Source organism: Nocardia sp. CA-128927 (assembly GCF_050955855.1).
Lineage (GTDB): Bacteria > Actinomycetota > Actinomycetes > Mycobacteriales > Mycobacteriaceae > Nocardia.
Genome location: NZ_CP192087.1, coordinates 9,140,301 through 9,252,324, shown reverse-complemented (window position 1 = coordinate 9,252,324; position 112,024 = coordinate 9,140,301). Strand labels below are relative to the sequence as shown.

Here is a 112,024-nt window from a genome sequence, read left to right as displayed (position 1 = left end):
TGTAGTGCGCGAGTTGGTCGGACAGTGCTGCGCGGATCGCGGCGGCGGTGAGGCTCGTACCGGGGCGGGGCAGGATGTGGGCGGCTACGATCTCGCCGAGGTCGCCGGTGTCGGGTATGCCGAACACGGCCACGTCCTCGACGCCGTCCAGGGCGGCGATGGCATTCTCGATCTCGGCGGGGTAGATGTTCACGCCGCCGCGGATCACCACTTCGGCGTCCCGGCCGGTCAGATACAGGAAGCCGTCCTCGTCCAGGTAGCCGAGGTCGCCGACCCACAGCATGCCCTCGACCGGAGAGTGCGGTGCGCCGAGGTTGAGGTACTCGAAGCGCGGCCAGTAGTCGGCGCCGCGTACCCAGACGCGGCCGATCTCGCCGACCGGCAGCGCGTTGCCCTGCTCGTCGCCGATGTGCACGGCCGAGCCGTCCGTGGCGCGGCCGACGCTGCCGGGGTGGTCGAGCCACTCCGGGGCGCTGATCCAGGTGATCGTGCCCGCCTCGCTGCACCCGTAGAACTCCCAGAGCGCGTCGCCGAACAGGTCGATGGCGGCCCGCTTGAGTGCGGGCGGGCACGGCGCGGCGGAATGAATGACGTGGGTCAGGCTCGAAAGGTCATAGGTTGCGCGTACTTCGGCGGGCACGCTCAGAATGCGCGAAACCATGGTGGGCACGATCTTGACCTGCCGGATGCGATGCTGATCGACCAACTGCAGGAACTTACGGGCCTCCCACTTGGGCATGATCACGATATCGGCGCCCATCCGCAGCCCGAGCACCGCGACCGCATTGGGCGAGGTGTGGTACAGCGGCCCGGCAACCAACATCGGCACACCCGGCGCCAGCCCCATCCGCTGGGCAGTCGCCCCGGCGATGCTCAACAGCTGATGCGGTGTCATCTGCTCCCGCGCAACACCTTTGGGCTTGCCCGTCGTGCCAGAGGTATAGATGACGCCCATCGATTCGGAGATCGCACCTTCGATATGCCCGACAGGCTCCGGGTGCGCGGCGATCCAGTCCTCCAACAAGTCGTGGCGACCGGTGGGCTCGGCCAACCCGAGATCCCATCCGCCCTCGACAAGCAGCTCAGGAGACATCGAGATTTCCACGATACGAGCCGCACTACCAGCCAGTTCCCGAGCAGCCTCCAGGACAGACACGAATTCGGTGTGCGCAAAGATCAACCGCACCTGCGCATCACTGAGCACATGCGCAACCTCGCGCGCCGTCCATCGAGTGTTGATCGGCAACGGATTGCCCCCGGTAGACGCGATACCAACCGAAACCTCGAGAAACTCGATGTCATTGCGAGCCATCGCAACACACTTGTCCCCGCGCCCGACCCCAGCCCCCAAGATCGCCGCCCCAAGCCGACCTGCCCGAAGCAGAGCTTCGGGCTGAGTGCGTACGCGAGCACCGCAGACGAGAGTGGGAGCTTCCAACGAGGTATCGACCATGCCTGAAAAGTCTGCCACCCCAACGATTATCGGTGAGCATGGGTCCGGCCAGGCTGCGTCGGGCCCGTCCGAAATCTGTTCAGCAGGCCACCCCGGTGAGGCGGCGGGTGCGGGATGGGGTGGCGGCGTGGACGGCGGCGGCGAGGGCTACTACCGGGGGGATCCAGCGGGCCTGGGTGGGGGAGATGTCCCAGGTGGCTGCGCCGTTGGCGAGGCGGGTGGGTGGGAGGGGAATGCCGGCGCCGTCGGTGTGGACGGTGGCGCCTGCGTTGCGCAGGGCTTCGATCGCCATGGTTGCCTTGGCTACGCCGACTACCAGGTGGATTTCGCGGCGCTCGGGGCCGGGAATCTCGAGGACGGGGCCGGACAGGTTGTTGGCGCGCAGGTAGCGGCGGACTCCGGCGGCGAGGTCGCCGGTGAGTTCGACGGCGGCTATCTGCTCGTCGATGATCAGGCACACGCCATTGGCCGTTTCGGCGACTGTCCAGCCGCGGCGGCGGTAGTCCTGCACCGCGTCAGGTGTTGCCACGGTGACGGAACTCGGAAACGTCGCGGGCACTGTCTTCTCCATTTCACCAGGTCGATCGCGATCTCAGTTCGGTCTGCGCAGGCACCCCGTCACCTGCACCTGTGCATCAAATCGTCTGCGGCTAGCAATTTCCCTACAGAATGCTTGTGATCGCCAACCGCACCAGCGATTCTGCGCGGGTCGCCCCGTCGAGGGCATCGGCCAGCGGTCGCGTCCCGTGTCATCCTTTGGGCGGACCTACCCCGATACCCCGACCCTGAGGCGGGGCTGACAGGGGTTTCCGGGCTCACGACCGCCTCACAGCTAATTGCCAAGTGCCCCTCGAGGTTTCACCAGCCAGGCATGGTTCAAATAGGTATGGGATCGATATGGGGGTGGGGGGCGGCGTCCGCCGGTTGTGCAGCGGCAGTGGCGGTATCGGCGTTGGTGGCGGCGCCGCTGGCCGCTGCCGGTGCGCATGACGAGGGGTTTACGGCACCAGTTGGCGGCGCCCCGGCGATAACGCCGGTTCGCGGGACACCCGTGCCGCACACGCCGCAACTCGTCGCGCCGTCCGCGGTGCTCGCACAGCAGATGCAGGCGGCGATCCAGTCCGTCTCACCAGGCACGGAAGTCGGGATCGACGTGGTCGACCTCAGTTCCGGGACAGTGCTTGTCGGACTGAACCTCGACCAGCAGTTCTACACCGCATCAGTGGTCAAACTGCTGATCGCACTCGACGCGCTGAACCAACAGGGCTGGCAACCTGATTCGGATACCGCGGCACAGATACACACGATGCTGTCCGCCAGCGACGACAACATCGCCGACGTCCTGTGGGACGAGAACGGTGGCGACTCGATCGTCACCCGGATGATCGACGCGATCGGCCTCACCGGAACGCGGCCGCCCGACGACCCGACGCAATGGGGCGAGACACTGACGACCGCACGGGATGTGGCCACCATCTACCGCTTCCTGACCAGCACGGTCCCCGAGCCGGCCCGAGACCTCGTCGTCGGCGCGCTCCGCGATGCCAGCGAGATCTCGGCAGACGGCACCGACCAGTACTTCGGCATCCCGGACGGTTTGACCGGCCTCAGCTGGGCAGTAAAACAGGGCTGGATGTCACTGGACACCTCCACGACATTGGACACCACCGGCCTGGTCGGACCGAGCGCGACCCAACTTCCATACGCGGTGGTCGTGCTGACCTCCCAGCCTGCCGGAATCGATTGGACCACAGGAGGTTCCGCATTGACCGCCGGAATCGACGTCTTGCGCGGCACCGTCGACCAGCAACGGCAAGCCCGGAACCTCGGCACCGAGGACGACAAAGCCAGTGCCACAGTTCCACCCCCATAGTTAGCGCTCGGGATCGCCGCCGGCCGGGCTAGATTCGAGCATGCGGTTCGCTATCGATGTCGCTCAGTCCGTACTCGACGATCTCGACGACCGGCTGCGCCGCACTCGACTGCCCGCCGCCGCCCCGGGCCAACCATGGTCCGCAGGCACCGACCCCGCCTACCTCGGCGAGCTCATCGAATACTGGCGCAACGACTTCGACTGGCGGGCCGCCGAACGCCGACTCAACGCCCACCCCCAGTTCCTGATCGACATCGCAGGCACACCCATCCACTTCGTGCACGTCCGAGGCGACGGCGACGACCGAGTACCACTGATCCTCACCCACGGCTGGCCGAGCACCTTCGCCGAAATGCTCCCGCTCGTGCCACTGCTGGCCGACGGCTTCGACCTGGTCATCCCCGACCTCCCCGGCTTCGGCTACTCCGGTCCGCTCACCGGACCGACCACCGAGGCCGCGATCGCCGACCTCTGGGCCGCGCTCATGTCCCAACTCGGCTACCACCGGTTCGGCGCGGGCGGCGGTGACATCGGCTCGGGGGTGTCGACCTGGCTCGGCGCCCGGTATCCGGACCGGGTGATCGGCATCCACACCCACCACATCAAGTTCCCACCGGCCAGCCGCCGGGTCGGATTGTCCACGGCGGAGCAGGCATTCGTCGCGCAGCTGGCGACGAAAGGTGCGGACGACTACGGCTACGGCATCATCCAGGCGACCAGACCCGACACCCTCGCCGCCGGACTGACCGACTCACCGTCCGGACTGGCCGCGTGGATCATCGAGAAGTTCCAGCGCTGGAGCGACTGCGCGGGCGAGATCGAGCGCCGGTTCAGCAAGGACGACCTGCTGACCACCGTGATGCTGTACTGGGTGACCGGCTCGATCGGCACCTCGTTCCGCCCGTACCGCGACGACGACCTCGGACCGGAACTGCCGATGGTCGACGTGCCGGTGGGCGTGACGATGAGCGTGGAAGACGCGGGCCTGCCCCGAGAGTTCGCCGAGCGCGTCTACTCCGACATCCGGCATTGGCGCGAGCCGACGGTGGGCGGGCACTTCTTCGCCCAGGAGGAGCCGGAGCTGCTCGCCGCCGACCTGCGGCTGTTCTTCCAGCTCTGCCGGGAGTGATCAGCCGCGAGCTCTGGCAGCCGCAGACCGGGGGTCTGCGGCTGCCGTACTGAATGCCGATGAAACCCCTCGGTACTCGGCATCAGTCGTGTCGGCGCGAACTCGTCGTACCCCGATGATCCTGACAGCCGCCGCCGGTGCCAGGTATCGGCCGTATGACCGTCATTCAATCGATCGACAGCCCGTTGACTCGACGCCGATCGACGCAACTCCCCCTTTCCGCAGCGCCGATCTTGCACAATCTGTGCATGCCCAAGCCCTGCCTTCTGCTCCAACTGCGGCCCGAGCGCCCCGCCGCGGACGACGAGTACCTTGCCGTGCTGCGCGCGGGCAACCTCGAAGCCGGCGACGTGGTGCGGGTGCAGATGGACCAGCAGGGCCTGCCCGACCTGGTGCTCGATGACTTCTCGGCGGTGATCGTCGGTGGCGGGCCGAGCAATGTCGGCAATCCGGAGACCGAGAAGTACGGCTATCAGCAGCGGTTCGAGCCCGGCCTGAAGAAGCTGCTGGTCGAGATCGTCGGCCGGGACTTCCCGTATCTGGGTGCCTGCTACGGATTGAGCATCCTGGCGGACGTGCTCGGCGGCACGGTGAGCGACGCCCGGTTCGGCGAGTCGCCGGGCGCGCAGACCATCGAATTGACCGATCAGGCGGGCGAAGATCCACTGCTGCTCGGCATCCCGCAGGCGTTCCGGGCGTTCGTCGGGCACAAGGAAGCCTGCCAAGAGGTGCCGCCGAACGCGGTGCTGCTCGGCACCTCGGCCGACTGCCCGGTGCAGATGATTCGGGTCGGCCAGCACGTGTACGCGACCCAGTTCCACCCCGAACTCGACGGCGCCGGACTCGCGCTGCGCATCGAGACCTACCGGCATGCGGGCTATTTCGACCCGGACGAGGCAGATTACCTGACCGCACTGGGTCACCGGGAAGCCATCACTTCCCCCAAGGAGATACTGCGCCGATTCGTCACCAGGTACCGGAGCGACCTTCGCTGACCGGTTGTCCGGTCAGCTGGCGGTGGCCAAGCGTCGAACAGACATGCGGCCAGCGTAGAGCGAATCGGACTACTCGGACACATCCCTGGTCTAAGCGGTCGCTTGGTAGGCGGATGACGGGATGAATTCGATTGGGGCACAGTCATATTCGTGGTGTACGAACGGGGTGGTTCCTATCGTTTGATCGCCTTCGCCGCCGATCCGGTTTAGCCCCCGGCCGGGTGCCGGAAGCTGTAATCGTTCGATACCCGCAGCTGGAGGGCGCATGTGTTCTGCCATTCTCGATATCTCCACCGCCACAGTCGATCCGGACGAGTATCTCCGCGCATTGATGAAGTGGCACTTCAGCGCCGAGACCGGTAGCCCCTACTGGCTGCGCCGGGCCCGCACCCTCGATTTCGACCCACTTACCGAGGTCCGCACCTTCGCCGACCTGGCCCGCTTTCCGAATGTCATCAACGAGTTCCGCGATATCGCCATCCAGGATTTGGTGCCGCGCGGGCTCGAAGGCGCGGACCGCGAGATCGCCGGGATATTCGAAAGCGGCGGCACCACCGGCGCGCCGAAGCGGTTCGTGATGTTCGAACGCTGGATGGAATTCGCGCTCGACTGGGACGAATACCACTACGCAGACCTGGGCACGATGAACACGCTGGCGATCGCGCCGAGCGGACCACACATGTTCGGCGAGTTCGCGACTCGCCGCGCGCGGCGGCACAACGGGGTGAAGTTCACCATCGATCTCGATCCGCGCTGGATCAAGCGGATACTCGCCCGCGGTGATGCCGAGGAAGCGGATAGATACGCCGAGCACCTGATCGATCAGGCGGCCGATATTCTGACCACCCAGTCCGTCGGCATTCTGATCACGACACCGCCGTTGCTCGAACGCATTGCGCGTCGGGCCGACCTGGTCGAGGCCATTCGCAAGCAGGTCGAATTCATCTGCTGGAGCGGCGCGCACATGGACGCCGATTCGCGAGATATCTTCCGCCGAGAGGTCTTTCCCGGCATTCCACTCAAGGGCCTCTACGGCAGTACCACCATTCTCGGGATGTCGCGGGAACGTCGCGACGAGCGACCCGACGGCTTGCCGGTATTCGACGCCCCGAGCCCATACATCGTTTTCCGCGTAGTGGACCCCGACACCGGCGCCGACGTGGAATTCGGCGAACGCGGTCAGGTCGTGATGAACCACCTCACCAAATACGCACTGCTGCCGAACAATCTCGAACGCGACCTGGCAACCAAGGTCGAACCGCTACCCGGCGCGCTCGGCTGTGCGGTCGCCGACGTCGGACCGGTCCAGGTCTTCGACGACAACTCCGTGATCGAAGGCGTGTACTGATGTTCGTCTATCTCGACGCCCTTGGACCCTCCGGCGCGTATCGCTCCCGCGAGCGCAAACCGCTGGCCTCGCTGGCCGGTGCTCAGATCGGTGAGATAAGCCAGGTCCCACCGATATACGTGCGGCGAACCCTGGCCGCGATGCGCAAGGCGCCGGTACTACCCGGTGCCGAACGGCTCGCGGCGTTGGAGAAGGCCGCCGAGTTGTTCGCGAGCGCGAGTATCGGCGGTCTCGGCCCCGCGGACTACGCGCAACTCGTATCGACCGCATCGGGTGTGCCGCTCGGCGTGGTCCAGCAGTCGATCGAGTGGGTCACCGATGTGCTCCGGTCGCTGCGCTCGACGCTCGAGCTGGCGATGCCGCGCGGCGCGGTGGGGGACTGGCGCGATCCGCAAACCCTCGCGGGATCAGCCGTTTGGACGCGTAAGGGAGATCTGTTCGCCGTGCACGCCGCGGGCAATACGCCTGCCGTGCACGGGCTGTGGCCCGAGGCGCTCGCGATGGGATACAAAGTGGCGGTCCGCCCTTCGGCCCGCGAGCCGTTCACGGCCTTCCGGCTGGTCAGCGCGCTGCGCGAGGCGGGCTTCCCGCCGGACATCGTGACACTGCTGCCGACCGACTACGCCGCCGCCGACGTGATCATCGCCGAATCCGACTTCGCCATCGTGTACGGCGGCCAGGACGTGGTCGACAAGTACGCCGCCAATCCGCGGGTGCTGACCCAGGGCCCGGGCCGCTCGAAGATCCTGGTGACCGCGGACGTCGACTGGCGCGCGAAGCTCGACCTGCTCGCGGGATCGGTCAGCCACCTCGGCGGGACCGCGTGTACCTGCGCCACCGCGATCCTCGTCGAGGGCGATCCCGAGCCCCTCGCACGGGCACTCGCGGAGAAACTGAGCTCGATCCCGAGCCTCCCACCAGGTGATCCAGCGGCGATTCTCACCGTGCAACCCGTCGAGTCCGCGCAGGCGGTCGATCGCTATCTGCATACCGTCGCCGGCGACGCCCGCGCGTTCCTCGGCGGCGACACCATCGTCGACGAGCTGCCCTCCGGCGGCGCGGTGCTCCGGCCCGCGGTCCATCTCGTCGCGGACAGCGCCGCCCCGCAGCTCAATGTCGAGCTCCCGTTCCCGTGCGTCTGGGTCGGACCGTGGCGGCCGGAGGAAGGCGTTGCGCCGCTGCGGGATTCGCTGGTGCTCACCGCGATGACCACCCGGCGTGAACTGATCGACGAGCTGTTGAACGAGCCGTCGATCACCAACCTCTACCTCGGCGACAACGCCACCACCTGGCTGCGACCCGGCATACCCCACGACGGCTACCTCGGCGAACACCTCATGCGGACCAAGGGGATGATCCGTTCCGAGACGTAGCGCGGGCGGTTACCCGTGCAGGGCTATCGTGGAGTTCATGGGCGTCATGGGCGAACTATTTCCGGGTAAGAAGCTGAGCGACGACGGCAGCGAGGACAGCGACGGCCAGTCGCACAGTCCCCGTCTCGCCCTCGACCTGGATGCCGGGGTGATCCGGATAGCCGGTCCGGCCGCGTCCACACCCGCGGCCGAAGCGACTGAAAGCGACTGATTCGCGCAGCGATTGCCTGTGTCCGGAAGGGCTCAGCTAGTTCCGGAATCGGCAAGCTCCGGCGAAGGGCATCGACGACATCGGGGACTCCACGACACCCGTGCCGTAGGTCGAGGCGTGAATGACCTTGCCGTCGCCCGCGTAGAGCGCGGAGTGGCCGCCGCCGTAGAACGAGACCAGGTCGCCGGGGCGCAGATCCTCTTGGGACACCGGGGTTCCGGCGGCGAGCTGGTCGTAGCTGGTGCGTGGGACCGAGACGCCCGCCTGCTCGTAGGACCACTGGACCAGGCCCGAGCAGTCGAAGACGTCCGGCCCGGCCGAAGTGCCGTAGCCTGCACCGATTTTGGCGCGGGCGGCCTCGACAGCGACGTCGCCGGTGGTCTTCATCGGTGCGACCTGGGGGTGCAGGGGATTCGGCAGCTTGATGCCGGGAATGCCTGCCAGAGTCGAGTATTCGAGGCCCGGAATGTCGGGCAGCGCGAATGCGATTCCGGGAGCGGAGAATTCGGCTCGGGAGGGAGCAGCGGATGGCGCGCTCTCCTGCTGTGGAGCCGAGGCAATGATGCCGGGAAGCCCCGGGGGAAGCGAGATTTCGTTCGGTACCTCGATTGCGCCGAGGCCGGGGACGGTCACTGTCTGCGCCGATGCCTCCGCGGCGGAGAACAGGAGAGCGCCGGAGAATGCTGCGCCTGCGGCAAGTGTCCACCAGAACACTCGGCGCAGCGAGCGGGTACTTCGGACGTCGTCGTCGGTCTTCGATGCCATGATCAAGTCCTCCGATGGTCAATTCGAAGGCCTTGGCTCGGCCATGCGGCGCCATACCTGCTAGCGCACCGGACGTCACCAAGTCTCCGAATAAGATTCGAGAACATCACGGTGATCTGTCAGTCCAAGCGGATCCGATTTCCCATCCTTCGACACAAACGGGTTCGAACAAAATTCCGACACACTGTAAAGTAATAACGAAACGGTAACTAAATGTCTATTACCTATTGAAAACTGCCGTTGACCTGTGTAAACAGGCCCTTTCAATCCAGCGGAAATTCCACCTCCAGCGGCCCGTACGGCAGGCTAATTACTGCTCGTCGGCGAACTTTCGGCGGGTGATCTGCTTTCGTTCGAGTGTTTTCAGGAGTCGATCGGTGCGGTCGCGCCCGGTAGATCGCCGTGTCTGCGCAGGGCATCGAGCACCACATTGACGGCCGCGCGCGGCGGTGCACCGCGCCGGATAACAGCGGTGATCGTGCGGGTAACCGGACTCGTCAGCTCCCTGGTCGCGACGTTATAGCGCGGATCAATGGCGAGCCCGGGCAGCAGCGTGATCGATAACCCGGCTTCGACATGTTGCAGCGCCATCATGTAATTGCTGAAACGGCAGACGATTCGTGGCTCGAACCCCGATTCGCGACAGAGCCGGGTCGCCAGATTCGCCATGTAGGACTTCGGTCTATCGAAGGCCCACGGCTCGTCGGCGTACGCGGCCAGGTCGGCGGGTCCGCGGGCGGCCCGGTCCGGCGGCAGCACGAGCACGACCGGATCGGCGGCCAGCGGCACGATATCGATGTCCGGGCCGAGTGGCTGCTCGACGAAATCGGTTGTGGTGATGATGATGTCGACGTCGCCGACGCGCAGCGCGCGCATGCTCTCGTGCGGTTCCAGCTCGTGCAACGTGATATCGAGGTGTGGGTTGCTGTGCGCGAGTCGCGTCACGGCGGGCACACATAGCGAGTGGATGGCGCTTTGAAAGGCGCCGAGCCGGACCAGCCCGGCCGGTTCGCCGCCGAGGCTGCGCAGCTCCGCCTCGACGGTGCCCATGTGATCGAGGATCGCCCTGGCGCGCCGAGCCAGGATCAGCCCGGCCGGGGTGAGCCGGACTCGGCGGCCGGTGCGTTCCAGCAGCTGCGTGTGGGTTTCCGCCTCCAGCACCGCGAGCTGCTGGGACACGCTGGACGCGCTCATGTTCACCGCCTGCGCGACCGCCCGCACGGTCCCGAGGGAATCGAGCTGGCTGAGCAGACGCAGCCGCCAAGGGTTCAGCATCGTTCGATTATTGTTCGGCTGAGCCGAACAGCACAGCCGGAATTGTGAGATGGACGTGACGCTCGCACCACCCTTACCGTCGAAACATGGCTTCCCCAACCTTCACGCCGCAGTCCACCGACGACTTCTGGGCCGACGCCGACCGCCACCTCGTGCGCTACGCGGGCGCGGGCACCTTCACCCCCGAGATCATCACCCGCGCCGCCGGGAGCTTCCTGTACACCGAAAGTGGCAGGGAGATCTTGGATTTCACCTCTGGACAGATGAGCGCGATCCTCGGGCACTCGCACCCGGACATCGTCGCGACGGTCCGCCGCCAGGTCGGCGAGCTCGACCACCTGTTCAGCGGCATGCTCAGCCGCCCGGTCGTCGATCTCGCCCGCAGGCTGGCGGGCACGTTGCCCGAGCCGCTGGAAAAGGCGCTGCTGCTGACCACCGGCGCCGAGTCGAACGAGGCGGCGATCCGGATGGCCAAGCTGGTCACCGGCAAACACGAGATCGTCTCGTTCGCCAGCTCCTGGCACGGTATGACCCAGGCCGCCGCGAGCGCGACCTACAGCGCGGGCCGCAAGGGGTACGGGCCCGCCGCGCCGGGCAACTTCGCCATCCCGGCGCCGCACGCCTATCGGCCCGACTTCACCACGGACGCAGGCGAACTCGACTGGCGTCGGCAGCTGGACTTCTCGTTCGATCTGATCGACGCGCAGTCGGTCGGCAGCCTGGCCGCCTGCATCGTCGAGCCGATCCTCAGCTCCGGCGGGGTCGTCGAACCGCCGCTCGGCTACTTCGCCGCGCTGCAGGAGAAGTGCCGCGAACGCGGCATGCTGCTGATCCTCGATGAAGCCCAGACCGGCCTGTGCCGCACCGGATCCTGGTACGCGTTCGAGCGCGACGGCATCGTGCCGGACATCCTCACGCTATCGAAGACGCTCGGCGCCGGACTGCCGTTGGCGGCCGTGCTCACCAGCGCCGAGATCGAGCAGGAGGCGCACGACCGCGGGTACCTGTTCTTCACCACCCATGTGGCCGACCCGCTGGTCGCCGCCGTCGGCAACACCGTGCTCGATGTGCTCATCCGGGACAGCCTCGACGCGCGGGCCGCGGAGCTCGGTGCCTTCTTGCGCCGTGGCCTAAAGCGAATTGCCGAGCGGCACAACGTCGTCGGGGACATTCGTGGGCGCGGCCTGCTCGCCGGACTGGAGCTCGTCGTCGACCGCGCGACCAAGCAGGGCTCGGACGAGCTCGGCGCGCTGGTCACCCGCCGTTGCCTGGAGTTGGGCCTGCACATGAATATCGTGCAGCTGCCCGGCATGGGTGGTGTCTTCCGCATCGCCCCGCCGCTGACCGCCACCGAGGACGAACTGTCCCTCGGTCTGGCCATTCTCGACGAGGCGATCGGTGACGCGGCCGCGCGGCTGTGACGACGGCCTGAGTCAGGTCAGGTTGCCGTCGATGCAGAGGCTCGCGGTGCGCCCGGACGGGCCGGGGCGGGCGGCATCGGCGTCGAAGGTCCACTGCGCGATCGGTGCGGCGGCCTTCCAGAGCAGCTGCCCGTCGCGGGCCGCGACCACCTGGTAGACGTCCTCGGTGCCGTCGATGAGCTGGCTGCCGACGCAGTAGTCGTTGTAGCCGGTGCCTGGCTGCCGTGCGCCTGCGCTGAACAGGCCGGTGGGGTTGGTGTAGGCGCCGGGGTTGGGGACGGTGCTCGGCCTGCCGTCGGCGGGGCCGCGCGACCAGGACGCCACGCCGCGGTCGGTGTCGCAGCGGAAGGTCTGGCCACCCGCGGCGACGGACGCGCCCTGCGGGTAGCCGGTACCCGCCCAGAGGCAGTGGGCGCCGATGCCCGCCGCGCTGGTCCGCGCCTCGGCCGCGGCGGGGCCGGCGCCGAAGGTGAGGCCGCCCGCCACTGTGGCCACGGCGAGCAGTGCCAGGGAGGTGCGTCGTAGGGATGGGGTTTTCGGCAGCGTTGCCGTGTTCATCGAGTTCTCTCTTTCGGTCAGCACCAGCTGGCGGTGGGGCGGCAGACAACCCAGCCGTCGTCGCCGGCTCGCGGCACCGCGGTCCAGGTCGAGGTTCCGCTGCCGCGGCTCTCCTTCTGATCGGCCGGTTTCGGCCGATTCAGGTACTCGCGCAAGGCGATGCCGATCGAGAAACCGCAGGGCGTGGAGTGGAAATACAGTCAGCGGGCGGTCGATCTGCTCGTGTATGTCGTGCAGCAGGCCGTCGGCATGGACTTCCAGGCCTATGCCCAGCGAAAGCTGTTCGACCCGTTGGGTATTCGGCGTGCCGACTACCACTGGGGCCGGGATCGTAGCGGCAACACCTACGGATACGCGCACCTGGTCATGCCGCCCGACGATTTCGCCAAGCTCGGCCTGCTGATCACCAATCATGGGAACTGGCAGGGGAATCGGGTCATCTCCGCCGGGTACCTCGAGCAGGCCAGCCGATCGACGCCGACCAACCAGTGCTACGGCTTCCTCTTCGTGGTGAACGGACCCGGTTGCACCGTCGAGCTCCCCGGACTGCCGCCGGACGCGGTGAAGATGGGCGGCATGATGCGCCAGGACAACTTCATCGTGCCGAGCCTCGGTCTGCTGGTCAGCTGGACCGGCGTGACCGTGCCCGGTGGCGCGGTGAGCTTTCCGCACGACGTGCTCCGCGGCATCGTGGCCGCCTTCCGCACGCCATTGCTCCCGGACCCCGGACCCTATGTGCAGCAACCGGATATCAGCCTCGCCGACCCGATGATCTCGAATCCGGACGCCACCTTCGGCGCGGTCGGCATCGGCCCATACGCCTACCCCGGCTGTGGACCGTTCGAGTGTCTCGGCAAGCCGCTCGCGCCGCCCTTCGGCGATTGGCCGCCCGGCTGCTTCATCCTCGGCTGCCTCGGCCCCGACCCGGCAACGCCGGGCATCCGCTAGCGCCCAGGGTGAGCGCAATCACAGAATATTGCACTGTCTGAAATTTTGCAGTTTGTGTTAAATTCTTTGCCATGCCGCCACCCACCCGCGAGGAGCCGACGATCGGTCTGCGCGAACAGAAGAAGCGCAAGACCAGGCTCGACCTGTGTATGGCCGCACGCAGGCTGACGGTCGCGCACGGGCTCGACGCGACGACCGTCGACGACATCGCGAAGGTCGTCGGGGTCTCGCCGCGCACGTTCTTCAACTACTACGACACCAAGCTCGACGCGATCGTCGGACCGGTCGAGGAGATCGGCACGCCGGCGGCGCGGGCGGAGTTCATCGCCGGTGGTCCGACCGGGATGCTGATGTCCGACCTCACCTGGCTGTTCGCTTCGGCGCTCGAGCCGGAAGAGGAAGTGCGCGAAGCTATCTCGCTGGTGATGGAGATCATCAAGGAGGAGCCGCGCGTGTTCGCGTCCTTCATGGCCGCCGGAGTGCGGCAGGAGGCGATCGTCGCCGAGCTGTTGTCCGCGCGGGCCGGTGCACCGGTCGCGCCCGAATTCGCCGCGCTCGCCGCGGGAGTCATGACCACCATCACGACCCGGGCGGCGATGTCCGCGACCGCCGACACCACCAGGTCGCTCACCGCGGCAGTGCAAGACCACTGTGCGATGGCCGCCCGGCTGTTCGACCAGCCCGATGAGAGAGCAAGGAGACGTGCCCGATGACCACGACGGCTGACTCGCCACCCACCCCGATTGTGCTGACCCAGAAGCGAATCTGGCTCATCTTCGCCGCGCTGATCGCGGGCATGTTCCTGGCCAGCCTCGACCAGATGATCGTCGGCACCGCGATGCCGACCATCGTCGGCGAACTCGGCGGCGTCTCGCACATGGCCTGGACCGCGACGTCGTACCTGCTGGCCACCACCATCGTGATGCCGATCTACGGCAAATTCGGCGACATGTTCGGCAGGCGTTGGCTTTTCCTGTTCGCGGTGACCGCCTTCACCGCCGCGTCGGTCGGCGCCGCCGCCTCGACCAGCTTCTGGGAGTTCATCGTCTTCCGCGGCCTGCAGGGTGTCGGCGGCGGTGGCCTGATGATCCTGGCGCAGGCGATCATCGCCGATGTGGTGCCCGCGAAGGATCGCGGTAAGTACATGGCGCCGATGGGTGCCGTCTTCGGCATCACCTCGGTGGCCGGACCGCTGCTCGGCGGCTTCTTCGCCGACACGCTCGGCTGGCGCTGGTGCTTCTGGATCAACGTGCCGATCGGTATCGCCGCGCTGTTCATCGCCTTCCGCTACCTGAGCGTCCCCAGCCATCGGCCCAAGACCAAGCCGGACTACCTCGGTGTGCTGCTGATGTCTTCCGCGACAACGCTGTTGATCCTGATCACCGACTGGGGCGGCAAGCAGTACGCGTGGGGCTCGACGACGATCATCGCGATGATCGCCGCGCTGGTGGTCGTGGTGGCCGCCTTCGTCATGGTGGAGGCGCGGGCCGAGGAGCCGATGCTGCCGCTGTGGTTGTTCCGCAACCGCACCTTCGTGCTGACCTCGGCGATCGGCCTGCTCGTCGGCCTGGTGATGTTCGCCGCGATCGGGTTCATCCCGACCTACCTGCAGATGGCCACCGGCGCCTCTGCCTCGGTCTCCGGTCTGCTGCTGATCCCGATGATGGTCGGCATGATGATCACCCTGATCGGGTCGATGACCGCGATCACGAAGACCGGCCGCTACCGGGTGTATCCGCCGATCGGTGCGCTGGTCATGCTCGGCGCCATGCTGTGGCTGACCACGCTCGCCGCGAACACCCCGATGTGGGTCGTCTCAGCCATGCTGTTCGTGGTCGGCGCGGGCCTCGGCCTGATCATGCAGATCATCGTGCTCGTTGTGCAGAATGCCTTGGCGCCCAACCAGATCGGGACCGCGACCAGCGCCAACAACTACTTCCGCGAGATGGGTGGTGCGATCGGCGTCGCGATCTTCGGCTCGATCTTCACCAGCCGCTTGACCGAAGGCCTCACCGACGCGTTCATGTCGCACGGTCCGGAGGTGATGGCGTCGAAGCTCGACCCGAGCGCGCTGGTGCCATCGGTGGTGAAGCACCTGCCCGAGGGACTGCACGACGCGATCGTCGGTGCGTACGTGAACGCGCTGGTCCCTGGCTTCTGGTACCTGATCCCCGGTGCGATCGTCGTCTTCGTGCTCGCGCTGTTCATCCCGCAGCTGAAGCTGTCCGATGAGGCGGGCATGGTCGCTCGCGGCGAAGCGGTGATGGAGGAGACCGAGCTGGAGCAGGACGGGAAGAAGCCCGATCCGCAGCTCGTCACCGAACACAGTTGACGTTCACAGATCCGGGCGGTAGGGCAACAGCCTTGCGCCCGGAGCTGTGTCAGGGGCAGGCGGTGCCGGTGTAGGCCGGGTCGAGTGCCTTCTTGATGATGTAGGCGACGGTGGGGGATTGCGGGAGGACGCCGTGCTCGAAAGTGTCTGTGGGGCAGAAGTCTTGGACCCACACGTTGTCGACGGTCGCACCGGGGCCGGCCTGTAGGAAGGTGGCTTCCGGCGGGGTGGAGGCGTCGTCGTGGGTGCTGGCGATCACGGTGTAGGTGATGCCGGGGTCGGTATCGCCCGCGGCGTTGATGTCGCGGAGGAAGTCGCTGCCCACGAGCTGCTGGGCGGCCGCGATTCCGGCGATTTCCGTCAGCCCGGCGGAGAACGCCGAGGTGGCGCTGCCGGACGGGAGCCGACCGGCCACGCCGCGCATGCTGGAGCCGTGGTTGGTGCCCGCGAGCGAGATCAGGTGATCGACCTTGTCGGCGCCGCCTGCGAAGCGCAGGTATTGGCGAGACATCAGCGCGCCTTGCGAATGCCCGACGAGATCGACCTTCGTCGAATGCGTTGCGGCGCGGACCCGGTCGACGAACGCGGCGAGTTCCGCGGCGGAGGTGTGGATGTCACCGACCCCGTACATGCCGGATAGCGCGCCGAGCACGCTGGCGGTGTCGCGGCCGTAGTTCAGCGAGAAGACGCAGTAGCCTTCGGCTTTCAGCTGGGGGGCAAGCACGTTCCAGTCGTTCTGGTTGCCCCAGGTGCCGTGTACGAGGACGACGGGTCGCGGGTGCGCGGCGGTGGGCTGGCAGGTCCAGTCGTCGGAGCCCTCCGGTGGGACGCTGCCGTCCGGGTTCTTGCCGACGCTCGGTAGGTCCGCGATATCGCTTGCGGTCGTTGTCGATTGGCCGTCATCGGGTTGGGCGTGAGCCACCGGCGCGTAGATTCCGGTTAGGACAGTGGCTGCGGCCAGCGCGGCCAAGCCGAGGCCGCGAAGACGGATACGCATCGGATGGTGTGCTCCCGTTCGTTGTGACGACAAGCCGGGACCGCAGCGGACGGCCTTGAATGAAAACCGTACAGCGCGGCTACCTGGCCGCCTCGGTCGCCGAGCTGGTTGGTCACGAGCTCGTCGGTGGGCCCTCGTTCTTCAGCCGCTGCAGCAGGGCGGGCATATCCACGAACGCGAACCTGATGGCCGAGTCGCTACAGCCGTAGGGGATGACGAGGGTGCCTTGGTGGACCAGCGCGCCGCAGGAGTACACGACGTTGGGTACGTAGCCGTCGCGTTCGTCCTCGGCCGGCGCCAGCAAGGGCTGGCGAAGTGCGCCGATCACCCGGGTCGGGTCGGCGAGGTCGAGCAGGATCGCGCCGATCCCGTAGGTGCGCATCGGCCCGACGCCGTGCGTCAAAACCAGCCAGCCACGCGGTGTTTCGATCGGCGGCCCGCAATTGCCGAGCTGGATCAGCTCCCATGGCTGGGTCGGCCGGTAGATGGTGACCGGGTCGCTCCACGCGCGCGCGTCCGGTGAGCTGACCACGCTGATGTTCTCCCGATCCCAGCGCGACAGCATCAGATAGCGACCGTCGACCCGCCGCGGGAACAGCGCCATCCCCTTGTCGGTGGCGCCGCCACCGTCGAGCCGGGTGCTGTCGAAGGTGACGAAATCGTTGGTGTGCAACAGCCTCGGCGCGACCCGGCCACCGTCGAACGCGGTGTAGGTGGCGTAATACGTTGCCACCCCGTCACTTTCGGTGAATCGGGTGAACCGCGCGTCCTCGATGCCGTGCGTCTCGTCGGCGCTGGCCGGAAAGAGGATCCGCTCGGACATCGGGCGGTCGGCGGGAAAGGCCACCGTGTAGTTTCCGGCGGTCGACAGGGTGATCCGGCCGGCCTCGAGGAACGGTGTCGGCGTGTTCACCCGGATCGAATCGCCGGGTGCGACGACGCCGGTGCGGAACTCGATGCTCGAGATATGGCCCTCGCCGAGCGCGCGCACGCTCATGACGAAGCGCAATTCGCCTGGGGCGAGACCGGTTTGGTCCGGGTGCGCGACCATCGACGGATTGAACAGCGCCGCCGCCTCGATCGCGTACTCCTGGGTGAAGCACGCGCCGATGAGCTGCCGTCGATCCGCGGCGAGTACCGCGGGCAGCAGATGTTCGACTACCGCGGCGTGCGCCGCGAATATCGCGTGGATGTCGCGATGCCGGTTACTGAACCGGTGCAGCGCGGACGCCAGGGTGCTCGATACGTCCGCGTCGGTCAGCCGCAGCACGCGCGCGATGATCGCCTCGGCCCGCGAAATGCCGTGTCCGAGTAGCTCTTGGCCGGGTTGGAACAGCCTGGCCAGCACCCGGCTCCCGTCCGGGAACAAGGCCTGGCCGCCCCGGCGGGCCAGGTCAGCTGAAGTCACCGCCGAGGTGTTGGTCACTAGGCCGCCTGTTGCAGGCGACGGGCCTGTTGCATCGTGGAGATCAGCGCGAGGGTCGACTCGGCGCCCTGGTTCTCGTTTCTCCCGGTGGGTTCCAGGCCGTCACAGCAGCCGCCGCTGGCCGGGTCGATCAGCGGTGTCGAGACATCGTTCGAGCCGCGGAACCAGGCCTCGCACAACATGACTGCGTCCTTCCACTGATGGTCCTTGGTGTCGTCGTAGGCGCGGGCGCAGGCGTCGGCCAGCGTCGCGACCTCGATCGGCTGCTGGTCGAAACCGGGGCGCTTCTCGCCGGTCGTCCAGCCGTCGACCGGAGTGACCGACAGATGGTCGCCCGCGGTCTCGATCGCCAGCAACCAGCGCAGCATCGCCAATCCGTCGGCGTGCGTGCGGCCTTGGCCCGGTGCGGCACCGGCCACCAGGAGTGCTTCGGCCAGTACAGCGTTGGCGTAGTGCAGTCGCGGCTCGGGCCAGCGCCAGTCGAGGCGCCGGGTCGGCGGGCCGATCAGCTTGGCGGCATCGGCCAACAGCTTGGGGGCCGTGAGGTTTCCGGGGTCGGCGCGCATTACCTCGGCCGCGCCGAGCGCGGCGAAGGCCATCGCGCGCGGGAACTGGGAGCGCTGCTTGGCGGCGATGGTGAAGTGCGCCAACGCCTTTTCGGCCAGCTCCGGCCGATGCGCGACGACGGTGCCGAGTGCCCAGATCGCGCGGCCCCAGTGGTCCTCGACGCTCGGTTCGTCCTGCCAGTTCCGGTCCGTGCCGCGTCGGTTGTGACTGCGGCCGTCCTCGGTGAGGGCGTCGAAGATGAAGCGCGCGTAGACCTGTACGAGCGCGTCCAGCTCTTCGGTCGGCTCCGGCTCGCGCAGCACGACTACGAGGGCGCGCGCGACATCGTCTACGCAGTAACCGTTTTCCAGTCGCGGCGTGGTGAACTTCGCGTGCTCGAAGATCCCGACTTCATCACTGAGTCGCACCAGGTGGGCGTAAGAGATAGAAATGGTTTCGCTCATGCTGTCGCCAACTTCGCATCGGCTTGCAGCGTCTCTGCGGCAAGCGCATGGTATTTTCTGCTCACTGCGGGCCAGAGTAGGTCTGGCGCAATGCGTTTCGCTTCGGCGCTCATGCGGGCCGCCAAGCCGGGCTCGGTGAACACCTGGCGCAGCGCGGCCGCGATGGCGGTCGGTGATTCGCGATCGACAAGGAGACCGGCGCCGCTCGACAGCAGTTCCCGCGCGTGCGGAAAGTCCGTCGATACCACTGGTTTACCCGCTGCGACGGCTTCTATCAGGACTCCGGACGTCACTTGTTCGCGCGAGTCGTAAGGGAGCAGCACGACATCGGCCTGCTGGATCAGCCGGTGTAGCTCGTCGCTGGACAGGTAGCGCGCGTCGAAGTGCACGGCGTTGGCGACGCCGCGTTGTGCGGCTCTGCGGACCAGGCCGGTGCGGTAGGACTCGCCGTGCCGGGCCAGCACCCGCGGGTGGGTCTGCCCGACCACCCGGTAGTGCGCGGCCGGGCGCAGGTCGGCGAGCTGAGCCATCGCGTCGATGCCCCATTCGATGCCCTTGCCTTCGCCGAGCAGGCCCCAGGTCAGGATGACCGGCGTGCGGGAGATCGGCTGATGCCGGGTGCTGTGCGGTCCTGGCTGGTGCGCGGTCGCACCGTGCGGAATCACGCTGACCTTGGACGGGTCGACCGCGTAGTGCTCGATCAGGCGTTGACGGGCCGTCTGGGTCATGGTGACGAGCGCGGCGCAGTGGCGGGCCAGCTCTTCGAGGATCATCCGTTGCTGCGTGGTCGGGGTGACCAATACCGTGTGCAGTACCGCGATCGCCGGAACGCGAAGAGCACGAACGACTTCGAGTACGTCGACGCCGTCGCGTCCGCTGTAGATGCCGTATTCGTGCTGGATGATCGCGACATCGAAGCGATTGAGGGCGGCGGCCGCGATGGCGGCGCCGCGGCGGGCGCTGCGCTCCCACTGATGGGTCACCAGCGGCCGCGGTGCCGGCTCGGGGCTGTCGACGATGGCGACCACGCCGACGGTACGCGCGGTGGGCGGACCCTGACCGAAATCGACCGTCGCAAAACCGGTTTCGGTGGGTGCGGTCAGCGCGCCGACCAGCGAGTCGGTGAAGGTAGCCAACCCGCACTGGGTCGGTGGATAAGTGCTCAGAACGCCGTAAGACCGAACTGACACAACGTCAGCCTTCCTGATTCGAGCCAGCGCCGACGGTGCCGCTGTCTGCAGCCACTCAATTGGCTGAATCGTGTCGCGCTGAAGCGCTTGAGAATCCGGTCCGGAGCACGACACGGGCGGATCGACCACTAGGCCTCGATAGTAACACTCAGGTCACGCGGGGTCGATGTGATATGGTCGGAGCATCAAGTCCGCCCGTTCGGGACGGCTCTCGGCGGTTAATTCGCCAGTAATCGAGGATTTTATGAAGATCGGCGTAATCGCGTCGGTAGCCCATCGCACGCCACCGAAGAACTATGGACCGTGGGAGCACATTGCGTCGACCCTGGCCGAGGGATTCGTGGCACGGGGACACGACGTCACACTGTTCGCCACGGCGGATTCCGAGACGTCCGCGCGGCTGATCGCGCCGGTGGCCTCGGGGTACGAGGAGACGGCCGACGCCGACGCGAAAGTCGCTGAGGCGCTGCATAATTCGACGGCTTTCGCGCACGCGGGCGAGTTCGACGTGCTGGCCAATCATTTCGACTTCATGCCGCTGACCTACAGCCGCCTGGTATCGACCCCGATGGTCACCACAATCCACGGCTTTTCCTCGCCGAAAATCGTGCCGGTATATAAGGCATTCGATGACATCGCGCACTATGTGGCGATCAGCGATGCCGACCGGCACCCGGCACTGAAATACGCGGCGACAATTCATCACGGTATCGATACCGCGCAGTTCACATTTCGACCCGAGCCCGGCGAATATCTGCTCTTTCTCGGACGAATTCACCCCGATAAGGGGACGCACCTGGCAATCGAGGTGGCGCGACTCACCGGGCTGCCCTTGATCATCGCCGGCGTGATTCAGGACGAGGAGTACTTCCGCACGGCGGTCGAGCCGCACCTCAGCGACTCCGCGGTGACCTACGTCGGGCCGGTCGGCCCGGCGCGTCGCGATGAACTGCTCGGCGGCGCTCGCGCGCTGCTGCATCTGATCGGGTTCGCCGAGCCGTTCGGCCTGGCGGTTGTCGAAGCTCTCGCGACCGGAACACCGGTCATCGCAACCCCCTTGGGGGCGATGCCAGAGATCATTCGCGATGGTGCCACCGGATTCCTCGTCACCGACGTCGCCGGGGCGGCGGCTGCGGTGGCCAAGCTCGATCAGCTCGACCGGCGTGTCGCCCGCGACGATGTGTGCGAGCGCTTCAGCGCCGAGCGAATGATCGACGACTATCTGGCGCTGTTCGAGCGAATCGTGCCCGCCTCACCGCAGCAACAGGGCATCGGCTCACCAGGGCTGTTCTCGCACGCCGGGCTCTAGCGGCCGCCTGGCCACCCGCATCTAGTGGCTGGCCGGTTGCGGGCGCCAATTGTATTGTGCGGACATGGGTCTAGCGAAGCTTGCCGAAGAGTTCTGGAACTGGCGGCTGGCGACGCTGCCCGACTCCAGCGATGATCTGCCACGGGTGGAGCGGCCGGATGGTTGGCTGCCCGATTGGTCGCCGCAGGCGATCGCGGATCGCCGGGCGGTGCTCGCCGAGCTGACCCGCAGGCATCGCGAGCTCGACCTGTCCGACGAGCCGGTCGCGGTGCAGGTCGACGGCAGGTTGCTCGGCTCGGCGCTGGCCAAGGTGCACTGGGAACTGGAGCTGATCCGGGCCTGGGAGCGCAATCCCGGCTTCTACGTTCAGCAGAGCCTCGGGCCGATCTATGTGGAGTTGCTCGTATCGTCGCCGTTCGATTCCGCTCGGGCGGCGCAGGTCAGCGCGTTGCTGCGGCACGTTCCGCTGGTGTTGGAGCAGGCCAGGGCGAATCTGACGGGCCATGCGGGCGCGCAGTTCGCGCGTAGCACGCTGCGGTTGCTCGACGAGGGGGCGGGTTCGCTCGAGTCCGCGATGACGGCGCTCGTTCCGTTCCTGCCCGATGAGTACGCGGCCGAGTTGCCCGCGGCGACCCGGGTGGCCGCCGATGCTGTTGCGGCGTACCGGGATTGGCTCGACGAGCAGTTGCCGTCGCTGGGTGACGTCGAACCGGTCGGGCCGGAATCACTGGCCTACTTCCTGCATCGCGTTGCGCTGCTGCCTTATTCGGCGCAGCGGTTGCGGGAGGTGGGGATCCAGGAATGGCATCGGGCCGTCGCGCTCGAAGCTCAGCTGCGTGTCCGGCATCGAGACGCGCCCGCGCCGACGCTGCCCGCTGACGCGCAGGAACATGCGAAGCGGCAGGCGGTCGATGAGCGTGCGGTACGCGAGTTCGCCGATACGCGAGGTCTGCTCAGTCAGCCGGAAAGCCTGCGGCACTACAGATTCGCGCCGATTCCGCCCTACCTCGAGCCGTTGACCTGGCTCGGGGTCGCCGACGATCTGACCGGTCCGGCTCGAAAGGACGAGGAAGCTACTCGGTATGTCCCGGACCCGCGGCCGGATCTGCCGTACTTCGATCGTGCCTCCGCGTTCGATTCGCGTACGGCGATCGTGCACGAGGGCGTACATGCCCAGCAGGTCGCGATCGGTTGGCAGCACGAGAATCCCGCGCGGCGGTGGTTCTACGACTCGGTGCCCAACGAGGGCATCGCGTTCAACTACGAGGAGCTGATGCTGCACGCCGGTCTGTTCGACGACGCGCCGGCCAGTGCGATCTTCGTGGCAAACGCCATGCGGCTGCGTGCTTTACGCGTCGAGGTGGACATCGCGTTGGCGCTCGGCGAGATCTCCATCGATGAGGCCACCGATCGGCTGGCGATCGCCGTCCCGATGGATCACGAGACGGCATGGGACGAAGCCGTGTTCTTCGCGGGCAATCCCGGCCAGGCGTTGAGTTATCAGATCGGCAAGCTGCAGATCCAGGATCTGCTCAGCACGGCGGTACGCGAACTCGGTGCGGAATTCGAGCTGAAGGAGTTCCACGACCGGCTCTGGCGCGAAGGGAATGTGCCGCTGGCGTTGCAGCGTTGGGAGCTGCTCGGCCTGCGTGACCACCTCGATGCGGCGGACCGGCTGGCCGGGTAGACCGCTGGCACGGGCATAGTGGGTGGCTGGAGGTCCGAGCCAGCAGAGGAGCCGTACCGCATGTTCAGAACGCGACGTTTCGCCATGGTCGGTGCGCTCATTCTGCTCTGCGGAGCCGGCGCCTGTGCGGGCGAGACGAAGCCCGGTGCCGCGCCGACCACTCCCGGGCAGGGTGAACGGGGCACGGTGGTGTCGACGACCCCGGTCGCGCAGTGGACGGCCGAGGAGACTTCGGCCTACCTCACCAAGGGGAACTTCGATACGCCGGTGCGTAACGGGGTAGACGCGTACCGCGTGAACTATCGCACCATCACGGCGAAAGGTGAGCCGACTACCGCGAGTGGGCTCGTCGTGTTGCCGCGCACGGAGTCGCCTCGGTTGCGCACGGTCAGTTTCGAGCACGGCACGTTGGTGCTGAAAAGCGATGCGCCGTCGGTCAATAACCAGAGCCGTCCCGACCAGGCGCGCACCATCATGTTCGCGGCAGCCGGGTACGCGGCGATCGCCCCGGACTATCTCGGGCTCGGCGACGGGCCGGGTGATCATCCCTACACGCACGCGCCGACCGAAGTGAGCGCGTCGGCCGATCTGCTGTTCGCGGCCAAAGGCATTGCGTCGCAACAGCATCGTGAACTCGAGCGAGACGTGCTTGTCACCGGCTTCTCGCAAGGTGGCCACGCCGCAATGGCATTCGGTAAAGCGCTACAGGCAGACGAGGTGCCCGGATTCGGTCTCGCGGCCGTGGCGCCGGTCAGCGGGCCCTACGCGCTGCGTGATGTCGAGACGCCCGCCGGTCTCGACGGACGGGTCGCACCGGGCCCCGCGGTGTTCTACTTCGCGTACTGGCTGACCGCGATGAACCGGATCTACCACCTCTACGACAACCCTGCCGAGGCCTTTCGGGAGCCCTACGCCGGAAGGATCGAAGGACTCTTCGACGGCACCCGCAACGAGCTCACCATCGCCACCCAGCTACCCATCACCCCGGACCTGCTGTTGACGCCGCGATTCATCGAGTGGGCGAAGAACCCCACCGGCGCGGGGCTGAAGGCGATCACCGACAGTGACAGCACCTGCGACTGGACCCCGCGCGTGCCGGTCCAGCTCTACGCCGCCACCGCCGATCGCAACGTGCCCTTCGCCAATGCCGAGCACTGCCTGCGAGACCTCAACAACGACAAAGCCACTCTGCAAAACCTCGGCGACATCGACCACACGAACTCGGCTCGGGTGGCCATGCCGCAGGTCCTCGCCTGGTTCCAACAGCAGGTCCCGGCCAGCTGATCGCCTGGTGCCCCGGTGGGTCAGGTCCAGCCTGCGGGGTTGGAGAAGGACTCGCGGGAGATGCCGGAGCCGGTGGTCGGGAAGGCGCCGAAGCGGCCGTTGTGCAGGTGGGCGAAGAAGTAGCACATGCTTTCGCATTCGGCGTCCGACAGGGCTACTTCGGGATCGGTCGTTACGGCGTCGTAGAAGTCGCGTCCCATTGCGACGATGAAACCGCGGCAGTAGAGGAATCCGTCGTCGGAGCCGTCGGTGACCTGGTGGATGTCGGCCCGGTCGAGGTTGTAGAGCTTCCGTTCGAGTACCCGGTCGAGTGCGGTCAGCTCTTCGGTCGGCAGTTCTTCGCTCAATGCGGCGAGGTGCCCGAGGAACGCGGGCAAGTGCGCGTCGATGGCGTACGCGTTGTCGTCGTTTTCCCTATGGGTCAAGGCTTTTCGGAGAGTGGTCGACTCGTCGCCGACCAACTCCCAGGCCGACTCGATGATGGTCCAGAAGCGGGATTCGTCGGCTGTGGTGGGGATGTTGCTCACGTGCCGGACGGTACCAGTGTGGTGTGACACTGAGCCTGGATCGCATGGCGCTCGTCACTCGGGACGTTTAGGACGCAGGGTGCGGGTAGACGGTCGGTGACATGGATCCGACAAGAAAGGCGTGAACGATGAGCCAGCCCATCACCAGCACCCTCGATTCGGAGCAGCAGAAGATCGCCGGGGAGGCGTTGCGCGCTACCGTCATCGATCTGATCGACCTGTCATTGATCGCCAAGCAGGCGCACTGGAATGTGATCGGCCGCAACTTCCGGTCGGTGCATTTGGCGCTGGACGAATTGGTCACGGCGGCAAGAGACTTCACCGATGCGGCGGCCGAGCGCGCTACTGCCGTCGGCGTGAGTCCGGACGGTCGGGCGGCGACGGTCGCCAAGGAGACCGGCGCGGTCGGCTTCCCGGACGGCTGGCAGCAGGACACCGACGTGATCGACGGGATCGTCAGCAACCTCACGGCCGTGATCAAGGGACTGCGGGCGCGGATCGAGGCGACCGAAAAGGCCGACCCGGTGACTCAGGACCTGCTCATCGGCTTCGCGGCGCGGCTCGAGCAGCTGCATTGGATGTGGCAGGCGCAGGTCGCGACGGCCTGAGTGGCTATCGCGACAGTCCGTGGGCGCGCGCGATGAGGCGCTCCATCACCGTGCGCGGCAGCAGTCTGCGCACCGCGAACATGACGGGGGCATTGCTGCCGACGGCGTAGAGCGGGCGCGGTCGGTCGGCCTCGATGGCCTTGACGATCGTGTCGGCAACCCGTTCGGCGGTGATGCCTTTCCCTTGTGCCTCATCCAATTTCGCGACGAACGTGGTGAAGTCGGCGGTGTGCGGTGAACCCTCGGTCAGATACTTCGTCCGGCGTTCCCGCAGCCCCGTATTGATCTGCCCCGGCTCGACGGTGCTGATCCACACCCCGAACGGTGACTCCTCGAACCGCGCGGCCACCCCGAACCCCTTCAGCGCCGCCTTGGTCGCCCCATACGACGACCGATACGGCATCGGGAAGCTGGCGATCATCGACCCCACCATCACCACCCGGCCGTACCCGCGCTCCCGCATGCCCGGCAACACCGCCTGCGTGAGCGCGACCGGCCCCAGCACATTCAGCTGGAACAACCGCTCGATGGCCTCCGTCGGCAGCTCCGCCAACGGCCCCGCCTGACTCTCCCCGGCATTGTTGACCAGCACATCGACGTCCCCGAGCCCCGCAACAAACGCATCGATCGACGCCGCCTCGGTCAAATCAAGCGCCCGATACTCGACCCCCGCCACCCGAGCCTCGTCACTGACCCCTTCCGGCTTCCGGCTAGTCCCGATCACCCGATACCCCCGCGCCACCAACGCCGCGGCCGTCGCCTTCCCGATCCCCGACGAAGCACCGGTAACAACAGCAGTACGAGGCATAAGCATTCTCCTTAGGCAGCGACTCCAGCCGACGATAGCGCTTCCTCGCAGATTTCCGCGCCACCCCCGACCTCACTCCGATCAATCAAGCCGCACAGTGCGTGAACCGCACCGCGAGCTCCTCGCCCTGAAACGAGAGGTTCAACTCCGCTTCCAAGGCGATAGACAACCGGTGCAGCAGTGGCAGGGTCGGCGTGACATCTCCGCCCTCCATTCGACTCACCTGCGGCTGCGTCATCCCAGCGCGCCGAGCAAGCTCAGCCTGGGTGAGCCCGAGTGCCGTGCGCCGGTCGTGAACAGCCTGGCCGAGAGCAAAGGCATCGGCAGCGGCGACATAGTCGGCGTCCGCCCGATGCTCAGGCGGAATCTTCCAGCTGGTGTGCGATCCACGAGACATCTCATTCCTCCTCAAAGCTGCGGTCGTAGACATGGGTAGCGGGGCCATGCTCTGCCTCGCATACCTTCTGGGCGTGCAGGGCTCGGTCGACTTCCGGCCGTTCTCGCATGCGCGTCTTCGGGAAGACGGTCAGCAATACCAGTCGACGTTCGGGGGCGAGCCAGTAACTAATGCGGATTGCCTTGCCGCTCAAGTGAAACCGCAACTCGCGAACCGGTCCGCCGAGATGGCGAGTCCATGGCTCTCCCAACGTGGTCGGGCTGTCAGCGAGTCGGTCGACCTTGAACTCGACCGCTCGATACTCGGCCTTTGTGAGACCGTCCAACCATGCTCGTACCTCCGGCTCGAGCTCGATTCCGTACGGCTTGTCCCCGCCGCGCATCGAATATACCACGGAATACATAACCGCTGTTCCCCCTGTTAACCCGCCCCGGCGACTCGGCCGTGCGCTGCGTCAGAGCAGGAGTCGAGTCGATGTCGTTGGTTATTCGGAGACAGAGGGCGGTTGGGTGGATATTGATCCAAAGCGCTGAACGCCTTCTGCGTGGCAGAGGATTTCGGTGGGGGAAACGTGAGCGCAACGGGGGGTGGCGGATTGGGGATGTCATATTGAATTCTGCGGGTGGGCTGAGCGGATTGGTTGGGACCGGTGGGTGGATGGCGCTGTTGGCCCTAGTTGGCAGCGGACGGAGATCCGGTGCTCTGATCTGGGATGACTCCGTGTGGAGGCAGCTGTGGATGCTGGATTGGGTCGGCCGGGTGCGGGAGATTCGTGGTCAGGGGTGTTTTTTGAGCGGGTTTCGGGGTGGGTGGGATGGGGCTAGGGTTGGCCGGCGCGATGGGGGTGGGGTGCTGTCGCTGTATGTAGTGGCCGCTCGATGCCGAGGAGAATGTGGTGGTTGTCGACACTGTTCGTGAGGAACAGGCGATTCGTCAGGTGACGGAGCGGTTGGTCGAAAACTTCGGCGGCACTTACTCGGTGGAGTACATCGAGGGGGTGGTGGGGGCGGCGCGGCGGCGGTTCGCGGGGCATCCGGTGCGGACGTTTATCCCGATCCTGGTGGAGCGGTACGTTCGTCGGCAGTTGGCGGCCGCGGGGGAGGTGGCGGACGCTGTGGTCGGGCCCGATAACGCGCGGACGCGGAGGGCGAAACATAAAGCCGAGTCGGCGGAGAGTGGATTTCCTGCGGCGATTCGTGAAACATGGTCGGCAAACAAGCGTTTCGCGCCAGCGGCTGTTGCTGCGGTCGTCGCGGCGTTGGTTGTGGTGACCGTGGTGACGATCGCGCTCGCGGTGCGGCAACCCAGTTCCGCACCGCAGGCGGCGCCGGGGGTGTCGTCGCTGGCGCTGGTGCGCGGTGTGGTCGGGTCCGAGAAGATGTCGTTCTTCCAGGATCCGAAGGTGGCCGAGGTGCTGGCGCGGCACGGGGTGAAGGTCGAGGTGGACGCGGCGGGGTCGCGGGAGATCGCGACCTCGGTCGATCTCGGGAAGTACGAGTTCGCGTTTCCGTCGAGTGAGCAGGCGGCGGAGCGAATTCAGCGGCAGCGCAACGTGAGTGCGAAGTACATACCGTTCTCCTCGCCGATGGCGATCGCCACGTTCACGCCGATCGCCGACGTGCTGGCGAAAGCTGGTGTGGTGCATCAGGGTCCGGTCCCGACCTTCGATATGGCCCCGTATCTGCGCATGGTCGGCAACAACACGCGGTGGGATCAGCTGGGCGACAACACGGCGTACTCCGTTCGCAAGAACGTGCTGATTTCCACGACCGACCCGCGCAGCTCCAACTCCGCGGCGATGTATCTGGCCATCGCGGGCTACGTCGCGAACAACAACACGATCGTGCAGGGAGTGTCCGCCGAGCAGGATGTAATCCCAACGGTGTCAAGGCTTTTCGTCGGCCAGGGCTACACCCAGAGCAGCAGCGAAGGCCCCTTCGACGCCTACCTCGCCTCCGGCATGGGCCCGACCCCGCTGGTCTGGATCTACGAGTCGCAGTTCGTGGACGCCACGGTGCGCGGCCAGATCAAGCCCGACATGACGCTGCTGTACCCGTCGCCGACCATCCTGTCCCGGCACACACTGGTGCCGTTTGGCGAGGCGGGCGACCGGATCGGCCGCCTGCTGTCCACCGACCCCGACCTGCAACGCCTCGCCGCGGTGCACGGCTTCCGCACCGGCGACGCCGCCCAGTTCGCCGCGGTGACCACCGAACACAAGATCCCGGTCGCCCCCGACGTCATCGACGTGATCACCACCCCGACGTTCGACACGCTGGAGCGCCTGCTCGACGGGGTCGGCAAGTCCTACAACTGATCTGCCGCCGCGCGGCGAAACCCGCTGGTGGGCAACGATTACCCGGGCTGGTTTCGGATGAGGCAACGGGGGCATACTTGTCGCATCAGGTACCGGCCGACCAGCCGGTATCGCGGCGTGAGGTAAAGCAGCATGACAGTCGATGGGCCGTACGAGATTCCCCCGCTCGATGACGCTGCGGATATCACCCGCGCTACGGAGCCGCAGCCGGGCGAGACGCTGGCGAACACCCGGAACTGGGCGGGATTCGGCCTGCTGTTCATCGGCGTCATCTTCGCCGTCGCGGCCGCGGTGGTGGCCATGTGGGGTTTCGGCGCCGCGGCCACCGTCGTCACGATCTTCGCCGTGGTGACACTGCTCGCGGGCGCGGGACTCGTGGCCTTCGAGCAAGTGCGCGGGCGCAGGCGAAACGGCGCCGAATCGCAGGACGCACCGGCCTGGCAGGTCATCGCCCGGCGCGGAGCGTGACCGTCGATCAGTCGATTCCCGCTGCGCGCGCGGCAATTCCGTCGAGCACGCAGCCGAGGCCGAACTCGAAGCGCTGATCCGCATCGGGGTCGTCGGCATCGCGCACGCGGCGACCGAACTCGGGGTAGTCGCCGCTCGCCAGCACCTCGCAGATGTAGGGTGCGACGCTCCGCTGCCATTCGGCCTCGGTGAGACCGGTTCGGCGCTGGGCCTTTTGGTCGGCCAGCTGCTGAGCGACGGCACCGAAGACATAGGCGTGCACGGTGTCGACGATGGCGGCCGCGAGGTTGATGTCGCGGGTGCGTGCCCCCGCCGCGGTGAGCGCGAGGTCATGCAGGCGTAGCGAATTCGCGCCGAGCGCTGGACGACCGGTGAGTTCGGACCCGAGCCAGGGATGCCGGATCAGCGTCGTCCGGGTGTGCGCGGCGACGGCGACCAGGTCGGCGCGCCAATCGCCGGTGAGCGTGGGCGGCGCCGTTTCGCCGTGCACCGCGTCGATCATGAGGTCCAGCAGGTCATCCCGACTCTCCACATAGCGGTACAGCGACGCGGTGCCGGATTCGAGTTCGGTGGCGACGCGGCGCATGGTGACCGCGTCGAACCCCTCGCCGTCGGCCAGGTCGACGGCGGTGCGCACGATCCGCTCGATGCTGGGCGCCCGGCGACTCGGCGTGCGCTGCTCCTTGGTCCACACCAGCGTCTTGGCCGTATTCGTCATCGCATCCTTCCCTCTTGCACACACTCTAACACTATGGCTACGGTGTATCCGTTGTGAGTACGTTGTAGCCATAAGGAGGGCGCATGTCCGAGACGAGAGTTCCCGTGCTGATCGTCGGCGGCGGATCGGTCGGCCTGTTCACCGCTGTTTTCCTGGCGCATCACGGAATTTCGGCCCTGCTGGTCGAGGGTGCGCCGGGGCCGTCCATTCATCCGCGGGCGACCGGACTCGGCCCGCGGACCATGGAATTCCTGCGCCAGGTGGGACTGGCCGACGAGGTCGACGCGGTGGCCGTCGACATGTCGGCGGGCAGCCTCGGCAAGATCGCCGGCCCGACGCTCGCCGCGGTGGACCTGTCCGCAGTCCCCGACGCACCGCCCATCCGAACCGGCTGGGGCTCCGGCCGAATCAGTCCGGCCGCCATCCGCGGCATCTGCGCGCAGGATCGATTGGATCAGGTGCTCGTGCCCGCGGCTGCCGAACGCGGTGCCACCCTTCGATTTTCGACGCGGCTTACCTCCCTTGAGCAGAATGCCGAAGGAGTCACCGCGCATCTCGACGACGGAACCATGGTCCGCGCGGACTACCTGATCGCCGCGGACGGTGTTCGCAGCGGGGTGCGTGATGCACTTGGCATCGGTACGACCGGCCCAGGGGCACTTGGCAATCCGAAGGTGAGCATGTTGTTCCGTGCCGACCTGCGGCCTTACACTCGCGGTCGGCACTTCGCCAACTGCGACATCACCAACCCTGATGCGCCGGGCATGTTGGTCACCGTCGACGGCGCGAAAGACTGGATCTTCCATACCGATTACCACCCGGAGCGCGGAGAGTCGGTCGACGACTTCACCGATGAGCGATGTGTCGAGCTGATCCGTGCCGCAGTCGGCGACCCGACGCTGGAGGTGGAGGTGCTCAACCGGTTGCCCTGGCGCGCAAGGGGTTTGCTCGCCGATCGATTTCAGCAAGGGCAGGTATTCCTGGTCGGTGACGCGGCGCACGCGGTGCCGCCGCAGGGTGCGTTCGGCCTGAATACCGGTGCCGCCGACGCGCACAACCTGGCCTGGAAACTCGCCGCAGTTCTGCACGGGTTCGCCGGACGCGCGCTGCTGGAAACGTATGAGACAGAACGTCGTTCGGTCGCTGCGTTCACCCTGGCGCAGGCGCTGCTGCGAGTGGACAACCCGCGGCTGCATTGGGATACCAGCCCCTCGGCCGGTGCCGCGCGTGCGGCGGTGGGGATGGCCGCCGCGCCGGTCGTGCAGCTGGGCTATCGCTACGACTCCGCCGCGGTCATCGATCCCGATCCACGGTTGCCGGACACCGAGAACGTCGTGCTCGACGGCACTCCTGGCTCTCGCCTGCCCCATCTCTGGATCGACGAGGGACGCTCCACTCTCGATCTCATCCGAACGGAGTTCGCGGTGCTAGCCGGTGCGGACGGTCAGGCATGGCTGCGCGCAGCCGACGACGCAGCGGCTCGGCTGGGAATTCCGCTCGTGGCCACGGTGATCGAGGCGGCCGAGTGGCCGTGTCTGGTCGGCATCGAGGCAGATGGCGCGGTACTGGTCCGCCCCGACCAGGTCATCGTCTGGCGGGCACCCACGACCGGTGCCGATCCAGCCGATGAGCTCGCTCGAGTGCTGCGCCGCGTGCTCGATCGATGAGCCATCGGCCCAGGTAGCGCCCTGAGACGCGCGTGAAAGGCCGGTGAGACGTCCGCCCCGAAGTATCGACCGCAGCACAAGCCATCGAGACTCGGAGGAACGTCCATGAATCGCCGAACACTCTGCGCGATCGCGCTCACCGCCCTCGTCGCGGCCGGAGGAACGGCCTGCTCCGACGACAAGAGCACCAGCGCCGCCGCCCCCGGCACCAGCAGCTCAGCGGTAGCGCAGGGCCTCACCACGCCGGGCGACTACTGCCAGTCCATGCTCGAATTGTCCCGCCGCACCCGCGAACTGGCCTCGCAGTCGGAAATCGCGCAGCTCGACTACGGCAAGACCGCCGACCTGTTCGACCAGGTGAAGGGCAGCGCACCGGCCGAGGTGGCCGGCGATATCGAGAAGATCAGCGCGGGCTACCGAGCCATCTCGAAGGGACAGGCCACGATCGACACGGTCGGACCGGACATCGCCCAGGCGAGCCTGCACATGACCCAGGTGAACATGGAGAAGTGCGGACCGCCCACCGCTCCGCGGTAAAGACAAGGGCGCAAGAGTCGAAGGAGATCGATGATGGATCCGACGAATTCCGATGTCCGGCTGCACGTGCACCGGTGGGGCGAGGGGCCGCCGGTCGTGCTCGTGCACGGCGGAATTCTCGGCGGCCGCGAAGCCTGGCGCGCGCTACGCCCGCTGACCAGCCGGTGGACCGTGCTCGCGCCGGACCGTCCAGGTCACGGCGGCACTCCGGCCACGGGGCGTCAGGATTTCGAAACGGACGCGCGGCTCATCGCCGATCAGCTGCTCGACCGGCCGGTCCATCTCGTCGGACTGTCCTACGGCGCGATCGTGTCGATGTACGCCGCCGCCCAGCGACCGGAGCACATCCGATCGCTCACCATCGTCGAGCCGCCGCTGTTCGGCATCGCGCGGGGAAATCCTGTCGTCGACGCGCCGGCCGCCGCGACGCGCGAGCTGATCGAGGAGGTCGGCCTGCCGCAGGAAGTGGCGTTGCCACGATTCTTCGAACTCGTCGATGCGCCCGTCACCCTCGGCGACCCGATCCCGCCGGTGCTGCTCGACGGGATGCGGCGGCTACAAGGCGCGCGACCGCCGGACGAGGCCGCGCCGCCGATGGACCGGCTGCGGGCGGCAGGCTTTCCGATACTGGTGATATCCGGCGGGCACCTGGAATCGAACGAAATCATCTGTGACGCAATCGCCGAACAGACCGGAGCCGAACGCGCGGTGTGTGCGGGGATGGGCCACCTGGTGCCCGACACCGGTGCACCGTTCAACGCGCTGTTGGAGAAGTTCTTCGACGGGACGCCCTAGCGAGTGCCGTGCCCGGCGCAGGCGGCGAGGGCGGTGTCCTTGGTGGCGTTGAACTTGTCGATCGTGGTGTTGAGCGTGTCGGTGTCGGCGCGCCGGGCCACCGTATCGGCGAGGGCGTTGCTGTCGTCGCGGTAGGCGCGCAGCACGTCGGCGATGTTGGACGGCACGTCCGCGGTCACCTTCTGGTCGACCGCGCCCGCACCGGCGTGCAGCGTGCGGACGGCGATATCGGCCTTGCCGTTCGCCGCCGGATCGTTGACGCCCTTGTCGTTGCTGACCGCGATGTAGTCGTTGAAGTCCCGGATCGAGTTGCCGTTGGCGGCGAGGAAGGCGTCGCAGGCCGAGCCGGTGGCGCGTTCGATGGCGGCGGCGCGGGCCGACGACGCCGCGACCGAGGAGGCCGTGACCTCGGAGGTGTACGCGGCCAGGTCGGACTGGTTGACCTGGGCGGTGCCGGAAACCTGCTCGGAGCAGGCGCTGATGATCAGCACGCCGGTCGCGGTCGCCACCGCGGCGGCGGTCAGGCCCGTGCGTTCCAGTCGTCGCATGGTCGGTCCCTCGCTTTACAGATCCGGACCTTTCGACGGTACGTCCGCGCGGCGGGCCGTTCGGCCGGCTGGACCGATATCGATGAACAACCGATATCTGCGAGTTCGGGCCGGTCGCACCGGGGCCGGAGGGGTATCCCGGTGCGACCGCCCGTCAGATCAGCGCTGGCCGAGCATGCCGCGCATCGTGTCGATTTCCGCGCGCTGGTTGTCGATGATGGTGCGGGCCAATGTCTTCGACTCGGCGTTGGTGCCGTCGGCCAGCTCGGTCTCGGCCATGGCGACCGCGCCGGTGTGGTGCTCGATCATCATGGTCAGCCACTGGCGGTCGAAGTCCGGGCCGGACGCGGCCTGGAGGGCGGTCATCTGGTCGGCGCTCATCATGCCGGGCATGGTGTGGCCGCTGTGTCTGCTGCCCGCGGTTGGGGCGGGCTTGCCGAAGCTCTGCAGCAGGGTGGTGATCTGCTGCATCTCCGGTGCTTGGGCCTTTTCGACGTTCGCGGCGAGGGTCAGCAGCTGCTGGTTCTGGCTGTGGCTCGGCACCAGCTTCGCCATGTCGACCGCCTGTGCGTGATGCGGGTACATCATCTGCAGGAAGGTGACGTCGGCGTCGTTGAAGTCGGTGCGGGCCGCCGGTGCGCTCGCGGCTGCGGGCGTGCTCGACGTGCTGTGATCCATGCCGGACATGGAGTCGTTGTTGTCGCTACAGCCCGCGAGGACGAGCGCGGCGGCCGCGGTGCCGACGACGATCCCGGAGGCGATTCGGGTACGGGTGATGAACATGGTTGTGCTCCTTGTGAATTGCGCATGACGGGGTTTCGGGCAGGACGAACTCCGGCAGTCGTCGAGAACGGCCGCCGGGTACCTGTCAGATCCGCAGAATCGACAACTCGGCCAGTGAGAGCACGGTCCACGGTGGCGACCGTTCCCGCCGCGGCCGCCGATGGCGCAGTCGCGCAACGCCATTGCCCGGCCGATCGATGGCGATCCGGTAGAGCAGTACCAATGCCAACAACAGCGCGGCGGCGGCAAGGATGAACACGCAGCCGTGCATGCCACCGTGTGTGCCCGAGCAGCCGTCGCCCGCGCAATCCGCTCCTGGCGCACCATGATTGGTGTCGGACAAGGTGACGACCGTCGGCATCGCCATCAGATCTCGGCCGTCTGTTCCGGCGATCTCGTGTTCGACGGACATAGCGAGCGGGGTTGTGTCGGTCGACAGCGTGAGCGTCCGCAGGGTGCCGCCGATTTCCTCGGCCATAGCGTCGCCGCTCGTCCGCGCCATCGCATGATCGGAGCTCGCCGCATCCGCGTGGCCGTGCACCGCGAACACCGCCGCGTGCATGGCCACGATCCCGGCGAGGAGCACCAGCACGCCGAGCGCCCGGGCGAGCCCGGTTGCGCGGAGCGGGAGGTGCTGTTCGACCACGAGGCCAGTGTAGTGACGGCTACTCGGCCCGATTCAGATACCCCCTGGCGGTACGGGTACCTACGGGGTCGCGATGTCGATGACTAGTCGCGTCGGATTGGTCAACGTGCTGACCGTGAACCCCGGCCGGTCGGCATTGACGCCGATGAACGACTGTGTGGTCCCCTCGAACACGGTGGTCCGATAGACGCCCGCGATGCCGGGGACGCTCGGGTCGGTCGCGGGATCGGGCCCCGCGTACGGCGTCACGGCGCTGTCGAACGGGTATGCCGAGCCGAGGATCTGCACCTCGAGGATCGAGTTCCCGGCCACCTCGATCAGCTTGCCGCTGCCGTCCTGCACGGCTCGATCGGCGTACTGCACGATCCAGCCGGGGGTGCCCTTGCCGCCGAGGTCGTAGACCACGCGATCGAAGCCGGGCTGGTGGCCGATCCGAATGTCGGTGACGGTCAGGCCCGCATCGCCGGACGCGGTGCTCCGCTTGGCGGCGGCGTCGCGCGGGGCGGTCGTCGCTTCGGCCATGGTGCCGGTGGTCGAGGGGGTGGTCGAGGGGGTGGCGGCAGGGGTGTTCGCGGTGGATCCACCGTCGTCGCTGCAGCTCGCGAGGAGTGCCGCCACGGCGGCGATGGCCAACACCATCCTGTTACGCATGGGACTGATGGTAATCGGCTATCAGTGCGTCGCGCGGGATTTGCGGGTTTCTCGATGTTTGCCATCGGTTGCCTCTCCGGGTGAACCGGTCGCGGGTCTGCCTCGTTGTTGTCGATGACCGGACGCGAATCGCGCGTCATCGATCGATCCGGAGGATCTCAAAAATGCTGTCGACCAAGCACTTCCAGCGAGCCGCGCTGCCATTTGCCGCTGCCTCGGTGATTCTCGCCGGATTGCTGAGTGCGTGCGGAAGCGCCGACCCGGCGAAACCGGCACCCCTGCCCGCGCCCGCCCCGGCGGCATCGACCTCGGCCGCGGCCCCTGCGGGAGCGCCGCAGAGCCAGGCGCCCGCCAAGACGCAGGACTGGCTGAAGATCTACAGCGGCACGGCGCCGACCGGCACGAATGCTGTTCAGCTCGGCATCGCGGACAATAGCGCTGTCGGACAGTACGTTACGGCCACCGACCGTGCGCTGTACCGCTTCGACAACGACACCGCGAAGCCGCCGAAGTCGAATTGCGCGGGCGATTGTGCCCAGAAATGGCCGCCGCTGATCGCCCGGCGTGGGCAGGCCGTGTACGCCGCCGGGGTCGATCCGCAACTCATCGGCTTCGTCGAACGTGCTGACGGCGCATGCCAAATCACCATCGCGGGCTGGCCGGTCTACTTCTTCGCCAAGGATCAGAAGGCGGGCGATCTGCTCGGGCAAGGCGTGGGTGGTGTCTGGCACGCGGTGACTCCGACGGGTGGCAAAGCGGGCGTCAACTGAGCGGAATCCCTTGTGGCGCTGTGTGTTACGTTCAGCGCACAAGAGACTGCACGGTTTGCTGGAGCCGGTTTGCCGGGGCCGATGTGACCCTGGGGCAACGATCTAGCACACTTGAGGCGTGGCAGATATCGAGGACGTACTGAGCCGGCTGCGGCGGTATCCAGATGTGGAGGCCTTAAACCTCTACGCTGCGGATGCCGCCGATCGGCTGATCCTCGATGTCGCCGACGAGACGCTCGTCACCGACGATAGCGGAAAGATAGCTATCCTCGGTGACGCGTATGGGGCCCTGACCATCGGTGCGGTCGCCGCGCACGACCTGCGCGGGGTCCGCGTCTATCAGGATCTGCTGACCGGCGAACTGGCCCTGGCCAACAATGCCCGCGCGCTCGGGTTCGCCGATCGCTACACCGCGTATCCGCTCGGCCGCGAGCTGCTCGCCGACGTCCGCGTGGTGCTGCTGCGGCTGCCGAAGGCGCTGGCCGGGCTGGCCGAGGTAGCCGACGCCATCGCCCGCTACGCCGACCCCGAGGTGGTGGTGTTCGCGGGCGGCCGGGACAAGTATCTGACGAAGTCGATGAACGACGTGCTGGCCCAGTCGTTTTCCGAGGTCCGGGCCAGCCGCGGCCGGCAGAAGTCGCGCACCCTGCTGGTCAGCGGGCCGAAACCGGTCGGCGCGCCGCCGTTCCCGGTGCAGGACCGGCTCGACGATCTCGGCATCGATGTGGTCGCGCACGGCGCCGCCTTCTCCGGCGCCCGGCTGGACATCGGCACCCGGTTCCTGCTGGAACACCTGAAGTGGATGAAGCCCGATGCCCGCGAGGCCGTCGACCTCGGCTGCGGCACCGGGATACTGGCCGTTGCGCTGGCCAAGGCCAGGCCCGCACTCCGGGTGCTCGGCACCGATCAGTCGGCGGCCGCGGTGGCTTCGGCGCGAGCGACGGTGGCCGTCAACGGGGTCGCGGAGCGGGTGACCGTCGTCCGCGACGACGCGATGTCCTCGGCCGCCGACAACAGCGCCGATCTGGTGCTGTGCAATCCGCCCTTCCATGTCGGTGCCGCCGTGCACACCGGGTCGGCGATCAAGATGTTCGCCGAGACCGCGCGGGTGCTGCGGCCGGGGGGTGAGTTGTGGACGGTGTTCAACTCACATCTCAATTACCGGGGCGTCATCGAGCGTATGGTCGGCCGCACCGACGTGGTCGGCCGCAACCGCAAGTTCACGGTCACTCGGTCCGTGCGTGGCCTGCACGACGCGCAGCAGCGGTAGAGTCCGAATTGTCCGCGTCGGCAACTCCCTCGGGAACTCGTGCCGCGCAGCAAACGTTGGACCTAGCAGTTGGTTCTCGAGTGCGAACTCGATGAACAGCGTGCACCGACCAGAAAGGGACGCAAGTGCGTAGCACAAGCAATCCGGTTTTCCGAAACTTGCCTCGGCAAGAGGGTAGTGGCTACGCCAACTTCGGGTCAGGCGTGACCGGGGCAGGCCAGATGGGCCAGATGGGTCAGCAGTACGGGCAGCAGTACCAGCAGCCGCAGCCGTACCAGCAGCCCACCGCCACCCGCGCGATGACCATCGACGACGTGGTGACCAAGACGGCCATCACGCTGGGCGTGCTCGCGCTGTCGGCGATCATCTCCTACGGCCTGACCAACGCGAACACCGCGCTGGCTCCGCTGTTCGTCATCGGCGGCGGTCTGATCGGCCTGGTGCTGGTGCTCGTCGCGACGTTCGCCAGGAAGATGGACAACCCGGTCATCGTGCTGTCGTACGCGGTGTTCGAGGGCCTGTTCGTCGGCGCGCTGTCGTTCATGTTCACCAACATCGAATTCGGCGGAGTCGGCGGCAGCGCGATGATCGCGCAGGCTGTGCTCGGCACGTTCGGTGTCTTCGCGGGCATGTTGGTCGTCTACAAGACCGGCGCGATCCGGGTCACCCCGCGCTTCACCCGGATGGTTGTCGGCGCGATGATCGGCGTGCTGGTCCTGGTGATCGGCAACCTGGTCGCCAGCTTCTTCATCTCCAGCGGCCTCGGCCTGCGCGACGGCGGCCCCATCGCGATCATCTTCAGCCTGGTGGTCATCGCGATCGCCGCGTTCAGCTTCCTGCTCGACTTCGACGCCGCCGACCAGCTGATCCGCGCGCAGGCGCCGGAGAAGGCGGCCTGGGGCGTCGCGCTCGGCCTGACCGTCACCCTGGTCTGGCTGTACGTCGAGATCCTCCGACTGCTGAGTTACTTCAACAACGACTAAGCTTGTGATTTAACCTGCCCGCCTCGGCTTGGTGCCCTTCTTGTGGTGGGTGGGGCGGGTGTGCGCCTGGCCGGTAGCCAGGATGAGTCCGACGTCGTGACGGGTGGCGCGCTGGCGGTTTTTCGAGCCCGTGGGGCGTCCTGGACCCGGCTGGGTGAGTTTCGGTGCAGCCGTGGGAGATCCGGTCTTCGTGCGGATGTAGCGAAACCCGCGCCGCACTCTTGCTGGTGTAAGTCTTTGTGGCTCAGCGGGTTTCTCCCACGGGCGTCGTAGGTCTTCGGCGAGTGGCCGGGTCAGCCGTAGCTGGGTGTAGGCCACCAAGGTCAACCAGGTCCATCGGTCGGCTGCTTGCGGGTCGCGCAACTGCGGGCGGGTCCATCCGAGGGTTTGTTTCCACATGCGGAATGTGTGCTCGATATCGAAGCGGCGCAAGAACATTCGCCAGCATCGGTCCACATCGTCGGCGGTGGCCTCGACCCCGGACCACCACAGCCACACCGGTTTGTTCACCCCGCCGCTGGGCAGATGCTCGACCCGTAGCCGGATCACGGTGCCTTCGATGATCGGCAGTTCGCCCTCGTGAGTACTCCAGGCCGAGCGGCGGGTCAGCATCGGATGAACACGATCCCACGCCTGGACGGCCGCGGTTCCGTAGAGGCGGGTGTCGGTGCTGGTCACGACGTCCTCACCGCCCCAGGTGCTGGGATCTTTGAACACGAACTCAGCCCCGTGTTTGGGCGGGCGTCCGCCGGCCGGGTTGTGTCGGTGTTCTCCGGCCGCGCGGCGCAGCACCCGGTCTGAGCGCATGCGGGCCAGGATCTGCACCGGCAGATCACGCAGCAGGTAGGCGATGCGCGGGGCGTCGTAGCCGGCGTCGAGCACGAACAGCATGCGCGGGTCCTCCTCGCGCCACTGACCGGCGGCGATAAGCCGCTGCGCGAGGTCGCGGATCTGGGCGGTGGTCACCGCGGCGAGGTCGGCGCCGGGTGCCAATCGCTGCGCATCCAGCGGCGCGGTCCATGAGGTGCGGCCGGTTTCGAGGGCAGCGATGATCGAGTACGGCCAGCCGGGGATCATCTGATGCTCGTTGCGGCCACGTCCGTAGGTGTGGCAGAAAGACCGATCCGGGCACGTCGCGCCATCCGGACGCAACCATGGTGAGACGTCGACGGCCATCACCAGGCGCCCACCGGCCGCCCTCGGCAACCGCACACCGGCCAAAGCCGTTCGGAGACGTTCGATTTCGACCTTGCCGTGGTTCACCGCGTCGTAGAGGGCACCGTGTCCGCGGCGGTGTTCGGGCGCGAGGGACAACCCGACCAGCGACCGGACCGGCCCGTCGGTGCACAGCACCGCCTCGCACAGCTCGAACAACGCATCCGCCCGCGCGGTCAGGCAGTCATAAAAGCCCTGCCGGAACGCTACAAGTTCCCCGAGCGCGCTGCCGCGCCCGCCATCGGTCATACTGATCAATGCAGCCCTTGTCTGAAGTTCCTTGTGTCGCAACAGGAATCATCAGCCAAGGGCTGCTTGCATGATCAACCGGGGTCACACCACCGGCTCGCACTGGTTAAATCACAAGCTAAGAAGTACTCGCGAAATCAATAGAGCGGCTTCCTATCCCGACGGATAGGAAGCCGCTCTACTTTGTTCAGCGCACCGAGTCGGGCGTCAGCTCAAGCGCTCGATGACCATCGCCATGCCCTGGCCGCCGCCGACGCACATGGTCTCCAGACCGAACTGCTTGTCGTAGGTCTGCAGGTTGTTGATCAGCGTGGTGGTGATGCGGGCGCCGGTCATGCCGAACGGGTGGCCGAGCGCGATGGCGCCGCCGGAGACGTTCAGCTTGTCCTCGTCGATCTTCAGCTCGCGGGCCGAGCCGAGCACCTGCACCGCGAACGCCTCGTTGATCTCGACCAGGTCGATGTCGTCGATCGACTTGCCCGCCAGCGCGAGGGCGCGCTTGCACGCCTCGATCGGGCCGAGGCCCATGATCTCGGGGGACAGACCGGAAACACCGGTGGACACGATGCGGGCCAGCGGGGTCAGGCCGAGTTCCTTGGCCTTGGTGTCGCTCATGATGACGAGCGCGGCGGCGCCGTCGTTGAGCGGACAGCAGTTGCCCGCGGTGACCGTGCCGTCCGGACGGAACACCGGCTTCAGCTTGCTGACCGCCTCGTAGGTGACGCCCGCGCGCGGGCCGTCGTCCTTGGACACCACGGTGCCGTCGGGCAGCGTGACCGGGATGATCTCGCGCTCGAAGAAGCCGTTCTTGATCGCTTCCTCGGCCCGGTTCTGCGAGCGGACGCCCCAGCGGTCCTGCTCCTCGCGGGTAATGCCGGTGAAGCCCGCGACGTTCTCCGCGGTCTGGCCCATCGCGATGTACGCGTCCGGGAGCACGCCGTCTTCGCGCGGGTCGTGCCAGACGCCCGCGCCGCCCTCGGCGGTCTTCGCGGTGCGCGCCTGCGCCTCGGCGAAGAGCTCGTTCTGCGTATTCGGCCAGCTGTCGGCGGAACCGTTCTTGTACCGGGACACGGTCTCGACGCCCGCGGAGATGAACGCGTGACCCTCGCCCGCCTTGATCGCGTGGAAGGCCATCCGGGTGGACTGCAGCGACGACGCGCAGTACCGGTGCACGGTGGTGCCCGGCACGAAGTCGTAGCCGAGCTGGACCGCGACGATACGGGCGATGTTGAAGCCGGACTCGCCACCGGGGGAACCGCAGCCGAGGATCAGGTCATCGATCTGGGTGGGGTCAAGGGCGGGCACCTTGTCGAGCGCCGCGCGGACGATCTGGGTGGTCAGATCGTCGGGCCGCATGTCGACCAGCGATCCCTTGGCCGCCCGGCCGATGGGGGAGCGGGCGGTCGAGACGATGACAGCCTCAGGCATGAGGACTCCTTTGTCGGAAGGAACGTGCGAACCGCTGTTGTTACTCGCGGGTTCCTATCGAATCTACGTCGCGCCCCTGGCGGGTGGCCGCCGGGGTCTTCTCGTCCAGGGCCTCGAGCAGGGCCGGAAGTAGTTGCGCGGCTGCCAGTTCGTAGCCGGCGGCCGAGGGGTGGAAACCGTCTGCGCTGAAAAGGAGTTCGGGTTGCGCCCGGAATTCCGGCGCGAGCAGGTAGCCCATCGGAACCGGGCGGCCACCCGCGACGGTGGTCGCCACCGTTTGGGCTCGGGCCAGCCGGACGCTCCAGTTGTGCACCACCGTGCGCAGCGGCTGCGGAATGGCGGTCACCGTGCCGAGATTCGGGCAGGTGCCGACCACGACCACGCTGTCGGCCCGGCGCAGCCGCGCGACCGCGGCGGCCAGCCGGTGCGCCGAGGCGCGCACGGAGTGCTTCTTGGTGATGTCGTTGGCGCCGATCAGGATGACCGCGGCGTCCGGCGGCGGACCGGCCACGAACATGGCGTCCACCTGACCGGACAGTCCCTTGGAGGTGGCGCCGGAGATCGCCTTGGTGCTCAATCGGATTCGCTGCCCGGTAGCGAGGGCGAGTCCGCGGGCCAGCCGGACGCCGGGCACTTCGTCGGCGACCAGGCAGCCGACGCCCGCGGCGGTGGAATCACCGAAGACCATCAGGTGCAGATCGGCCTGCTTGCCGTTGCGCCAGCGCTCCGGCAGCAGGCAGCCCGCGGTGTAGATGCCGTCGGCTTCAGGGGGTTTCGAGGTATCGCGGCCGATCACGCCACGCGCCGCGCCGGCCTGCGCCATCAACAGTCGAGAGGTCGCCCACCATGCGGCGCCGGTTCCGGACCCGGCCAAGACTGTTGCGGCACCGGTCACCGCGGCCGTACGCCAGCCGATGCGTGGTGCGCTCACAAGAGAAAATGTACCGACTTTATGCAGGCGGGGCAGCAGGAGCGGGAACCTCGAACCAGCCGTGCGCCGGAATGCTCGCCGCGTCGGTGGTCACGGTGACCTCGACATGGCCGGGGCCGGTGTCCTGAAACAGTGCGTACTGGATGCTGCCGTAGAGGCCGGTGACGATGGTGTCCTCGTACCGGCCCATTGCGCCGGTGGTGGTGTTGCGCCAGTCCACCATGGTGTGCACCTCGCACAGCGGGGCCAGCGGATAGTCGCCCTCACCGATGCCGACGACCGGCAACGCGCGCATATTGAGGATGGCCCGGCCCGGCCACGCTGGGCTGACGTCGGCCCAGGTACGGATGGTCGTGCCGCACAGGCCGCCGTACGCCATGGTCGGCACCTGCGGGAACTCGATGGTCACTGCGTTCGCCTGCGCGCCCGGTCCGACCATCGCGGCCAGCGCCGCTCCGGCCAGAACAACGCCGGCACGGGCGATGTTCGGCTGCTTCATGGTTCGGATCCTAAATGGGTGTTTGCTGGATTCCCGGTTTGTCAGGCCGGACGGCCTTCCGCGTGGCGTGCGCCAACTCACACCGGGTCCATCTGGAACTATGGGGCGCATGCGCATCGCCGACCATGTCGTGGACCTCATCGGCAATACGCCGCTGGTCCGGTTGAACTCTGTTGTAGGCCCGAATACCGGACTGGTAGCGGCCAAGATCGAATATCTGAATCCGGGCGGCAGCTCCAAGGACCGGATCGCGGTGAAGATGATCGACGCCGCCGAGAAGTCCGGGCAGCTGAAGCCCGGCGGCACCATCGTCGAACCCACCTCGGGCAACACCGGTGTCGGGCTCGCGCTGGTTGCCCAGCAGCGCGGCTACCACTGCGTTTTCGTCTGCCCGGACAAGGTCAGCGAGGACAAGCGCAACGTGCTGCGCGCGTACGGCGCCGAAGTTGTCGTGTGCCCGACCGCGGTGGCGCCGGAGGATCCGGCCAGCTATTACAGCGTCTCCAACCGTCTGGTCGGCGAGATCGACGGCGCGTGGAAGCCGGACCAGTACTCCAACCCGGGCGGCCCGGACTCGCACTACGAGACGACCGGTCCGGAGATCTGGCGCGACACCGAAGGCAAGGTCACCCACTTCATCGCGGGTGTCGGCACCGGCGGCACCATCACCGGCGTCGGCCGTTACCTCAAGGAGGTGTCCGGCGGCAAGGTCAAGATCATCGGCGCCGACCCGGAGGGCTCGGTGTACTCCGGCGGCACCGGCCGCCCGTACCTGGTCGAGGGTGTCGGCGAAGACTTCTGGCCGTCCGCCTACGACCCGGCGATCCCGGACGAGATCATCGCGGTCTCCGACGCGGACTCCTTCGACATGACCCGGCGCCTGGCCCGCGAGGAAGGCCTGCTGGTCGGCGGCTCGTGCGGCATGGCGGTGGTCGCGGCCATCGAGATCGCCAAGCGGGAACCGGACGCGGTCGTCGTGGTGCTGCTGCCGGACGGTGGCCGCGGCTACCTGTCGAAGATCTTCAACGACCAGTGGATGAGCTCCTACGGCTTCCTGCGCCAGCGCCTCGACGGCAGCACCGTCGAACCGCTGGTCGGCGACGTGTTGCGCGGCAAGTCCGGCGAACTGCCCGACCTGGTGCACACCCATCCGTCGGAGACCCTGCGCGACGCCATCGAGATCCTGCGCGAGTACGGCGTTTCGCAGATGCCGGTGGTCGGCGCGGAGCCGCCGGTGATGGCGGGCGAGGTCGCGGGCAGCGTCTCGGAGCGCGATCTGCTCTCGGCGGTGTTCGAAGGCCGTGCGCACCTGACGGATTCGGTCGGCAAGCACATGAGTCCGTCGTTCCCGCTGATCGGTTCGGGCGAGCCGATCTCCGCCGCGACCAAGGCGCTGTCGGACACCGACGCGCTGATGGTTGTCGAGGAGGGCAAGCCGGTCGGCGTGATCACCCGGCACGACCTGCTGGGCTTCCTCAGCATCGGCACGCTGGGCCACTGACGGGAATCACCTACACCTCTTGGCTTTTCGGCGCACTGCCAGCTCGGACTCGGTCCGGATGGCGGTGCGCCGATTTCGTATGCCGGATCAGGAGTCGAGGCGGGCGCGGAGGGCGAGGGCGTCGCGGGGCGCCATGACCTTCGCGTCGTTGTCGAAGTAGCAGAAGACGTCATGATCGGCGGACCAGGTGCGGATCTTCTCGGCCCACATGTCGAGGCCCTCGTCGGTGTAGCCGCTGACGTAGAGCTCGTCGTGACCGTGCAGCCGGATGTAGACGAAGTCCGCGGTGACCTCCTCGAGCATCGGGAATTTGCCTGCGGCATCGGCGATTACGAGCGCGATCTCGTGTTTGTTCAGCAGGTCGGTGAACTCCGGTGTGACGAAGCTGGGGTGGCGGATCTCCAGTGCGTACCGCAGCGGGCGGTCGGCGTCGGTGCTCGTGTGCGCCGGATCCACCCGGTGGTCGTGCTGTTTCGCGATGTCGGCGGCGTGCGCGGTGGTGCGGGGGAGGTGGGTGAAGAAGGCGCCCAGTACCTCGGCGTCGAACTGGAAGTTCGGCGGCAGCTGCCAGAGGGTGGGGCCCAGTTTGGGGCCGAGGGCGAGCAGTCCGGAGGCGAGGAAGTTCGCCAGCAGTTCGTCGCCGTCGCGCAGCCGCTTCATGTGCGTGATGAATCGACTGCCCTTCACCGCGAACACGAAATCGTCCGGTGTCTGACTCGCCCAGTTCTGGTAGCTCGACGGGCGCTGTAGCGCATAGAACGAGCCGTTGATCTCGACGCTGTTCAGCTGTTCCGACAGGTACGCGAGTTCGCGTTTCTGTGTCACGCCCTTGGGATAGAAGACGCCACGCCATGGCGGATACACCCAGCCCGACGTGCCGATCCGGATCTCACCCATGACTCCATCGTGGCAGTCGCTAGGCGGATTTGCCGACCGCCACTCGCCCTTGCCGCAGTGTCGCGATTCGCCCGAACGCCCACGCGACCACCAGTGCGGCGAGGAAGGACAGCAGCGACGCGCTCATCCACGCCTGCTTGGTGAAGTGCAGCTGCTCCTGCACATTCACCCAGAAGTCGGTCCACACACCGGCATCGCCCGGGTTGATGAGCTGGTACACCGCGAACCCGGCCAGCCAGGCGACGATCATCCCCCAGCGCGGCGGGGCATCGTCGGCGGTGTTCCACTCACCCTTCGCGCGCAGGAAGAAATCGGCGACGAGCACGCCGAGCAGCGGCACGAACACCGAACCGATCAGCCCGAGGAAGCCGAAGTAGTTGGCCATGTTCAACTGCAGCGCGAGCAGTGTGATCAGCACGCCGAGGCCGATCGACAGGATCCGCCGGTCGATGCGCGGCGCGAGGTTCTGGATCGAGACGGCGGTGGAGTACACATTGGCGAATGACTGATCGGCCTCGCGCAGCACGAAGACGAAGAAGAACAGCCCGCCGAGGCTGACCTGAAGGAACGGCGAGTACTGGCCGTCGCCGGTGGCGCGGGCCAGCGCGAAGAGGCCGAGGGTGTAGGCCACGATCTGGGTGATCGCATAGGCCCCGCTGGCCGCGCCGAACGCGGTGCCGGTGCTGCGCGAGTGGCGGGTGTAGTCGGCGGCGACCGGCACCCAGGAGATCGACACCGCGAGCGCCGCGTCGGTGGCGATCCAGAAGAGGTTCCAGTCCGCGCCGAACGGGCCGCTGCCATGCGGGCCGGGGTTGGCCGACAGGTCGGGCAGGCCGGTGCGGAAGAACTGGATGTAGAACCAGATCAGCGCGATCACCACGCCGACCGTGACGAACCGGCGCAGCATCCGCACCGAGCCGAGCGGCCAGATCGTCAGGATGGTGGTGAGCACACCCGCGGCCACCACGTAGAGCCAGTGCGGACCGCCGCCGAACAGCTCGTCGGCCGCGTCGCCGATCACGATCAACTCGAAGGTGCCCCAGCCGATCAGCTGGGCGATGTTCAAAACGGTTGGCAGATAACTCAGTTTCGCGCCGAACAAGCCGCGCAGCAGCACCATCGCGGGCTTTCCGGTCTTCGCTCCCGGGATGGCCGCCAGGCCGAGCATCAGACCGCCGACGACCGTGCCGACGATCATCGCGAGGATGCCCGCGGAGATGGAGATCTGCGGTGCGCCGTCGGAATTAGGTGCCAGCACGGTGTACGCGCCGGAGAAGGCGATGAGGCTGACACCCAGGTTTGCCCAGAATGCGCTCTGGTCCCAGAAGGACAGCACCTTCGGGGCGGGCTCGTCGAGGGTGAAGGGGGCCTCGTGCCGTTCGGAGTTGTGCAGGGTCGATGAAGACATTCCCGAAACGCTCTTCCTACGCCGGCATTACCCGGACAGGTTCATGCGGTCGGCGAAGCGCTGGGGTCCGCCCTCTCAGCCCGGCCTTGCCCGAGCTCCCGCGGTGGGGGTGGTTCGGGCGAATAGTACACGCGGCATCCGCGAGGTCCGTGCGATTCGCACGCCGATGCTGGGAAACAGCTGTGAGCTGCAAGTTCGCTCGAGTTGCTACCGTGGATATCGAGTAGAGTGCGAAGACCTGCGCGACTTAGGAAATATCCGCTCTGAACAGGTAATTGGCTCCCTGCGGCCGGGATCACACCGTCCGTTAACCCTGATAACGGAGTCGTTACTGTTTGTTCATTAGCTGGGGCAAGGATTACTAGGTATGACTCGGAGGCAAGTGATCGGTTGGGTAGCTCTGCTGGCCTCGGTGCTTGCCGGGGCCGAGTTACTCGATCGGGTGCATTTTCCGGCGCCGCAGATGATCCTAGCGATCGTCGTCGGCGGTGCCCTGGCGTTGGCCGGGAAGTTGCCCGCGCCGATGCCTCGACAACTATCCTGCGGCGTGCAGTCCATGCTCGGCGTGCTGATGGGCAGTTATCTGGAGATCTCGCTGCTGTCCAGCATCGGCCTGGCGCTGGTGCCCGTGCTGGCCGTCACGGTGGCGACGCTGCTGATCAGCCTGCTCGTCGCGGTGGTGTTCGCCCGCTTCGCCCACGTGGAATTGCCGACCGCGACGCTCGGCCTGCTGGCCGGTGGCTCCGCGGCGGTGGTGGCGGTGGCCGACGATATGGACGCCGATCCGCGCCAGGTGGCGTTCATGCAGTATCTGCGGGTCGCACTGGTCGCGGTGAGTGCGCCCGCCCTCGGCGCGCTGCTGAACAACAGCGGCGACGGGATGAGCACCGAACACGCGACGCTCGGCGCCTCGGTCACCAATCCTGATCTGCCGTTCTGGATGATCGTCGGACGTGGCGACCAGGTCGCCGGGTTGTCCATCGCGGTGATGTTGTGCGTCGTCGGCACCAAGCTGGGAAAGTGGCTCAAGCTGCCGAGCCCGGCGCTGATCGGGCCGATGCTGATGACCGCGCTGCTCACCGCCCTCGGCGTCAGCCACGGATACGCGCCGACGAACCTGTTCAAGGACCTGCTGTTCGTGCTCATCGGCTTCGAGGTCGGCACCCGCTTCACCAGGACCGTCGTCCGCGAGATGGCCAGGATGATCCCCGGCATGACGGTCACCATCGTCGCCCTGTCCGCCATCGTCGCGGGCCTGGCCTTCGCGGTCGCCACCTTCGTCGACCTCGAACTGTCCGACATCTACCTGGCCACCACGCCCGGCGGGATCAACGCCGTGCTGGCCACCGCCGAGTCGATGGACGCCAACCTGCCGCTGATCACCTGCGTGCAGAGCATGCGACTGCTGCTGATGGTGTTGATGCTGCCGCTGTTGGCAAAGGGGATGCGGTGGTTCTCGGCGCGGCAGTTGGGGATGCGAGAACCCGAGTTAGCGGTCTGACCCGGCCTGCGCGGACTTGCCTGCGCCCCTACGCCTTTCGTACCGCGCCGACAATCAGATCGGTCCATTCGTCCGCCAGCGACGCCAGCCGATACCACGCCGCATGCACCCGAACATCGGAAACCTTTTCGGCAGTGTGCAGTAGATGGCTGGCATGCGCGTGTGCCGCGGCCATGCGATCGACGGTGGTACCGAGCGATCCGGCGCGCAGGTGCTCGGTGCAGCTGCGGCGGGGGAGTTGCGTGGCCACCCAGGTATCGATGGCCGCGACCAATTCGGCACGGCGGCAATCGATTCCGGCCGTCGCCAGCGGATTGCCACGGCGCTGCCGATGCAGGACGGCCAACCGGCGGGCCCAGCCGAGCATGGGATGGTCACAGCTCGGATCGCCCTCGTGGCTGCCGAAAGCGGCGACCAGTTCGCGTTGATCCGGCAACGACCCGGCGGTGCCGGTGGCGGGCAGCGCGCGATCACGCACGAACATCGCGGGCTCCCAGCGGCTGCTGACTCGAGTCAGGGCGAGGGACCAACCGTCGATCGATGAGGTCGGCTGACAATGTATTCATCGTGCACCTCCGGGTGACGTCAGGCGGGAGGCATTGCCCTGATGCCGAATCCGAGATAAGAGTGCGCTGTTTACCTCGGCGTGTCGGTGACATCGAGATGGCACCGCGATGACAGGTCGTAACAATCTTCTCCTCATCGCGTCGGACCGGTTGTGAGGAAGACCGACCAGTCCCGGAGGGTGGCCGGAGTCGACAGTACGGCCTCGCGTGCCGGACCGGTTAGTAGTCGCGCCGAAAGCCGCAATGTGGCAAATTATCTGCAAACGAAAGGTTCGAGTTATGCGGCCGGGGTATAACCGGCCTTGAAGCAGCCTCGGCAAACCGCCATGGCGTAATCGGATAGCGAAGGGACGGGCATGTACACCTCCAGTTTGGCTATCGATTTCCAGAAGGGGTTCTCGGACGCGTGGAGTTCGGTGGCCACGTTCGTCCCCAAGCTGGCCGGATTCATCGTCATCTTGCTCATCGGCTGGATCGTCGCGAAGGTCGTCTCGACGATCGTGGACAAGGTGCTCGACCGGCTCGGCTTCGACCGCCTGGTCGAGCGCGGCGGCCTCAAGCAGATGATGTCGCGCAGTCGCTACGACGCCTCGGATCTGCTGGCGAAGCTTGCCTACTACGCGATCCTGTTGATCGCGCTGCAGCTCGGCTTCGGCGTCTTCGGGCCGAACCCGGTGAGCGAGCTGCTCGACGGCATCGTCTCGTGGCTGCCCAAGGCGGCGGTCGCGATCATCATCGTGGTGATCGCCGGCGCGATCGCGTCCGCGGTGCGTGACCTGGTCGGCAACATGCTCGGCGGGCTGTCCTACGGCGCGATGATCGGCCGGATCGCCGCGGTGTTCATCTGGGGCGTCGGCATCGTGGCCGCGCTGAACCAGATCGGAGTGGCCATGTCGGTCACCATGCCGATCCTGATCACCGTGCTGGCCACGATCGGCGGCATCCTGGTGGTCGGCGTCGGCGGCGGCATGGTGCGTCCGATGCAGCAGCGCTGGGAGAACTGGCTGAGCGGGCTGGAAGAGGAGATGCCCGCGGTCAAGGGGCATGCCGAGGCGTACTCGCGCGGCCGGGAGGACGCGTCGCGGGAGCAGCTGTGGATGGATCAGCAGGCCTCGCGTGGCCAGCACTCGCAGCAGTGGGACCAGGGTGCGATGCAGGGTGGCGGCTCGTACGAGCAGTCCGGTGAGTACATGGGCTACCGCGATCCGGGCGAGCGGCGCTAGGCACGAACGACGAACGCGTCCGCCGTGGGCTCTGCCTACGGCGGACGCGCTGTGTCAGGGGGTGGATCAGGCGAGCTGCTGCGACGGGTGCAGGCACACGCTCGCGAGCCGCAGCTGGACCCAGTCGGCGTTCGCCCAGCTGCCGAGATCGCCGGGCGCCGCACTGGTCATCCCGTGCTCGGCCGCGGCTTCCCGCACATGATCGAGGAGTCCGCGCGCGTAACCCGCGAGCAGCACGCTCACCGGAACCCGCGCCGCGTCCTGGACGCCGAGCTCGAGGATGTCGCGCACGGCCGCCGCGTGCTGATCCAGCGCCGCCGACAGCGCGGGCAGTTCCGCCGCCGCGGCGAGCGCTGGTACCCCGTGCGTCTTGTGCAGGCGGGTCAATATCTTGCGCGCCGACACTTCGAGCAACGCGGGGCCGAGCAGAAACATGTTCCTATGCTAGCAACCGGCGAGTCTTTATAGAACTGTGACGCTTCACCCAGTCTGTTTTGCCGGATAAGTGAGTTCCAGCAAACTCGCCGCATTGAAAATGCTTGGGCGAGAACCGGTTAGCCTCGATCTTTCGCCGGGTTGATGTGCTGGCCTGATCGGGTTCGGATTGGGTGTTTCGGTCGTAGTTTTCCGGTTGCGGGCAGGGCAGCTGGCCCGCGCAGCGGGCTGGCTGCCGGGTTCCACTGGCCCGGGTGGTTGGTTTCCTTGGTTGCAGGGACGGTTTCTGGCTGGTCAGCCGGGTTGCAGGCGTGCTGCGGCGGTGGTGAGCAGTTCGGTGTAGGGGGCGTGCCGCGCCAGGTGCAGTGTGGTTTTGCGGGCATGGCGGGCGATGCGTCCGGCGGCTGAAAACAGCCGCAGCCGTAGCGTTTTCGGTTCCCAGCGACGTGCGGGGTGGTCGTGCAGGGCGAGTGTCTGCATCCAGGCGGTCAGGTCGAGTGCGAGCGCGACGACGGCGAGCCAGATGCGGTTGGCGTCGAAGCTGTGGAACGGAAGATTGCGCAGGCCAGTGTCTTTCGCGTTTCTGATCCGGTCTTCGCAGCGGGCCCGCTGGCGGTGACGCAACTCGAGGTCGGGCAGCTGGCCGCGGGTGGTGTTGGTGACGAACGCGGTCAACCGCATCCCGTCGCGGTCGGTGAACCGCAGCTGAGCACCGGGGTGTGGTCTCTCTTTCCTGACGATGAGCCGCATGCCGGGCGGCCATCCGGTCAACTCGGTGATGCCGGTGACTTCCACGACCCAGGCGCCGTCGCGGACCTCGCCGTCTGCGTCGTAGGCCGGTGTCCAATCCTGCGGATTCAGGTGGGTGCCCATGGCGGTGACGATCTCGTCGGTGAGAGTGAACCCGACCGAGTACTGCAGCCGGCGGCGGTGGCAGTAGTCGAGGAACTCGTGGGTGCCGCCACCGGAATCGGTGCGCACCAGCACTTTCCGGCCGACCCGCCATCCCGGCTGCCACGGCAGCTGAGCGAGGGCATCGCGGAGAACCTGCTTGTGGTCGGCAGCGGTATTACTACCGGCGTTGCCCGGCCGCAGCATGGGCGCGGCGGGCTCGCCGGTGCCGGTGCGACCGTGGTCGATGAACGACCACAGCGAGTGGAAGCCGAAGCCCCGCTTGAACGTCGGTGTGGCGTTCTGTTTTTCCGAGTGCGCGTCGGTCAGGGTGGCGTCGAGATCGATGATTAACGGATCATCGATGTTGATCCCGTGACCGGGGGCGTTCGGCCCAGCCACGGCCCACGCCTGCGCCCGCGCGTCCGCGCGTGCAGAAGCGATGGCGGCCAACGCTTTCGGTGCCTGGGCAGCCAGCGCGGTGATCGTCCGCGACACCGTCGGATCCGAGGCCACCAGACCGAACACGCCCGGCTCGGCCCGTAACAACGCCACATCCGCGGCGCAGTCACCACCGACCGCGAGTGTCACCGCCAAATCCAGCACGATCTTGCCCGGGTCGTGGACAGCCATCGGTTTGCGCCACGGCCCCAACTGTTCCGACAAACCCCAGGTCAAACCAGTTATCTCGGCAGTACGCAGCAGCAGTGCCGCACCTGCGTGTGACACCACGCCCGCACCGTCACCGTCGATGGTCAGCCGCGGATACGGCGATATAGACTTGCCCACCAGAAAGGTGCTCCAAAACCTCGATCAATTCAGCCTTCGCAAGTCGAATTATCGCAGGTCGGAGCACCTTTCGCCATTCCCGCCGCAGGTTAGGCGCCATTACCATGATTGGCCGAGGTTAGCCAGAAGCCGTTTTCGAATGCGACCGATCGGTATTGATTCGCGGTGGCTCGACTTCTGGCGGCCGGATGCCCGTTCACCTATTGGTCGGCTGTTACCGGAAGGCGTTGGCGTCGGTGAGCGCGCGGCCGAGCACCAGCTGATGCACTTCCGCCGTGCCCTCGTAGGTGAGCACCGACTCCAGGTTGTTGGCATGGCGCAGCACCGGGTAGTCCAGCGTGATGCCGTTGGCCCCGAGGATGGTGCGGCACTCGCGGGCGATCTTGATGGCCTCCCTGGTGGAGTTCAACTTGCCCGCGCTCACTTGCTCGGGGGACACCTCGCCACGATCCTTCAGCCGGCCGAGGTGCAGGGCGAGCAGCTGGCCCTTGCCGAACTCGAGTGCCATGTCCGCCAGCTTCGCCTGGGTGAGCTGGTATCCGGCCAGCGGCTTGTCGAAAACCTCGCGGGTGCGCGTGTATTCGATGGTCGAGGCGAGACAGTCGCGGGCCGCGCCGAGCGCGCCGAAGATGATCCCGAACCGCGCCTCGCTCAGGCAGGCCAGCGGCGACGCCAGCCCACGCGACTCGGGCAGCACGGCGTCGGCGGGCAGCCGGACATCGTCGAGGTCCAGTTCGGCGGTCACCGAGGCGCGCAGCGACAGCTTGCGATGCATCTCGCGCGCGCTGAACCCTGGTGTCCCGGCGGGCACCAGGAAGCCGCGGATCACCTGCTTGCCCTCGTCCTCGGTCTGCGCCCACACCACCGCGATATCGGCCACCGAGCCGTTGGTGATCCACATCTTCGAGCCGTTGAGCACCCAGTCGGTGCCGTCGCGCTTGGCCCTGGTCCGCATGCCTGCGGGGTTGGAGCCGAAATCGGGTTCGGTGAGCCCGAAGCAGCCGAGCGCGCGGCCCGCCGCCATCTCCGGCAGCCACTGCTGCTTCTGCTCCTCCGAGCCGTACTTGTGGATCGCGGTCATCGCCAGCGATCCCTGCACCGACACCATGCTGCGCACGCCGGAGTCGACGGCCTCCAGTTCCTGGCAGGCCAGGCCGTACATCGTCGCCGACATGCCCGCGCAGCCGTAACCCTCGAGATGCATGCCGAGCAGTCCGACCTCACCCAGCTGCGGCGCGAGTTCGCGAGCCGGGAAGGTGCCCTCCTCGAACCAGTCCGCGATGTGCGGTCGCAAGCGTTGATTCGCGAAGGTCGCGACGGCATCGCGGATCTCGCGCTCATCGTCGGACAGCAGGGAGTCGATCGCGAACAGTTCTTCCACAGTCACCATGGGCTAAGCGTAATTGGGAGGGCGCCGGTGAGATCAGCGTCTTGGGCGGTACTCATCATAATTTTTCCGGTCTAGTGACCCTAGCTGCGTAACTACGTCGGAGCGGGGGGTCGGATCGTCCGCAGAGTATCCATCTGGTACTACCGGGGGGTTGCCCGGAAATCGCCCCTGATTAGGCTGGGGCCATGAGCGAGCGTAGCGAGCGAATCATCGAAACAGCTGAGCGCAGCTCAGTCATGCCGGAGCTGAGCGCCAGCGAGGCGCAGGCATGAGTGAGCTGGGGTTCTCAACACGCGCCGTGCATGCCGGATTCGATCCCGACCCGCAGACCGGCGCGGTGAACGTGCCCATCTATGCGAGTTCGACGTTCGCCCAGGACGGAGTGGGCGGTCTCCGTGGCGGTTTCGAGTACGCCAGGACCGGCAACCCGACCAGGTCCGCGCTGGAAGCGAACCTCGCCGCGCTCGAATCCGGCACCTACGGCCGGGCGTTCGCGTCGGGCATGGCGGCCACCGACTGTGCCATTCGAGCTGTGCTGCGTCCCGGTGACCACATCGTCATCCCGGACGACGCGTACGGCGGCACCTTCCGGCTGATCGACAAGGTGTTCAGCCAGTGGGGCATCGAGCACTCGCCGGCGCACGTGTTCGACGTGGACGAGATGCGCGCGGCGATCCGGCCGAACACCAAGCTGGTGTGGGTCGAGACCCCGACCAATCCGCTGCTGAGCATCGGCGACATCCCCGCGCTGGCCGATATCGCGCACGGCGTGGGCGCGAAACTGGTGGTGGACAACACCTTCGCCACCCCGTACCTGCAGCAGCCGCTGCTGCTCGGCGCCGACATCGTCACGCACTCGACCACCAAGTACCTCGGCGGGCACTCCGACGTGGTCGGTGGCGCGCTGATCACCAACGACCCCGAACTCGACGCGGCCTTCGCCTTCCTGCAGAACGGCGCGGGCGCGGTGCCCGGCCCGTTCGACGCCTTCCTCACCTTGCGCGGCACCAAGACCCTGGCCGTGCGGATGGACCGGCACTGCGACAACGCGGAGACCCTGGCCGAGTTCCTGACCCGGCATCCGGCCATCGCCCAGGTGATCTACCCGGGCCTGCCGGAGCACCCGGGTCACGCGGTCGCCGCGAAGCAGATGCGTCGCTTCGGCGGCATGATCTCGGTCCGGCTGCACGGCGACCCGGCCGCGGCCCGCGACTTCTGCTCGCGCACCAATGTATTCACCCTCGCGGAGTCGCTCGGCGGGGTGGAATCGCTGATCGAGCACCCGGCCGCGATGACGCACGCGTCCACCGAGGGCTCCGAGTTGGAGGTGCCCGCCGATCTGGTGCGGCTGTCGGTCGGCATCGAGGACGCCGCCGACCTGCTCGCCGATATCGAGCAGGCGCTGGGCAGCTAGGAACCCGCAGACATGACGAAACGGCCGCACCTCGGAACCAGGTGCGGCCGTTCGTGTCTCAGGGGAACAAGTCGGCCGGGGCGCGCTGTCGGAAGCTGCGCGATACCGCGGCCGGAAGCGTCAGCTGTGGTAAGGCTCCGCGCTGACCAGGGTGACCTTCATCGTCTTGCCGTTGGGCAGCGTGTACTCGCGGGTGTCGCCGACCTTGGCGTCGATCAGCGCGCCGCCGAGCGGGGACGCGGGCGAGTAGGTCTCCAGCTTGGAGTCGTTCAGGCCCTCTTCGCGGGTCGCGATGAGGAAGGTCTCGGTGTCGGACTCGTCGCCGTCGTAGTAGACCTTGACGACCGAGCCGGGGAGTGCGACGCCGGACTTGGTCGGCGCGACACCGACCTTGGCGTTGTTCAGCAGCTCCTGCAGCTGGCGAATGCGCGCCTCCTGCTGGCCCTGCTCCTCGCGCGCGGCGTGGTATCCGCCGTTCTCCTTGAGGTCGCCCTCTTCACGGCGTTCGTTGATCTCGGCAGCGATAACGGGACGATTGGCAATGAGCGCATCGAGTTCGCCCTTGAGCCTGTCGTGCGACTCCGGGGTCAGCCAAGTCACTTGCGTCTCAGTCATCTCGATCACTCCCTAGTAGTTGTTCCCGGCAGGCCGGGATTCCCTGATAACTGCCGCAGTACCCACCCGTGGGGCGGGCACGCACCAGTCGACGGCTAGAGCGATCCTGGGAAGTTCATCGAACCCCGACAGACCCTGGTTCCGGGCAAAGCTCATAATCCGGAACAGATAGCGCTGGCCGCCAATGCAGCAAACACGGCTCCGAACCCCGGAACCGTGTATCAGGCCATTTTAGCATGAATCACAAACGTGCAGGTCGGAGTTAATTTCGAGGACAAATGGTACGGCAAAAAGGGCAATTCACCCTGCTCGGAGATAGCTGGGAACCGCCGTGCTGCAACCGTAGATACTGCTCGACGCCGGTCGCGAGGACGTCTTCACCGTGGTGGTCTGCTCGATCGTGCCGCTGGTAGACGGCTCGATCAGCACCTCACGGCGGCCGACCTCGACGCTGTCGCGGGCCATCGCCCGGACGAAACATACCGCAGCTTGTCCAGGGTCCTTGCGGGTGACCTTGATCCGGATCGTCATGGTGGCGTCGTCGACGACGATGTAGCCGAGCTGCTCGGACTCGAGGTCCTTCGGGCCGTACTTCTGGTAGCCGATGAAGGCGACGCCGCACCCGAGCAACACCACGACCACGCCGAGGGCCAGCGGCAGCCAGCGGCGGTCGACGGGCGGCTTGGTTCCGTACCGGTCGGTCGGCCTAGTGTTCGTCGCCGGAGCCGAGGCGTCGCTTCGATCGGTCACAAGGTCGCTCCCGGGGGGTACGTCGGAACAAAAGTCGGTCGAATGGAACTATAGGGAACGAAGACCCGACACCCGCGAGCGAGAGCGACGGTGAACGAGACGTGAGTGGCCTTCGCCTCATGGCGGTGCATGCCCACCCCGACGACGAATCGAGTAAGGGTGCCGCGACGACCGCCCGGTACGCCGACGAAGGACACGATGTCCTCGTCGTGACGCTGACCGGTGGCGAACGTGGCAGCATCCTGAACCCCGCGATGGACACCCCCGGTGTCCTCGACCGGATCAACGAGATCCGCCGCGAGGAGATGGCCGCCGCGGCGCGTGCGCTCGGCGTGCGCCAGCACTGGCTCGGTTTCGTCGATTCCGGTCTGCCGGAGGGTGATCCGCTGCCGCCGCTGCCCGAGGGCAGCTTCGCCGTGGTGCCGCTGGAGGAGTCCACCGAGGCGCTCGTCCGGGTGGTGCGCGAATTCCGGCCGCACGTGATGACGACCTACGACGAGCTGGGTGGCTACCCGCACCCGGACCACATCCGCTGCCACGAGGTATCGGTCGCCGCGTACGAGGCGGCGGGCGACCCCGAGCGGTTCCCCGACGCGGGCGAGCCGTGGACGCCGCTGAAGCTGTACTACGACCACGGTTTCACCGCCCGGCGGATGGAGGTCTTCGCCGAGGAGTACGAGCGGATGGGCGAGCCGTTCCCGCTGCAGGAGTGGCTGGACCGGATGCGTAAGTACGTCCCCGAGCGCGGCGACGTGTTCTCCAGGGTCACCACGCAGATCGACTGCGCCAAGTACTTCCCGCAGCGAGACGACGCCCTGCGCGCGCACGCCACCCAGATCGACCCGAACGGCGCGTTCTTCGCCATTCCGCTGGAGCTGCAGCAGCGGCTCTGGCCGACCGAGGAGTTCGAGCTGGCCAAGACCAGGGTCAAGACGGCGCTGCCGGAGACCGATCTGTTCGCGGGCATCGAAGACGAGCAGCGGTGATGCTGGTTCTGCTCGCCCAAGCCCCCGGCGGCACCCCCACCGGGCCGGAGTTCGGCAAGGCCTCCCCGCTCGGCCTGGTCATCATCCTGATCCTGCTCGCGGGCACCGTGCTGCTGGTTCGTTCGATGAACAAGCACCTCAAGAAGCTGCCCGCGACCTTCGAGCCGGAACATCCGGAACCGGACCAGGAGGCCGACGAGGGGACCGAGCGCGGCATCACCACCCGGCCCGACGAGGCCGAGTCGGACGGCCGGGCCGAGAAGACCTGACTTTCGGTCGCGCTCAGATCAGGCGGGGCCCAACAGATCCCAGCGGTTGCCCGCGATATCGAGGAATACTGCTACGCGTCCATAGGGCTCTTGCCTTGGCACAGTGACGAATTCGACACCGCGCGCCACCATTCGGTCGAACGCTGCGTCGAAATCGGCTACCTGGAGAAAGAATCCGACCCGGCCCGCCGTTTGGTTGCCGACTGCTTCGGTCTGCTCGGCGCCGTCCGCTCGGGCCAGCAGCAGGCCTGTCTGAGCACCGGGTGGGCGAACGACGACCCAGCGCTTCGGGCGTCCGTCGTTCGTATGGGCGGGGCTGTCCTCGATGAGGTTGAATCCGAGCGCTTCGGTGAAGAAGGCGATGGCCGGGTCGTAGTCCTCGACGACGAGGGTGCAGAGGTCGATTCGCATGACCACATCATGGTGGACGACCATTGTCTGCGGCAGCGGCGGGAATCGGCTGGTGGGTCAGTTGAACCGGCAACCTGCGGCGCGCGGTGGCTGTGTGAATTTCAATCGGCGGTAACAGGTTTAAACAACGGCTGAACTGGATACCGAAATCTCTGTGGCCGTAGCTTAATCGGAAGTGGTTGTCAGCTTCACACCACTGCATGGCGTGCTCTATGGTCACAACGCCGCCAGCACAACAGTTTTCAAACGTTGTGGGGCGGCCGTTGCGTGCGCACCGTGGGCATTGCACACTGTAGCGAGACGTATTCGGCTCGCGCAGCCGCTTTAATCCACCGGCCACTGAGAAGCACACTGCTGGCAACCTAATTCGCCGTGAGCAGCTTTCGCAACGGCCTCCGTATGTCGCCCGCCTGTGTTACCAATTCAGCCAGACCGCTCGACCGTAAGGAAGCTCATGGAGAATGTGATCGGACAGATCGACCGTGCACTCGATGCGACGAGCGTGATCGTCGCCGCCTTGGACGAGAGTTCGATGGCGGCGCCGACGCCCTGCCGGGAGTGGGATGTGCGCACCGTGCTCAACCACATGGTGGGCAACATGCACTTCTTCGCGGCCGCGCTGAGCGGCACGGATTCCGGCGCCGATCACGAATCCGATTGGCTCGGCGGCGATCCGCAGGGCGCGTACGCGGCGGCGGCGGAGGTGGATCGAGCGGCCTGGCATCGGCCCGACGCGCTGGACAACACCGTGCACATCTCGCTGGGCGCACTGCCCGCGCCGACGGCGGCCCTTGTGCATTTCACCGAGCTGGTTGTGCACGGCGTCGACCTCGCGGTCGCCATCGGCAGGCCGGAGCTGGCCGACGATGAGCTGTGTGGCGAACTTCTCGCCACCATGCAGGCCAGGGGTGGCATCGACCAGTTCCGCGCGCCGGGCATCTTCGACGCCGAGGTGTTCGTCGAGGAAGGGGAGCCCGCGCATCGCCGGCTGCTCGGTTACGTCGGCCGGGAAGTGCTGGCGCGGACGCCGTAGCGCGGGTTAACGGATCCGCACCACGGTCGAGGCCGCGAGGAGCAGCAGCTCGCGCGCCGCGGCCTGCTGGTAGCCGAGTCGGCCACCATGGTTGCGGTGTAATGCGTGCTGCTCGGCATGCACCGAAGACGTCGTCGCAGTGATATCTCGGGCTGCGTCGTCTTTCGGACGTGCGATGGTGAATTTGCGCATGGCAATTACGCCCTTTCCTTCAGCTGCAGGTTTATCGACCCGATTTCATAGGCGCCCACGGTATTTCGGGCATACGAAGGAAAACGTATGCAGGGCAAGTACCTCCACCGGTCGAGCTACCGAATCCGTCGATTCGGTCGAATCGACCGTTGTCCGCGCACCGGGCGCGTTGCGAACTGTATCCGGTCGAATTCGACCGGCGCATCCTATTTTTCGGCGATGCGGCGGACCGGGTGGCGCAGGATGGTCTTCGGCACTGCGGCTTTGCGTGGATCGGTGAGGTAGATCTCGTGATGGCGGCCGTTCATCGTGAGCCCTTCGGCGGTCATGAACGCGTCCATCTTGGCGAGAGTTTCCGGTTCGTTCGCGTACGGGCCGACGTGTAGCACCTGGATGGCGTCGCCCTCGGTGAACCGCTCGAAGGTTGCCCCGTGCACCATGTCCGCGGTGACGACCTCCGGCATGCGGATCAGCAACTTCCAGTGCCATTCCTCGCGGGGCACCGTCAGCGGGGGTTCGTCGGACTCCACCCACCACAGCCCCTCCAGCTTCGGTACCACGAAGTCCTGTCCGGCCGCCTTGGCGATCTTCTTGGCGCCGTACGCGGTTCGATACAGCGTCTCGACGGCCACGGTGTACTCCGGGCCCGCCGGAGCGCCGGAACCGGTGACCGTCAGATAGTCGTCGGTGTCGAAGGTGCGCAGCGTCGGTTCGGTCGGCGCGTGGTAGTAGTGCCGGTCGGTCTTGGCAAGGTCCAGCTTCATCCCACCAACCTGAACGCTCCAGCACCTGGAGAGTCAAGCGATATGGCAGGTTGGGGAGTCGTGGATGAGTTCTTCCGGGATGTCGGGGTGCAGGGGTGGGTGCATGCCCGGTGTTTCGACTGCGGCGCGGAGGCCGGGTCGGTGCCGACCAGCCGGTGGTGCTGGCCTCGGTGGTGAAGGTGCCGCTGGTGCTGGAGTTCGCCCGGCAGGTGGCGGCGGGTCAGTTGGACCCGACCGATCGGGTGCGCGCGAGTGGGGTGGATCGCCTCGGCGGGGTCGGCACGGCGGGTTGTCACGACGATGTCGACCTGAGCCTGCGCGACGCCGCGTTCTTCGCGCTCACGCTGAGCGACAATACTGCCGCTGACCTGCTGTTCGACCGGGTCGGCATCGACAATGTGCGTTCGCTGGTGCGCGAGCTCGGCCTCGAGTCCACCCGGATTGTCGGAGCGCCGCGACACATCGTGCAGAGCATGGCCGACGACATCGGCGCGCGTGACGCCGCCGAGTTCGCCGAGCGGTTTCCGGCACTCACCGCGGCGGAGATCCTCGGCACCCGTGCGCTGGATCCGGGCCGGACCACCGCGAGCACACCGCGTGAGATGACGAGCCTGCTCACGCTCATCGGTCAGGATCTGGCGGGTCCGCCCGAGGCGTGCCGCTGGGTGCGCGATCTCATGCGCCAGCAAGTGAATTGGCATCGGCTCGCCGGTGCGTTCCCGCCGGAGGTGCAGGTGTGGGCCAAGACCGGCACGCTGCCCGGGGTGCGCAACGAGATCGGCGTGCTCGAGTACCCGGACGGAAGCCGTTATGCCGTAGCGGTATTCACCAGGGTGGACAGTCTTGCCCAACGGCTGCCCGAGGTGGATCGCGCCATCGGCGCCGTCGCCGCGCACGCGATCGGCAGCATCGTGCGCGGCTGTGCCTCGCCGGTGCCCGGCTCCGCCTCGAGCAATGGTGCGTTACCTGTTCGGCTCGCTCGCTGACGCTGGCTCACGGCCTGCCGTACACCACATTCCACGGTCGTTGCGGGGTGGCCTGAACCGCTGTGGGCCGAGATGTGCCGTCGCCCTGTACAACTCGCACGATCAGCTCGGCCAGTTCAGGCACCAGCGGGTGCGGCGCGGTCGCGGGCCAGGCGAGCGAGAGCCGCCAGCTCAACGTGCCCTCCGGTAGTGGTCGCCAGACCACCCGCGGTTCCTTCTGCGCCACCATGCCCTGATCGAAGGCGACGCCGCGGCCGGAAAGCACCATGCCGAGCACGAATTCGGGGTTGCGGGCGTGCTGCACCCGCGTTGGTTTGAAGCCGTGTTCCCAGCAGCTGCGTAGCGTCGCGTCATAGAGTCCGGGCGCGGCCGCCCGCGGAAAGATCACCAACCCGAGTCCGGCCAGATCGGCGAGGGTGAGCGAAGACCGCACGGCCAGTGGCGAATCGCGGGGCAGCACCACGCCGACGGGTGTGTCGACGGCGGGACCGAGTTCGAGGCCGACGACGTCGACCGGATGCTGTAGCAGTCCCGCGTCGAGCTGCCGGTCGGCTAGGAGGCGGACCTGCTCGGCGGTGGTCAGCTCCTGCAGATCCACGCGCACCTCGCGGCTTTCGAACGTGGTGAGGATGGCGGCGAGCACCCGGCCCGCCAGTTCCGGCGGCACACCGACCCGCAGCGCGTCCATCTCGCCACGGTGGGCTTTGCCGACCAGCGAGGTCGTTCGTTCCCAGCGAGCGAGCAGATCGCGGGACTCGGCGAGCAGGATCTGACCGGCCTCGGTGAGTTCGACTCGGCGGCTGTCCCGGTCGAACAGCCGGGCGCCGAGGTCGTTTTCGAGCTTACGGATGCGTTGGCTCAACGGCGGCTGGGCGATGCCGAGGCGCTCGGCGGCCCGGCCGAAGTGAAGTTCTTCGGCGACGGCAACGAAGTACCGCAGCTGACGCAGCATGTCCACGCTGCGACGATATCGTTTTCGATATCGCCGAGCGGGTTCGCTGGTCTTGGACAGCGGTATCGATCCTGTGTTGTGGTGCCTGCATGACAGGTTTCGGACGGCGGCGATTCTTCGGTGTGACGGCGAGTGCGGCGATGCTCACGGGCGTAGTGGCATGTGGCGGAAGGGAATCCGCGAAACCGGCCGCCGATACTCCGGCTCCGGCACCTGGCGGGATGACCCTGCGTTGGTGGGGTAACAACGGCTGGGAAATCCGGCTGCCCGGCGGCAAGACGGTGCTGATCGATCCTTGGCTGACCAGGTTCCATACCGGTACCTATACCGATGCGGGAGCTGACCCGAACACCCCGATCGCCGTCGATACGGCCCTGATCGATCACTATGTGGACAGCGGTGAACTGCGCGCCGACCACATCCTGGTCACGCACGGTCACTACGACCACCTCACCGATGTGCCGTACCTGGCGAAGAAGACCGGTGCCACGGTGCTCGGCACCGAGACCCATCTCAATCTGATGGCAGCGCTCGGCGCACCCGAGGATCAGCTCGCGATCGCCACCGGCGGTGAGCAGCTTCGCTTCGACGGCTACACCATTCGCGCGCTGCGCTCGTTGCACTCGGCCTCCGGTGCCAGGGCAGAGGTGGCGTTCGCCGGTACCCGGCCTGGCCTCGGCGCGGGAAAGTTGCCGGAACCCAAGGTGATTCGCGATCTGGTCGAGGGCGGCACGCTGGCCTACGAAGTGAGCGGCGGCGGGATGAGCGTGCTGAACTTCGGCGGCTCGAACTACATCGAGTCCGAGCTGGCCGGTCTGCACCCCGACGTGTTGCTGTTGCCCGCGGGCGGCGGCAAGATCTCCGACTATGTCGCCCGGTTGCTGCGCGTCACCGGCAATCCGCGCTACGTAATTCCCACGCACTGGGACGATTTCGACTATCCGCTGGCCGAGCCCGCGCGGGATTGGGGCGGTCTCGAATCGCTGCGCAAGGCGGTGGCCCAGGCCAGTCCCACCAGCAAGTTCGTCACCGTCGACCACCTGCAAACCTTCACCCCCTGAGGGTCGACGGTGATCGGATGATGATCCGTTGCTGATGGGGGTTGCGGTTTTCTGGTTGCGGGACGGTTTGGCTGTCCTACCCGTACGAGAGGACATGACAATGGTTTACGCAGGCCCCGTGGGAGTTCGGGCACCCTGGACTCAGCCGGAAGTTCGTTACTACGACGGCGGTTTCGAGCAGGTGCTGTCGGAACAGGACACCGCGAGTGCGTTGACCGTTATGCGGGCCAAGGTGTTCCCAGCCGGGGCGCCGCCGCTGCACTTCCACACCAGGGAAGACGAATTCTGGGTCATCCTGTCCGGGCAGGTCCGGTTCTGGATCGGTGGATACTCCTTGGCGGAATGCGCCGTCACCGAGGCCGGTCCCGGCGCTTTCGTCTACGGCCCGCGCAACGTTCCGCATACCTTTCAGACCATCACCGAGGAGAGTGAGGTTCTGGTCGGTAGCACGCCGGGCGCGATCGAAGGCTACTTCAAGGGCGTCGGCGCGGCCGAGGCCCGAGATCACGACAAGAATGTCGAACTCCTCGAAAGCTTCGGGGTCACCATCGTCGGCCCGCCGCCGGTCTGGTCCGACTGGAACTGACCGGTCGGCCTCCGGAATTCGGCTGGTGCAGAGCAGGGTTCGAATCAGCCTGGGCGGCAACAGAGTTCGAGTTCGCCTGCGGGCCGTGCCGCTCTTCGCGCACAATGACTGTGCGACCTCGGTTGCGTCGAATGTTGTTCGCCGCGAACGACGTTCATCACAGCGGCGAGCTTCAACCCCGGCATCGCGGGTCGATCGCGGTGCGCGTGGTGACGGTGTCGTCGAGATACCAGAGCAGGGGACAGTGATGGACACTTCAGGGATTCCCGAAGGCGAACAGCGGTACTTGTTCACGGGCGGCACGATATTGACTGTTGACCAGGCCTTCTCGAGGGCCGAGGCAATCGCGGTTCAGGGCAATCGGATCGTCGCGGTCGGCGCGGAGGCGATGGTACGCGACATCGTGGGGGTGGGCGCCACGGAGATCGATCTGGCGGGCCGAACGATGTTGCCGGGCTTCATCGATGCGCATACCCACGTATTGACCGGCAGCATGGTGGCGGCTCTGATGGAGTACGTCGGCATGGCGCGCTTCGCCACCGCGCGAGAAGTACTCGATCATCTGACAGACATGGCAAGTGAAGCGCCCGAAGGCAAGTGGATCCTGGCCCGCAATTTCGATCCGGCAGTGCAGCCGGACCTGGCAGCGCTGACGTTCGCCGAACTCGACGCGGTATCGACCACGAACCCGGTGTTCGTCCTCAACGCCTCCGGACACATTGCTTACGCGAATTCCGCGGCGTTCGCCGCCGCGGGCATCGGGGAGGATGTGGAAGATCCGGAGGGCGCCGAGTTCGTTCGCGATGCCGACGGAAAACTCACCGGGACAATGAAAAACGGTGTCGCATACAACCAGGTCCTGGGGAAATGCGACGCCGCCGCCGGATTGAACCCGGTCGACGCGCTGATCGACCTACTCGAAGGTTGGCGGCAGGTCGGGTTGACAACGGTCAGTGAACTGGGCTTGGGCACCCTGAGCCAGACACCGGATGACCTCGCCGTCCTGACGCAGGCGGCCGGCACCGGCAAGCTCGCGACCCGAATCCGCGCCTATCCCTTCTACACCCTCGGGACCGACACCTGGGACGCGGCGGGGGTGCGGCCGGGCGACGGCGACGCGTTGGTGCGTATCGCGGGCTACAAACTCGTCGCCGACGGCTCCAACCAGGGATTCACCGGCCTGCAACGCGAGCCGTATCTCGATACCGACAACTACGGAATCGCGTATATGGAGCCCAAGGTGCTCGCCGCGGAGGCGGTCGACCGCGCGAGCAAGGGCTGGGCGCTCGCGATCCACGGCAATGGCGACGCCGGTATCGACAACATCCTGGATGCCTGCGACGCGATACGCGAGGCCGGGGTGGAGCCGGGCGCGGTGCGAGTGCGGATCGAGCACTGCTCGATCCTGCACGACGAACAGATCACCCGCATGAAAGACCTGGGCGTATCCGCCAGCTTCCTGATCGGGCATGTCCACTACTGGGGTATTGCTATGCGCGACACCGTCTTCGGCGCACAGAAGGCCTTGCTGCTCGACCGCTGCCGCAGCGTGCAGGCCGCGGGAATCGGGTTCACGCTGCACTCCGACTTCATGGTCACCGACCCCCACCCACTGCACATGATCGAGATGGCCGTCACCCGTCGCACCTGGAAAGAACCCGACTATGTGCTGGCACCCGACGAGCGCATATCAGTGGAATCAGCAATCCGCGCCGTGACATCCGAAGCGGCGTGGCAGCTCTCCTCCGAACATGAAGTCGGCAGCCTCGAAGTCGGCAAGTACGCCGACTTCGTCATCCTCGACCAAGACCCCCGCGCCGTCCCGCCGGACCAGATCAAAGACATCACAGTCCTGGAAACCTGGATGAACGGCAACCAGGTCTACTCGAGAAGGTGACGTCGGCGCGAGCGGTGACCAGCTCGAACGACGACTGTGAGACGGTGGAGGGATGAATCGGCTCGGGAACGCGACCTCGCCCTACCTGCGGCAGCATGCGGACAATCCGGTGCACTGGCAGGAGTGGGATGCTCGGGCGTTGGGGGAGGCGCGGGAGCGGGGCGTGCCGATCTTGTTGTCCATCGGGTACGCGAGCTGTCACTGGTGTCATGTGATGGCGCATGAGTCGTTCGAGGATGTCGCTACTGCGGAGTTGATGAACGAGAACTTCGTTTGTATCAAGGTGGATCGGGAGGAGCGGCCTGATCTGGATGCGGTGTATATGAATGCCACTGTTGCGATGACCGGGCAGGGTGGGTGGCCGATGACGTGCTTTCTCACGCCGGATGGGGAGCCGTTCTACTGCGGGACCTACTACCCGAAGGTGGCGCGTGGGGGGATGCCGTCGTTCACGCAGTTGCTCACCGCGATCACGGAGACCTGGCAGCAGCGGCGGGACGAGGTGCACAAGGCGTCGGCGCAGGTGACGGAGGCGTTGCAGGCGCAGGCGGCGGGGTTGCCGGATTCGGATCTTGCGATCAGTGCGGAGCTGCTCGATCATGCGGTGGCCGCGGTGTTACGGGATGAGGATCCTGAGCATGCGGGATTCGGCGGGGCGCCGAAGTTTCCGCCGTCGGCGTTGTTGGAGGGGTTGCTGCGGAGTTGGGAACGCAGCGGCGATCCGGCGGTGCTCGCGGCGATTACCCGGACGGCCGACGCGATGGCGCGTGGCGGGATCTACGACCAGCTGCGCGGTGGTTTCGCGCGCTACTCCGTCGATCCTGCCTGGGTGATACCGCATTTCGAGAAGATGCTCTACGACAACGCCCAATTGCTGCGTGCCTACGGGCATTTGGCGCGGCGTGCGCGTGCGGATGAGCCGGAGTCGTTGGCGCGCCGGGTCACTCGCGAGACCGTGCAGTTCCTGCTCGACGATCTGGGCACCGAGCAAGGCGGCTTCGCCTCTGCCCTCGACGCCGACACGCACATCGAACCCGGCCAGCCCGGGGTCGAGGGCGCGACCTACGTTTGGACGCCCGCCGAGCTGGTCGGCGAACTCGGGCCGATCGACGGTGCCTGGGCCGCAGAGTTTTTCGGTGTGACGACCGGGGGGAACTTCGAGCAGGGCACCTCGGTGCTCACCCGATACGCCGATCCGGCACCCGCCGATGCCGATCGGCTCGAACGAATCCGCGCCGACCTCCGCAAGACTCGCGACGGCCGACCGCAACCGGACCGCGACGACAAGGTGGTCACCGCGTGGAACGGGATGGCGATCACCGCATTGGCCGAGGCGGGAGCCGCACTGGGTGAGGACGACTGGGTGGCCGCGGCGGTTCGCTGCGCGCGATTCCTGTTGTCCGAGCACGTGATCGACGGCCGTGTGCGCCGCGCCTCGCTGAACGGCATCGCGGGAGCATCGCCCGGCGTGCTGGAGGACTACGCCTGGCTCGTCACCGGCCTGCTCGCCCTGCATCAGGCCACTGGCGAACTCGACTGGCTCGACGAAGCACAACGATTGCTGGACAAGGCAATCCAGCACTTCGCCGACCCCGGCATCCCTGGCAGCTGGTACGACACCGCCGACGACGCCGAAACCTTGGTCACCCGCCCCCGCGATCCCATCGACGGCGCCACCCCCGCAGGCGCGTCGTCCCTCGCCGAAGCACTGCTCACCGCGGCGGCCGCCAGTGACCCTGACCACGCCGTCCCCTACTTCGCACTGGCCGAACAGACCCTCCAGCGCGGCGCCGTCGTCCTGGCCCGCGCCCCGCGCTCGGCAGGCCAGTGGCTCACCGTCGCCGAGGCCGCGCTCCGCGGCCCCCTCCAGGTCGCCATCGCCACCGAATCGTCCAGCAAGCCAAGCGAACTGCTCGCCACCGCCCGCGCCACCGCCCCCGGTGGCACGGTAATCCTGGCCGCCCCGCCGAACTCGGTCCCCCTGCTGACCGACCGTCCGTTGCTGCGCGGCGAGCCCGCCGCCTACGTCTGCCGAGGCTCAGTCTGCGACCTGCCGGTAGCGACGGCGGCCGAACTGCGCGCGGCCCTGGAGCGGACGTAGGCGTTGCTGCGCGGTGAGCCGCCCGCTCAGGTTCGCGGCGCGTTGGTGCGCGAGGTCGGTGGGACGGCGGGCCCTGGTCTGCGGCGGGCGTCCAGCCGTGTGGCGAGGCAGCAGCCCGGTGACTACGGCAACCTCAGTCGGTTTCCGTTGCGGCGGTGCGGACTTCGACAACTCCGCTGCGATCGGTCGTCGGGTCGGCGGTGCCGCTCGGCTCGGCAGCCTGCGCACCGTTGGTGCTGAGGTCGGCGATGGCGTCGTGCTGATCGATATCGGTCCAACAAGCCGTCGGCTTCTTCATCCCGCGCAGCAGGATCGTTTCGTAGAGCGTCCATTTCGCGCGCTCGTGCGGTGCGGCATCCTCGATGGCGGAGCCGCTCACCAGGATTCGGCGCGGCACCTCTTTGGCCTCGGTGGTGAGGCGTGCGGCCTCGTTGACGGCGTCACCGATGACGGTGTACTCCAGCCGGGTGTCGGAGCCGATATCGCCCGCGAAGACCAGGCCGTGCGCGACACCGATGCCGATATCGAGTTCGCCCGCCGCAACCACTTCGTCCCGGATCCGGCGCGCCGCCCGCAGCGCGGGAGTCGCGTTGTCGCGCAAGGCGATCGGTGCACCGAAGATGCACAGCGCCGCATCGCCCTCGAACTTGTTGACCAGCCCGTTGTTCTCCTCGGTCGCCGAGACGACGGTCGCGAGCAGCCGGTTCAACTTGGCCACGAACTCCTCCGGCGGCAGCCCGGTGGACAGCTCGACCGACCCGGTCACGTCGACGAACAGCGCGGTCACCACCCGTACATCACCGGTCAGATCCAGCCCACCGGCCAGCGCGCGCTCGGCCACCTCGGTCCCGACGTGCCTACCGAATACGTCCCGCATCCGTTGCCGCTCACGCAGATTCGCGACCAGCTCGTTGACCGAGTTCTCCAACCGCCCGATCTCACTGGTGCTGCCCACCGGCACGCGCACGTCGAGATCACCCCGGGTAATGCGATCCAACGCCAGCCGCAACGTGCGCATCGGTGTGGCCACCGCGCGGGCCAGGAACGCGGTGGCCAACGCGCCGACGCCGAGACCGACCACCGAGAGGTAGATGGCGGTGCGCACCCGGTCGGCCGGGTCCGCCACCGGATTGCCGAGCACCACGATCAGCATCAACATCGGCAACGCCGCAGCCACCGCCCAGCTCACCACCACCCGGACCAGCACCGAGGAACTCCAGTGCATGGTCGGCCCGAGCACCGCGGCCACGATCGGAATGGTCGGCCGGATCAGCCGATCCACGATGAGGAAGGTCAGCCCCACCGATTCGATCCCGCCGAAGGTGAACAGGGCCGCGATCACCGCGGGATCGTTGTCCGGTGTCAACCGGATGAGCGACACGGTGGCCACGATGACGCCGGTGATCCACACCGCGAGCGCGCGCGTGGTGATGGCGATCGGCAGGCGAAGCAGCTGCCGCGCTTCGTCCTCGGTCGGTTTGCGTCCCTGATCGAGCCAGCCGAAATGGTGCGACCGGTCCCGGACCGCGAGCGCGACTCCGGCCAGGAAGCCGAGCGTGGGATAGATGCCGGCCAGCGCCACGTGCCGGATCCAGTCGGGGCCGAGCCTGCTGAGCGACCCGCTGAGCCACAGCTCGGTGATGATGACGGCCAGACCGCTGAGATTGGCGGTGATCACCACCGCCGCGAGACCGGCGCGAGCCTTGAGCGCCCAGATGACCAGCCGGGCGATCATGCCGTTCGCACGTCCACGATGGCCCGCCCGGGCAGTGCGACGCCACGAGCGGCAGTGACTAGGAACACGAACGAGCAGCTTAGCCGTTCGTGCTGGTCATCGGAGGACGACGAGCCACACCGCGACGTAGTGGGTGAGCGCGGCGAGCACCGTCGCGGCGTGGAAGAACTCGTGATGGCCGAAGACGGTCGGCCACGGGTTGGGCCACTTGGTGGCGTAGAGGATCGCGCCGCCGCTGTAGAACAGCCCGCCGACCAGCAGCAGGATCAGCGGTGCGATGCCGATCTGGCTGTTCAGCTGCCCGGCGACCGGCACGATCGCCCAGCCGAGCAACAGGTAGAGCGGCACGCCGACCCAGCGAGGAGCGGTGGGCCACAACAGTTTCAGCGCGACACCGGCCAGCGCGCCCGCCCACACCACGATCAGCAGTGTCTGCCCGGTGCGCCCGGGGAGACCCAGTAGCGCGAACGGCGTGTAGCTGCCCGCGATGAACAGGAAGATCATCGAGTGGTCCGCCCGCTTCATCCGGATGCGGGCCTGCGGGGTCGGCCAGGTCACCCGGTGATAGATCGCGCTGATGCCGAACAGCCCGCACACCGTCAGCCCGTAGACGGCGGTGGACCAGCCCGCGGTCGCCGAGATGGTGGCCGCCTTGGCGATCAGCACGATGACGGCGACGGCCGCGATGCCGACCGCCCAGGTGTGGATCCAGCCGCGCATCCGGGGCTTGCCGAGTGCCTCGACCGGCGACTCGGACCCCGAGCCGTCGACCACTCCGGTGTCGGTGGCGCCGACCGATTCGGACACGAGCTACCTCCTGGTTGAACTCACCGGTAACCTACGGAACCGTAGGTTACGGTCTCCCGTCACTGTACCGGGAGACCCGGTCGCTGCCGGGATCTCGCCCGTGGGGCGTAGGGTGGCCGCGTGGAGCTTCCGGTTCAGGTGCGGGGTTTGCCGTATCGCATCTACGAGGCCCGGCTCATGAAGCAGCTGGCCGGCAAACAACATCCCCGCCACGTCGCGGTGATGTGTGATGGTAATCGGCGGTGGGCGCGCGAGAACGGTTTCACCGACGTGAGCCACGGTCATCGGGTCGGCGCGGTGAAGATCGCCGAGCTGGTCGGCTGGTGTCAGGCCGAGGGCATCGAGATGGTCACCGTGTATCTGCTCTCCACGGAGAACCTGCAGCGCGATCCCGACGAGCTGGAGACGCTGTTCGAGGTGATCACCGACGTCGTCGAGGAACTGTCGGCACCGGAGCAGAACTGGAGCGTGCGGATCGTCGGCACGCTCGACGGATTCCCCGAGCTGATCGCCAAGCGCCTGCGCACCGCCGCCGAGCGGACCGAGGGAAACAGCGGCGTGCACGTGAACGTGGCCGTCGGCTACGGCGGCAGGCAGGAGATCACCGACGCGGTGCGCTCGCTGGTCCGCCAGGAGGTCGCCGCGGGCGAGACCGGCGAGGACCTCGTGCAATCGATCACCGTGAACGCCATCGGCCAGCACCTCTACACCTCCGGCCAGCCGGATCCGGATCTGGTCATCCGCACCTCCGGGGAACAGCGACTCTCCGGTTTCCTGCTGTGGCAGAGCGCATACTCGGAGATATGGTTCACCGAGGCATACTGGCCGGAATTCCGGCGCGTGGACTTCCTGCGGGCGTTGCGCGACTTCGCGGCACGGCATCGGCGCTTCGGCATCTGACACCCGCTCGGGGGCATCGGCACTGGGCGGTGGGTCGTGAGTGACCTCGACAGTCGTGCCGATGGACACCGGACCGCGCCGCCGACCGGCCCGGACTCCTACATCAGTTACGAGGACTTCGGGCGGCATTTCTTCGAGTACGCCGCCTCCGAACAGCGCATCCTCGGCGCCTTCGACCAGTTGACCGGCGCCGCCTTCGATTTCGGCCCCATCGGGGTCGGGCCAGGCAGGTTGGCGAAGGCGAGCGCACAGGTGCTGCTCGGCCAGGCCGAGGTGCGCCGCGATATCGACGAGGTGATCTCGTTCGCGCTGAAGATCCCGCTGAGCGTCGACATGCTCATCGATCTCGCGTTGGACAAGCATCGGTTCGAGGTCGACGGACACATCCATCTACACCTGACCGTGCGCGCTGCCGCGCCACTGCGCGTCGTCATCGACATCGCGACGCCGCGCTCCAGCGACGTCCGGATCAATGTGGCCACCGACACCATGCGCGGGCAACTGTTACGCATCTTCGCCAGCGTCGATCACGAAATTCGGCGATTCGTCGCCCGCTATATCGCCAAGGAGATCGAGAAACCGCACATTGCCGCGGCCCGCGATATCAATGTGGCCAAACGCCTCGACGAAGCATGGAAATTGTAAGCGGGATCACAATTTACGCAGTCGCAGCCTATTGATGCTGTGGTCGGCGTCCTTGCGTAACACGAGGGTGGCGCGGGGCCGGGTCGGCAGAATGTTCTCCACCAGATTCGGCCGGTTGGTGTTGTTCCAGATCTCCTGCGCGGCATGGGTCGCCTGCTCGTCGGTGAATCCGGAGTAGTGGTGGAAATGCGCGTTCGGGTTCGCGAAGGCGGTCTCGCGCAGCGCGAGAAACCTTTGCACGTACCAGTTCTCGATGTCCTCGATGCGGGCGTCGACGTAGATCGAGAAGTCGAACAGGTCCGAGACCATCAGGCGCGGCCCGGTCTGCAGCACGTTCAGGCCCTCGACGATGAGAATGTCGGGCTGGTGCACGCAGTGGAACTTGCCGGGCACGATGTCGTAGGAGATGTGCGAGTACACCGGCGCGCACACCTCGGCCGCGCCCGACTTCACCTCGGTGACGAATCGCAGCAGCTTGCGGCGGTCGTAGCTCTCCGGAAAGCCCTTGCGGTGCATGATGCCGCGGCGGGTGAGTTCGGCGGTGGGATAGAGGAATCCGTCGGTGGTGACCAGGTCGACCCGCGGATGGTGGTCCCAGCGGGCGAGCAGCGCCTGCAGCACGCGGGCGGTGGTGGACTTACCGACCGCGACGCTGCCCGCGACACCGATCACGAACGGCACCTGCTGATCGGGGTGCGTCTCGCCGAGGAAGGTCGCGGTCGCGGCGAACAACCGCTGGCGCGCGGCCACCTGGAGGTGGATGAGTCGAGCGAGCGGCAGATAGACCTCCGCGACTTCTTCGAGGTCGATCTGTTCGCCGAGACCGCGCAGGCCCCGCAGTTCTTCCTCGGTGAGCACCAGGGGAGTCGACTTTCGCAGTGTGCGCCACTGTTTCCGGTCGAATTCCACATACGGACTGGGCTCGCTCATTCGTCCCACTTACCCGACGCTCCAGTTCGGCAAACGCGTACACATACCGTGCCGGCTCCGTGTGATTCGGTCTAACTCTCGCCGCATAACCGAATTCTGCTCTGCGTCAACAGCGTGCGAAAAGCGGGGTACCGATAGCGGGGTAACCGAGTCGATGCTGAGCGCTTTTCGCCGGGTGAACGCGGGTCGGTATCGCGCGATTGTGCCGCGCACGGGCTCGCGGCGAGCGGCTAATGTCGGTCGGATGGCAGCGCATCCACTGGTGACCGAGTACCTGCGGCTCGGCTTGGCATTCGACCGGCTCGAAGACGGATTCGTCGACGCGTATACCGGCGATCCGGCCTTGCGCCGCGAAGTGGAGAACGCCCCCGCGCCGGAGCCGCGCCAGCTGGCCCGCCGGGCGGCCGAACTGCGGGCCGGATTGCCCGACGCGGGGCTGACCGCGGAGCGCAGCGAATTCCTGGACGTGCACCTGCGTGCACTGGAATGCTCCGGCCGCAAGTTCGCCGGGGACGACATCGGTTTCGTCGACGAGGTGCGCGCCTACTTCGACGTGGACATCGCACCCGGTGACGTCGAGGACTACCGGGACGCACACCGCCAGATGGACGAGGTCCTCGCCGGGGACGGCCCGCTGGCCGAACGGGTGGCCGCGCACCGCAAGGCCGACGAGATCCCGCCGGAGCGGTTGTCCGCCTGCGTCGAAGCCTTCTCCAGCGCCTTGCGCGAGCTGGTCCGTGACCGTTATCCGCTGCCCGACCACGAGCACATCACCTATGAGGTCGTCGGCGACAAGCCCTGGTCCGGCTTCAACTACTACCTCGGCAACTATCACTCCCGCGTCGCGATCAACTCCGACCTCAAACAACACATGGCGCACCTGCCGTCGCTGATCGCGCACGAGTCCTACCCGGGCCATCACGCCGAGCACTGCCGTAAAGAGGCCGGACTGGTCGCGGCGGGCCAGGCCGAACAGACGCTGTTCGTGGTGAACACGCCGCAGTGTCTGATGGCCGAGGGCCTCGCCGACCTGGCCTTGCGTTCCATCGTCGGCCCCGGCTGGGGCAAATGGGCCCAGGAGATCTACGCCGATCTCGGCCTGCGCTTCGACGGCGAACGCGCGGAACGACTTTCGACCGCATCGGCGAAACTGCTCAGCGTCCGCCAGGACGCGGCACTGCTGCTGCACGACCGGCACAGCAGCGAGGACGAGGTCGCCGGTTTCCTGCAAACTTGGAGCCTGACCACCCCGGAACGCGCCCGCCAATCCCTGCGCTTCCTGTCCTCCCCGCTCTGGCGTGCCTACATCTCCACCTACGTGGAGGGTTATCGCCTGCTCGGCGACTGGCTGGATCGCGCGGTCGACGCGGACGAGCGGGCCGACCGCTTCCGCCGGTTGCTGGACGAACCACTGACCCCGGGTGCGCTGCGGCGCTGACCCGGATTCGCACCCGCTGCCGGGCAGTGGCAGCGGGTGCGAATGCCCGAGGGCGATGGCGCGGCGGCGTGCCGTACGACGCGATCCCCTCCGGTTCGTGCCGGCCGAATGTCCGCGATGCCGCCTTCGCTGCGGAATTCGCCGCGCTACTGGATGACTGCGCAGTTCTGGCCGGAGGAGATGGTGCAGACGATCAGGGACAGCTGACGGAGCAGCCCTTCGAGCGGGTTGGTCGGTACCGAGATCAGGGTGAACATGTGACTCCTCGAGACGGGCCGTGGGTGGCCGATTTCACCTGTTAAACCGGTGCAATCGCGTCGTCTCGTTACGCCTCGCCGCGCCCCCAATGCAGGTGCCCCGAGTGGCGAGGGCAGGTCGGGAGCCCTGGTCGGTCAGGCGTCGGTGAAGGTGATGCGCACCGAGATCGCGTCGCTCTCCAGCGCTTTCATGACCCATTCCGCGGCCGATTCGGGCACCCGGCCCATGGCCATGCCGCGGGCACGGACGGTCACATCGTCATCGGGGACGAACGCGGCGGTGCCGGTGTGCCAGCGCTTGCCTTGGCGCAGGCGAACTTTCGGGTCGGCGGCGATATTGCGCGCCCAACCCGACCGGTACCCGTGCTGGGAGATCAGCCAGGCACCCTCGTCGTCGTACGCGACGGTGACCGGAATACGGCGTGGCTGGCCGGTTTTGGCGCCGGTGGTCTCCAATTCGGAGACGAACGCCGAGCGGATGCCGATGCGGTCGAGCAGGCTGACCGCGGGGTTGGCCAGGTAGCGGCCGATCAGGCGCTCGCGCCGGAATTTGCGGACAGCGGCGCTGGTGCTGCGTTCGGTCATGGCGAGGCTCCTTGTGGCTCAGCGGTTTCCGCGGAAGATGACGCAGGTGGTGGTGCCGTGCGCGACCAGCCGACCCTGCTCGTCGACGACGCGACCCTCGGCGGTCGCGGTGGTGCGGCCGACGTGGATGGTGGTGCCGGTGGCGGTGAGTCGCTGGCCGTTGGTCGGCGCGGACCGGATGTAGTTGACCTTCAGCTCGAGCGTGGTGTAGCCGACGCCCGCCTCGAGGGTGGAGTGCACCGCGCAGCCCATGACCGAATCGAGCAGGGTGGCGCAGATACCGCCGTGCGTGCTGCCGAGCGGGTTGGCGAAGTCGGGGCGGGTGCGCAGCCCGAACACCACCTTGCCCTGCTCGAGCAGGTCCACCTCCATGCCGAGCAGATCGCCGATGAACGGTGGGCGGTCGTCCATCGTCATCGCCGTCCGGAGCAGTTCCAGGCCCGACATCTGCGCGAGATCGATCGTGGTTTCCGACATGAATCCATCCTTTCGGTGAACCGATCGGTCCACATCTGTCATGATTGCAGCATGGACCGATCGGTTCACGCAACCGTGCTGGAGGAGAACCACGTGGCAAACCCGCGCGCCGCGTTCGTGCCGCCGCCAGCGGGCAGAATCGCCGGTCGGCCGCCGCGAGGTGGCGCGAATCAAAATGAGGCAGCGCTCGCCTGTCCGACGGGCACTGGGAACTTCGACCGGACCGGGGGTGCCGGATGACCACAGGACCACGCGCTCGACTGATCGAGAGCGCGATCGAACTGGTTCGCGAGCAAGGCGTGGCCGGCGCGGGTCTCACCGCGTTACTCGACCGCAGCAAAGCGTCGCGCAATTCGCTGTACCAGCACTTCCCGTCCGGCAAGAGCGAGCTGGTCGCGACGGCCACCACCATCGCCGGTGCCCGCCTCGCGGCCGTGATCGAGAAGATCACCCAATCGCGGCCGCCGCAGCGCTGGCTCGACGCCCTGATCGGCTGGTGGATCAGCGCGCTCGCGGCGAGCTCGTTCCAGGCGGGCTGCCCGATCGTCGGCGCCGCGCTCGCCGAATCCGAGCCCGACGTACAAGCCTCGGCCGGTGCGGTATTCGCCGACTGGCACGCACGACTCGGGACCGGCTTGGCCGAAGCGGGTCTGCCCGCCGAGGAGGCGAGCTCCTTCGCCAGCTTCGTGATCAGCGCGATGGAGGGCGCCATCGTGCAGTCGCGCGCGATGAAATCCACCCAGCCACTGACCGACGCGCAAAAGCAGCTCACCGTCCTGCTCGACCGCTACCTCCCACCTGCTGCCGACCGCTGACGGCCGCGCCAGGTTTGCCCGGAACCCCATGCCGAACAGCACAGTGCGGGCCCATAGACTGTGGCGGTGACGCAGACGACGGCCTCGGTCAATACTCAGTCTCTCGGTGAGCTCGATCCGGAGCTCGCCGCCGCGATGGCGGGTGAACTCGCCCGCGAACGCGACACCCTCGAGATGATCGCCTCGGAGAACTTCGTGCCGCGCGCGGTGCTGCAGGCCCAGGGCAGCGTGCTCACCAACAAGTACGCCGAGGGCTACCCGGGCCGCCGCTACTACGGCGGCTGCGAGCACGTCGACGTCGTCGAGACCCTCGCCCGCGACCGCGCAAAGGAACTCTTCGGCGCCGAATTCGCCAATGTGCAGCCGCATTCCGGCGCGCAGGCGAACGCCGCGGTGCTGATGGCGCTGATGAACCCGGGCGACAAGCTGCTCGGCCTCGATCTCGCGCACGGCGGTCACCTGACCCACGGCATGCGGCTGAACTTCTCCGGCAAGCTGTACGAGACGCACTTCTACGGTGTCAGCAAGGAAGACCACCGGATCGACATGGACGAGGTGCGCAACATCGCGCTCGAGGCTCGTCCGAAGGTGATCGTCGCAGGCTGGTCGGCCTACCCGCGGCAGCAGGACTTCGCCGCGTTCCGCGCGATCGCCGACGAGGTCGACGCCTACCTCTGGGTGGACATGGCGCACTTCGCCGGTCTGGTCGCGGCGGGCCTGCACCCCTCGCCGGTGCCGCACGCGCACGTCGTGTCCTCCACCGTGCACAAGACCCTCGGCGGCCCGCGCTCCGGCCTGATCCTGGCCAAGCAGGAATTCGCCAAGAAGCTCAACAGCGCGGTGTTCCCCGGCCAGCAGGGCGGCCCGCTCATGCACGCCATCGCCGCCAAGGCCGTCGCGTTCAAGATCGCCGCGGGTAGTGAGTTCAAGGACCGGCAGGAGCGCACCCTGTCCGGTGCCAAGATCCTGGCCGACCGGCTGACCGCGGCCGACGTCAAGGGCAAGGGCGTCAGCGTGCTCACCGGCGGCACCGACGTGCACCTGGTGCTCGTCGACCTGCGCAACTCCGAGCTCGACGGCCAGCAGGGCGAGGATCTGCTGCACGAGGTCGGAATCACGGTGAACCGCAACGCCGTTCCGTTCGACCCGCGTCCGCCGATGGTCACCTCCGGCCTGCGCATCGGCACCGCCGCCCTGGCCACCCGTGGCTTCGGCGATACCGAGTTCACCGAGGTCGCCGACATCATCGCCACCGCGCTCGCGGGTACGTCCGATGTCGACACGCTGCGTGGTCGGGTCACCAAGCTGGCGCAGAGTGTTCCGCTGTACGACGGTCTCGAGGACTGGCGTCTGCTGGGCTGAGTCTCCGCGAATCCTCGACGACGGGCTCGCACGATCCGGTGATCTGCCGGATGTGCGGGCCTGAGTCGTCTGCGTGTCGTCGGGTATCGGCGGGTTGCGATCCCGCTAGTGTTTGCGCGGATCACCCCTCGTCCGGTGGCGGGGGAGCGCAGTCTGAAGTTGTGCAGTTGCTCAGGTAGGTGACTCGACTCGACGCGGAGGCAACCTGGTGGTCGGCAGGCGTGTGGTCCGGGTGGTCTGCACGCTTTTGGTGCTCGCCGCAGGTGTGGTCGGTGCGTCGTCCGCGGCGGCGGAACCATCGGGGATCTATGTGTCGGTCGGGGAGTCGAGCGCGGCGGGACCCTTCATCGCGGACCAGATCTACCCGCTCGGATGCTTCCGGTCCGACCACAACTACGCGCACCTGACCGCCGAAGCACTCGGGCTGACCTTGCGTGACCCGGCATGTTCCGGCGCGAAGATCGCGAATATGTATGTGGCACAGCCACTGCCGTTCGGCGGCTCGAACATCCCGCAGATGGACGCGGTGACTCCGGATGCGACGATCGTGTCGGTGGATTTCGGCATCAACGACTACGCCGACGACGGCTGGACGGCCACCGCGCTGGTGCCGAAATTGGTTGCGCTGCTGGACGATATCAGTGCTCGCGCACCGCAGGCCGAGATCTTTGTAATGGGCAAGATCGAGCGGCTGCGCGCGGGTGGCTGCTTCCCGATAGTGCCCCTGCTGCCGTCGCAGGCCGACCAGATCTTCGCCGGTGTCGAAGCCGTCAACGAGGTGCTCGCTACTCAGGCGGCGGCGCACGGCGCGACATTCGTCGACGTCTACCCGGCAAGCGTCGGTCACGACGCCTGCGCGCCGGAGGACGTGCGCTGGGCCGAAGGCATCATCCCGAACTCGCCCGCACAACCGTTGCACGCCAACGCCGTTGGGCATCAGCATGAGGCGGCAATGCTCATCGAAGCGATCCGTCAGAACACCTGATTACGCCGACAGCACGGCATCTCCATACAGTTCATACCGAATCCATCCTGGCCTTGGCGCGGGCGATCGCCTCATCGAGGTAGCGGGTGATATCCGCGCTGGTGCCGGGGCGGATCATTAGGGCGCGGTTGGCGGGGACCTCGTAGTAGCGGCCGTCGGTGGTGTCGATCCAGCGGAGGCGGCCGGTGCGCAGCGGTTCGGCGTTGCGCGGGCCGAGCAGCACGGCGGCGATGCCGCGGGTGCCGCACGGTTGGCGCCAGAAGCGGCGGTAGCGATCCTTGACCTCGCTGGCGGGGGCGCTACCGAACAGATCGGGGCGTTCGTCGTTGAGATCGTCCAGCAGGAAGGACTTTTCGCCCGTGGTGCCCGCGGCGGTCTCCGGCAGCAGTCGCACCAGCTCGGTGGCTAGCTGGTCGACCCGGCAGCGGCGCAGCTGGACCCGGCCGCCGCTGGGGGCGGGGGTCTGCTGCGCGATCACGCCCGCTCCGCTCCGCGTTGCGCAGCCGAACGCCCGCATCTCGACGCCGTCGCGGGTGTTGTCGTGGCCGAAGAGCTCGATGCGCCAATCGGGTTGGGCGAGCACGGTGATCGCGCGGGACAGCGGGACCCGCTCGGGGCGGGCCAGCTCGTCGCGGAATTCCTGCTGGTAGGTCTGGTATTCCCGGAGGCCGGGGAAGCGGCTGGTGAAGCGGAACGGAAAGGGCAGGCGATCGAGGCCGGTGCCGAACCAGGCCGCCGCGAACTGCTCCGCCGACAGCGACCACTGCGCCGTCATTTCTCCCCGATCACCGGCGGCACAGTCTTTTCCACCTCGCCCAGCAGTTCCTTGGCGTGCTCCGCGGTGCGCAGGTAGCCGGGGGTCTTGTGTTCGCCGTTGTCCTCGCGCCCGCCGCGGGCACCGGGCGGAATCATGCCGGAATAGCCCGGCGAGCCGGGTGCGCCCGTTCGGCCGGCAGTGGTGACGGGCTGGGGCCCGGCCGCGCCGGGAGTGGTGGCGGGCAGCGGGGGGCGGGAGGTGCCGGGGCGTGGTTCGCTGTTCGGGCTCGACGAGGTGTTGGGCGCGGACGAACTGCTCGGGTGATCGACCATGCTCGGAGTGCCTGACCTGCTGGGTGTCCCGTTGAGCGCGGCAGACGGGACGGTCGTCGGTGTCGACGGCAGCGTCGTGGTGGGGAGTGCCGTCGTGATCGGGCTGGCCGAGATGGTCGGGGTGGTGGTCGGGGATTTCGGGGTGGTCGCCGCCGCGGTCGTCGAGGCGGGGGTGGTCGATGAGTTGTTGTTCTGATCTTGCGAAACAGATTGCGGAGCAGTCTCTTCCGTCGTCTTCTCGGTTTCGGGTGTGCCGGTGTCCGCCGATTCGTCGGCCTTGCCGGTCGGCGACTGCTTGCTGGAATCCTCAGTGCCGGAACCGTTGTCGGTGGGAGTCTTTCCGGGGTCAGGGCTCGTGCCCGGGCTCGGTTTCGGGTTCGTGCCTGGATCGATACTGCTGTCACCGCCGGGCGGTGGGGTGGAGGTCGGGCTGATCGGTGGCGGCAACGTCGGAATGGCGGGTGCAGTGGTTCCGTACGGCTGGATGTACTGCATGGTCATCTCGTCGCGGGCCTGCTCCTCGTTGGAGTTCCGCAGCTCCGGCCCGCGTGGATTGGTCGAGGTTTCCACCACCTCGGGCACCGACATCTTGAACTTCGCGGCCGCGCTCGCCGCCTGCGACAACGGCGTGCTCTGCGCGTTCAGCGTCTCACCGAAATCGCCGACCTGGGTCGCGTAGTCGCGGATGCCGCGCACCGCGTTGTCGGCCGCCTTGCCCTCCCAATGCTGTTCGACCGCCTGCTTGATGGCCGTCTCGAATTGGTGACCGGCATTCGTCACCGCCGTCGCGATCTTCGACCACGCGTCGAACGCGCTGTCGAGCCCGTCCGGGTTCATCTCGTCGGCCGCCTGCTTGATCTCCGCGTGCGTAAAGCTTTGCGCGTTCTCGGGATTGGTGATCGCGCGGCCGTCGGTCTGTTTCATGATCGCTCCCCCGTGGGGTTGTTCAGCTGCCCGCGGGCAGCAGTGGTGCGACTGCTTGGGCGATTTCGGTGGCGTTGTCGCAGGGCGACAGTTGGCGTGGGTGCTTGCCGGTCGGGTCGTCGACGAGGATGTAGAGCGAACCGGTCTTCATCTCGACATTGATCGTGCAGCCACCAGGCACGTCCGGCCTGGCCTCGTACCGCAGCGCCTTGCGATCACCGATCGAGATGTCCACGGCCGCAGCGAACTTCTCGCGTACCTGATCGAGGGTTCCGTTGGTGGTTTCGATGGTGAAGCCGTAACCGGCTTTGGTGACATAGCGGCAGCCCTTCCAGCTGATGCCGCCTGCACTGTTCTGTTTCGGCGAGGGTGGCAACGCATCCCATTGGTGCGCGCTGATGAACTGCGGTGTCAGCGCGGTACAGGGGTCGAAGGCCGCTTGCGGATTTGATCCCGTTGTCTTGGTGACGGACGGCGCGGTGGATGACGCGATGGTCGGTGTGCCACCTGGGTTTGCCTCGCCATCACATCCTGTCAGCAGAGCAGCCAGGGCGGCCGCGGCCACGAAAACGATTCGTGGCGAACGGCTCCCACGCTGGGCCAGGCTCATACGCTGATCTCCCGCAACTTCGCCGCGAATTCGGTATCGGTGCGCTGATAGGTCTCACAGATGGCCTTGAACATCGCCCTGATGTCCTCGACCACGGTGATGTAGTCGCTCAGGGTGTCGTAGGCATTGTTGGGTCCGCCGAATGCCTTCTCCCGGAACAGTTGTACGAGCTCGACGGCCGAGGACAGGCGTGGGTTGTCTTCGCCGAGTCCCCAGGACGTCTTCTCCCCGAGTTCACGCGCGTCGGTTCGGACACCGGTCAGCTGATTGATCAGCTCCTCGCACGCCTTGTCGATATCGACGAACCCCTGCGGATCCATCCGCACCTTCAATGCCCCGGACTTCGCATCCTCGATGTACCCGGGAAACGGGCTGTCCACCGCCATCACCGTCCCCTTTCATGAGTGCCTCTGACCCTATAGACGCGCCCCGCCCCGATTCGGTTCCATCGAAACACAGCGGATTGGCCGGTGCTGGCACATCGGCGGATCGACCCTGCGTACTGGTCGGCCTCGAATCGGTACGCGGGGTCGAAACTTCCGCGCGGCCAACGGTTTCAGTTGATCTCGGTGGCACCGACCATGCTGGGGTAATCGTGCAGGTCGATGTTGTTGGCGGCGCTGTCGGTGAACTTCATCATCAGCGTGAGCAGCCACGAGTTGAAGAACCAGTTGCGCATCTTGATGCCGCGCGCGGTCCGCGGCGCGAGGAACTTGCCCGCGTTGCTGTTGCCCGCGATCTTGGCGTAGCGCTTCATGATCTCGTTGTATCGAGCGAAGGCCACCTCGTAATCACCGTCGGCCACGGCGAGTTCGCCCGCGATGACGTACGCGCCGACCACTGCGAGCCCGGTTCCGAAGCCGCCCAGGGTATTTCCGTAGGCGGAATCGCCGATCAGGGCTACCCGTCCCTTGGTGTAGGTGCCGTTCAGGCGCACCTGGCTGAGCGAGTCGAGGTAGAAGTCGTTGAAGTCGTTCATTTCGGCGAGCGCCCGCGGCACGTCCCAGTTCACGTCGGCGAAGACCTCTTGGAGGATGCGCCGCTGTGCGGCGGTGTCGTCGCGTGAGTAGTCGAGCTCGGGCGAGGCGAACACGTAGAACTGCTGTGCCTTCGGGCCGCCGCTGACCGCGAGCTTGCCGGGGACGTTGTGGCCGTAGGCGATTACCCGCTCACGCGGTCCTGTTGACTCGGCGCTCCACGGGCTGGCCCCCGCGACGCAGTAGTAGTGCCCGAGGTACTTGACGAGGTCCTTTTCCGGCCCGAACGCGAGTTTCCGTACCCGGGAGTGGATTCCGTCGGCCCCGAAGACGAGGTCGAAGGTGCGGGCCGGGCCGTGCTCGAATTCGACGTACACGCCGTCGGACAGTTCGGTGAGCGCGCTGATCGAATCGCCGAACAGGTATTCGCAGTGCTCGGCGGTGCGCTTGTACATGATCTCGGACAGGTCACCGCGCAGGATTTCCACGTCACCGCCGGTGAAGTCGCCGGACATCACGGCGAGCTGCTTGCCGTCTTCGTCCACGAACACGGTGTCGGTGGTGCCGGTCCGGCGCTCCTTGATGTCGTCGAGGATGCCCATCCGCTCCAGCACGGTGAAGTGGGTCTGGCCCTTGAAGTCGACGGCCTGGCCGCCGGGCCGCAGCGCGGGCGCCCGCTCCACCACGGTGACGTCGAAGCCGTAGCGGTGCAGCCAGTAGGCGAGGGCCGGGCCCGCGATGCTGGCGCCGGAGATGAGGACGGTCTTGTTACGCATGGTGACTCCCTGAAGTCCGTATCTGCGTCCGATGGATTCTGTTTCCGTTGGACGCAGATCAGAGTATGGTAGACACAGTTTCGAGTCAAGCCGTTCTCCGGAAGGATTTGGTCATGCCGACGCCGACCACCATTCAGCTGCTCTGGGGCATTCAGCCGCGGCCCAAGCGCGGGCCGAAGCCCGCGCTCTCGCTGGCGGCGATCGTGGCCGAAGCGATCGCGATCGCCGACGCCGAAGGGCTCGCGAACCTGTCCATGCAGCGGCTTGCCGAGGCCCTCGGCTTCACCAAGATGTCGCTGTATCGGTACGTATCCGGCAAAGAGCAGCTGATCGCGTTGATGCTCGAGGCCGCGCTGGGCGTACCCCCGGACAACGCGGCGGCGAACCCTGATTCGCCCGAGGAACCATGGCGTGGCGCGTTGCGGCTATGGACCGAGACGATCTTCGCGCGGTTCAACGCGCATCCGTGGGCCACCGAGCTCACTACCGGTGTGCGCGCGCTCGGTCCCAACGAGATGGGCTGGATGGAGAGCGTGCTGGTCGCGCTGGCCGACACCGGTCTCAACGGCTCCGAACGACTCGACACCATCGTGTTGCTTACCGGCCACGCACGCAGTCTCGCTCAGCAATTGAAATCCGTCCCCGGCGACGACCCGACGGTGCAGTTCAACGAGCAGTTCACCGAGATGATGACCGCCGCGGGTGATCGTTATCCGGCCGTGCGCGCCGCTTTCGCCGAGGAAGCGGCGGCCGCGGGCGGCCCGCCATCCTCGGGCGGTCCCAACGACGCGCTGAACTTCGGCATTGATCGTGTGCTGGATGGGCTGGCTGTGCTGATCGCTCGACGCGCGGCGGGTTGATCGCGCGCGGACCTGACTCGCGGGACTGCCGCGCGACCCGGGTACGGCCTATCGTCGGAACATGACCCAGGATCTCGAACTACAGCAGGACGCGATCACCACGGTGCGGGAGTTCTTCGCCGCGCTCGAACTCGGCCCCGTCGACGCGGCGCTGGACTTGCTGCATCAGGACGTCGTGTGGAAGAACACCTCGTTGCCCGATTTGGGCGGCGGTTTGGCGCGCAAGGTACTGAAAGGCCTGGATCGGGACGCGCTCGGTTTCGCGGCCGAGATGCACCACATCGCCGCCGACGGCAACATCGTGCTCACCGACCGCACCGACATCCTGCGCTTCGGCCCGGTGCGGATCGCGTTCTGGGTGACCGGCACCTTCGAACTGCGCGACGGCCGAATCATCCTGTGGCACGACCACTTCAGCTGGGAGAACTTCCTGCGCGGCACCGCCGTCGGGCTCTTCCGCGCCGCCCTGTCGCGCAGCTGAACCACACCGGGCGGCCTCGCGCATCCGCGACCCGCAAGCGCTCCGAGCGGCAGCCTCAGTCCTGAATCTGCTGCTGTTCGAGGATCTTTCGCCACCGCTCGGCGGACTCGACCATGCGCTCAGTTGTGCTCGTTCAGGTAATCCAGATAGAACGGCCGCAACACCTCGGCGATCGCACCGTCGCCCGCGTGGATGTAGTCGTCGAGCATCGGCAGCACGTATTTGATGTCCGCCTCGCTCTCGCCCAGGTTCCCCGCGGCGGCCTCGGCGGCCGGGATCGAGGTGAGCAACCGCCACAGGAACTTCACGTCCCCGTGCCGCACGGCCAGCTTCACCGCGCGATCGTGCAGTTCCTTCGACGACAGCTTCTCTAGGTCCTCGTTACCGGCCATATCAGCGACTCTAACGGGCGCCACCGACCGGCGGCGCGGGCCCGGCCGTTCGGTCGGCGAGTGAGGTTAACGACAAATTCACGGACACGCCTACCTGTGCGGGAGCGGGGAAGCGTAGTTCGACGGTAGCGTCGATGGTGCGGGCCGCGGCGGTGTGGCTCGTACGGGAGGTCCTGACCGTGACTGAGTTGATCAGTACGAGGGGGCCGGCACCCGGCCCTCGTGGCATCTGACGGCAACGTCAGGTCCCATCAGGACGGACCGGTCCAGCGAGATCGTTCGTGCGGGTGCCGCGCGGACAAAGAGGAGCCCACCGTGACTGCTTCACGCTCCGTTCCCGCTCCCTCGGCGCAATCCCGTTCCGCGAAAGGCGGAACCGCCGCGAAGGGGGCACACCCCTCGCATTCCCCGGCCGATACCTTCGTCATCGACACTTCGGTCCTGTTGTCCGATCCTTGGGCGTTCACCCGGTTCGGCGAACACGACGTCGTGCTACCGCTGGTGGTCATCAGCGAACTCGAAGGCAAACGGCATCACCATGAACTGGGCTGGTTCGCGCGGGAAGCCCTGCGCAACCTGGACGATCTTCGCCTGCAGCACGGCAGGCTGGATCAGCAGGTGCCGATCGGCACCGAGGGTGGAACGCTGCAGGTGGAACTGAACCACACCGATCCCGCGGTCCTTCCGGTCGGATTCCGCACCGACACCAATGATTCCCGAATCCTGGCCTGTGCACTCAACCTGGCGGCCGAGGGCCGCCAGGTGGTGCTCGTGTCCAAGGACATTCCGCTACGGGTCAAAGCGAGTGCGGTGGGCTTGCAAGCCGACGAATACCACGCACAGGACGTCGTTACTTCCGGCTGGTCCGGAATGGTGGAACTCGACGTCAGCACGGCGCAGATCGACCAGCTCTACTCCGACTCCGTCCTCGATATCGATGACGCCCGGGAACTGCCCTGCCACACCGGAATCCGGTTGTTGGGTAGTAGCTCCAGCGCGCTCGGCCGGGTCACCCCGGACAAGCGGGTCCAGCTGGTGCGGGAACGCGAGGCGTTCGGCCTGCACGGCCGGTCCGCCGAGCAGCGCATCGCGTTGGATCTGCTGCTGGACGAGAGCATCGGCATCGTCTCGCTCGGCGGTCGGGCGGGCACCGGTAAATCCGCGCTCGCGCTGACCGCGGGCCTGGAGGCGGTGCTGGAGCGGCGAACTCAGCGAAAGGTGGTGGTCTTCCGTCCGCTCTACGCGGTCGGCGGCCAGGAGCTCGGCTACCTGCCGGGTAGTGAGAGCGAGAAGATGGGTCCGTGGGCCCAGGCGGTCTTCGACACGCTCGACGGACTGGCCAGTCGCGAGGTGATGGAGGAGGTGCTCGCCCGCGACATGCTGGAGGTGTTGCCGCTCACCCACATTCGTGGCCGGTCGCTGCACGATTCGTTTGTGATCGTCGACGAGGCACAGTCGCTGGAACGCAATGTGCTGTTGACGGTGCTCAGCCGGCTCGGCACGGGTTCGCGGGTGGTGCTCACTCACGATGTGGCGCAACGGGACAACCTGCGCGTCGGCCGGCACGACGGTGTCGCCGCGGTGATCGAGAAGCTCAAGGGTCACCCGTTGTTTGCTCACATCACGCTGACCCGCAGTGAGCGTTCGCCGATCGCGGCGCTCGTGACCGAGATGCTGGAGGAGTACGGCCCCAACGCCTGAGTTGGACGGTGTGTTTCCGCTCACAGTCGCGGGGTAACATCCCTGCGATAGCTGTTCGGTATGACCCGGCGTGTCCCTGGTGGATTCGCCGGGTCATTGCTGAACATCGGCCTAGGCTGCCAGCGGCGTCACCGAGTCGGCGACGTCCTCGGTAGCCACTTTCGAGAGGATGGAAATGCACCACTTCGCTCGACGAACGGCTGGATACACTGCCCTGCTCGCTGCAGCAGGCCTGATCGTCGCCGGCTGCAGCAAGGACGACGACAAGAACGACAACAACGCGGCGGCGTCCGTCACGGCCACTTCGGCCGCGATGCAGCACGGCGAGGAGCACGCCTCGGGTGCCGCAGAGGAGACCAAGATCGCCACGCAGCGTGGTGACATGACCGTCTCCGGCGCGATTTTCGACAAGTACGTGCAGTCCGGCGGCCCGGCCGGCGCGCTCGGCGCTCCGTTGGAGGCGCAGGAGTCCGGCCCCGAGGAGGGCAAGTACCAGGACTTCGTCGGCGGCACGGTGTACAAGGCCAAGGACGGCGAGGCGCACATCGTCTGGGGCGAGATCCGCAAGGCGTGGGAAGACAACGGCGGCGCCATGGGCAAGCTCGGCTACCCGACCAGCGACGAGAAGGACATCGCCGGCGGCAAGGAGAGCGACTTCTCCGGTGGCACCATCACCTGGGTCGACGGCAAGACGACTGTCACGCCGAAGCAGTAGTCGGTGCGGCGTCCGGGACGGCCTCGCCAGTCCCGGACGCCCGTCCAGTCTCATTCCGAAAATCCCCGGATTCCGGGGCCAACCGCTAGGTTGTCTAGGTGCAAACTCTCTTGACCGATCGCGAGTTGCTCGAATCCCTCGCGCTGGACGTGGAATCCATTCTGCGCCGTCACATCGACGCCGCCGACGGATGGCAGCCGCACGACTTCGTACCCTGGGACGACGGTCGCAACTTCGCGTTCCTCAGCGGAACCGACTGGGCGCCGGAGCAGTCCGAGCTCAGTGACGTCGCCAAGCTGGCGCTGACCGTCAGCGTGCTGATCGCGGACAACCTGCCCTCGTATCACCGCGAGCTCGGCAAGTACCTGCGCACCGGCGCGTGGTGGCGCTGGGTCGGCCGGTGGACCGCCGAGGAGAACCGCCACGAGATCCTGATCCGCAACTTCCTCATGACGACCAGGGCAGTCGACCCGGTCGAGCTGGAACGGATGCGGATGGCCAACATGACCACCGGTTTCCGTCGCCCCGGCATGCACCTGCTCGACGTGCTGGCCGCCTGCGCGTTCGAAGAGCTCGCCGCCGCGATCCGGCATCGCAACACCGCCGCGCTCGACGAGAGTCCGATGGTCACCGCGATCGCCGAGCGCATCGCGATCGATGACGAGCTGCAGGCGGTCGTCTTCGCCGAGCTGGTCGAGGCCGGTCTGAACGTGGCGCCGGATCAGGCGATGCGCGCCATCGCCGATCAGGTCGCCGGTTTCGTGGTGCCGTCGGTGACGCTGGCCGACGGGCGCAACAGTGACGACGTGCTCGCCGAGGCCGGGATCTACGATCCGGCCAAGCAGGACGAGCTGGTTTTCAAGCCGCTGCTGCAGCGGTGGAACGTCTTCACCCGGACGGATCTGGGCGAAGAGGGCGAGAAGGCCCGCGAAGAACTCGCGCATCTGCGCTGAATTACTCCCGGTCGGCGCGTGGATGCACCGCGCCGACCGGATTCTTTTTCTTGCGCCGCGAAAGTGTGATGAAACACACGTGGCATTGCTCGCGATTAGCTGAGTACATCCGCAATGCGCGGAAGCAAGAAAGGAAAGAATCATGATTGCTGCAATTGTTGGCGGGCTCGTCGCCCTGGTCGGTCTAGGCGCGACTGCATTCCTCGCGGCACTCGGCATCTTTTTGTGATGCCCGGCGCGGGTATGCCGACTTCGGCTGACATACCCGCGCACACGCTCGTTCGGGCGTCACGTTGGAACCGAGGGTGTCCAACGTGACGCCCGACATAGCGTCGAAAGTAACTGCTATTTCTTGTCTTTCACCTTCGCCATCGACAGCACATCCAACCGCCGGTCGAGTTCTTCCTCGGTGAGCTTCTCATCGAGCAGGCCGCGATCGATAACCGTCTGGCGAATTGTCTTCTTCTGCTTCAACGCTTCCTTGGCGACGGCAGCCGCTTCCTCGTAGCCGATTGCCGAATTCAATGGCGTCACAATGGACGGCGACGATTCCGCCAACGTGCGCAGATGATCGACATTGGCGACCAGCCCGCGCACACACCTGTCCGCGAAGAGCCGGGAAACATTGGCCAGCAAGCGAATCGACTCGAGCAGATTCCGCGCCATTACCGGGATATAGACATTCAACTCGAAGGCGCCGTTCGCGCCGCCGAACGTGACCGCGGCGTCGTTACCGATCACCTGCGCCGCGACCTGCGTGACCGCCTCGGGCAGCACCGGATTCACCTTGCCGGGCATGATCGAACTGCCGGGCTGCAGATCCGGCAGCTGGAGCTCGCCGAGACCGGTCAGCGGGCCCGAGCCCATCCAGCGGATGTCATTGGCGATCTTGGTGAGGCTCACCGCGACCGTGCGCACCGCGCCCGACGCCTCGACCAGTCCATCGCGCGCCGCCTGCGCCTCGAAGTGATCCTCCGCCTCGCGCAGCGCGTCGAGACCGGTCGAGCGGACCAGCTCCGCGACGACCTTGCCACCGAAACCATCGGGCGCGTTGAGCCCGGTGCCGACGGCGGTGCCGCCGATGGGCAGCTCACCGAGGCGAGGCAGCGTCGCCATCAAGCGATCGATGCTCGCGGCGATCTGCCGGGTGTAGCCGCCGAACTCCTGACCGAGGGTCACCGGCACGGCGTCCATCAGATGGGTGCGGCCCGACTTGACCACCGTCCGCCACTCGGTCGACTTGTCCAGCAGCGCGAGCCGCAGGTGCTCCAGCGCGGGAACCAGGTCGGTGATGACCGCCTCGGTGGCGGCCAGGTGCACGGCGGTGGGGAAGGTGTCATTGGACGACTGCGACATGTTCACGTCGTCGTTCGGGTGCACGGTGACGCCGTTCGCCTTGGCGATCGAGGCGATGACCTCGTTGGCGTTCATGTTCGAGCTGGTGCCCGAGCCGGTCTGGAACACATCGATCGGGAACTGCTCGTCGTGCTTGCCCTCGGCGATCTCGTTCGCCGCGGCGACGATGGCATCGGCCTTGGCCGGGTCGAGCAGGCCGAGATCCCGATTCACCTTGGCGCAGGCGGCTTTCAGCAGGCCGAGCGCGCGGATCTGCGCGCGCTCCAGGCCGCGTCCGCTGATCGGGAAGTTCTCCACGGCCCGCTGGGTCTGCGCTCGCCACAGCGCGTCCACCGGAACGCGGACCTCGCCCATGGTGTCGTGCTCGATGCGGTACTGCGTCTCCTCGGTCATGATTTCGACCCTATGCCGCACCACGCGGCCGTGGGGCTGCCACGCCTGTAGTGATTCGCACACGCGGTCGGCGGAATAGAAAAGACGCGCAGGCGGAATGCCTGCGCGTCTCTACGGGGTCGTTGCCGGATCAGGGCAGCGGCGGCACCGCGTGCTCGTCGCCGATGAAATCGACCGAGGAGTACTCGCGCAGCTTGGTGAGGCGGTGGTAGGCGTCGATCATCCGGACGGTGCCGGACTTGGAGCGCATCACGATCGACTGGGTGGACGCGCCGCCGCCGTAGTAGCGGACGCCGCGCAGCAGATCGCCGTCGGTGACGCCGGTCGCGCAGAAGAAGACGTTGTCGCCGGCCACCAGGTCCTCGGTGGTGAGCACGCGATCGAGATCGTGGCCCGCGTCGATCGCCTTCTGCCGCTCGTCGTCGTCGGTGGGGGCCAGCATGCCCTGCAGTTCGCCACCCATACAGCGCATCGCGGCGGCGGCGATGATGCCCTCGGGGGTGCCGCCGACGCCGACCAGGATGTCGGTGCCGGAATCGGGGCGGGCTGCGGCGATGGCGCCCGCGACGTCGCCGTCGGAGATGAGGCGGATGCGCGCGCCCGCGTCACGAACCTCCTGGATCAGCCCGGCGTGCCGGGGCCGGTCCAGGATGCAGACGGTCAGATCCGACTTCGACAGGCTCTTGGCCTTCGCGACCCGGCGGATGTTCTCGCCGATCGGGACGGAGATATCGATCACGTCGGCGGCGTCCGGGCCGACCGCGATCTTGCTCATGTAGAACACCGCGGACGGGTCGAACATCGCGCCGCGCTGGGCGACCGCGAGCACCGCGATGGCGCCGGGCGAGCCCTTCGACATCAGCGTGGTGCCGTCCACCGGGTCGACCGCGAAGTCGACCTCGGGACCGGTACCGTCACCCACCAGCTCGCCGTTGAACAGCATGGGCGCTTCGTCCTTCTCGCCCTCGCCGATGACAACGATGCCGCGCATGGACACCGAGTTCACCAGCTGCCGCATCGCGTCGACGGCGGCGCCGTCGCCCCCCTCCTTGTCGCCGCGGCCGACCCACCGGCCAGCGGCCATCGCACCGGCCTCGGTGACGCGGACCAGCTCTAGCGCGAGGTTGCGGTCCGGCGCCTCGCGGCGGCTCGGTGTCGGGGAAGATGCCGTCATTGCGGGGTGCCTCCTGTGCGTCGGTACAGAATTCGATGCGCCGCACGCGGGGTCCTCCGTGGTTACACAAGCTGCCGCCTCCGGCCCTGACCGCGCGCGACGGTCCGGACGATTGTCTCACTCGAACTGAGACGGCCGTACACCCTGCTCGCCGGATCGGGGTGCGAGCTGGAGCACCCGACGCGCGAGTGGATACTGAGTGCGTGTCCCCACAAAAGCCACGCATCATGAACGACTACCGAGATCTGTTCTGGTCACTGATCCCGCTCGTGTTGATCGCCGTGGTTTTCGCGGGCCTCGCGAGCCAATGCAGTTTCGCCGCAAAGGGTCCGACGCAGGGACAGATTCCCCACTTCGACGTCAAAGCGGCGCTGACCTCCGACGCGCGCAGCCTGCCGTTCCCCATCCGGAACCCGGCCGTGCCCGCCGACTGGACCCCCAACTCCGGCAGCCGCGAGAACATCAGCGGCACCGGCGGCGGACCGATCAGCACTGTCGGCTATATCACTGGCCACGGCTCCTACATGCGCTTCAGCCAGAGCAACGCGACCGAGGAGATGATGTCGCGGTTCGTCCTCGGCTCCCGCTACGCCACCGGCACCGAGCAGATCGGCGATCAGAAGTGGATCGTCTACTCCGAGCCCAGCTCGGAATCGGCCTGGGTCGCCGACCTCGGCCAGTCGCGCGTGCTGATTACCGGTGCGGGGCAGCGCGACTCGTTCGTCACGCTGGCCCAGGCCATCGCCGCGGTGCAGCCGATCAAACCCTGATCCGCTAGCGGTGGCTGACCACGTTGACGATGGTGCCGCTCGGATCGCGGACGAAGAAGCGGCGGACGCCCCACTGCTCGTCGGTCAGCGGATAGATGATGTCGGCGCCAGCCGCGGTCATCGCCTCGTGCACCGCATCCACGTCATCGACCTCGACGCTCATGTTCGGCTGTAGCTTCTCCGCGCCGGGGCCGACCAGCAGCACCTGGGCGGTGGGGTTGGACGGCGAGGCCATGGTGACGACCCAGCCGAGGTCCATCGCCTCTTCGAAGCCGAGCAGCTTGTAGAAGTCGCGGCTGCGCTCGATGTCGGTGGTGCGGATGTCCGGCGTGGCCCGGCGGATCGTCATTTCTCGTCCTCGAGGTCGGTGCGCGAGAGTGCGTCCTCGACGCGCTTTCTGGCACCGGCCAGGTGTTCCTCGCAGCGGTTGGCCAGCGCCTCCCCACGCTCCCACAGGGCGAGCGACTCGTCCAGGTCGAGGCCGCCCTGCTCGAGCATCTTCACCACGTTGACCAGTTCATCGCGGGCGCGCTCGTAGCCGAAGGTGGCGATCTCAGCCATATCGGTCTCGGCATCCCGGGGGTTGGCAGTCGGCGGAGCCGACGGGGCGGGTGAATAACTGCCGGGCTCGGCCAAGGTCAGCTCCTCCTTGTTTCGGTGTCTTCGGTGGGTCGGGTGCCAAGTGCCTGAGTACCGAGCGCGGCTGCGGAGATGGCGCCGTCGGCGACCCTGATGCGCAGCTGGCTGCCCGCGGGCGCGTCCGCGATCGTGCGGACCACGTGCCGTTCGGTACCAGCGACGCGCTGCACGACAGCGTAGCCACGAGCCAGGGTGGCGGCCGGGCCCACCGCGGTCAGCTTCTCGCGCAGGTGCCGGGTCGCGGTGTCCTCGGTGCGGATGGCCTGCGCGGCGGTGCGCCGGGCGGACGCCCGCAGGCGCTCGATTTCCTCACGGCGCCGGTCGATTTCGCGCAGCGGGTCGGCGAGCACGGGACGCGAACGCAACTGGGTGAGCGCGCGGGTTTCCCGATCGACCCAGCCGCGCAACGCGGCGGCGGAGCGGGCGCGCATATCGCGCACCCCGGCCAATTCCGCTGCGGCGTCGGGCACAACGCGTTTCGCGGCATCGGTGGGGGTGGCCGCGCGCAGGTCGGCGACCAGATCGCTGAGCGGGTTGTCCGGCTCGTGCCCGATCGCGCTCACGATCGGGGTGGTCGCGGCGACGATGGCGCGGCACAGCGCCTCGTCGGAGAACGGCAGCAGGTCCTCGACGCTGCCGCCGCCGCGGGCGAGCACGATCACGTCGACGGCCGGGTCGCGGTCGAGCTGTGTCAGCGCCTCCAGCATCTGCGGCACCGCGCTCGGTCCCTGCACCGCGGTGTTGCGGATCTCGAAACGCACTGCGGGCCAGCGATTTCTGGCCACGGTCAGGACGTCGCGTTCGGCGGCGCTCGCGCGGCCGGTGATCAGGCCGATGGTCTCGGGCAGGAAAGGGATCGGCCGCTTGAGCCGAGGATCGAAGAGCCCCTCGGCGGCGAGCAGGGCCTTGAGCCGCTCGATCCGGGCGAGCAGCTCACCGATGCCGACCGGGCGAATCTCGATGACGCGCAAGGACAGTGTGCCGCGGCCGGTGAAGAACGACAGCTTGCCGTAGACCACGACCCGGCTGCCCTCCTGCAGCGGGATCGGGGACTTGCGGATCAGATCCGGGTCGCAGGTCACCGAGAGCGACATGTCCGCGGACGGGTCGCGCAGCACCAGGAACGCGGTGCGGGTGCCCGGTCGCAGGTTGATCTGGGTGATCTGGCCCTCGACCCAGATGCTGCCGAGCCGGTCGATCCACTGCGCGACCTTGATCGCGACGGACCGGACCGGATACGGCTGCTCGGCGGAGTTCGCCGTGGCAGCGGAATTTGCGGGTGCACCGGCGGCCTGCGTTTGCGGTTCGCCGGTGCGCTCGGGTTGACCGGTCACCCGGCCAACCGTCGACGGAGGTATGCCTGGGGGCGGCACCCTGGGCGGGCCGTCCTGGACACCTGGGACAGGCTTATGCGCATCACTGGGCCCGCACGGTGGCGATCCGATTCGTCAGCATGGTCACGAACGGCGCCCTGGCGCGGGTCTGCTGCTCGTAATCCAGCAGTGCGGCGAGGTCTTCGACGGTCAGCATGCGCAGGCGGGCGCGCAGCTGAGCCAGGGTCATGTTGGCGTAGTCGTAGCGGGTGGCTACTTCCGGCTCACTGATCTCCGGCGCGGGGTCCTCCGCGCGGACGATCTCCAGCTCTGTTTCCGGTTCCGGCTCAGCGGATTCCGGCTCGGCGACGAACTGCACCGGGTGGCCGTTGCGCTCGGTCACCCGGGTGGCGGCTTCGGCGGGCAGGGTATCGCGGGTGGTGAAGGGCGCTTCGGGTTCGTCGGTGGCGTACAGGTCGAAACGGCTGGTGCGCGCCGTCGCGCTGTTCGGGGTGTGCTCGCTGTCGAGGTCCTCGTCGAAGGTGGCCCACTCCGGCTGTTCCTCCGGAGCGTTGCCCAATCGATCGAAAACCGCGTCGCCCTTGAGTGCGAGGCTGGTCACGAACTGCTGGACGTGCATCGTCGTCTGCAGCATCTGACTGATGGCGGTGATCGGTAAATTCATTGCGGCCGTGGGTAGCCGACGAGTTTCCTCAATGGCGTATACGGCGGCCCCGGCGGCTACCCGGGCCAGGAACGGTGGTCGAAACATGGTCCTAGCCTGCCCGAAATGGTGTGCTATGCAAAGGTCGGGGCTCACGCGAGTGATTCTGGCGCATGGAACGCCCTGCGCCGAGCACGCCTCGCCGCCGCGCGCACAGTTCGCGGGCGCAACGCCCGGACGGCGCATAGTCGGTGCACGCACGTAAGCTGTCGGCATGTCCACGGCCATACCCTTGAACGTCGGAATCGCCCGCTCAGCGGGCGCCGGAACCGCCGATACCGTCGGCGGCAAGCGGGTGCTGCTCGCGGAGCCGCGTGGGTACTGCGCCGGCGTGGACCGGGCGGTGGAAACCGTGGAGAAGACGCTCGAAAAGCACGGTGCGCCGATCTATGTCCGCAAGGAGATCGTGCACAACCGCCACGTCGTGGAAACACTGCGTGAGCAGGGCGTCATCTTCGTCGACGAGACCGACGAGGTGCCCGAGGGTTCGGTGGTCGTGTTCTCCGCACACGGTGTTTCACCTGCGGTGCACACCTCCGCCGCCGCGCGCAATCTGCACACCATCGACGCGACCTGCCCACTGGTGACGAAGGTGCACCAGGAGGCCAAGCGCTTCGCCCGCGACGACTACGACATCCTGCTGATCGGCCACGAGGGCCATGAGGAGGTCGAGGGCACGGCGGGCGAGGCACCCGACCACGTGCAGCTGGTGGACGGCCCCGCCTCGGTGGACAAGGTCACCGTTCGCGATGAGTCGAAAGTGATTTGGCTCTCACAAACCACACTGAGCGTCGACGAGACGATGGAGACGGTGCGGCGGCTGCGCGAGCGCTTCCCCACGCTGCAGGATCCGCCGAGCGACGACATCTGCTACGCCACCCAGAACCGTCAGGTCGCGGTCAAAGCGATGGCGCCGGAATGCGATCTGGTGATCGTCGTCGGCTCGCGCAACTCCTCGAACTCGGTGCGCCTGGTCGAGGTCGCGCTCAACGCCGGTGCCAAGGCGTCCTACCTGGTCGACTACGCCCGCGAGGTGGACCCCGAGTGGCTCACCGGCGTTCGTACCGTCGGCATCACCTCCGGTGCCTCGGTCCCGGAGATCCTGGTCCGCGGTGTCCTGGACATGCTCGAGGAGCACGGCTACGCCGACGTCCAACCGGTCACCACCGCCAACGAAACCCTGGTCTTCGCACTGCCCCGCGAGCTGCGCACCAGCCGCGCGCACTAAACACACCCCGCCCGGCCGAGCCAGTCCCAACCTTCGCCCCGCCGCGCACCTTCTGGCATCCCGCGCACAAACCAGTCCGCAATTTCGCGCGCGGCACGAGACGATGCGCGCGTCGCGAAATCCAGCGCGCGCCGAGTTCCTGTGCGTGGCACGCTTACCAGCGCATTCAGCAGCGCGTACCCCCGCCAACCCGTTCTGCGGGCTGCACACCCCTTGTGTCAGCTGCACACCCTCTATACGGGGTGTGCACCTCACACAAAGGGTGTGCACACCCCTTGCTGCCGGACACAGCCCACCCAGCACAGCGCTCCGCGAGCACCGAGCCGAGTCATATGGTCGCTAGACGATCTCGGCCAGCAACCATTTGACTCACTTGATCTTGAAACGCCCGAAAACAGCACCACAGCCAGATGACCACGCTGGGACCTGACACCGCGCACCTGACCGCTAACTACAGCCGGGAACCTCTCCCAACGCGCTCAGCACTACTCACGGGCAAACGTGGACAGGTCTTCAGCTCTATGGACTGCTCACGTGCGGAGTCCTAAGAAGCACTTGCCCGATCGGTGCACTCTTCCGGAGATCTCTAGGCGTACTGGCCCCGGATCGCGCGCTAAGAGACATCCTGGGTCTGCGGCCCGAAGGTTTTCGACGATTCCGTGGGATGCCTGGGTAGTGCTGAGCACGTCGGGTGGGGTGCCCGGCTTTCTCTGCCGCTGCTGGGTATTGGGAGGTGGCGGTTTTGGAGGGGAGGACTGGCTGTGGTGCTGTTCGCGAGATCTGCCGTAATCGAGGCGAGTCGAATGGTTGTACTTGGAGATCAACTAGCGACAGTGATGACTCGCCTCGAGATCCTGTGCGTGGCCTGCGCCTAGCGAACCATCAGACGGCGACGCGCTGTGGTTCGCTGCGCGTGGCCGATCGCTGCGCACTGTTTGTTCTCCTGCGTCCGAATCAGCTGGCGATTTCGTGCGCGGCGGAACGGCTTGTGCGCGGCTCTGTGGCACCCGTGTTCGGTCAGGTGGTGCGCGCACATCAGAGCGCGCGGTATCGACGCGACGCTACAGGTTTTCGGGCCTGCGGCGTTCGGTGCGGCTCGAATCGCGTTCGCGGTAGCGGACATTGGGCTGGGGGTGCGGCGGTGGCATTTCGCCGCGGCGGCGCGGGGGATTGCCGCGCGGTGGTTCGCTCTCCGCACGCGGCGCCGCAGTGGCGGGCCGGGTGCCGGTGCGTGGGGCCGGACGGGCCTCGCGCGGGCGGGCGGGGGCGCCGACCCGCGGCGGTGCGTCGGCCACCGGCGTCGCGGAGCGGCGGGACGGGCGCGGGGTGTCTTCGATCGGATCGAGATCGTCCGCTTCGTCCTTGGGGCGGCGGGTGCGCCGCCGGGCCGAGTCGGCGAGACCGGCGGCACCGGCCTTGCTCGGGCGTGGGCGCTTGGCGGCGGTCCGGCCCCAGCTTTCGCCGCGCTTGGACTCGGTCGCGCGGTCCGCGGGCTCACCGCGGCGCTGCAACATGATGCGGGCTCCGCCGATCAGCAGGACCAGCGCGGTGGCCAGGAACATGATCGGGAACCGCTCGACCAGCGGGACCGCCAGCTTCAGCAGGATCTCGGTGATCGAGCTCATGGCGACGCCGGTCAGCTGCTTGTAGGCCAGCGGAACCGCGATGAACAGCAGCAGCGGCGGCAGCACCATGGTGGTGAACAGGCCGCGATAGCGGACGGTCAGTACGGCTGCGACACAACCGACGATATATAGCGCGGCGAAGGTACCGGTCAGATCGGTACTGTCGCCGTTCGCATCGATCAAGAAACCCAGAAACGTGCAGGCAACCGCGATCAGGACTGCCGCGCCCACCGGGAGACCCGGGACCGTCGGCAGTATCGAGCGTTGCGGCGCGGGCACCCGGGTTCGCACACGTTGGGAAGCAGCCACATTATGAACACTAACCGCCGCCGCCTCCGTCGGCGTTATGGCACGGCGGTTGTCCCGGCTAATCGTCGGCGTCGGCGAAGCCCACCGCGCGTGGCCACGAATCAACCCGCTGGATTGCCGGCACCTCCTGTTCCGCTATTTCCAGGTCGTGCAGTTTGCGCGCGGTGACCATGACCCGCGATTCCACCGACGCCACGGTGTAGTTGAAAGCGTCGACGGCCTTGCCGAGTTGTGCGCCGAGCCGGTCCAGATGCCTGCCCGTCATGCCGAGCCGGGCGTACAACTCCTTGCCCAATTGCTGAACGGTTGCCATATCTCGGGACAGCGCCTCCTGCCGCCAGCCGAACGCGACCGTGCGCAGCAACGCGATCAGCGTGGTCGGCGTCGCGAGGATCACGTTGCGGCCGAACGCGTACTCCAGCAACCCCGAGTCCGTGGTCAACGCGGCGTCCAGGAACGGATCGCCGGGCACGAACAGCACCACGAATTCCGGCGCCGGATCGAACGCGGCCCAGTACGCCTTGTCGGCCAGCTGGTCGATGTGCCCGCGCAGATGTTTCGCGTGCCTGGTGAGGTGCTCGGCCCGCATGTCCGGATCGTCGACCATGCTGGCGTCGAGATAGGCACTGAACGGCACCTTGGCGTCGACCACGATGTGCCTGCCGCCGGACAGATTCACCACCAGGTCGGGCCGGACGTTGCCGGTCCGGTCGCCGTCGCCGTCACCGCGGGCGGCGCGGGTCACCTGGGTGTCGAAGTCGACGTGCCGAGTCATCCCGGCCAGCTCCACCACCCGCTCCAGCTGGATCTCGCCCCATCGCCCGCGCACCTGCGGCGCGCGCAATGCGGCGACCAGCTGACTGGTCTGGCTGGTGAGCTGTAGTGAAGTGCGTTGCATGCCCGCGACCTGTTCCCGCAGGCTCGAATACGCGTTGATCCGATGGTGCTCGACCTGCTGGATGTGCTGGTTCAGCGCGCCGACCGCGTCGCGCAGCGGATCGACCATCGCGCCGATCGCATGCGAATGCCTGCGCGCCGCATCCTCGTTCGCCGCGGTGAGCGACTGCCGCAACAGGTGCTCGTTGTCGGTGGCCGCCGCGAGTCTCGCCTCCGCCTCCGCGGCCCGCTGCCCGGCGCGCGCGGCATGGCCGAGCCAGCCGAGCCCTACCCCGGCGGCGAACACCAGCATCAGTGCGACGAGCATCGGTGCGGTCATAGCGCCGATAGTGCCGTACCCCACCGACAAGAACCGTTGTCCGGCAATTACACAGCGCCGTGTCGGCAACCGAGCGTCAAGCCGCACATACGCGAAGCGTGGCAGGAATCACCGCTGACACGCCGAGCGATGACACCGCTATCCGACACGAGGGGTTCGGCAATTGAATTGTGTCGGTGCGGTGGCCTACGGTTTCGCGGATGCGGATGCTGCACACCTCGGACTGGCACATCGGGCGCACGTTCCACGGGGTCGATCTGCTTGCCGACCAGGCGCGTTCACTCGCCGCGATCGCGGAACTGGTGGCCGCGGAGTCGGTCGACGTGGTGGTGCTGCCCGGCGACGTGTACGACCGGTCCATTCCGAGTGCCGACGCGATCGCGGTGTGCAACCGCGGCTTCGAGGCCATCCGCGCGGCCGGCGCCCGCATCGTCGCCACCTCGGGTAATCATGATTCGCCCGCGCGACTCGGGGCGGGCGCGAGCTTCGCGGCCGCCGGGGGGCTGTATCTGCGCACCACCGTCGCGGAGGCCGACCGACCGGTACTGCTCGAGGACGAGCACGGCCCGGTGGCGTTCTACGGCATCCCATATCTGGAGCCGGACATCACCCGCGCGGAACTCGGTGTGCCGCAGGCGCGTTCGCACGCCGACATCCTCGACGCCGCCATGCGCCGGATCCGCGCGGACATCGCGCAGCGGGACGGCGTGCGCACGGTCGTCCTCGCACACGCCTTCGTCGTCGGTGGCGAGGCGACCGGTTCGGAGCGCTCGATCTCGGTCGGCGGCGTGGAGACGGTACCGATGTCGGCCTTCGACGGCATCGACTACGTCGCCCTCGGCCACCTGCATTCCCCGCAGACACTGTCCGAGTCCGTGCGCTATTGCGGCTCCCCACTGCCGTATTCGTTCGCGGAGAGCTCGCACCGCAAGGCGGTCTGGCTCATCGAGCTCGACGCCACCGGATTGCACTCCGTCGAACGGCGCGACCTGCCGGTGGTCCGCGGACTGACCAAGCTCACCGGAACCCTCGACGAACTACTCACCGAGGTGAGCCACGCGCCCGCCGAGGAGCACTACGTTTCCGCGGTGCTCACCGACTCGACCCGCCCGGTCGACGCGATGCGCAAGCTGCGCGAACGGTTCCCGCACGCGGTGCACGTCGAGTGGGTGCGGCCCGAGGGCAACCCGGAGTTGCGCTACCGTGAGCGCGTGCACGGTCGCCGCGATACCGAAGTAGCGCAAAGCTTCCTCACCGACGTCCGCGGGGTGCCCAGCGAAGGCGAAATGGCCTGGCTCGAGCGGGCTCTCGCCGCCGCCGTCGCCGAACCGGACCAGGTGCTGACGGCCGCCGACTCCGCCGCGGAACTCTCGGCGTGAGCGCGCGGCCTGCCGCTCGCCGAGCGGAGCGCCCCGCGCTGCCGAGCAACAGCGGGGGACCAGGAACGACCGTCGGCCGTGGTGGTGCGGCTGCATGAGGCTGCACAAGCTGGAGATGACCGCCTTCGGCCCGTTCGCCGAAACCACGGTCGTCGACTTCGACGCGCTCGGCGCCGACGGGCTCTTCCTGCTGCACGGACAGACCGGCGCGGGCAAGACGACCGTCCTCGACGCGATCGCCTTCGCGCTCTACGGCCGGGTCCCCGGCGCACGCGGGGAAAGCAAGCGCCTGCACTCCGATCACGCGGCGGAACAGACTCCGCCGCAGGTGATTCTGGAGGCGACGCTCGGCGGACGGCGGGTGCGCCTGACCCGCATCCCCGAATTCGAACGCCCGAAGCTACGCGGCACCGGCATGCGCACCGACCCCGCCAAGGCGACGCTGGCCTGGCTGGACGGGCGCGGCGAAAACCTCTCCCGGATACCCGATATCGGCGACGAGATCATCCGGCTGCTCGGCATGAGCGCCGACCAGTTCTTCCAAGTGGTGCTGCTGCCACAGGGCGACTTCGCACGCTTCCTGCGGGCGGACAACGAAGATCGCGAGAAGCTGCTCGAAAAGCTCTTCGACACCGAACGATTCGGCAGCGCCGAACAATGGCTCGCCGACAAGCGCCGCGCCTCTACCGCCGACCTCGACTCCCGCAAGCAAGGCATCGACCGGCTGATCGCACAGGTCGGCGTCGCGGCAGGCGCGGGCGCGACCGAGACGGTCGGCCCGCTGGAGGCCGTCGGCTGGTCGCAGGAAATGCTCACCACCGCTAGGACCGATCTGACCACTGCGACAACGGAATCCGAACGCTGCCAACAGGAGTCGGCGCGCGTGCGGGCCCTCGCCGAGGAACAACGCCGCCTGCACGAGCTACGCCGCCGAATGTCCGCCGCCCGCAAGCAACTCGACGACTACGCCGCTGCGGTGGACCAGCGCACCGCCCTACAGGCCGAACTCGAACTTGCCCGTCGTGCCGAGCCGGTCGCCGCGGCCATCGACGAGGCGCGCGACGCGGTCATGCAGATGCGCCGCCGAGACAGCGAAACACCACGCGCCAGTCAGCAATTGGCCGGACGCCTGCTCGAGCCTGCCGGAGCCGACCTAGGTGGCATCGAACTGGTCCACGTCGCGCACTTGGACACGGATGACGTTGATGGCGAGCAAAGCGCTGAGGGACACGTAGACGCCGAGGAGCGAGGTGTCCGACCATTACGTGCGAATCACCTTGGTACCGATTCGAATGGCGCGAGGACGCTCGACGATGCGGCGACCCACTCTGCCGACCAGGCGGATGCGGAGCGGCGGACTGTCCGACCGCTCCGTTCGGGTCGTCGTGCCGCCGAACCGAATCACCCGGCGGTTATCCGGGACGACGCCGACATCGATGCCGCGATTCGCCGCTGGAGCGCGCAGATCGGCGGGCTGGACGAGGTGCGGGCCGACGCTACGGCGGCCACTCGACTCACCCGCGAGTTGGCTGGGCTGCGCGACGAGGACGCCGCCCTCAACACCCAGGTGACCAAGCTGACCCGGCTGCGCGAACAACTCCCCGGCTCCCTCGCCACCCTCGAGACGCGTCTGCGCGAGGCGACGAACGCGGCCGCCACCCTGCCCACCCTGACCGCCGAATGCGAGCGGCTACAGACCGCCGCTGCGGCCGCGGTCGAACTCGCCTCCCGCAAAACAGGTTTGGACCACGCCCGAGTCGAGTTCGAGTCGGCCCGCGCCACGCACAACGATGCCAAGGAACGGGTCCTCGACCTGCGTGAGCGCAGGCTCGCAGGCATGGCTGCCGAACTGGCCGGTGGGCTGACCGACGGCCAGCCCTGCGCGGTTTGCGGATCCGCCGACCACCCCGCGCCCGCCCGCCCCACCGCCTCCGCCGTCTCCAAGGACGTCGAAGAGTCCGCGATGACGGCCGAACGCGCCGCCGAAGACGCGCGTGACCGCGTGCAGGCTCGAATCACCACCCTGGAGCGCGAGATCGAAGCGCTCAACGCCCGCGGCGGCGACGCCGACCGAGTCGAATTGGCCGCCGCCCTCCGCACCGCCACCGACCGCTACGAGGACACCGCCGAACTGGCGGCCCTCGCCGACGGCCTGACCGCCGAACTCACTCGCCTGCGCACCGACGAGGCCCGCCTGCACGACGAACTCCGCGAATCCGATTCGCGCCGAAGCACAGTCGCCGCGAACGTCGCCACCGCCACCACCCGCCTCGCCGAGCTCAACGACCGCCTCCGCGCCGCCGCGGGCGCCGACGAAACCATCGACCGCCGCTACGCCCGCCTCACCGCGCTCGTCACCGACGCCACCACCCTCCGCGACGCCCGCGCCGACGCCGCGGCCGCCCGCGAACAGGTCGCCGTCATCGCCGACCGCGTCGAAAACCTCGCTCGCGCCGCAGGTTTCGTACCCGAGCAGGAACCTGGGCGGCAACCGGAGGCAGACTCCGGTGACGGCGCATCGAGTTCTACTGTCGCGCCGATGGATTCGGGCGCCGTGCCACGCGACGAGGTTGCACGGTTGACCTCATACGCACGAGTAGTCACCGCCGCCAGCCGCACCCCGCAACGCCAGTCCGACATCGAAGCGGAACTGACCGCCGCCGACCGGGCCCGCTCGAACGCCGAAGCCGTTCTCGCGGAACCCGAAATCCGAGCAGCGGAATCGATCGAACCCGGCGACCTGACCGAGCTCGATTCCGCCGTCGCCGCCGCGCAAGCCCAGCTGAACACCGCCATCGCCGTGCACGCCGAGGCGACCAGGCGGGTCGGCCTGCTGGAAGACCTCGGCGGCCAACTCTGGGCAGCCGTGGATCGCATCGCTCCACTGCAACGCACCCACGACGAACTGGCCGGACTCGCCGAGGTGGTCGCGGGCCGCGGCGAGAACAACCGCCGGATGTCGCTGCGCTCATACGTTCTCGCCGCCCGCCTCGAAGAAGTGGCCCAGGCCGGGTCACTGCGCCTACGCCGAATGTCCGGCGGCCGTTACGAATTCGTCCACTCCGACAAGGCAGGCCCGCGCGGTCGCCGCGGCGGACTCGGCCTGGACATCCGCGACGACTACACCGGCGCCATCCGCCCCGCCAAGACCCTCTCCGGCGGCGAAACCTTCATGGCCTCCCTGTCTTTGGCGCTCGGCCTGGCCGACACCGTCGCCGCCGAATCCGGCGGCCTCGTCCTGGACACTCTCTTCATCGACGAGGGCTTCGGCGGCCTCGACGCGGACACCCTGGACGCGGTGATGGGTGTCCTCGACGAACTCCGCGCGGGCGGCCGAGTGGTCGGCGTGGTCAGCCACGTCGACGAAATGCGCCAGCGCATCCCCAGCCGCCTGCACGTTCGGCGCGGCCGCACCGGCTCGCACCTCGAGGCCACCGTCGCCTGACCGGATGGTTGAACTCGACGCGGTACCGATGTCGAATGATGGAGTGACGGAGAACGCGGCTCAGGAGTTGGTGGCGATCGGTGCGGTCGGTCGGCGGTTCGGGCTGGCCGTCTCCACCCTGCGCTATTGGGAAGAACGCGGACTGATCACCGCGTCCGCCCGGCGCGCGGGTGTGCGGCAGTTCGATGCCGATCAGCTGCACCGGATCGGGCTGATCCAGCTGTGGCAGGAGTTGGGCTTGCTCAGCCTGGACGAGATCGCGGCCATGCTGTCCGGCGATCCGTTCGGCTGGCGCGCGGTGGTGCGGGACCGCATCGACGCCATAGAGGAGCAGCGACGACGGCTGGCCGAGGGCCAAGCGCAGCTCGAACACATGCTGGTGTGCCCGAATGCCCATCCGGCGGGGCGGTGCGATTTCATGCGAGAGGTGATCGCGCAGCGGATGGCGGGTAATCCCATCACACCGCGGGATCTGGAGTACCCCGCTTAGCGGTCGCGCGGAGCACGCTTGCGCTCAAGTCGACTCGAGCCGCAACAGTGACGGGCATGAACCGAGTTCTGGATCCACCGCGTACCGCCCGTGCGGCGTCGGTGCCCCTGCTGATCACCGCGTTCGTCTTGGTCAGTTTCAACCTCCGAATCCCGTTCGCCGGACCGGGCCCGTTGTTGCCCGCGCTCGACCTGAGCCGTTCCGCAGCAACGGTTTTGACTGCACTCCCAGCGTTGTGCATGGGGATCTTCGCCTCAGTCGGCGTCTTGGTGCGCGGGCGGCTCGGCGAGGAACGCGCCCTGTTCGCGGCGATGGCGGTGCTGGTGGTCGGCCTCGTGGTGCGCTCCATCGGTACTACGGGGTTGTTCGCGGGCACGGTGATCGCGTCCGCCGGGGTCGCCGTGCTCAATGTGATCACGCCGGTGCTGGTGAAGAAGCGTTTCCCGGGGTCACGGATCGGCGCCATGATGGGTGTTTACGGGCTGATGATCAGCGTCGGTGCCGCGCTCGCCGCCGCGGTGGCGGTGCCCGTTTACCGGATGACGGGCTCCACGGAACTGGCGCTCGGAGTCGCGTTGATCCCCGCGTTGCTGGCGCTGATCGCGTTGATCCCGCAGCTCGGTCAGCCGCCCGCGCCGGGCACGGTGTCGAGCTCCTGGTCGTGGCTGTTGCGAAATCGGTTGGCGTGGAGCGTGACTGGCTACTTCGGCTTGCAGTCGCTGCTGCTGTACACCGTGTTCGCTTGGCTGCCTTCGATTTACGTCGCGCGTGGGGTCAGTCAGACGACTGCGGGGTTCTACCTGTCGATCTGCGCGTTGATGCTGGCTGTCGGCGGTTTCGTCGGGCCGATGCTGGCGGGTCGGCACAGCAGCCAGCGCGTGCATCTGGCCGTCGCGGCGGCGTTGTGTTTCGCCGGTGTCCTCGGCATCCTGTGCGCTCCGGTCTCGACGGCGCTGCTGTGGTTGGTGGTGCTCGGCATCGGCATCGGCGCGGGTCAGACCCTGCCGAGCATGCTCTACGTGCTGCGCACCCGCGATCACCACACCGCCGCGGCACTGTCGACCAAGGCGCAGACCATCGGTTATCTGATCGGTGCCGCCGGACCGCTGCTCGCCACCGCGCTGTACTCGCTGTCGGGTTCGTGGACGGTGCCGCTCGTCGGGCTGTTGGTATTGATGGTGTGCAACATCGTGATCGGTCTGTCGGCCGGACGCGCCCGGTACATCGAGCGCGCTGCCGTCCCATTGCCCTGAACGAACCGCAGGCAACCGTCAGCCGGACAGACCGCTGACGGTCGTCTTCGGTCAGCGCCTCACGCCTCGTGATCGAGCAGCCAGCGCTTGATCGGCAGACCCCAGCGGAAGCCGCCCAGCGCGCCACCGATGCGGTAGATGCGGTGGCACGGAACGAACAGGGCCGCCGCATTGCGCGCGCACGCGTTGGCCGCGGCACGGGTAGCGTCGGGACGACCGGAGATGGCGGCGTACTCGGTGTAGGTGATCGGTGCGCCCGCAGGGACCTTCCGCAGTACTTCCCAAGCGTGCATGAGGAATTCGCCGGACTGCTGGCGAACAGGCACGCTGTCGATCGCGGTGAGGTCGCCATCGTGATACGCGGTGATGATTCGGGTGAGCTCGCCGAGCGAATCCCGTTGGCGCAGTTCGGCCGGACGCAACGTCGGATGGATCACTGGACGGAGGTCGTCTGTGTCGGCGGTCCAACCGGCACCCAGCACGGCACCGTCGGCATCGACGACCGCGGTGAACGGACCGATCGGCGTATCGGCGGTCGCGAAATCCGCAGTGGCGATACCGATATGACGTTTGGCCGGGCGAACAACGGTGGTGGCGTTCATGCTTCGGCGCTCGCTTTCGAGGAGGCGGACTTGGCCGCGGCGGACTTGGATCGGTCGGCGCGATCGGTCAGCGCCGCTTTCCACAGGTGCATGGACAGATACGAGCGCCACGGCGCCCAACGTGCGGTGTCGGCGAGGTCGATGCCGAGCACCGCGGCACCCTGGCGGACAACCAGATCGGTGTTCAGCAACACGTCCGGGTCGGCGAGTAGACGCATGGTCACGTAGTCGGCCGTCCACGGGCCGACCCCGTCCAACGCGAGCAGATCGCGACGTAGATCGGCGGCGGTACGTCCCTGATGCAACGCCAGCTCCCCGCTGGCCAGCGCCTCGGCCGCGCCGATGATCGAGCGAATCCGCCGCGTCGGACCGGTGAGCACCTCGGCACCGCGTTCGGCGATCACCGCCGGAGTGGGGAACAGCAGTGGTATCGGCCCGTCGACCTGATCACCGAGCGCATCGACCAGCCGTGCGGTGTGCGTCGCCGCCGCCGACACCGAGATCTGCTGCCCGATCATGGTGCGCAGCAACAGTTCCGGCCCGTCCAGGCAACCCGGAACTCGAATACCGGGGGAGAAGAACGGCTTTCGTCCATCGCAGGGATCTAGCTCCGCGTCCGGTGGTGATCCGGCGCCCGCGTCCGGCAATCGAGTGGTGTCCGGGTCGGTCAGCTCCGGCGTCGAAACCCGCTGTCCCGGAGCGACACCCAGCGCCTCGTCGATGCCTATTGGGTCGGCGTCGAGGTCGAGCAGATGCCGCAGTCGCGCGACGGTCGGTGCCAGGTCCCGCATGTCGTGCAGGGCCAGTTCGGCCCGCACGTGGTCGCGCTGGAAGCTGAGCCGGGTCGTCGCGTGGCCGTGCGGGGTGCGCACGTTTCGGGTGTACGCGCGGTTCTCCCACAGCTCCATGCCGGGCGCCACGTGCGAGGAGAGGAACCATTCCAGCCAGGCCCGATCCAGCGGCTCACGGTAGGGCAGCCGCAGGCTGAGCGAGCCGTTGACGGCGGGCACTGGGCGCCCGTTCGAGGTGGACTTCGCCCGGTGCGCCTCGGTCCGCATGGTGGTCGGGCTGACCGCGAACACCTCGCGCACCGTGTCGTTGAACTGACGGATGCTGGCGAACCCGGCCGCAAAGGCGATGTCCGACATGGGCATTGCCGTCGTCTGGATCAGTAGTCGCGCGGTATGTGCCCGGTGCGCGCGAGCCAGCGCCAGCGGACCCGCGCCGAGTTCGGTGGTCAGCACGCGGGTCAACTGCCGCTGCGAATAGCCGAGTGTGGCGGCCAGTGCAGGCACGCCGCCGCGTTCGATCACCCCGTCGCCGATCAACCGCATCGCCCGAGCGGCCAGGTCGGCGCGGGTGTTCCAGAGCGGTGATCCGGGGGCCGCGTCGGGCAGGCAGCGGCGGCAGGCGCGATAGCCCGCCTGCTGCGCCGCCGCGGCGGTCGGCAGGAACGACACGTTGGCCCGTTTCGGCGTGATCGCCGGACACGAAGGGCGACAATAGATTCCGGTGGTCCGCACCGCGGTGAAGAACTGCCCGTCGAAGCGGGAGTCCCTGGTCGAAACCGCTCGGTAGCACCGTTCGAAATCCAACGCCGTGATCGTCACGCCAACCACAATGTCAGGTAAGGACATACTCCGCTAGCGGGAATCTGCCATCACCCCTCGTGCGTGCGCGCTCCCCAACCCGGCGGCTGCCGAGCCGAGCAGTAAACGCGCAGATCAACCCGGCTTCGGCCGACGGAGCGTCGCCCTCATCGCGTCGCCCCGCCGTGCCTCAGCAGCAGCGATTCGTCGGGTTGTGGTCCGCGTCCGCGTGCCGGGTGCGCCAGTACTCGCGTTCCGACGGCACCGCGCAGCCGGGATGGTTGCGCGCCAGATGGTCCACATACCGCTGATAGTCCTGGCCGCCGAGGATCGAGTTGAACCACCAGCCGACCGTGCGAACCGCTGTCGCACAGGAACTTCGGGCGGCACGCAGGCCCCGCATGGCAGTCGACCGACTGCCGTGCGGGGCGACATGCACGGTCAATGCGTCGCTTTCACTTGCGCGGCGCCCGGCGCTCGGACCTTCCCGGTCGCGATCAAGGCGTCCCATTCCCGTTGCACCTCCTTCTCCTCTGCGGTCGCGAGGAAGGACTTCGGCGCGAAGATCTTCGACGGTTCGTCCTCCGATTCGCTGCTCGGGCCGCCACCCGCTCGCCAGGCCCGCACACACACCACGAGGCCGACTATCGCCACGATCAGCACGAGTACCGCGAAGATGATCGACAGGCTGCCCTGGATGAAGGTGTTACGGACCACCTTCTCCATATCGTCCGCCGTCTTGGCCGGTGCCAGCACCTTCCCGGCGTCGAGCGCAGCGCTGTAGTTACTGTGCTGCTTCCAGTAACCGATGCCCGGGTCGGCGGAGAAGATCTTCTGCCAGGACGCTGTCATCGTCACCGTCAGATCCCAGATGAGCGGGAGTGCCGGAATCCAGGCCCACTTGATCAGGCCTTTCTTGATCACGATGGTCAGCACCACGGTGAGCGCGATCGCGGCGAGCAACTGGTTGGAGATGCCGAACAGCGGATACAGCGTGTAGATGCCGCCGAGCGGATCGGTGACACCCATCAGCAGGACCGAGCCCCACGCGGCGACCACGATCGCCGAGCAGAGCCAGGCACCGGGCCGCCAGGACGGATCCTTGAACTTCTTGGCCGGGCCGCCGAGGTTGCCCAGCGAGTCCGACAGCATGAAGCGCGCGACACGAGTACCGGCGTCGATCGTGGTGAGGATGAACAGCGCCTCGAACATGATCGCGAAGTGGTACCAGAACGCCTTGAGGCCGGTGCCGCCGAGGAACTTGTGCAGCACCTCGGACATGCCGACGGCGAGCGTCGGCGCGCCACCGGTCCGCGAGACGATGCTGGTCTCGCCGACGTCCTTGGCCGCCTGGTTCAGCTCGGCGGCGGTGATCGGATTGCCGCTCAGCCCAAGGCTATTGGTGTAGGTCGCCGCCTTCTCCGCGGTGCCACCGGTCAGACCCGCGCTCGCGTTCATCGCGAAGTACAGGTGCTGGTCGATGATGCTCGCGGTGATGATCGCCATCACGGCGACGAACGACTCCATCAGCATGCCCGCGTAGCCGATCATCCTGGCCTGCGACTGCTTCTCCAGCAGCTTCGGCGTGGTGCCGGAGGAGACCAGCGAGTGGAATCCGGAGAGCGCGCCGCAGGCGATGGTGATGAACAGGAACGGGAACAGGCTGCCCGCGAACGCCGGGCCCTTGCCGGAACTCGCGAAGTCCGAGACGGCGGGCGCCTTCAGCACCGGCATGGTGATCAGCACGCCGACGGCGAGCAGCACGATGGTGCCGATCTTCATGAAGGTGGACAGGTAGTCACGCGGCGCGAGCAGCAGCCACACCGGCAGCACCGAGGCGACGAAGCCGTAACCGATGAGGAACCACGCGATGGTGGTGCCCGACAGCGTGAACCAGTCCTGGCCCCAACCGGATCCGGCGACCCAGTTGCCGGAGATGATCGCGAGCAGCAGCAGCGCGAACCCGATGAGGGAGACTTCGCCGACCTTGCCCGGCCGGAAGAAACGCAGGTACACGCCCATGAACAGGGCGATCGGGATGGTCATCGAGATGGAGAAGACGCCCCACGGGCTGCCGCCCTGCAGGGTGCCGTCCTTGCCGGGTGTCGCGGCCAGCGCGTTCACCACGACGATGCCGAGCACCGCGAGCAGGATCATCATGATCACCAGCACGGCGATGATCGCGGCCACGCCGCCGACCGCGCCGAGCTCGTCGCGGGCCATCTGCCCGAGGCTGCGGCCGCGGCGGCGGGTCGAGGCCCACAGCACCAGGTAGTCCTGCACCGCGCCGGCGAAGACGACGCCGATCACGATCCAGATGGTGCCGGGCAGGTAACCCATTTGCGCGGCGAGGACGGGACCGACCAGCGGGCCGGCGCCGGCGATGGCGGCGAAGTGGTGCCCGAACAGCACCCGCCGGTCCATCGGCATGTAGTCCTTGCCGTTTTCCAGGATCTCGGCGGGCGTGGCCTGGTCGTCCCGCGGTTTGACGATCTTGTACTCGATGAGCCTGGAATAGAACTGGTAGGCCAGTACATAGGTGGCCACGGCCGCGACCACGATCCAGACCGCGTTGACCGACTCGCCGCGGGAGATGGCCAGGACCGCCCAGGCGATGGCACCCACTACGGCTATTGCGGCGAAAATACCCTTCTTAACAGGGGTGATAGGCGAACGGTCCACGACACCCACGGGAGGTAGGTCGGGATCTGTCCGGAGGTATTCGATGGTCGCCATGCGAACTACTCTCCCGTGAAATCGAGCTGGCTGAAACGATGTCAACGTAGCTGAACCGAGGCGTGAATGAGCCAGACTTAGCCAAGTCTGAACATTGCGATACGGATCGAGATCGCCGCGAGGACTCGTACTGTGCGTTCCTACGAGCGGGGCTCGATCCGCCAGCGCTGCGCGAGTATGGGTGGCCCGCGGGGCGTCAGCTGCCCGGTCGACCGTTGTTCGCGGTCGCCGGTGTTCGCCGGTGTGCGTGGGCGTGTTCCCTCGCCCGGCGATGTTGCCATCCGTATGCTGCCATGCTGGCTCTGGCATCCGCCGATCGGTCCTACACACCGACGTTTCTCATGCCGAGTTTCACGTATCCACCCCGTCAGCCGTCGTGGAGGAGCTCGTGTCACCGGTTCGTCGTCGCACCCTGCTCAGCTCGGCGCTGGCTGCGCCGCTGCTCGGCGCGACCGGATGCGGATCCGCCGACGACGCGCTGACGTTCTTCTTCCAGGCCAGGCCGGAAGAGGCGCGGATGCGGTTGACGATCATCGACGAATTCCAGAAGCGGCACCCGGACATCAGGATTCGCACCATCATGTCCGGTCCCGATCCGCAGCAGCAGCTGCTCACCTACTGCGCGGGCGGCAAGTGTCCGGACGTCATCATGGCCTGGGAGCTGCTCTACTCCGGGCTCGCCGAGCGCGGTGTGCTGCTCGATCTGCGCACGCTGCTGGATCGGGAGCCCGAGTACGCGGAGATGTTGCGACGGGATAGTTATCCGGCGTTGTACGACACCTTCACCTATGCGGGCGGGCAGTACGCGCTGCCCGAGCAGTGGTCCGGGGTGTTCCTCTATTACAACCGGGACCTGTTCGCCGCGGCCGGGCTGACGCCGCCCGCCCGCTGGCGGGACGCCTGGTCGTTCGACGAATTCCTGTACGCCGCACGGACACTCACCCGGAACCGGCAATGGGGCTTCGCCGATGCCTGGGTGCCGTACTACTCGGCGGCCTGCTTCGGGATGAACAACGGCGCGGAGTGGTTCACGCCGTCGGTGGCGCCGACCAAGGCCAACCTCGGTGATCCGCGGTTCGCCGCCGGGTTCCAGTTCTATGCCGATCTCGCATTGCGGCATGGAGTTGCGCCGAAAGTTGCCGACCAGCTGTCGATTTCGGCGGCGGACCTGTTCCGCGCGGGTCGGGCGGCGATGGTGCTCGGCGGGCACTGGCTGTACTCCGAATTCGCGGGGCAGGAAGGGCTTTCGATCGATGTCACCGTGTTGCCGGTCGGGCCGCACGGCGGTCCCGGGGCGATCACCGATGTCGGCAGTACCGGGTTGTCCATCGCGGCGGACAGTCCGCGTATCG

109 protein-coding genes (2 of these 109 only partly in view) are annotated in these 112,024 nt (G+C 67.1%); 52 read left to right on the top strand and 57 right to left on the bottom strand.

Annotated elements, in window-relative coordinates:
* Positions 1-1,453 carry the 5' portion of an AMP-binding protein gene (locus tag ACQPW1_RS43090; RefSeq protein WP_433665501.1) on the bottom strand. It extends 137 nt beyond the left edge of the window, so the window shows 1,453 of its 1,590 coding nt (coding positions 1-1,453); it begins with the start codon at positions 1,451-1,453; its stop codon lies beyond the left edge, outside the window.
* A gap of 79 nt (positions 1,454-1,532) precedes the next feature.
* Positions 1,533-2,012, bottom strand: coding sequence for a hypothetical protein (locus ACQPW1_RS43085; protein WP_433659164.1), 480 nt, complete (start codon positions 2,010-2,012; stop codon positions 1,533-1,535).
* A gap of 378 nt (positions 2,013-2,390) precedes the next feature.
* On the opposite strand from ACQPW1_RS43085, the gene ACQPW1_RS43080 reads away from it, so the two are divergent.
* From ACQPW1_RS43080 to ACQPW1_RS43055, 6 genes are all read left to right on the top strand, one after another.
* Positions 2,391-3,326, top strand: coding sequence for a serine hydrolase (locus ACQPW1_RS43080; RefSeq protein ID WP_433659162.1), 936 nt, complete (start codon positions 2,391-2,393; stop codon positions 3,324-3,326).
* Positions 3,327-3,366: 40 nt separating this feature from the next.
* Positions 3,367-4,455: an epoxide hydrolase family protein gene (locus ACQPW1_RS43075; RefSeq protein ID WP_433659160.1), complete on the top strand. Its 1,089-nt coding sequence runs from the start codon at positions 3,367-3,369 to the stop codon at positions 4,453-4,455.
* Positions 4,456-4,703: 248 nt separating this feature from the next.
* Positions 4,704-5,450 carry a glutamine amidotransferase gene (locus ACQPW1_RS43070; protein ID WP_433659158.1) on the top strand — a complete coding sequence of 249 codons (747 nt, stop codon included), beginning with the start codon at positions 4,704-4,706 and terminating at the stop codon, positions 5,448-5,450.
* A gap of 265 nt (positions 5,451-5,715) precedes the next feature.
* Complete coding sequence (locus ACQPW1_RS43065) at positions 5,716-6,798, top strand: phenazine antibiotic biosynthesis protein (RefSeq protein ID WP_433659156.1); 1,083 nt, start codon at positions 5,716-5,718, stop codon at positions 6,796-6,798.
* Entirely contained in the window at positions 6,798-8,171 is a 1,374-nt protein-coding gene (locus ACQPW1_RS43060) for an aldehyde dehydrogenase family protein (RefSeq protein WP_433659154.1), read from the top strand. Before ACQPW1_RS43065 ends, ACQPW1_RS43060 begins: the two co-directional genes overlap by 1 nt.
* 37 nt (positions 8,172-8,208) lie before the next feature.
* Positions 8,209-8,382 (top strand): hypothetical protein, encoded by a 174-nt coding sequence (locus tag ACQPW1_RS43055; RefSeq protein WP_433659153.1) that lies wholly within the window; start codon positions 8,209-8,211, stop codon positions 8,380-8,382.
* A gap of 36 nt (positions 8,383-8,418) precedes the next feature.
* On the opposite strand, the gene ACQPW1_RS43050 is transcribed toward ACQPW1_RS43055, so the two are convergent.
* A complete protein-coding gene (locus ACQPW1_RS43050) occupies positions 8,419-9,147 on the bottom strand; it encodes a C40 family peptidase (protein ID WP_433659151.1) in 729 nt (242 codons plus the stop codon).
* A 363-nt stretch (positions 9,148-9,510) separates the two neighbouring features.
* A complete protein-coding gene (locus tag ACQPW1_RS43045; RefSeq protein ID WP_433659149.1) occupies positions 9,511-10,422 on the bottom strand; it encodes a LysR family transcriptional regulator in 912 nt (303 codons plus the stop codon).
* Between the two features lie 86 nt (positions 10,423-10,508).
* On the opposite strand from ACQPW1_RS43045, the gene ACQPW1_RS43040 reads away from it, so the two are divergent.
* Positions 10,509-11,843, top strand: coding sequence for an aspartate aminotransferase family protein (locus tag ACQPW1_RS43040; protein ID WP_433659147.1), 1,335 nt, complete (start codon positions 10,509-10,511; stop codon positions 11,841-11,843).
* Positions 11,844-11,855: 12 nt separating this feature from the next.
* Here the strand turns inward: ACQPW1_RS43040 and ACQPW1_RS43035 are convergent, their stop codons facing one another.
* A complete protein-coding gene (locus tag ACQPW1_RS43035) occupies positions 11,856-12,401 on the bottom strand; it encodes a hypothetical protein (protein WP_433659145.1) in 546 nt (181 codons plus the stop codon).
* A 159-nt stretch (positions 12,402-12,560) separates the two neighbouring features.
* Here ACQPW1_RS43035 and ACQPW1_RS43030 point away from each other — a divergent pair, with 159 nt between their 5' ends.
* From ACQPW1_RS43030 to ACQPW1_RS43020, 3 genes are all read left to right on the top strand, one after another.
* On the top strand, positions 12,561-13,349 hold the full coding sequence (locus ACQPW1_RS43030; RefSeq protein WP_433659143.1) for a serine hydrolase: 789 nt from the start codon (positions 12,561-12,563) through the stop codon (positions 13,347-13,349).
* A 71-nt stretch (positions 13,350-13,420) separates the two neighbouring features.
* The gene (locus ACQPW1_RS43025) at positions 13,421-14,062 is read left to right on the top strand and encodes a TetR/AcrR family transcriptional regulator (RefSeq protein WP_433659141.1); all 642 of its coding nucleotides are present in this window, start codon (positions 13,421-13,423) and stop codon (positions 14,060-14,062) included.
* Positions 14,059-15,681, top strand: coding sequence for an MDR family MFS transporter (locus tag ACQPW1_RS43020; RefSeq protein WP_433659139.1), 1,623 nt, complete (start codon positions 14,059-14,061; stop codon positions 15,679-15,681). Before ACQPW1_RS43025 ends, ACQPW1_RS43020 begins: the two co-directional genes overlap by 4 nt.
* A gap of 49 nt (positions 15,682-15,730) precedes the next feature.
* On the opposite strand, the gene ACQPW1_RS43015 is transcribed toward ACQPW1_RS43020, so the two are convergent.
* From ACQPW1_RS43015 to ACQPW1_RS43000, 4 genes are all read right to left on the bottom strand, one after another.
* Positions 15,731-16,678: an esterase/lipase family protein gene (locus tag ACQPW1_RS43015; protein ID WP_433659137.1), complete on the bottom strand. Its 948-nt coding sequence runs from the start codon at positions 16,676-16,678 to the stop codon at positions 15,731-15,733.
* A 112-nt stretch (positions 16,679-16,790) separates the two neighbouring features.
* A complete protein-coding gene (locus ACQPW1_RS43010; protein ID WP_433659135.1) occupies positions 16,791-18,104 on the bottom strand; it encodes a glycoside hydrolase family 130 protein in 1,314 nt (437 codons plus the stop codon).
* Complete coding sequence (locus tag ACQPW1_RS43005) at positions 18,104-19,114, bottom strand: glycosyltransferase (RefSeq protein ID WP_433659133.1); 1,011 nt, start codon at positions 19,112-19,114, stop codon at positions 18,104-18,106. The genes ACQPW1_RS43010 and ACQPW1_RS43005 overlap by 1 nt, the downstream gene beginning before the upstream one ends.
* The gene (locus ACQPW1_RS43000; protein ID WP_433659131.1) at positions 19,111-20,250 is read right to left on the bottom strand and encodes a glycosyltransferase; all 1,140 of its coding nucleotides are present in this window, start codon (positions 20,248-20,250) and stop codon (positions 19,111-19,113) included. The genes ACQPW1_RS43005 and ACQPW1_RS43000 overlap by 4 nt, the downstream gene beginning before the upstream one ends.
* Before the next feature lie 298 nt (positions 20,251-20,548).
* Between ACQPW1_RS43000 and ACQPW1_RS42995 the strand changes: the two genes are divergently transcribed.
* The 3 genes from ACQPW1_RS42995 (at position 20,549) to ACQPW1_RS42985 (ending at position 24,584) form a co-directional block, all read left to right on the top strand.
* Complete coding sequence (locus ACQPW1_RS42995; RefSeq protein WP_433659129.1) at positions 20,549-21,613, top strand: glycosyltransferase family 4 protein; 1,065 nt, start codon at positions 20,549-20,551, stop codon at positions 21,611-21,613.
* A gap of 64 nt (positions 21,614-21,677) precedes the next feature.
* Positions 21,678-23,300: a DUF885 family protein gene (locus tag ACQPW1_RS42990; protein ID WP_433659127.1), complete on the top strand. Its 1,623-nt coding sequence runs from the start codon at positions 21,678-21,680 to the stop codon at positions 23,298-23,300.
* A gap of 60 nt (positions 23,301-23,360) precedes the next feature.
* Positions 23,361-24,584 carry an alpha/beta fold hydrolase gene (locus tag ACQPW1_RS42985; protein ID WP_433659125.1) on the top strand — a complete coding sequence of 408 codons (1,224 nt, stop codon included), beginning with the start codon at positions 23,361-23,363 and terminating at the stop codon, positions 24,582-24,584.
* A gap of 20 nt (positions 24,585-24,604) precedes the next feature.
* Here ACQPW1_RS42985 and ACQPW1_RS42980 read toward each other — a convergent pair whose 3' ends face one another.
* Positions 24,605-25,111: a DUF4240 domain-containing protein gene (locus ACQPW1_RS42980; RefSeq protein ID WP_433659123.1), complete on the bottom strand. Its 507-nt coding sequence runs from the start codon at positions 25,109-25,111 to the stop codon at positions 24,605-24,607.
* Positions 25,112-25,239: 128 nt separating this feature from the next.
* On the opposite strand from ACQPW1_RS42980, the gene ACQPW1_RS42975 reads away from it, so the two are divergent.
* Positions 25,240-25,719, top strand: coding sequence for a Dps family protein (locus tag ACQPW1_RS42975; RefSeq protein ID WP_433659121.1), 480 nt, complete (start codon positions 25,240-25,242; stop codon positions 25,717-25,719).
* 4 nt (positions 25,720-25,723) lie between these two features.
* Here the strand turns inward: ACQPW1_RS42975 and ACQPW1_RS42970 are convergent, their stop codons facing one another.
* The 3 genes from ACQPW1_RS42970 to ACQPW1_RS42960 all read right to left on the bottom strand — a co-directional run bounded on the left by ACQPW1_RS42970 (position 25,724) and on the right by ACQPW1_RS42960 (position 27,327).
* Positions 25,724-26,527, bottom strand: coding sequence for an SDR family oxidoreductase (locus ACQPW1_RS42970; protein ID WP_433659119.1), 804 nt, complete (start codon positions 26,525-26,527; stop codon positions 25,724-25,726).
* A gap of 85 nt (positions 26,528-26,612) precedes the next feature.
* Positions 26,613-26,924, bottom strand: a complete 312-nt coding sequence (locus ACQPW1_RS42965) for a helix-turn-helix domain-containing protein (RefSeq protein ID WP_433659117.1) — start codon at positions 26,922-26,924, stop codon at positions 26,613-26,615.
* Position 26,925: 1 nt separating this feature from the next.
* Positions 26,926-27,327 carry a type II toxin-antitoxin system RelE/ParE family toxin gene (locus tag ACQPW1_RS42960; protein ID WP_433659115.1) on the bottom strand — a complete coding sequence of 134 codons (402 nt, stop codon included), beginning with the start codon at positions 27,325-27,327 and terminating at the stop codon, positions 26,926-26,928.
* A gap of 492 nt (positions 27,328-27,819) precedes the next feature.
* Between ACQPW1_RS42960 and ACQPW1_RS42955 the strand changes: the two genes are divergently transcribed.
* On the top strand, positions 27,820-29,241 hold the full coding sequence (locus ACQPW1_RS42955; RefSeq protein WP_433659113.1) for a three-helix bundle dimerization domain-containing protein: 1,422 nt from the start codon (positions 27,820-27,822) through the stop codon (positions 29,239-29,241).
* A gap of 132 nt (positions 29,242-29,373) precedes the next feature.
* Positions 29,374-29,709: a hypothetical protein gene (locus ACQPW1_RS42950; protein ID WP_433659111.1), complete on the top strand. Its 336-nt coding sequence runs from the start codon at positions 29,374-29,376 to the stop codon at positions 29,707-29,709.
* 7 nt (positions 29,710-29,716) lie between these two features.
* Here the strand turns inward: ACQPW1_RS42950 and ACQPW1_RS42945 are convergent, their stop codons facing one another.
* A complete protein-coding gene (locus ACQPW1_RS42945) occupies positions 29,717-30,427 on the bottom strand; it encodes a TetR/AcrR family transcriptional regulator (protein WP_433659109.1) in 711 nt (236 codons plus the stop codon).
* A gap of 83 nt (positions 30,428-30,510) precedes the next feature.
* Between ACQPW1_RS42945 and ACQPW1_RS42940 the strand changes: the two genes are divergently transcribed.
* The 3 genes from ACQPW1_RS42940 (at position 30,511) to ACQPW1_RS42930 (ending at position 33,426) form a co-directional block, all read left to right on the top strand.
* A complete protein-coding gene (locus tag ACQPW1_RS42940) occupies positions 30,511-32,094 on the top strand; it encodes an FAD-dependent monooxygenase (protein ID WP_433659107.1) in 1,584 nt (527 codons plus the stop codon).
* A 105-nt stretch (positions 32,095-32,199) separates the two neighbouring features.
* Positions 32,200-32,631: a hypothetical protein gene (locus tag ACQPW1_RS42935; RefSeq protein WP_433659105.1), complete on the top strand. Its 432-nt coding sequence runs from the start codon at positions 32,200-32,202 to the stop codon at positions 32,629-32,631.
* Between the two features lie 33 nt (positions 32,632-32,664).
* Entirely contained in the window at positions 32,665-33,426 is a 762-nt protein-coding gene (locus tag ACQPW1_RS42930) for an alpha/beta fold hydrolase (protein WP_433659103.1), read from the top strand.
* Here the strand turns inward: ACQPW1_RS42930 and ACQPW1_RS42925 are convergent.
* The 4 genes from ACQPW1_RS42925 to ACQPW1_RS42910 form a co-directional block, all read right to left on the bottom strand.
* Entirely contained in the window at positions 33,423-33,974 is a 552-nt protein-coding gene (locus ACQPW1_RS42925; protein WP_433659101.1) for a hypothetical protein, read from the bottom strand. The genes ACQPW1_RS42930 and ACQPW1_RS42925 overlap by 4 nt on opposite strands.
* A 159-nt stretch (positions 33,975-34,133) precedes the next feature.
* Entirely contained in the window at positions 34,134-34,757 is a 624-nt protein-coding gene (locus tag ACQPW1_RS42920; RefSeq protein ID WP_433659099.1) for a DUF305 domain-containing protein, read from the bottom strand.
* Between the two features lie 85 nt (positions 34,758-34,842).
* Positions 34,843-35,403, bottom strand: a complete 561-nt coding sequence (locus tag ACQPW1_RS42915; RefSeq protein WP_433659097.1) for a DUF6153 family protein — start codon at positions 35,401-35,403, stop codon at positions 34,843-34,845.
* 60 nt (positions 35,404-35,463) lie between these two features.
* Positions 35,464-36,054 (bottom strand): AMIN-like domain-containing (lipo)protein, encoded by a 591-nt coding sequence (locus tag ACQPW1_RS42910; protein ID WP_433659095.1) that lies wholly within the window; start codon positions 36,052-36,054, stop codon positions 35,464-35,466.
* Positions 36,055-36,218: 164 nt separating this feature from the next.
* On the opposite strand from ACQPW1_RS42910, the gene ACQPW1_RS42905 reads away from it, so the two are divergent.
* The 3 genes from ACQPW1_RS42905 (at position 36,219) to ACQPW1_RS42895 (ending at position 39,077) form a co-directional block, all read left to right on the top strand.
* On the top strand, positions 36,219-36,824 hold the full coding sequence (locus ACQPW1_RS42905; RefSeq protein ID WP_433659094.1) for a hypothetical protein: 606 nt from the start codon (positions 36,219-36,221) through the stop codon (positions 36,822-36,824).
* A gap of 118 nt (positions 36,825-36,942) precedes the next feature.
* Positions 36,943-38,094: a class I SAM-dependent methyltransferase gene (locus tag ACQPW1_RS42900; protein ID WP_433659092.1), complete on the top strand. Its 1,152-nt coding sequence runs from the start codon at positions 36,943-36,945 to the stop codon at positions 38,092-38,094.
* 125 nt (positions 38,095-38,219) lie between these two features.
* Positions 38,220-39,077 (top strand): Bax inhibitor-1/YccA family protein, encoded by an 858-nt coding sequence (locus ACQPW1_RS42895; RefSeq protein WP_433659090.1) that lies wholly within the window; start codon positions 38,220-38,222, stop codon positions 39,075-39,077.
* A gap of 9 nt (positions 39,078-39,086) precedes the next feature.
* Here ACQPW1_RS42895 and ACQPW1_RS42890 read toward each other — a convergent pair whose 3' ends face one another.
* The 4 genes from ACQPW1_RS42890 to ACQPW1_RS42875 all read right to left on the bottom strand — a co-directional run bounded on the left by ACQPW1_RS42890 (position 39,087) and on the right by ACQPW1_RS42875 (position 43,399).
* The gene (locus ACQPW1_RS42890) at positions 39,087-40,541 is read right to left on the bottom strand and encodes an NF041680 family putative transposase (RefSeq protein ID WP_433658095.1); all 1,455 of its coding nucleotides are present in this window, start codon (positions 40,539-40,541) and stop codon (positions 39,087-39,089) included.
* Between the two features lie 207 nt (positions 40,542-40,748).
* Complete coding sequence (locus ACQPW1_RS42885) at positions 40,749-41,969, bottom strand: acetyl-CoA C-acetyltransferase (protein ID WP_433659088.1); 1,221 nt, start codon at positions 41,967-41,969, stop codon at positions 40,749-40,751.
* Between the two features lie 40 nt (positions 41,970-42,009).
* Entirely contained in the window at positions 42,010-42,900 is an 891-nt protein-coding gene (locus ACQPW1_RS42880; protein WP_433659086.1) for an SGNH/GDSL hydrolase family protein, read from the bottom strand.
* Between the two features lie 19 nt (positions 42,901-42,919).
* Positions 42,920-43,399, bottom strand: coding sequence for a hypothetical protein (locus ACQPW1_RS42875; protein ID WP_433659084.1), 480 nt, complete (start codon positions 43,397-43,399; stop codon positions 42,920-42,922).
* A gap of 109 nt (positions 43,400-43,508) precedes the next feature.
* Here ACQPW1_RS42875 and ACQPW1_RS42870 point away from each other — a divergent pair, with 109 nt between their 5' ends.
* The gene (locus ACQPW1_RS42870; RefSeq protein WP_433659082.1) at positions 43,509-44,900 is read left to right on the top strand and encodes a cystathionine beta-synthase; all 1,392 of its coding nucleotides are present in this window, start codon (positions 43,509-43,511) and stop codon (positions 44,898-44,900) included.
* An 87-nt stretch (positions 44,901-44,987) separates the two neighbouring features.
* Here ACQPW1_RS42870 and ACQPW1_RS42865 read toward each other — a convergent pair whose 3' ends face one another.
* Positions 44,988-45,797 (bottom strand): DUF72 domain-containing protein, encoded by an 810-nt coding sequence (locus ACQPW1_RS42865; RefSeq protein WP_433659080.1) that lies wholly within the window; start codon positions 45,795-45,797, stop codon positions 44,988-44,990.
* Positions 45,798-45,816: 19 nt separating this feature from the next.
* Positions 45,817-47,205 (bottom strand): purine-cytosine permease family protein, encoded by a 1,389-nt coding sequence (locus ACQPW1_RS42860; protein WP_433659078.1) that lies wholly within the window; start codon positions 47,203-47,205, stop codon positions 45,817-45,819.
* Between the two features lie 367 nt (positions 47,206-47,572).
* On the opposite strand from ACQPW1_RS42860, the gene ACQPW1_RS42855 reads away from it, so the two are divergent.
* Positions 47,573-48,706, top strand: coding sequence for an AbrB family transcriptional regulator (locus ACQPW1_RS42855; RefSeq protein ID WP_433659076.1), 1,134 nt, complete (start codon positions 47,573-47,575; stop codon positions 48,704-48,706).
* A gap of 28 nt (positions 48,707-48,734) precedes the next feature.
* Here the strand turns inward: ACQPW1_RS42855 and ACQPW1_RS42850 are convergent, their stop codons facing one another.
* On the bottom strand, positions 48,735-49,190 hold the full coding sequence (locus tag ACQPW1_RS42850; RefSeq protein WP_433659074.1) for a DUF4254 domain-containing protein: 456 nt from the start codon (positions 49,188-49,190) through the stop codon (positions 48,735-48,737).
* A 438-nt stretch (positions 49,191-49,628) separates the two neighbouring features.
* On the opposite strand from ACQPW1_RS42850, the gene ACQPW1_RS42845 reads away from it, so the two are divergent.
* The gene (locus ACQPW1_RS42845) at positions 49,629-50,495 is read left to right on the top strand and encodes a mechanosensitive ion channel family protein (RefSeq protein WP_433659072.1); all 867 of its coding nucleotides are present in this window, start codon (positions 49,629-49,631) and stop codon (positions 50,493-50,495) included.
* A 66-nt stretch (positions 50,496-50,561) separates the two neighbouring features.
* On the opposite strand, the gene ACQPW1_RS42840 is transcribed toward ACQPW1_RS42845, so the two are convergent.
* The 3 genes from ACQPW1_RS42840 to ACQPW1_RS42830 form a co-directional block, all read right to left on the bottom strand.
* On the bottom strand, positions 50,562-50,930 hold the full coding sequence (locus ACQPW1_RS42840; protein WP_433659070.1) for a DUF6401 family natural product biosynthesis protein: 369 nt from the start codon (positions 50,928-50,930) through the stop codon (positions 50,562-50,564).
* A gap of 294 nt (positions 50,931-51,224) precedes the next feature.
* Complete coding sequence (locus ACQPW1_RS42835) at positions 51,225-52,610, bottom strand: IS1380 family transposase (RefSeq protein ID WP_433655183.1); 1,386 nt, start codon at positions 52,608-52,610, stop codon at positions 51,225-51,227.
* A gap of 214 nt (positions 52,611-52,824) precedes the next feature.
* The gene (locus tag ACQPW1_RS42830; RefSeq protein ID WP_433659068.1) at positions 52,825-54,000 is read right to left on the bottom strand and encodes an acyl-CoA dehydrogenase family protein; all 1,176 of its coding nucleotides are present in this window, start codon (positions 53,998-54,000) and stop codon (positions 52,825-52,827) included.
* 268 nt (positions 54,001-54,268) lie between these two features.
* Here ACQPW1_RS42830 and ACQPW1_RS42825 point away from each other — a divergent pair, with 268 nt between their 5' ends.
* Positions 54,269-55,414, top strand: coding sequence for a cystathionine gamma-synthase (locus ACQPW1_RS42825; protein ID WP_433659066.1), 1,146 nt, complete (start codon positions 54,269-54,271; stop codon positions 55,412-55,414).
* A gap of 120 nt (positions 55,415-55,534) precedes the next feature.
* On the opposite strand, the gene greA is transcribed toward ACQPW1_RS42825, so the two are convergent.
* Together greA and ACQPW1_RS42815 are read right to left on the bottom strand one after the other, a co-directional pair.
* Positions 55,535-56,029, bottom strand: coding sequence for a transcription elongation factor GreA (gene greA / locus ACQPW1_RS42820; protein ID WP_040738717.1), 495 nt, complete (start codon positions 56,027-56,029; stop codon positions 55,535-55,537).
* A gap of 300 nt (positions 56,030-56,329) precedes the next feature.
* Positions 56,330-56,779, bottom strand: a complete 450-nt coding sequence (locus ACQPW1_RS42815; protein ID WP_433659064.1) for a DUF4307 domain-containing protein — start codon at positions 56,777-56,779, stop codon at positions 56,330-56,332.
* Between the two features lie 119 nt (positions 56,780-56,898).
* On the opposite strand from ACQPW1_RS42815, the gene mca reads away from it, so the two are divergent.
* Together mca and ACQPW1_RS42805 are read left to right on the top strand one after the other, a co-directional pair.
* The gene (mca, locus tag ACQPW1_RS42810) at positions 56,899-57,765 is read left to right on the top strand and encodes a mycothiol conjugate amidase Mca (protein WP_433665500.1); all 867 of its coding nucleotides are present in this window, start codon (positions 56,899-56,901) and stop codon (positions 57,763-57,765) included.
* Positions 57,765-58,034 (top strand): hypothetical protein, encoded by a 270-nt coding sequence (locus ACQPW1_RS42805; RefSeq protein ID WP_433659063.1) that lies wholly within the window; start codon positions 57,765-57,767, stop codon positions 58,032-58,034. Before mca ends, ACQPW1_RS42805 begins: the two co-directional genes overlap by 1 nt.
* Before the next feature lie 18 nt (positions 58,035-58,052).
* On the opposite strand, the gene ACQPW1_RS42800 is transcribed toward ACQPW1_RS42805, so the two are convergent.
* Positions 58,053-58,445, bottom strand: coding sequence for a VOC family protein (locus ACQPW1_RS42800; RefSeq protein WP_433659061.1), 393 nt, complete (start codon positions 58,443-58,445; stop codon positions 58,053-58,055).
* A 454-nt stretch (positions 58,446-58,899) separates the two neighbouring features.
* Between ACQPW1_RS42800 and ACQPW1_RS42795 the strand changes: the two genes are divergently transcribed.
* On the top strand, positions 58,900-59,478 hold the full coding sequence (locus tag ACQPW1_RS42795; protein WP_433659059.1) for a TIGR03086 family metal-binding protein: 579 nt from the start codon (positions 58,900-58,902) through the stop codon (positions 59,476-59,478).
* A 6-nt stretch (positions 59,479-59,484) separates the two neighbouring features.
* On the opposite strand, the gene ACQPW1_RS42790 is transcribed toward ACQPW1_RS42795, so the two are convergent.
* Complete coding sequence (locus ACQPW1_RS42790) at positions 59,485-59,670, bottom strand: hypothetical protein (RefSeq protein WP_433659057.1); 186 nt, start codon at positions 59,668-59,670, stop codon at positions 59,485-59,487.
* A gap of 206 nt (positions 59,671-59,876) precedes the next feature.
* Positions 59,877-60,434, bottom strand: coding sequence for a GyrI-like domain-containing protein (locus ACQPW1_RS42785; protein ID WP_433659055.1), 558 nt, complete (start codon positions 60,432-60,434; stop codon positions 59,877-59,879).
* Positions 60,435-60,544: 110 nt separating this feature from the next.
* Between ACQPW1_RS42785 and ACQPW1_RS42780 the strand changes: the two genes are divergently transcribed.
* Complete coding sequence (locus tag ACQPW1_RS42780) at positions 60,545-61,420, top strand: serine hydrolase (RefSeq protein ID WP_433659053.1); 876 nt, start codon at positions 60,545-60,547, stop codon at positions 61,418-61,420.
* Positions 61,421-61,427: 7 nt separating this feature from the next.
* Here the strand turns inward: ACQPW1_RS42780 and ACQPW1_RS42775 are convergent, their stop codons facing one another.
* Positions 61,428-62,372 carry a LysR substrate-binding domain-containing protein gene (locus ACQPW1_RS42775; RefSeq protein ID WP_433665499.1) on the bottom strand — a complete coding sequence of 315 codons (945 nt, stop codon included), beginning with the start codon at positions 62,370-62,372 and terminating at the stop codon, positions 61,428-61,430.
* An 89-nt stretch (positions 62,373-62,461) separates the two neighbouring features.
* On the opposite strand from ACQPW1_RS42775, the gene ACQPW1_RS42770 reads away from it, so the two are divergent.
* The 4 genes from ACQPW1_RS42770 (at position 62,462) to ACQPW1_RS42755 (ending at position 68,017) form a co-directional block, all read left to right on the top strand.
* The gene (locus ACQPW1_RS42770) at positions 62,462-63,433 is read left to right on the top strand and encodes an MBL fold metallo-hydrolase (RefSeq protein WP_433659051.1); all 972 of its coding nucleotides are present in this window, start codon (positions 62,462-62,464) and stop codon (positions 63,431-63,433) included.
* Between the two features lie 118 nt (positions 63,434-63,551).
* Positions 63,552-64,019 (top strand): cupin domain-containing protein, encoded by a 468-nt coding sequence (locus tag ACQPW1_RS42765; RefSeq protein WP_433659049.1) that lies wholly within the window; start codon positions 63,552-63,554, stop codon positions 64,017-64,019.
* Between the two features lie 247 nt (positions 64,020-64,266).
* Entirely contained in the window at positions 64,267-65,916 is a 1,650-nt protein-coding gene (locus ACQPW1_RS42760) for an amidohydrolase (protein WP_433659047.1), read from the top strand.
* Between the two features lie 52 nt (positions 65,917-65,968).
* The gene (locus ACQPW1_RS42755) at positions 65,969-68,017 is read left to right on the top strand and encodes a thioredoxin domain-containing protein (protein ID WP_433659045.1); all 2,049 of its coding nucleotides are present in this window, start codon (positions 65,969-65,971) and stop codon (positions 68,015-68,017) included.
* Between the two features lie 133 nt (positions 68,018-68,150).
* Here the strand turns inward: ACQPW1_RS42755 and ACQPW1_RS42750 are convergent, their stop codons facing one another.
* Both ACQPW1_RS42750 and trhA read right to left on the bottom strand, forming a co-directional pair.
* Entirely contained in the window at positions 68,151-69,752 is a 1,602-nt protein-coding gene (locus tag ACQPW1_RS42750) for an adenylate/guanylate cyclase domain-containing protein (protein WP_433659043.1), read from the bottom strand.
* A gap of 96 nt (positions 69,753-69,848) precedes the next feature.
* Complete coding sequence (gene trhA, locus ACQPW1_RS42745; protein ID WP_433665498.1) at positions 69,849-70,472, bottom strand: PAQR family membrane homeostasis protein TrhA; 624 nt, start codon at positions 70,470-70,472, stop codon at positions 69,849-69,851.
* Between the two features lie 207 nt (positions 70,473-70,679).
* Between trhA and ACQPW1_RS42740 the strand changes: the two genes are divergently transcribed.
* Together ACQPW1_RS42740 and ACQPW1_RS42735 are read left to right on the top strand one after the other, a co-directional pair.
* Positions 70,680-71,459, top strand: a complete 780-nt coding sequence (locus ACQPW1_RS42740; protein WP_433659041.1) for an isoprenyl transferase — start codon at positions 70,680-70,682, stop codon at positions 71,457-71,459.
* A 102-nt stretch (positions 71,460-71,561) separates the two neighbouring features.
* The gene (locus ACQPW1_RS42735; RefSeq protein ID WP_433665497.1) at positions 71,562-72,104 is read left to right on the top strand and encodes a hypothetical protein; all 543 of its coding nucleotides are present in this window, start codon (positions 71,562-71,564) and stop codon (positions 72,102-72,104) included.
* A gap of 6 nt (positions 72,105-72,110) precedes the next feature.
* Here the strand turns inward: ACQPW1_RS42735 and coaA are convergent, their stop codons facing one another.
* Entirely contained in the window at positions 72,111-73,043 is a 933-nt protein-coding gene (gene coaA / locus ACQPW1_RS42730; protein ID WP_433659039.1) for a type I pantothenate kinase, read from the bottom strand.
* 235 nt (positions 73,044-73,278) lie between these two features.
* On the opposite strand from coaA, the gene ACQPW1_RS42725 reads away from it, so the two are divergent.
* Positions 73,279-74,472: a DUF885 domain-containing protein gene (locus ACQPW1_RS42725; RefSeq protein WP_433659038.1), complete on the top strand. Its 1,194-nt coding sequence runs from the start codon at positions 73,279-73,281 to the stop codon at positions 74,470-74,472.
* 392 nt (positions 74,473-74,864) lie between these two features.
* Here ACQPW1_RS42725 and ACQPW1_RS42720 read toward each other — a convergent pair whose 3' ends face one another.
* Together ACQPW1_RS42720 and ACQPW1_RS42715 are read right to left on the bottom strand one after the other, a co-directional pair.
* Positions 74,865-75,314 (bottom strand): nitroreductase family deazaflavin-dependent oxidoreductase, encoded by a 450-nt coding sequence (locus tag ACQPW1_RS42720; RefSeq protein ID WP_433659036.1) that lies wholly within the window; start codon positions 75,312-75,314, stop codon positions 74,865-74,867.
* 18 nt (positions 75,315-75,332) lie between these two features.
* Positions 75,333-75,791, bottom strand: a complete 459-nt coding sequence (locus tag ACQPW1_RS42715) for a PaaI family thioesterase (protein WP_433659034.1) — start codon at positions 75,789-75,791, stop codon at positions 75,333-75,335.
* Between the two features lie 236 nt (positions 75,792-76,027).
* Here ACQPW1_RS42715 and ACQPW1_RS42710 point away from each other — a divergent pair, with 236 nt between their 5' ends.
* The 3 genes from ACQPW1_RS42710 (at position 76,028) to ACQPW1_RS42700 (ending at position 78,953) form a co-directional block, all read left to right on the top strand.
* On the top strand, positions 76,028-76,606 hold the full coding sequence (locus ACQPW1_RS42710) for a TetR/AcrR family transcriptional regulator (RefSeq protein ID WP_433659032.1): 579 nt from the start codon (positions 76,028-76,030) through the stop codon (positions 76,604-76,606).
* 66 nt (positions 76,607-76,672) lie between these two features.
* A complete protein-coding gene (gene glyA, locus ACQPW1_RS42705) occupies positions 76,673-77,968 on the top strand; it encodes a serine hydroxymethyltransferase (protein WP_433659030.1) in 1,296 nt (431 codons plus the stop codon).
* A 208-nt stretch (positions 77,969-78,176) separates the two neighbouring features.
* Positions 78,177-78,953, top strand: coding sequence for an SGNH/GDSL hydrolase family protein (locus ACQPW1_RS42700; RefSeq protein ID WP_433659028.1), 777 nt, complete (start codon positions 78,177-78,179; stop codon positions 78,951-78,953).
* A gap of 31 nt (positions 78,954-78,984) precedes the next feature.
* Here the strand turns inward: ACQPW1_RS42700 and ACQPW1_RS42695 are convergent, their stop codons facing one another.
* From ACQPW1_RS42695 to ACQPW1_RS42675, 5 genes are all read right to left on the bottom strand, one after another.
* The gene (locus ACQPW1_RS42695; protein WP_433659026.1) at positions 78,985-79,728 is read right to left on the bottom strand and encodes an ESX secretion-associated protein EspG; all 744 of its coding nucleotides are present in this window, start codon (positions 79,726-79,728) and stop codon (positions 78,985-78,987) included.
* Positions 79,725-80,966, bottom strand: a complete 1,242-nt coding sequence (locus ACQPW1_RS42690; protein WP_433659024.1) for a hypothetical protein — start codon at positions 80,964-80,966, stop codon at positions 79,725-79,727. Before ACQPW1_RS42690 ends, ACQPW1_RS42695 begins: the two co-directional genes overlap by 4 nt.
* A gap of 22 nt (positions 80,967-80,988) precedes the next feature.
* Positions 80,989-81,576: a DUF3558 domain-containing protein gene (locus ACQPW1_RS42685; protein WP_433659023.1), complete on the bottom strand. Its 588-nt coding sequence runs from the start codon at positions 81,574-81,576 to the stop codon at positions 80,989-80,991.
* On the bottom strand, positions 81,573-81,962 hold the full coding sequence (locus ACQPW1_RS42680; RefSeq protein WP_433659021.1) for a hypothetical protein: 390 nt from the start codon (positions 81,960-81,962) through the stop codon (positions 81,573-81,575). The genes ACQPW1_RS42685 and ACQPW1_RS42680 overlap by 4 nt, the downstream gene beginning before the upstream one ends.
* A gap of 170 nt (positions 81,963-82,132) precedes the next feature.
* Complete coding sequence (locus ACQPW1_RS42675; protein ID WP_433659019.1) at positions 82,133-83,329, bottom strand: FAD-dependent monooxygenase; 1,197 nt, start codon at positions 83,327-83,329, stop codon at positions 82,133-82,135.
* Between the two features lie 113 nt (positions 83,330-83,442).
* Between ACQPW1_RS42675 and ACQPW1_RS42670 the strand changes: the two genes are divergently transcribed.
* Both ACQPW1_RS42670 and ACQPW1_RS42665 read left to right on the top strand, forming a co-directional pair.
* Positions 83,443-84,189, top strand: coding sequence for a TetR/AcrR family transcriptional regulator (locus tag ACQPW1_RS42670; protein WP_433659017.1), 747 nt, complete (start codon positions 83,443-83,445; stop codon positions 84,187-84,189).
* A 61-nt stretch (positions 84,190-84,250) separates the two neighbouring features.
* Positions 84,251-84,670, top strand: coding sequence for a limonene-1,2-epoxide hydrolase family protein (locus ACQPW1_RS42665; protein WP_433659015.1), 420 nt, complete (start codon positions 84,251-84,253; stop codon positions 84,668-84,670).
* Positions 84,671-84,789: 119 nt separating this feature from the next.
* On the opposite strand, the gene ACQPW1_RS42660 is transcribed toward ACQPW1_RS42665, so the two are convergent.
* Positions 84,790-85,062 (bottom strand): hypothetical protein, encoded by a 273-nt coding sequence (locus tag ACQPW1_RS42660; protein ID WP_433659013.1) that lies wholly within the window; start codon positions 85,060-85,062, stop codon positions 84,790-84,792.
* 315 nt (positions 85,063-85,377) lie between these two features.
* On the opposite strand from ACQPW1_RS42660, the gene ACQPW1_RS42655 reads away from it, so the two are divergent.
* The 3 genes from ACQPW1_RS42655 (at position 85,378) to ACQPW1_RS42645 (ending at position 88,431) form a co-directional block, all read left to right on the top strand.
* Positions 85,378-86,763 carry a PhoH family protein gene (locus tag ACQPW1_RS42655; protein ID WP_150402248.1) on the top strand — a complete coding sequence of 462 codons (1,386 nt, stop codon included), beginning with the start codon at positions 85,378-85,380 and terminating at the stop codon, positions 86,761-86,763.
* Positions 86,764-86,938: 175 nt separating this feature from the next.
* Positions 86,939-87,478, top strand: coding sequence for an LGFP repeat-containing protein (locus ACQPW1_RS42650; RefSeq protein WP_433659010.1), 540 nt, complete (start codon positions 86,939-86,941; stop codon positions 87,476-87,478).
* 98 nt (positions 87,479-87,576) lie between these two features.
* Entirely contained in the window at positions 87,577-88,431 is an 855-nt protein-coding gene (locus ACQPW1_RS42645; RefSeq protein WP_433659008.1) for an acyl-ACP desaturase, read from the top strand.
* Positions 88,432-88,776: 345 nt separating this feature from the next.
* On the opposite strand, the gene ACQPW1_RS42640 is transcribed toward ACQPW1_RS42645, so the two are convergent.
* A complete protein-coding gene (locus ACQPW1_RS42640) occupies positions 88,777-90,180 on the bottom strand; it encodes a class II fumarate hydratase (protein WP_433659006.1) in 1,404 nt (467 codons plus the stop codon).
* Between the two features lie 130 nt (positions 90,181-90,310).
* Complete coding sequence (gene glpX, locus ACQPW1_RS42635) at positions 90,311-91,354, bottom strand: class II fructose-bisphosphatase (protein WP_150402252.1); 1,044 nt, start codon at positions 91,352-91,354, stop codon at positions 90,311-90,313.
* Between the two features lie 227 nt (positions 91,355-91,581).
* On the opposite strand from glpX, the gene ACQPW1_RS42630 reads away from it, so the two are divergent.
* Entirely contained in the window at positions 91,582-92,124 is a 543-nt protein-coding gene (locus ACQPW1_RS42630; RefSeq protein ID WP_433659004.1) for a DUF4245 domain-containing protein, read from the top strand.
* 4 nt (positions 92,125-92,128) lie between these two features.
* Here the strand turns inward: ACQPW1_RS42630 and ACQPW1_RS42625 are convergent, their stop codons facing one another.
* From ACQPW1_RS42625 to ACQPW1_RS42610, 4 genes are all read right to left on the bottom strand, one after another.
* Complete coding sequence (locus ACQPW1_RS42625; protein ID WP_433659002.1) at positions 92,129-92,473, bottom strand: VOC family protein; 345 nt, start codon at positions 92,471-92,473, stop codon at positions 92,129-92,131.
* Positions 92,470-92,685 (bottom strand): exodeoxyribonuclease VII small subunit, encoded by a 216-nt coding sequence (locus tag ACQPW1_RS42620; protein ID WP_433659000.1) that lies wholly within the window; start codon positions 92,683-92,685, stop codon positions 92,470-92,472. Before ACQPW1_RS42620 ends, ACQPW1_RS42625 begins: the two co-directional genes overlap by 4 nt.
* Before the next feature lie 77 nt (positions 92,686-92,762).
* Positions 92,763-94,097 carry an exodeoxyribonuclease VII large subunit gene (gene xseA, locus ACQPW1_RS42615; RefSeq protein WP_433658998.1) on the bottom strand — a complete coding sequence of 445 codons (1,335 nt, stop codon included), beginning with the start codon at positions 94,095-94,097 and terminating at the stop codon, positions 92,763-92,765.
* Positions 94,098-94,179: 82 nt separating this feature from the next.
* Positions 94,180-94,848 carry a lipid droplet-associated protein gene (locus ACQPW1_RS42610; RefSeq protein WP_433658996.1) on the bottom strand — a complete coding sequence of 223 codons (669 nt, stop codon included), beginning with the start codon at positions 94,846-94,848 and terminating at the stop codon, positions 94,180-94,182.
* A 166-nt stretch (positions 94,849-95,014) separates the two neighbouring features.
* On the opposite strand from ACQPW1_RS42610, the gene ACQPW1_RS42605 reads away from it, so the two are divergent.
* Positions 95,015-96,028, top strand: a complete 1,014-nt coding sequence (locus tag ACQPW1_RS42605; RefSeq protein ID WP_433658994.1) for a 4-hydroxy-3-methylbut-2-enyl diphosphate reductase — start codon at positions 95,015-95,017, stop codon at positions 96,026-96,028.
* Between the two features lie 1,061 nt (positions 96,029-97,089).
* On the opposite strand, the gene ACQPW1_RS42600 is transcribed toward ACQPW1_RS42605, so the two are convergent.
* Positions 97,090-97,962: a DUF6542 domain-containing protein gene (locus ACQPW1_RS42600; RefSeq protein WP_433658992.1), complete on the bottom strand. Its 873-nt coding sequence runs from the start codon at positions 97,960-97,962 to the stop codon at positions 97,090-97,092.
* 58 nt (positions 97,963-98,020) lie between these two features.
* Positions 98,021-99,178, bottom strand: coding sequence for a DNA recombination protein RmuC (locus ACQPW1_RS42595; RefSeq protein WP_433658990.1), 1,158 nt, complete (start codon positions 99,176-99,178; stop codon positions 98,021-98,023).
* Between the two features lie 200 nt (positions 99,179-99,378).
* Here ACQPW1_RS42595 and ACQPW1_RS42590 point away from each other — a divergent pair, with 200 nt between their 5' ends.
* From ACQPW1_RS42590 to ACQPW1_RS42575, 4 genes are all read left to right on the top strand, one after another.
* Positions 99,379-100,557: an exonuclease SbcCD subunit D gene (locus tag ACQPW1_RS42590; protein ID WP_433658988.1), complete on the top strand. Its 1,179-nt coding sequence runs from the start codon at positions 99,379-99,381 to the stop codon at positions 100,555-100,557.
* 94 nt (positions 100,558-100,651) lie between these two features.
* Positions 100,652-104,002: an AAA family ATPase gene (locus tag ACQPW1_RS42585; RefSeq protein WP_433658986.1), complete on the top strand. Its 3,351-nt coding sequence runs from the start codon at positions 100,652-100,654 to the stop codon at positions 104,000-104,002.
* Between the two features lie 43 nt (positions 104,003-104,045).
* A complete protein-coding gene (locus ACQPW1_RS42580) occupies positions 104,046-104,492 on the top strand; it encodes a MerR family transcriptional regulator (RefSeq protein WP_433658984.1) in 447 nt (148 codons plus the stop codon).
* A gap of 56 nt (positions 104,493-104,548) precedes the next feature.
* Positions 104,549-105,745, top strand: coding sequence for an MFS transporter (locus tag ACQPW1_RS42575; protein ID WP_433658982.1), 1,197 nt, complete (start codon positions 104,549-104,551; stop codon positions 105,743-105,745).
* A 59-nt stretch (positions 105,746-105,804) separates the two neighbouring features.
* Here the strand turns inward: ACQPW1_RS42575 and ACQPW1_RS42570 are convergent, their stop codons facing one another.
* From ACQPW1_RS42570 to ACQPW1_RS42555, 4 genes are all read right to left on the bottom strand, one after another.
* A complete protein-coding gene (locus ACQPW1_RS42570) occupies positions 105,805-106,347 on the bottom strand; it encodes a methylated-DNA--[protein]-cysteine S-methyltransferase (RefSeq protein WP_433658980.1) in 543 nt (180 codons plus the stop codon).
* Complete coding sequence (locus tag ACQPW1_RS42565; RefSeq protein ID WP_433658979.1) at positions 106,344-107,984, bottom strand: DNA-3-methyladenine glycosylase 2 family protein; 1,641 nt, start codon at positions 107,982-107,984, stop codon at positions 106,344-106,346. The genes ACQPW1_RS42570 and ACQPW1_RS42565 overlap by 4 nt, the downstream gene beginning before the upstream one ends.
* Positions 107,985-108,126: 142 nt before the next feature.
* Positions 108,127-108,339 (bottom strand): YbdD/YjiX family protein, encoded by a 213-nt coding sequence (locus ACQPW1_RS42560; protein ID WP_433665496.1) that lies wholly within the window; start codon positions 108,337-108,339, stop codon positions 108,127-108,129.
* Between the two features lie 38 nt (positions 108,340-108,377).
* On the bottom strand, positions 108,378-110,672 hold the full coding sequence (locus ACQPW1_RS42555; RefSeq protein WP_433658977.1) for a carbon starvation CstA family protein: 2,295 nt from the start codon (positions 110,670-110,672) through the stop codon (positions 108,378-108,380).
* Positions 110,673-111,060: 388 nt separating this feature from the next.
* Here ACQPW1_RS42555 and ACQPW1_RS42550 point away from each other — a divergent pair, with 388 nt between their 5' ends.
* Positions 111,061-112,024, top strand: the 5' portion of a protein-coding gene (locus ACQPW1_RS42550; RefSeq protein WP_433658975.1) for an ABC transporter substrate-binding protein. The gene runs 320 nt beyond the window's last position; the window shows 964 of its 1,284 coding nt (coding positions 1-964); the start codon lies at positions 111,061-111,063; its stop codon lies beyond the right edge, outside the window.

Bases quoted from the DNA above. Each gene is read 5' to 3' on its own strand.
- ACQPW1_RS43060 (WP_433659154.1), top strand. From the start codon at position 6,798: ATGTTCGTCTATCTCGACGCCCTTGGACCCTCCGGCGCGTATCGCTCC.
- ACQPW1_RS42680 (WP_433659021.1), bottom strand. From the start codon at position 81,962: ATGGCGGTGGACAGCCCGTTTCCCGGGTACATCGAGGATGCGAAGTCC.
- ACQPW1_RS42995 (WP_433659129.1), top strand. From the start codon at position 20,549: ATGAAGATCGGCGTAATCGCGTCGGTAGCCCATCGCACGCCACCGAAG.
- ACQPW1_RS42960 (WP_433659115.1), bottom strand. From the start codon at position 27,327: ATGTATTCCGTGGTATATTCGATGCGCGGCGGGGACAAGCCGTACGGA.
- ACQPW1_RS42790 (WP_433659057.1), bottom strand. From the start codon at position 59,670: ATGCGCAAATTCACCATCGCACGTCCGAAAGACGACGCAGCCCGAGAT.
- ACQPW1_RS42570 (WP_433658980.1), bottom strand. From the start codon at position 106,347: ATGAACGCCACCACCGTTGTTCGCCCGGCCAAACGTCATATCGGTATC.
- ACQPW1_RS42605 (WP_433658994.1), top strand. From the start codon at position 95,015: ATGTCCACGGCCATACCCTTGAACGTCGGAATCGCCCGCTCAGCGGGC.
- ACQPW1_RS42670 (WP_433659017.1), top strand. From the start codon at position 83,443: ATGCCGACGCCGACCACCATTCAGCTGCTCTGGGGCATTCAGCCGCGG.
- ACQPW1_RS42750 (WP_433659043.1), bottom strand. From the start codon at position 69,752: ATGATCGCCCGGCTGGTCATCTGGGCGCTCAAGGCTCGCGCCGGTCTC.
- ACQPW1_RS42675 (WP_433659019.1), bottom strand. From the start codon at position 83,329: ATGCGTAACAAGACCGTCCTCATCTCCGGCGCCAGCATCGCGGGCCCG.
- ACQPW1_RS42785 (WP_433659055.1), bottom strand. From the start codon at position 60,434: ATGAAGCTGGACCTTGCCAAGACCGACCGGCACTACTACCACGCGCCG.
- ACQPW1_RS42860 (WP_433659078.1), bottom strand. From the start codon at position 47,205: ATGTCTTCATCGACCCTGCACAACTCCGAACGGCACGAGGCCCCCTTC.
- ACQPW1_RS42800 (WP_433659061.1), bottom strand. From the start codon at position 58,445: ATGCGAATCGACCTCTGCACCCTCGTCGTCGAGGACTACGACCCGGCC.
- ACQPW1_RS42855 (WP_433659076.1), top strand. From the start codon at position 47,573: ATGACTCGGAGGCAAGTGATCGGTTGGGTAGCTCTGCTGGCCTCGGTG.
- ACQPW1_RS42610 (WP_433658996.1), bottom strand. From the start codon at position 94,848: ATGTTTCGACCACCGTTCCTGGCCCGGGTAGCCGCCGGGGCCGCCGTA.
- ACQPW1_RS42560 (WP_433665496.1), bottom strand. From the start codon at position 108,339: ATGCGGGGCCTGCGTGCCGCCCGAAGTTCCTGTGCGACAGCGGTTCGC.
- ACQPW1_RS43065 (WP_433659156.1), top strand. From the start codon at position 5,716: ATGTGTTCTGCCATTCTCGATATCTCCACCGCCACAGTCGATCCGGAC.
- ACQPW1_RS42590 (WP_433658988.1), top strand. From the start codon at position 99,379: ATGCGGATGCTGCACACCTCGGACTGGCACATCGGGCGCACGTTCCAC.
- ACQPW1_RS42935 (WP_433659105.1), top strand. From the start codon at position 32,200: ATGAATCGCCGAACACTCTGCGCGATCGCGCTCACCGCCCTCGTCGCG.
- ACQPW1_RS43045 (WP_433659149.1), bottom strand. From the start codon at position 10,422: ATGCTGAACCCTTGGCGGCTGCGTCTGCTCAGCCAGCTCGATTCCCTC.
- ACQPW1_RS42870 (WP_433659082.1), top strand. From the start codon at position 43,509: ATGCGCATCGCCGACCATGTCGTGGACCTCATCGGCAATACGCCGCTG.
- ACQPW1_RS42725 (WP_433659038.1), top strand. From the start codon at position 73,279: ATGGCAGCGCATCCACTGGTGACCGAGTACCTGCGGCTCGGCTTGGCA.
- ACQPW1_RS42930 (WP_433659103.1), top strand. From the start codon at position 32,665: ATGGATCCGACGAATTCCGATGTCCGGCTGCACGTGCACCGGTGGGGC.
- ACQPW1_RS42760 (WP_433659047.1), top strand. From the start codon at position 64,267: ATGGACACTTCAGGGATTCCCGAAGGCGAACAGCGGTACTTGTTCACG.
- ACQPW1_RS42660 (WP_433659013.1), bottom strand. From the start codon at position 85,062: ATGGCCGGTAACGAGGACCTAGAGAAGCTGTCGTCGAAGGAACTGCAC.
- ACQPW1_RS42970 (WP_433659119.1), bottom strand. From the start codon at position 26,527: ATGCCTCGTACTGCTGTTGTTACCGGTGCTTCGTCGGGGATCGGGAAG.
- ACQPW1_RS42805 (WP_433659063.1), top strand. From the start codon at position 57,765: ATGCTGGTTCTGCTCGCCCAAGCCCCCGGCGGCACCCCCACCGGGCCG.
- ACQPW1_RS43075 (WP_433659160.1), top strand. From the start codon at position 3,367: ATGCGGTTCGCTATCGATGTCGCTCAGTCCGTACTCGACGATCTCGAC.
- ACQPW1_RS43070 (WP_433659158.1), top strand. From the start codon at position 4,704: ATGCCCAAGCCCTGCCTTCTGCTCCAACTGCGGCCCGAGCGCCCCGCC.
- ACQPW1_RS42710 (WP_433659032.1), top strand. From the start codon at position 76,028: ATGACCACAGGACCACGCGCTCGACTGATCGAGAGCGCGATCGAACTG.
- ACQPW1_RS42630 (WP_433659004.1), top strand. From the start codon at position 91,582: ATGAACGACTACCGAGATCTGTTCTGGTCACTGATCCCGCTCGTGTTG.
- ACQPW1_RS42575 (WP_433658982.1), top strand. From the start codon at position 104,549: ATGAACCGAGTTCTGGATCCACCGCGTACCGCCCGTGCGGCGTCGGTG.
- ACQPW1_RS42845 (WP_433659072.1), top strand. From the start codon at position 49,629: ATGTACACCTCCAGTTTGGCTATCGATTTCCAGAAGGGGTTCTCGGAC.
- ACQPW1_RS42585 (WP_433658986.1), top strand. From the start codon at position 100,652: ATGAGGCTGCACAAGCTGGAGATGACCGCCTTCGGCCCGTTCGCCGAA.
- ACQPW1_RS43030 (WP_433659143.1), top strand. From the start codon at position 12,561: ATGCCGATCGAGAAACCGCAGGGCGTGGAGTGGAAATACAGTCAGCGG.
- ACQPW1_RS42650 (WP_433659010.1), top strand. From the start codon at position 86,939: ATGCACCACTTCGCTCGACGAACGGCTGGATACACTGCCCTGCTCGCT.
- ACQPW1_RS42910 (WP_433659095.1), bottom strand. From the start codon at position 36,054: ATGCGTAACAGGATGGTGTTGGCCATCGCCGCCGTGGCGGCACTCCTC.
- ACQPW1_RS42665 (WP_433659015.1), top strand. From the start codon at position 84,251: ATGACCCAGGATCTCGAACTACAGCAGGACGCGATCACCACGGTGCGG.
- ACQPW1_RS43025 (WP_433659141.1), top strand. From the start codon at position 13,421: ATGCCGCCACCCACCCGCGAGGAGCCGACGATCGGTCTGCGCGAACAG.
- ACQPW1_RS42690 (WP_433659024.1), bottom strand. From the start codon at position 80,966: ATGAAACAGACCGACGGCCGCGCGATCACCAATCCCGAGAACGCGCAA.
- ACQPW1_RS42685 (WP_433659023.1), bottom strand. From the start codon at position 81,576: ATGAGCCTGGCCCAGCGTGGGAGCCGTTCGCCACGAATCGTTTTCGTG.
- ACQPW1_RS43050 (WP_433659151.1), bottom strand. From the start codon at position 9,147: ATGGCATCGAAGACCGACGACGACGTCCGAAGTACCCGCTCGCTGCGC.
- ACQPW1_RS42965 (WP_433659117.1), bottom strand. From the start codon at position 26,924: ATGTCTCGTGGATCGCACACCAGCTGGAAGATTCCGCCTGAGCATCGG.
- ACQPW1_RS42975 (WP_433659121.1), top strand. From the start codon at position 25,240: ATGAGCCAGCCCATCACCAGCACCCTCGATTCGGAGCAGCAGAAGATC.
- ACQPW1_RS43035 (WP_433659145.1), bottom strand. From the start codon at position 12,401: ATGAACACGGCAACGCTGCCGAAAACCCCATCCCTACGACGCACCTCC.
- ACQPW1_RS42850 (WP_433659074.1), bottom strand. From the start codon at position 49,190: ATGTTCGTGCGTGATCGCGCGCTGCCCGCCACCGGCACCGCCGGGTCG.
- ACQPW1_RS42565 (WP_433658979.1), bottom strand. From the start codon at position 107,984: ATGTCCTTACCTGACATTGTGGTTGGCGTGACGATCACGGCGTTGGAT.
- ACQPW1_RS43040 (WP_433659147.1), top strand. From the start codon at position 10,509: ATGGCTTCCCCAACCTTCACGCCGCAGTCCACCGACGACTTCTGGGCC.
- ACQPW1_RS43055 (WP_433659153.1), top strand. From the start codon at position 8,209: ATGGGCGTCATGGGCGAACTATTTCCGGGTAAGAAGCTGAGCGACGAC.
- ACQPW1_RS42890 (WP_433658095.1), bottom strand. From the start codon at position 40,541: ATGACCGATGGCGGGCGCGGCAGCGCGCTCGGGGAACTTGTAGCGTTC.
- ACQPW1_RS42945 (WP_433659109.1), bottom strand. From the start codon at position 30,427: ATGACGAATACGGCCAAGACGCTGGTGTGGACCAAGGAGCAGCGCACG.
- ACQPW1_RS42555 (WP_433658977.1), bottom strand. From the start codon at position 110,672: ATGGCGACCATCGAATACCTCCGGACAGATCCCGACCTACCTCCCGTG.
- ACQPW1_RS42840 (WP_433659070.1), bottom strand. From the start codon at position 50,930: ATGTTTCTGCTCGGCCCCGCGTTGCTCGAAGTGTCGGCGCGCAAGATA.
- ACQPW1_RS43020 (WP_433659139.1), top strand. From the start codon at position 14,059: ATGACCACGACGGCTGACTCGCCACCCACCCCGATTGTGCTGACCCAG.
- ACQPW1_RS42625 (WP_433659002.1), bottom strand. From the start codon at position 92,473: ATGACGATCCGCCGGGCCACGCCGGACATCCGCACCACCGACATCGAG.
- ACQPW1_RS43005 (WP_433659133.1), bottom strand. From the start codon at position 19,114: ATGAGCGAAACCATTTCTATCTCTTACGCCCACCTGGTGCGACTCAGT.
- ACQPW1_RS43015 (WP_433659137.1), bottom strand. From the start codon at position 16,678: ATGCGTATCCGTCTTCGCGGCCTCGGCTTGGCCGCGCTGGCCGCAGCC.
- ACQPW1_RS42595 (WP_433658990.1), bottom strand. From the start codon at position 99,178: ATGACCGCACCGATGCTCGTCGCACTGATGCTGGTGTTCGCCGCCGGG.
- ACQPW1_RS42990 (WP_433659127.1), top strand. From the start codon at position 21,678: ATGGGTCTAGCGAAGCTTGCCGAAGAGTTCTGGAACTGGCGGCTGGCG.
- ACQPW1_RS42755 (WP_433659045.1), top strand. From the start codon at position 65,969: ATGAATCGGCTCGGGAACGCGACCTCGCCCTACCTGCGGCAGCATGCG.
- ACQPW1_RS42985 (WP_433659125.1), top strand. From the start codon at position 23,361: ATGTTCAGAACGCGACGTTTCGCCATGGTCGGTGCGCTCATTCTGCTC.
- ACQPW1_RS42875 (WP_433659084.1), bottom strand. From the start codon at position 43,399: ATGAAGCAGCCGAACATCGCCCGTGCCGGCGTTGTTCTGGCCGGAGCG.
- ACQPW1_RS42775 (WP_433665499.1), bottom strand. From the start codon at position 62,372: ATGCTGCGTCAGCTGCGGTACTTCGTTGCCGTCGCCGAAGAACTTCAC.
- ACQPW1_RS42620 (WP_433659000.1), bottom strand. From the start codon at position 92,685: ATGGCTGAGATCGCCACCTTCGGCTACGAGCGCGCCCGCGATGAACTG.
- ACQPW1_RS42920 (WP_433659099.1), bottom strand. From the start codon at position 34,757: ATGTTCATCACCCGTACCCGAATCGCCTCCGGGATCGTCGTCGGCACC.
- glpX (WP_150402252.1), bottom strand. From the start codon at position 91,354: ATGACGGCATCTTCCCCGACACCGAGCCGCCGCGAGGCGCCGGACCGC.
- trhA (WP_433665498.1), bottom strand. From the start codon at position 70,472: ATGCGCGGCTGGATCCACACCTGGGCGGTCGGCATCGCGGCCGTCGCC.
- ACQPW1_RS42905 (WP_433659094.1), top strand. From the start codon at position 36,219: ATGCTGTCGACCAAGCACTTCCAGCGAGCCGCGCTGCCATTTGCCGCT.
- mca (WP_433665500.1), top strand. From the start codon at position 56,899: ATGGCGGTGCATGCCCACCCCGACGACGAATCGAGTAAGGGTGCCGCG.
- greA (WP_040738717.1), bottom strand. From the start codon at position 56,029: ATGACTGAGACGCAAGTGACTTGGCTGACCCCGGAGTCGCACGACAGG.
- ACQPW1_RS42795 (WP_433659059.1), top strand. From the start codon at position 58,900: ATGGAGAATGTGATCGGACAGATCGACCGTGCACTCGATGCGACGAGC.
- ACQPW1_RS42950 (WP_433659111.1), top strand. From the start codon at position 29,374: ATGACAGTCGATGGGCCGTACGAGATTCCCCCGCTCGATGACGCTGCG.
- ACQPW1_RS42715 (WP_433659034.1), bottom strand. From the start codon at position 75,791: ATGTCGGAAACCACGATCGATCTCGCGCAGATGTCGGGCCTGGAACTG.
- ACQPW1_RS42865 (WP_433659080.1), bottom strand. From the start codon at position 45,797: ATGGGTGAGATCCGGATCGGCACGTCGGGCTGGGTGTATCCGCCATGG.
- ACQPW1_RS42825 (WP_433659066.1), top strand. From the start codon at position 54,269: ATGAGTGAGCTGGGGTTCTCAACACGCGCCGTGCATGCCGGATTCGAT.
- ACQPW1_RS42720 (WP_433659036.1), bottom strand. From the start codon at position 75,314: ATGACCGAACGCAGCACCAGCGCCGCTGTCCGCAAATTCCGGCGCGAG.
- ACQPW1_RS42925 (WP_433659101.1), bottom strand. From the start codon at position 33,974: ATGCGACGACTGGAACGCACGGGCCTGACCGCCGCCGCGGTGGCGACC.
- ACQPW1_RS42770 (WP_433659051.1), top strand. From the start codon at position 62,462: ATGACAGGTTTCGGACGGCGGCGATTCTTCGGTGTGACGGCGAGTGCG.
- ACQPW1_RS42830 (WP_433659068.1), bottom strand. From the start codon at position 54,000: ATGGTGACTGTGGAAGAACTGTTCGCGATCGACTCCCTGCTGTCCGAC.
- ACQPW1_RS42940 (WP_433659107.1), top strand. From the start codon at position 30,511: ATGTCCGAGACGAGAGTTCCCGTGCTGATCGTCGGCGGCGGATCGGTC.
- ACQPW1_RS42640 (WP_433659006.1), bottom strand. From the start codon at position 90,180: ATGACCGAGGAGACGCAGTACCGCATCGAGCACGACACCATGGGCGAG.
- ACQPW1_RS42695 (WP_433659026.1), bottom strand. From the start codon at position 79,728: ATGACGGCGCAGTGGTCGCTGTCGGCGGAGCAGTTCGCGGCGGCCTGG.
- ACQPW1_RS42885 (WP_433659088.1), bottom strand. From the start codon at position 41,969: ATGCCTGAGGCTGTCATCGTCTCGACCGCCCGCTCCCCCATCGGCCGG.